We start from the raw sequence: 115,343 nt of genomic DNA on the forward strand, positions 1-115,343 counted from the left end.
TTAGCAACATCTACGTCTCTTATTCTTGACTCTGCAGCAGATAAGTTTTCTGTAGAAGTTGTTAAGTTTGAAGAAGTATACTCTAATCTATTTTGCGTAGCTCCTAAGTTTGCTCTTCCTGTATTTATTTGTTCTAATACAGCATCTACTTTTGAAACGTAAGCTTGTGCTTTTGTGCTATCAGCAACATCAGCACTTGCTAAGCTATTTGCTTGAGTTACTAAATCTATTGTATTTATACTTCTAGTTTCATCATTAGCTCCAGCTTGTATTGTAAAGCTTCCAGCTCCACTTAATAAGTTTTTACCGTTAAACTTAGTTTCTTTACCTATCTTATCCATTTCAGCTTGTAATTGATCTAACTCAGTTTTTATCTTAGTTCTATCTGTACTTCCTAATGTATCATTTCCTGCTTGAACTCCAAGTTCTCTCATTCTTTGAGCTATATTTCCTGCTTCTTCTAAAGCACCTTCTGCAGTTTGCACCATAGATATACCATCTTGTACATTTCTATCTGCTTGTTCCATACCTCTTATTTGAGCTCTCATTTTTTCAGATACAGCTAGTCCTGCAGCATCATCTCCAGCTTTAGTTATTCTTAATCCTGTAGATAATTTCTCCATAGATTTTCCAGATAAAGCAGTGTTTTTGCTCATTTGGTTAGTTGCTATCATAGCATTCATATTAGTGTTTATTCTCATGATTTTACTCTCCTTAGTTTTTTACGACATCCTTGTCTTTTATTTTATGTGCAATTACTTGGCCAAGTATTGCTTACAATATCATATATCGGAATTATTTGGAAAAACTTTACACTTTTTTATTAAAAATATTTAATTTTTCTTTACCTATATTAATATAAGACATATTAGCTTTTTTTGATTTATTATATTCTTTAATTTCTTTTTTTGTATCTTCCATTTGTTCTTTCAATAAACATTTTATATTTTCATCTATATCAATTATGTTTTCTTTTAAAAGTATATCTTTAAATTTTTTTGAATCAGTAACATAATCTAGTATATTTTGTCTTATATCTAAAAGTCCGTTTATATCTTCTATATCTTTAGTTTTTAACTTTTTTACTATATCTAATGATATTTCTTTATATTTATTAGCAAGTTCAATCATAATTTAACCTTTCTAAATTTACATTTGTGCAAAGTAATTCATTTGTGAATTAAGTTTATTCATACTTGCTTCTAACTGACCAAATTGTTTATACAATTGACTTTCTCTATTGTCCATTTTTTTTTGTAAAAGTTTTATAGCATCTTCTTGTCTTTTTATTTGCTCTGAATAAAAATTATTTACAACTGAAGAAGTCTTTTCAAGACCAGCTTTTTTAGCAAAAATAGATGATGAAGTTCCTACATAATCATTCATAGTATCTTTCATCTTCTCTAAAACGCTATCATTTCCACCTGCAAATGCATCATATACTTTTTGACTATTATTTTGAAGTGCTTTTTTAAACTTATCTTCATTTAAAGACAATTGGCCTTTTTTTGTATAATCTTCACTTGAAGTTAATCCACAGTCCATTAAAAAAGTCATATTATCACCAAATATTGCGCTTTGCATTTTATCCACGAAACTTCTCATTTCAGAATCATTTCTTAATAGACCTTGCTTAGCTTTTTTCTCCCATTTTTCAATTTCATCTTCACTCATATCTTTCTTTTGAGCTTCTGTTAATGGTGGATAATCTTTATTTCCTTTTTCTGTAACAAGAGAGTAAACTTTATCCATTATCTTATTGTAGTCTTCTATAAATTTTTTCATATTATCAACTACAGGTTGTACATCTTCTTTTGAAGTTATATCACAAGTCCCTGTAGTATGAACATTATATGTTATTCCATCTATGCTAAATGAGTTGGACTCTTCATTTAATGTTTTTGTAAATGACCCATCTTTAGATTTCACTTCTATTTGTGAATTTGAACCTTTTTCACTTTTTGAAATTCCTAAAAAGTCTAAAGCTCCACTTTCATTTCCAGAAGCATCAACTATTTGTAGTTTAGAATTTTCTCCTGTTTTAGTACTTTCAATCGTAAATTTGCCTGTCATATCACTATAAGATGCTTTCACTTTTCCATCTGTACTATTATTTATCTTATTTATTAAAGTATCTATAGTATCAGCTGGCTCTTTTACTACTTTGTTTCCATCTTTATCTAATACGAAATTTCCATCACTATCTGTTTCATATAAAGGTTCTGTTCTTATTGTTATTTCTTTAGATAACTCTTTATCTCCATCTCCGAACTTGATTGAAAACTTTTGTTCTCCACTTAAGCCTAAAGATTCTAATGAGCTATCTTTTTTTATATCTACACTATTTGTAGCTTTGCTTGAACTCATTTTAGCTGATTGAGCTAGCTTTACAACATTAAAACTATAATCAACTTTATTAGCTCCTGCACTTCCTGATGCTGTAATTACATTCTCATTTGAACTTCCTATAGTTAATGTATTCCATGCACTACTACTCATTATAGAGTTTGGAGAAGTTACTGAAAAATACTTATCTTGTAAAGATTTAATATCTTTCATCACTTCCCTATATATTTCTTGTTGCCATTTTACTGTTTGTTGTTTTTGCTTTGCTTTATCAATTTTTTGTTGTTCTCCTGAAAGCATGTCTTTTATCATAGCATCAGTGTCCATACCAGTTGCAAGACCTGGAATCCTTACACTACTTGCACTTCCAACGCTTGTCATAAAATAACCCCCTATTTACCAGTTTTTATTTTCATATCAACTTCATGCCACATATCCCTTACTTCCTCTATAAAAGGAAGCACTTCATCTATTATTTTTATATCTTTTTTCATATTTGCTTTAGCTAATTCATTTTTTATATATTCATATAATTGATATAAATCATCCATAGCTTTAGAACTTCTATCCATAGTTATCATAAGTTCTAAAAATATATCTTGGACTCTAACTAATTCTTTATGAGCTCTTTCTATATTTCTATCAAGTATCGCCAACCTGGCTATTTTTGTATATTTAACTGCTCCATCTACTAGCATTAAAAGTAGTTGCTCTTTAGATGCCGTATTTACAGAATTTTGTTTGTACGCATTGTATGGATTTGCCGTGTACATATATTACCTCACCTACTTAAAATAATTTAAAATATCATCTAATTTAGCTATCGCACTTGAATTTTCTTCTTTTACTTTTTCATATATTTCTTTTCTAAGTATTATCTTATCTTTTGGTGCATCTATAGCTAATTTAACACTTCCATCATCTATTTTAACTATCTTTATTTCTATGTCATCTCCAATTAATAATGACTCATCCTTTTTCCTAGAAATTACTAACATCTTTACCACATCCTATTAAAGGTTCTTTTATATTGTACTTGTCATCTTGTAATATTAGCTGTAAACCTAATTTATTTTTTACACTCATTACTAAAGGAGCCTTTAGATTTACTGTGCTGTTTTCTAGTTTTTTCCCAAGTGTTACTATATTTAATAATAGTACATCTTCTGGATTACCTATTTTTAATGAATTTATAGTATCAGTATCTAATTTAATTTCATAATCTTTTTTAACGTCAAATGGAGATATAGCTATAAACCCTACACTCTTATCATCTAAAGAGTTTACAACTTTAAATTTTTGATTTTCTTCAATATCACTTATCTCAAAGTTTCTGTGATTTTCAAACCCTGGAAGTCCTTTTTCAAATACTACTTTCATAATTTCACCTCTATCTTAAATAATCTAATATACTAGGTTGTATAAGTTTTGCTCCGACTTGAATAGATGCATTATATACCATTTCTGCAGATTTTAATTCTATAAATTTATCTACATAATTTACATCTTGTTCTAATGATAATACACCTTTCATGTTTAATATATTTTCATCATTAAGATCTTTTATTTTTTCTGCCGTATTTACTTTCACTCCAAATTTAGTTCTAGTATCAACAGTATGATTAAAAAAGTCATCTATATTTTTCTTTACATCTCCCAATAGTTCTTTTTTATTATCTTCTACATTTACACCATTAGCTATATCGTTCATAATCTTTGATAAATCATTTATTGAATCAAGAAAATTTTTACCATCTTTATTAAATATCTCACTTGCAGAAACATTATAATCTAAATTTATTCCATCAGAAATTTCAGCTTTTAAGTCTTCCGCATTTATATTTGGATTTAATTTTAAAGTAACAACCCCATCTTTTTCTTCTATTTGTACAGGTGGCTCATCCACAGATGTTCCTCCAAACATATATCTTCCACCATGAGTAGTATTTAAAGTTTCTCCTAAAGCTTTTAATTTTTCATTCATTTCAGCTTGTATAGCTTTCATTTCTTCATCTGAGTAAGTTCCGTTTCCAACCTTTAATATACTGTTCTTTATATCTCCAAGTAGAGTTCCAAACTCTTCTAGGTTAGCATCAGTATTATTCATCCAACCTACAACTTCCTCTACATTTTGATTATGTTTTTCTGCATACTTAATTTCATTATTTAAATTCATTATTTTTATAGCTTTATGAGGATCATCTGATACTCTATTTATTTGTTTTTGTGAATCTAATTGTTTATTTAAATTGTCCATTCTTTGTAGCCCTTGTTGAACGTCATACATGTGATTTCTAATCATTGATGAATTTGTTATTCTCATAATTATCCTCCTAAAATTATCTTACTAGCCCATTTATTACAACATCTAGTAATGAATCAATAGTCGAAACTACCTTTGCACTAGCATTATACGCATGCTGAAATTGTATCAAGTTTATCATTTCTTCATCTAATGATACTCCCGATACATTTAATCTTGAACTATCTATTTCTTTTAAAACCTTGCTTTGGTTTTTTTCATTTCTTCTAACTTCTTGAGTTTCATTTCCTAATCTTTGTATTATACTATTGTAGAAGTTATCTATAGTTATATCTTCTCCTCCGATACTTACCTTTTCGTCTTTTAATTTATACATTTTTTGTGCAGTGTCTGCAGTTATGTTTAAGTCTGTAGTTTTATCTAAAATATCATCTTTTACTTTTAGTATAGAGTCTGTTCCAGTTTCAAATATATCTGCTCCTAAAGTATCATTTACACTTTTTTTGATACCTTCTGCCAATTCTTCTAAATCCTTTTTATATCCCTCTATTTTATCAATCATTTCAAAAGAACCTTTAATTTCTCCAGATACACCTGGTATCTTTTTTAGATCATCTTCAGTTATATTTTCTCCGCTTGCTATTTTATCCTTTAATAGCTTTTGAACATTTTCATCATTTATGTTCATTTTAAAACTTAAATCATCTAAAATTCTATCTCTTTCATCCATTAAATCATTAGGAGATTTTCCGCTACCCTCAACTAATTTAATTTGTTTATCAAGTTCTTTTAATTCTTTTAACTTTCCATTTATATCGTCTATATTTTCATTTAATTTCTTTTTAGCATTTTCACTTAATTCATTTAATTTTTTATATACATTACTTATATTCTTAGCTAAGTAGTCACTATTTTGAATAACTATATCCTTAGATCCAACGTCATTAGGATTTTTTGAAAGTTCTTGCCAGCTCATAAAGAAATTATTTATAGATGAAGAAATCCCTGTTTCAGATGGTTCATTAAATATATTTTCCATAGTACTATAATGATCATATTTCACACCTATTTGACCATATGTATGACTTTCATTTCTAAATTGGAAATCATAAAATGAATTTCTAACCCTAACTATATCAGTAACTTCGACTCCTGTCCCTAATTGTCCAGCGCCTAACTGACTGTTATATCCAGGATAACTGTATGCACTTCTTGCTTTTTGCTCTACTTGTTGTCTTGAATACCCTGGAGTGTTTAAATTGTTGATATTATGAGAAGTCGTTTGTATCGATGCCTGACTTGCACTCATACCAGTTCTTGCTGATTGTAAACTACCTAATAATCCTGACATATATTCCCTCCACTTATTTAATTTTTACTTTCCTACTTGTCCACAATAATTATATGTACCTGTTCCTTGACTTGGCTTTATTACATTTAACATTTTTTTAGTAAAAAATAGTTTTTGCTTTAAAATAACATGATTTGATTCTTTTTGAACTTCTATCATTTTTATAGTACTCTTTATTTCCTCATAAGCTTCTTTAATGTTTTTATCATCATTTTCTTCTATTAAAGTTCCCATACTAAAATCAGATCCAACTATGTTTCTTCTTTGAATTTCTAACTTTGCTATATCTCTAGATACATTTTCTAGTTTTCTTGCAATTTTATCTAATAATGTTGGATCTTTTCCAAGTATTAAATCATACTGTTCATCCAGCAAATTTAATAACTCTTTAAACATTTTTCTTTGTTCGTATATTATAACTTTTAACTCTGGACTCATTTTTTTCTCCTCCTACAATTTTTCTACTATTTTTTTAGCTAAAATTCTAGAATCAACTTTATAAGTTCCATTTTCAATTTGCTGTTTAAGTCGATTTATTTTTTCCATATCCATAGGTTCTTCTTTTGAACTAACTTTACTTAAATATTTCCCTAGTTCTGATATTTGAACACTATCAGTATTATTTTGGCTTTTATTTTCATTATTGTTTTTTAATTTATCCATCTTATATATGCTATTGAATGCTATATGTTTATCATTAGTAACTTTCAAAACGCTACCTCCTCAAGAATTTAATATTCTTCTTGCATTGATTTTATCTTTGATAATCTTACCGCTATTTTATCGTTTATTATCATACTTTCTCCGCTTGCTATAGTTACCCCATTTATACTTATATCTAATGGTTCTTCTAAATACTTATCTAATTCTAAGATATCTCCCTCTTTGAGATTTACTATACTAGAAATTTTTTCTCGAGTACTGCCTACTAAAACTTCTAATTCCATCTCTGCATGTGATATAGCTTCTATAGCGTTTATAGATGCGGTCTCACCCTTTTGTAATTGTTCAAACTGAGGTTCATATATCTCTTTTATTTCGTTTTTGCTTTGCATAAGTGTCTCTCCTTATTTTACAAATATAGGTCAATTAAAAGCCCATTAATGTCATCTATTTCTGAAATAATATCTATATTGTCTTTTTCATTTTCTAAAACAGACTTAGTTAAGTTCTCTAATTTTTCATCAACTACTTTTACTGTTTTAAAATAATTATTGCTCCAAAAAGAGTCTTTTTTATCTGTCTCATAGGTGTAATCAACTACAGACTTTAAATATTTTTGTATCGCCTGCTTATATCTAATGACATGTGAATACCCTCTTGTATTTGCTAAGTCTTTTCCTATGTCTTTTATTTGATTTAAATACCTGTCTACCTCTTCTTTGCTTTTAGATATACTCACCTTATTGAAACTATCACTAAAGCTTAGTGACTGCTTTGGCTTCTTTATATCTATTGAACTATTTTCACTAGAAATTTTAAATTCTCTTATTTTCATATTTACCTCTAATTAATAAAATTCCCCTACAGTTAATTCTTCCTCTGTTGTAAGTTTTTCTTCTTTTACTGACTCAATTAACTCATTTAAATCCATAGGTTTATAAAAATAGTATCCTTGTACTAAATCACATTCCATATTTTTTAACCTTAAATATTCCTTTTCTGTTTCTACACCTTCTGCAACAACAGTTGTTTGAGTTGTGTGAATCATATTTATTAAACTTTCAACAAACATAGGGTTTCTATTTGAATATTCAACTAAGGATTTATCTATCTTTATTTCATCTACATTATAATTTTTTATATAGTTAATTGAGTTGAATCCTTTTCCAAAATCATCTATTGATATTTTTATTCCAGTTTTTTTAATATTATTTATTATATCATTTATCTTTATTATATCTTCTATATTTTCACTCTCTGTTATTTCTAACTTTAAAGATTTAGAGTCAAATGTAGTCTCATCTAATATTTCAATTATATCGCTTATAAAATCTTTTTCTTCTAATTGTAGTGGTGATATGTTTACTGATAAATCTATATTTGTGTTTAATTTCTTATTTAAGTAATTTATATCTATACAAGCCTTCTCTAGTATCCATTTACCTAAAATATTTATATATCCACAATCTTCTGCAAAGGATATTATTTTTTCAGGGTGTATATATCCATGTGTTTTACTAAACCATCTTATTAAAACTTCTACACCTACTATTTTTTCTGTATTTAAATCTATTTTAGGTTGGTAATGCAACTTAATTTCATTATTCTTTATTGCACTCTCTATCGATTGTATACTTATATGTTCTTCGTATGTATCATTATATATCCCAACCCTATTCCCCTTGCTAATTAAATTTTTCATGCATATATCTAATTTGCTAATAGAATCAGCTATGTCTAAATCATCATTTTTATATATAACTGCAGCTATATTAAAATTTATGTAAACCTTATATATATCTTTTATTTCTTTTGTTAATATAGATTTAATTTCTTCCATGAATTCATAAATTCTCTCATTATTTGTATTTGTCTTATGAATTATAAAATCAAAGCTTGAAAGCCTAGCTATTACTGCATTCTCACAATTACAGTTTTCCTCTAAACAAATAGCTATAAATCTCATCAATGTGTCTCCAATTTCCATTCCATAATGTACATTCACAAAATTTATTCCATCTACATTAATCTTTATAATAGTTCCATTTGGTTTATTTGATATATAATCAAAAAAGTAATCCTTATTGTATATACCTGTTAACGTGTCTTTTTTGTTCATATGTGCTCTTACATTATTTTTAATTTCTATCAATTGCTTGTAGTTCATATTTACCCCCTTGCGCAAAAATCGCTAGATGTATATTTAAGTATCTACAAGGTAATATTTAGTTTATCCCTTATAATATTTCATAACTTTAGGCACATAATTTTGTGTTTCTTTTGGCATTAAATATATATCTTCTGGAGAATTAACTCCTCTTTTTCTCATTCTTGTTGGTCCTCCATTATACGCCATTAAAGCCATTTTCGTATCGCCATTGTACTTATCTAAATATTCTTTTATATGTCTTGTTCCACCATCTATATTTTCATATATATCATATGGATTTTTAACACCTAGATCTCTACAATTTTCAGGCATAAGTTGCATCAAACCTTTAGCTCCTGCTTTTGATGTGCATTTTGGATTGAAATCTGATTCTACTTTTATTATTGCTCTTATCAAATTCTCATCAACCCCATACTTCTTAGATGATATAGCTATAGCATTTTCTATTTGTGCATTTACATCTTTATTTTTAGATGTCGCTGTAAGTTTATTACTATTATGCATAGAATTTACCGTATCTAAGTTTTCAGTTTTATTATTTGATGGTTGTATATTGTTATTGTTATTATGATTACAACATGTACAACAATTGTTTACATATTGATTAGTTCTACCTTGCGGCGTATTTGCTACTGCTTTTAATAAACCTAATATTAACATATCAAATGCTTGTCCGCTCTCTGTGTTATTGTAAGTTTTATAACTATTGTTATTTGACATTAATGCTGTCATTTTTAATAAATCTATATTGTCAATCATTTTATCACCTCTAATATATACTTATAAATAGTTATACGACATGTATTTTTAAAAGTTTAGTATAGTTATTTAAATTTTACTAAAATGATAGGTATTAACTTCCTTCAGACAAAGCCTTTAAAAGCAGGCTTTAAGTCTTTCGTCAGTTGAATACCTATCATTTTTGTATTTACGTTTTTGAGTTGCTAGAAAAAAGGGAAGTATTCACTTCCTTCAGACAAAGTCCTTAAAACCGGACTTTAAGTCTTTCGTCAGTTGAATACTTCCCATTTTTGTTGTTTGATTAGTATTTAATTATTTAATATAAAACTTATATTTTTACTTGATTTGAGTTACTGTGTATCCCATATTTTCAAGATTTTTTAATATACTGTTTTCTCCGAAGAAGTGAAGAGCTCCTACTGATACAATATATTTTTGTTTTTGTTTTGCTAATTCATCAATTTTCTTTGCCATTTGTTCATCTCTTTTTAGATATTGTGTTTCATACTCTTTTGAGTTATCTTTTTGTAGTTTATTAGCTTCTTGTTCCATATATCCAGTATCTCCTTTTATAAAGGCATACATATTTTCATTCAAATCTTTTGTTGTATCTTTTAACGTTTTTGCGCTAAATGTATTTACAAAGTCTTTTAAATCTTGTGTTGATTTTTTTAATATCTCTACTTGTGTTTCATTACTTTCTAGTGATACTATTGTCTTTTTATCTTCACTAAACTTATTTGCTAAATAACTATTTAAAGAAGTACCTGTTAATCCTGCTTTTTCTGCTTCTACTTGTTTAACTAATGATAAAAATCCACTTGGACTTAGATTTTCAACTTCTTTATATTTTACTCCTAGTGATTCTAAAATTTTATCTAGCTTACCTTGTTCTTCTTTTGTAAGTAAGTCTTTTAGTTTTTTATCTTTTAAATATATTTCTTTTTGTTGTTTTTCTTGAAGGTCTTTTACTGTTTTTTGATCTTTAAAATTTATTTCAAGTGCTAAAGCATCTGTCTCTTTCAATATTTTTTTCATTGTTTCATTATTATAATCTAAATTTGGTTTGCTCGGTTGCATAGACCCAGTTAAATATATAGTATCATTTCCTTTTTTAGCTTCCCAGAAAAACCCTTTCATAGGTACTGTTGACTTTCCCGAAGTTTCGCTTTGATTGGTATTGCTGCTTTTATTTGTACATCCTGCACCTAGGACTAAAATTGCAATTGGCAGTGTTAGTAATATTAACTTCTTTATAAATTTCATGTAAATCCCCCTTGTCAATTATCTTCTGTTGTTATAATTGTAACATAGTTTTTTATTTATTGCGAATTTTAAGTATACCACTGAGGGAGATTAATATTCACTTCCTTCATCCCTATCCTACTTATTAGATAAAAAAAGATGACTTCCTATTTTTTGAAAGTGGTTAATATATAAGTTGTAGATACCTTTAAAGCATCTTTTCAGCTTTGGTATCAAAACTTATATATTATCTACTTTCATTTATATTAAGTCATCTTTTTCTTATCTTTTCAATTTTTTCTTTATCATATCTATTGCCATATTTACTTCTTCAACTTTAAATGCTATTATAAGTGCTAAATATATTGCTCCACCTATAGCTATAGAAACTCCTAAAGAGATTGCTTCTTGTATAAATCCTAACCCTAGAGCTCCAAATAAGAATTTATATACAAAATATGTTACAACACCCATTAAAAGAGATGCCACTAATGTCTTTATAAATGTAGATTTTATTTTATCTTGTCCATAATATCCGATTTTTTTCTTTAAACTTCTAAATAATAGTGCTATACATATTAGAGATGATAAGCTTGTTGCAAGTGCTAACCCCCCATACCCCATCACTTTCACTAAAATTACATTTAATACTATATTTAAAATAACAGCTATAATACCATTTATCATAGGAGTTTTTGTATCTTTTAATGAAAAGAACACTTTATCTACTATATCCCTTAGTCCAAATCCTATCATACCAACTGAGTAAAATACTAAGGCTGTTGCTGTTAACACAGTTGATCTTTCATCAAAAGCTCCTCTTTCAAACAATATTTTAACAACTGGAGTTGCAAGTACAATTGCCCCTATTGTTGCTGGCATAACTAACAAACTTACACAGTTTACACTATTTGCTACAGACTCTGCAAATTTTTCTTTATTATTTTCACTAGATAATTTAGATAAAGTTGGATATATAACTGCTCCTAATGTAACTATAAATAATCCCATAACAAATCCATTAAGCCTATTAGCATTATTTAATGCTGTTATTATCCCATCGCCAAGACCTGAAGCTAAACTTCTATCTACCATTATATTTATTTGGTTTACCGCTACTCCTATAAATACTGGTATAACTAACTTCAACATCTTAATTAAATATTCATCTTTAAAATCTATAATAGGTTGAATTTTATATCCTCTCTTTATAGCAAATGGAACTTGGAATAAAAATTGTGTTGCCATTCCTACTAGTGTACCTATTGCTAATATATATATATTCCCTGTTGATGCACTTAATATTATAGAAATTATTATTATTATATTGTTAGGAAAACCAACCATACCTGGTATAGTAAAGTCTCCTTGTATTTGCAAATATGATGTCATTAAGTTGCTCAATCCTATAAATACAACTCCTCCTATCATTATTCTTACAAACCTAACTGCTAGGATTAATTTTTCTCCTGTATAATGGACTGCAAATAGCTTTACTAATGGTTCTGCAAAAACATATCCTAAAATACCTAGTATGATACTTAGAGCTATTACTATGATCATTATATTATTTAAAAATTTTAAAGCTCTTTTTTCTCCCTCTTTACTTGAAACTTCTTGATATAATGGTATAAATGTTGTAAGTAAAGCAGTTCCTATAGATGCAAATATTACAGTCGGTATATTCATCGATACTATATATACATCACTATATGCACTTGTACCGTAAAAGTAACTTAATACTATTTCCCTTCCAAATCCTAGTACTTTCGATAACATAGTGACTACCATAAGCCAAAATGCTGATTTTGCCAAATTGCTCATATCTTCCTCCTAGTTCTAATTTCGCCTAATGTCTATTATATAAAATTTTTTCCAAAATAAAAAGCCTCCTAAGGTTAATATTTAGTCATTTTTAGTTACAATTTTAATTTTTTTATCACAGTTATTTTTCTGCCACTCCCTCCTTTGTAGACTTTTGTTGAAAAATGTTATATCATATCTATTAGCTAAATTTTTAAACAAGAGTGAGGTGTTAAATTTTGGAAGAAAATATAGTACAATCGGTTACTGAAAATGTTGAGAAAATAAGTAATATGCCTTTAGATATAATAACTCATAAGTTTTTAAACTGGATTACAACTTTTGGTGCTAAACTTATTATAGGATTACTTGTTATATTTATAGGTTTAAAAGTTATAAAAAAGGTTGTGAAGCACTTTACAACTTTCCTACAAAAGAAATCTGTTGATGTAACTCTTACTAAGTTTTTACATGCATTTGCTGAAGTAACATTAAAAGCATTCCTATTTTTAATAATACTTGGATATTGGGATGTTCAATTAACAGGACTTGCTGCATTGGTGGCTTCTGGAGGGGTTGCTATTGGTTTAGCTCTTCAAGGAAGTTTATCAAACTTTGCAGGAGGTTTTATAATACTTTTAATTAGGCCTTTTAAGGTTGGTGACTATATAGAAACAGGAATTTATCAAGGAAGCGTTGAAGAGATTGGTTTATTCTATACTAAGCTTACAACAGTAGATAATAAATTGATACTGATTCCTAATGGATCTTTATCAAATGGTAGCTTAGTTAACTACTCTGCTAAAGAAAAAAGAAGAGTAGACTTAACTTTTAGTGTTAGTTATGAAAATGATGTAAATCATGTTAAAGATGTTTTGATTGATGTTGTTAACAAACAAAATTTTATTTTATCTGATCCATCTTACTTCGTAGGCATAACTGCTCATGGTCCTAGTTCTATAGATTTTACAGTTAGAGTATGGTGTAAATCTGAACATTACTGGGATATTCATGGTAGTTTATTAGAGGAAGTTAAAATAAGATTTGATAAGGAAGGTATCAGTATACCTTACCCTCAAATGGACGTGCATATAAAAAAATAAGTTCAAGGGTAAATAATAAGTTTTGCTCCCAAAGCTTATCATTTACCCTTAATTTTAATGTATTAATAATTAGTTTTATCAGATTCTTGTATTATCATCTCCAGTTCTTCTACTTCTTTTTCATCTACTTTTTTATAATTTAAATCATCATTTCCATGGTTTACTCTATGATTTAAAAATTCCATAAATTCTTTTCCTAAATCAGTTCTTTTTAGTGCAAAATCTACTGTAGCTTCTAAAAATTCTAATTTATTTCCAACATCATATCTTCTACCTTCAAAATTGTAAGCATATATTGCTTCATATTTACTTAACGTTTTTAATGCATCTGTTAAATGTATTTCTCCACATGTTCCCGGTTTTTGATTTTCTAAAACTTCAAAAATTGTTGGAGTTATTATATATCTACCTAATATAGCTATATTAGATGGTGACTCATTATATTTAGGTTTTTCTACTAAATCGTCAACTTTATAAACACCTTCTTCTATATACTTTGCATCTATTATTCCATATCTTTCAACCTCATCTTTTTCTACTCTTTGAACGCCTAATATAGAAGTGTTGTATTCATCATATACATCAATTAATTGTGCTAAGCAAGGTGCTTCACTGTCTACGATATCATCGCCTAAAAGTACAGCAAATGGCTCATCACCTACAAAACTTTTAGCACAATAAATTGCATTTCCTAATCCTTTAGGTTCTTTTTGACGTATGAAGTATATATCTGCCATATTAGATATATCCTTCACCATTTTTAACATTTCTGTTTTTCCTTTTTGTTCTAGCTCTAACTCTAGTTCTATACTTCTGTCAAAGTGATCTTCTATAGATTTTTTATTTTTTCCTGTAACTATTAAAATTTCTTCTATTCCTGAATTTACAGCTTCTTCTATTATGTATTGTAGCGTTGGTTTATCAACTATAGGTAACATTTCTTTAGGTTGAGACTTTGTGGCTGGTAAAAATCTTGTTCCTAGCCCTGCTGCTGGTATTATTGCTTTTCTAATTTTCTTTTTCATAATTGCCTCCGGGTTTAACTCATTTTTTATAGTTTTATAAATACCCTTTTAGTTTATGTATAAAAATGTTTTTTATTTTTTATGTAAAGGTTTTATTTTAATCTCCGTATAATGTATTTGAGGGTTATGCCATTGACCCTTCATCAAAGATTTTTGAAATCTTTTTTCCGCATTGTTAGTATGAGCTTGATTGTTAAAGCATTCACTTTAATAATCAGGCTCATATTATTTTAAACAAAAGACTATTATTCCTTAAAATAAATATAGAGGTTAGATAAGTGTGTCTAACCTCTATATTTATACTTATTAATTTTGTAATTTAGTTATTTTATATCCTTTTTCTTCTAATTGCTTTAATATGCTGTCTTGCCCAAAATAATGCAATGTCCCAACTGCTACAACATATCTCTTATCTCCTTGTACTAATTTATCAATTTCATTAGCCATATCTATATTTCTATTTTTGCTTAACTTTTCGTATAGTTCTTTATTTGATTTGCGTAAATCTTCAGATCTTTTTTCCATATACTACGAATCGCCTTTTATAAATGCATTTCCAATTTCATCCATAGTTTTTTCACCTTTTCCAACTAAATCCGAGTTATACTCAGCTAAAAAAATTTTAAAACTACCTGTTAATTCATATAATAATTTGTAATGCTCCTCTGCATTTTCAAGCCCTACTATAGATTTCTTATTATTCTCATAAATTTCTTTTAACCATTGATCTGAGCTATATGTAAATCCACCATCTTCTTCTTGTTTTTCTTCAATATATGATGAAAAGCCTTCAGGACTTAGATGCTTGACTTCATTGTACTCAATATTAAAATCTTTTAAAACCTTATCAAATTTAACTTGTTCTTCTTTAGTTAATAAATCTTTTAATTCTCCTTTTTCTAGATATAGATTTTCTTTACCTATCTCCTGAGCTTTTTCTAATACTTCTTTATCATTTAAGTTTACTTCTAGTACCAGTGCATCCGTATTATCTAAAATTTTCTCCATTGTTGAATTTAAATAATTTATATTTCCTTTTGCCGGATGCAATGTTCCTACTAAATAAACTACTTTATCATCTTTTTTTGCTTCCCAGAAAAATCCCTTTGCCTTGTCTTTTTGTATATCTATTTTTTCCTGCGCACTTGCACTACATCCAACTAAAAATGATGGTAATATTATTAACAACATCACTATTATTAGATTTTTCAACCTCTTCATATGATTACCCCCTTATAATTTGCCCCTTTGACATAGATTATAGCATAAATTTTCCAACATACAATATTTAACAAAATTCACTATATTTTGTTAAATATAAATAAAAAAGTTAGTGATTTATAATCTACTAACTTTATATATACCTTATTAATTTATCTTTCTATCTTAATGTCAAATCTATTCCTGCAGTCTTACTTAAATCATATTCATCACTATTTCCATTGTCTTTGTATGGATGCATATATCTAACTTCAAACTCTATGTCATCTGCTTTATATGTAACTGCTGTTACCCCAACCTCACTTTCATAAGTTCTATCAATTTCTTTTACACCTTCTGGTAAAATTCCTTTTACATATTCTAGAGAACCTTCCATACTGCGTTGTACCGGTTCTAATTCGCTACTATACGATGCTGCAGCTAACTTTTGCTCTAATTCTTGTATATTGACTTCTTTTCCTGTTTCTTGAGTATCTTCTATAGTTTTATTTGACTTACTACATCCAACCATAAATATAAATAATATCAATAATATCCCTATACTAGCTAATCTTACATTCATATAATTTTCCCCTTGATTGTTAAATTTTTAATTTTTATATTCATTATATTATACTATATATTTTTGCTAATATAAATTCATATTTTACTTGGTGTATCTCTAAACTATTTACTTACTTTATAGTTACAAATAAAAAAAAGATAACCATGTTGATATATAACTTAGTCATCTTTTTTAGTTTGTCTTATATAAAACTACATGTTCAATTTCTTTTTTGCAAAATCAATTATCATACTTACTTCTTCTACTTTTAATATTACTATTAATACTCCGTATGTTAAAGCACCTATTCCTATAGATCCAAATAATGATATAGCTTTTTGTATTGTGCCAATTCCCAAAATACCTGATAACATGCTATATATAACATACGTTGTTATTCCCATTAAAATAGATGCTATTATTGATTTAATTGTAGTTCTTATTATTTTATCTTGCCCAAAATATCCAATCTTTTTCTTAAGACTTCTAAATAAAATCAATATACATATAATCGCTGATAAACTTGTAGCAAATGCTAATCCTGCATGACCCATAAATTTAACTAATATTAAGTTTAATATTATATTCATTCCCATAGCCATAGCTCCATTTATCATAGGAGTCTTTGTATCTTGTAATGAATAAAATACCTTACCCAATATATCTCTGAGTCCAAATCCAACCATTCCTATAGAATAAAATATCAATGCACTTGCGGTAGTTTTAGTAGCATTTGCATCAAATGCACCTCTTTCAAACAATAAACTCACTATCGGCGTAGCTAAAACCATAGCACCTACTGATATTGGAATAACTAAAAGTATTACACTGTTAACGCTCTTATACACAGTTTTTGTAAAGTTCTCTTTATTACTATCAGACGACATTTTTGATAGCACGGGGTATATAGCTGTTCCTATTGATGCTATAAACAATCCCATTACAAAAGAATTTAATCTGTTAGCATAATTTAAAGCTGAAATACTTCCTTCCAATAATGTAGATGCTAAAGTCCTATCTACCATTGTATTTATTTGGTTCACCGCAACTCCAATAAATACAGGGCCTACTAACCATATAACTTTTTTTATATAATCTTCCTTCAATCCAATTTCAAATTTATATTTATATCCATATCTACGAGCACTTGGAATTTGAAAAAACAGTCTACTTGCCATAGCAATTACAGTACCTATTGGTAATATATATATATTTATTTTAAGGCTCAGTATAATAACTATTATTATAATAATATTGAATGGAATTCCTACAAGTCCTGGAATCATAAAATTTTCTTTAGCTTGTAAAAAAGATGTTATTATACTACTGGTTCCCATGAACAATGCTCCAAATATCATAATTCTTGTGAATTCTACGGTTAACTTGAAAGTATAACCATCAAATCCCATCGCAAATATTTTTACTACTTGATCTGTAAATAGTAAAACTAATAATACCAGTGCACCACTTAAAATCAAGGTTATATTAAAAATGTTATTTACAAATTTATTGCTCTCTTTTATACTTTTATTGTTTTCATAATATAAAGGTATAAAGGTTGTAGCTAATGCAATTCCTATTAAGGAAAATAATGTTCCAGGTATATTCATAGCGACTATATATGCATCACTGTAAAATGTAGTCCCATAAATCCCCCCCAACACTAATTCTCTTGCAAAACCCAAAATTTTAGATATTATAGTTATTATCATTAACATCAATGTGGTTTTGGCTACTTTATTCATCTTATTCGCCTTTTATATAAAATTGGGAGCTTTATAAGAAGATATATTGCTATAAAATATATTGCATTTAATGGCATAGCTGCAAAGTATTTTTCTGCATTTAAGTAAGATACTAGAGGCATCATAAAAAACGCATTTAACACAGTCCATACACCTGCATCAATTTCATTTTTTGATTTATTATATAAAAAACCATGAAACATTCCTATTAACATATTGCATAATATAACTCCCATATATCCAAAGTCAGCTATAAAGTTTAGATTTGCAGTATATACATTAGTTCTAAATCCACCAGTTCCATATATAGTAGTACTTATTGTTCTTTGAGTTTCAAAATCAAACAATGGAATTATATTTAATGCTTTATATATTATCCTAAATGTCTGTTGCCCAAATAAATCACTTGTAAATGTCAAGTTTTTATACACATTATCAAATGCACCTATACCACCACTTAGATAAATAGCAATATTGTTTAGCCCTTCATTAGGATCTATTTTTCCTGCTAGTTTACCCGCTATAAAAAAATAAGAAAAAATGAGCCCTATACACAAAATTCCCATGATAAGATACTTAATTTCTAATCTTTTTTTATCTCTAACATTTTCATATTTATCGCTTTTCACTTGAATTTTATAGGATACAAACACAATAATTAGTGAGTATATTACAAGTATAGATCTTATACCTAAAATATATCCCATTATAAATACGGCTATGGATGGCATTAATAAAATACTAACTTTTTTACTCCATCCACTAGTCATGTATTCCTTGACTGCAAAGTATAAATATACTACACCTAACATACGACATACTAATATAATATATGTCCATACCCCTAAGTTCACAGCCCCATTAGATCTAGTTTCTCCTTTGTATATCATCAAGTTTCTAGTAAACTCTTGTATATTATCTGATCCTACTATATAATCACTACCAATACTTAAATACACTATAATAGTTATTAAAATTAATATAGTTGATAAAATTGCCTTGTTGGTTGATATATTTAATATCTTTTGTTCATACTTCTTATTTTGTAAATTTTTATTGTTTTTTAAATATAAATTTCCTCTATTTGATGTATTTGCTATCATCATTGTAAATGCAAAACCTAAGTCCACCCACATAATTGCAGTACTCAATATAAAAACTGTCATAGCTGAAATATTAATACCCCATTCTTTATGAAATATTAATAATCCTATGGACCCTAAAAATACTACACTTTTTAAAATAACTAATGGATGTAGCGTTTCTTTTAATATGATAATAGCTATTACTAGTTGAATAAATATTATTATAGTAAATAGTAATTCCATAGTAATTTTCCTTTATTATAAATTTTTTTTGTACCAATCTATCGTCAATTTTATTCCATCCTCAAAGCTATAACTTGGATTATAATTTAATAATTTTCTAGCATTTGATATATCTGCATTTGAATGTTTTATATCACCTTTTCTAGATGGTCCATATATAGGTTTTATATCTTTACATAATAGTTTATTTAAATTTTCATATAATTCATTTAGAGAAATTCTACCTCCATAGGCTATATTGTAAGCTTTTCCACAAGCTTCTTTTGGAGCTAAACAAGCTCTTAAATTAGCTTCTATTACATTATCTATATAAGTAAAATCTCTTGAATTCTCTCCATCTCCATTTATAGTAGGTGATTCATCGCTTAAAAGTAATTTAACAAACTTTGGAATAACTGCTGAGTAATAAGAGTTTGGATCTTGTTTCCTACCAAATACATTAAAGTACCTCATTCCAACAGTCTCTAATCCATATAAGTCAAAGTAATTTCTAGCGTATAGTTCATTAACTTTCTTTGTTATAGCATAAGGAGATAATAACTTGCCTTCTCTTCCTTCTACTTTAGGTAAATTAGGTTCATCTCCATAAACAGATGATGATGATGCATATACAAACCTCTTAACTGAATTATCTCTAGCAGCTGTCATCATGTTTAGAGTTCCTTTTATATTTATTTCTTCATATAATAAAGGCATTTCTATTGATCTAGGAACAGAACCCCAAGCTGCTTGATGCAATATATAATCTATATCTTTACAAATTTCCTGACATATTTGTATATCTCTTATATCGCCTTCTACAAACTCAAAGTTTTCATTTTCCATAAAATCTTTTATATTCTCTCTTTTTCCTATTGAAAAATTATCTAAAGCTCTTACAAAATAACCTTTATTTAATAGTGCTTCAATAATGTTGGAGCCGATAAATCCAGCTCCACCTGTTACTAAAAACTTAGTTCCTTTAGGAAATTGCACGTCTTGGTATCCCAACTTTATAACCTCCAGTATAAGTAATTCTTTAACTGAGCTTCTTTTTTATCAAATATACCTTTAACGTCAACCAAAACTAATTTATCTTCACTGTTTAATGATACAGGCTTTTCTTCATACAATTTTTTTATAGATTCTAAATTTAATTCCATATATTCCTTATGACCTACAGCCACTATAACTGCATCCATATTTTTTATATTTTCAAACTTAGTTAGCTCTATCCCATATTCTCTTTTTACCTCATTTTCATCTGCTATAGGATCAGCAACAAATACATCTATTCCGTATTCTTTTAATTCATTTATTATATCTATAACTTTAGAGTTTCTAACATCTGGACAATCCTCTTTAAATGTCATGCCTAAAATTGCTACTCTAGCTCCCTTTACTTGCTTATTAGCTTTTATTAGATTCTTAACTGTAGATTCTCCTACATATTTACCCATTCCATCATTTATTCTTCTTCCTGATAATATAACTTGTGAATGATATCCTATTTGTTCAGCCTTGTGTGTTAAATAGTAAGGGTCAACACCTATACAGTGCCCTCCAACCAATCCAGGATAAAATTTTAAGAAATTCCATTTAGTTCCTGATGCTTCCAAAACTGCTTTCGTATCTATTTCCATCTTATTAAAAATCATAGATAATTCATTTACAAAGGCTATATTGATATCTCTTTGAGAGTTTTCTATAACCTTAGCGGCTTCTGCTACTTTTATACTCTCCGCCCTATGAACCCCTGCATCTATAATTAATTCATATATACTAGCTATATTTTCTAAACTTTCTTCATCCATCCCAGATACTACTTTAGTTATATTTTCTAATCTATGAAGCTTATCTCCTGGGTTTATTCTTTCTGGAGAATACCCAACCTTGAAATCAACTCCACACTTCATGTTAGATTCTTCTTCTAATATAGGTATACATACCTCTTCAGTAACTCCAGGATATACAGTTGACTCATATACTACTATAGATCCCTTAGTTAAATTTCTTCCTAAAACTCTACTTGCTCCAATTATTGGTCTTAAATCTGGAGTTTTATCATCATTTATTGGAGTTGGAACTGCAATTATATGAAACTTAGCTTCTTTTAACTTATTTTCATCACTTGTCATTAAAGCTGTTGTTTCTTTTAAAGCTTTATTTCCTACCTCATTAGTAACATCAATTCCTTGTTTATATAGTTCTATTTTTTCTTTATTTACATCAAATCCTATTACATTTATTTTCTTAGCAAAAGCAATTGCTAATGGCATACCTACATATCCCAATCCAATTACTGATATATTTTCTTTTTTATCTTTTACTTTATGATACAATTCTAATGTCAATTTAAAATCCTCCTTTCAACTTATGATATATTATCATTAGTTGAAATAAATTTAGCGGGAACTCCGCCTACTATAATGTTGTTTTCTACATTTTTAGTTACTACAGATCCTGCAGCTACTAAACTTCCTTCGCCTATTGTTGTCCCACTTGTAATAACAACATGAGACGCACACCAAGTTCCTTTTTTTATATGAATAGGCTTACTTATTCCTTTGTTTTTTACAACTCCATTTTCAAATACATGATTTGTTGTAGCTAATACACTCATGGGTCCAATAATAACATTATCATCTAAGATAATTTTTCCCTTAGCATTTATATAAACATTGTGTGATATATAGCAGTTGTTTCCCACATGTAAATTTTCTGGATTATTTATGGTAACTCGGGGTGCGATTTGCAGTTTTTTACCGCTTGATCCTATAAATGGTTTAATTAAAAAACCTCTAATTAGGTTGGTATATAAATGATTTGGAAATAATGATGTAATTAAAAACACCATGTGTATTGGTATGTTTCTGAATATAAAGTTTAAATATATTGATAGCTTTTTATTTAATCTCATAATATTCTCCATTGCTTAAACTAAATTTATTCAATTCAATAAATCTGCAAATTCTTTAAACATTTTAAAAAATTCACTTCTTCTAGCTTCTAATTTATTATTTTCATATTCTTTTGCTTTTTTAAAATTTATAATTGCTAGTTCTTCTCTGTTCATATTTACATATTCAAAAGCATCTACAAATTCTTTATATGATTTTTTTGGATATATACTTTTATCTACAAGTAACTCAGGTATTCCTCCTGCATCACTTCCTATAGCTGGACACCCTCTATTTAATGCCTCAATTAATGACCTTGGCAACCCTTCTGTTAAACTAGGTTGAACATATATATCTATAGTGTCTAGCCAATCAAACACTTCACTATGTGTTAGTACTCCCATAAATTTAACATTTTCATAAGAATCATATTTTTTAGCTATATTTTTAAGGTAAGAATTATCTCCGCCTCCAACTAGCTGATACTCTATTTCATATCCTTTTTCCTTTAAAACTTTTATTGCTTTAATTACATTTTGTTGTCCTTTATATCTGGATCCTACCGTTGCACAGGTTCCTAAAACAACTTTTCTATTTAACTTTTCACCTTGTATTTTTTTCAATCTATTTTGTAATATATCTTTTTCATTTTTAGGTAGCATAACATTTGAACAAGATATGCTTTCACCTTTGGTTGGATATCTTTTTTGTAAAAATTCGTTAGTTACATAAACAACGTAAGGAGCTTCTTTAATTTCTTTTTTACACAGCATATACATAATTGGTGCTAAAAATTTACCGTATATACTATGATTCCATAAAGCATCAAATGGACACCCTACCATTTCAACTAAATAAGGTTTATTTAATTTTTTTATATATTTCAAAGACATTAACCCTATAAAACTAGGCAATCTTACTATTAAATATTCATTTTGTTTTATCTCTTCTTCTATCTGTTTTCTCACTTTTCTTTTTAATATATCTTTTATACTATTAAAAGTAATAAATGATATATTTTCACTTATCGTATCTGAAAATTTTACTTCATTTATATTTGCTTTAGTATGACAAGCCATAATTTTGATTTTCCCAAAGTGTTGAATATATCTGTCACAAAATTTATCATCAAATCCATATGAGCAAAAATACTCATCTTTAAACTTAGGAAATTTATGATCATGTATAAATAAAAGACTCATATTTTATAAACCTCTTTCTATCTATAACATTTGTGTAATTTGATTTATCTTATCAATATAGCTTTTTATTACTATATCTCTATCAAATTCTTTTTCTGCTTTAGTCCTACTATTTAAACCCATTTTTTTCTTTTCTTCAAAAGACAGATTTATAAATTTTTCCATATAGTTTTGTAAGCTTTTATAATCTTTAACTTTGCACAAATATCCATTGTATCCATCATCTACATTATCTTTACACCCATATGTGTCACAAGTTATCAATGGTCTTCCTATTGCTGCACCTTCTTGAAGTACTGTTCCTCTTCCTTCTCCATATGATGGTAATACTATACATGATGATTTTTTCATTATCGCTTGGATATCTGACCTATGACCTAAATAATTTATAACTTTTAACTTTTCATATTCCTTTAATTTATTTAGATATATATCTTCATCAATTGCTCCAACTACATCAAATTCTACATTTGAATATTTATCTTTTATATTTTTAGCACTTTCTAAAAACTCTTCTATTCCTTTATCTTTAATAACTCTAGCTATAAATGTAAATTTAATTTTTTCATTATTAGGGTATTCATTGAATTGAAATTCTTTAAGATTTACTCCTGATCCTGGAACAACACTTATCTGCTGTTGATTTGATAGTATCTTTATGTTTTTATAAAAATCTTGATTTTCTTTATTTAAGAAAAATATATGACATGCGTTTTTGAATGAAAATTTATTTAATTTTATTAATATTTTCTTTATCCATAAATCTCGTATAAATACACTACCTAACCCTGTAACTGTATGAATTACTTTTTGGTTTAAACTTCTACACGCTATTCCTCCATAAATATTAGGCTTTATAGTATAAGTAAGAACCAAGTCAGGTTTTATTTTCTTTATAATTTTTATATATTGAATCAATAACATTAAATCTTGTATAACATTCATACCTCTTCTGTTCATAGGAGTTTCTATAAAATTACATCCCATATCTTTAAACTTTTCAATTTTTTCTCCATATGGTAAAGCTATTGTTACATCATATCCAAGCCTTAACAATCGCTGAGGTAATTCTTTTCTAAAGTTATACAATCCTATATCATTGTTAGCTAAAATTAGAATTTTTTTCATAATACACTCCTTAAAACATTTGTGTAATTATATTTATTATTTTTTTTATATCCTCTTCGTTCATTTTTGTATCTGATGGTAAACATATGCCTCTATTAAATAAATCTTCTGACACACTTCCTACCTCTAAACAACTAAAAAATTTATATCTTCTAAAGAAAGGCTGCATATGCATTGGCTTCCATACTGGCCTACTTTCTATATTTTCTTTTTCTAAAGCCAATATTATATCTAATGGTTTAATTTCAGAGTTTGCACTTATTGTAGCTGCAGATAACCAGTAATTTGGCTTACCAAAGTTACATACATTTATCATTTGTATATTACATATATCTTTAAAAGCACTTTTATAAGTTTCATAAATCTCTTTTTTCTTTTCTATTCTTTCATCAAGAACTTTCATCTGCCCTATGCCGATTCCAGCAACAATATTGCTCATTCTGTAATTAAACCCTAATTCTTTATGCTCATAATGTCTCTCATTTTCTCTAGATTGAGTTGCCCAAAACAAAGCTTTTTTTATATATTCTTCATTATCTGAAACCATCATGCCACCACCAGAAGTAGTGATTATCTTGTTTCCATTAAATGAATATATACCTATATCACCTATAGTTCCACTTTGAGCTTTTTTGTAAGTTGCACCTAAAGACTCCGCCGCATCTTCTATAATAGGAACATTGTATTTATTACATATATCTTTTAACTTATCGTAATCTGCACTTTGTCCATACAAATTAACTACTATAACAGCCTTTGGCATTTTGTTATTTTTCTCTGCATCATCAAAAGCTTTTTGAAGTGCAATCGGACTCATGTTCCAAGATTCATATTCAGAATCTATAAACACAGGCTCTGCACCTTGATATATTATAGGATTTGCAGTAGCTGAAAAAGTTAATGTTGAACAAAATACAATATCTCCTTGTCCTACTCCTAAACACTTAAGTGCTAAATGTATTCCGCTAGTTCCACTAGCTAAGGCTGTAGCAGATCTTGAATTTGTATATTCACAAACTGCTTTTTCAAAGTTATTAACATTTGGTCCAAGTGGGGCAACCCAATTTGTATCAAATGCTTCATTTATATAATTTATCTCCTCTCCTCCCATATGAGGAGAAGATAGATATATCTTCTTTTCCATTTTTATAACCCCTATTGTTTTGGTTTTGCAGGACATCCAATTGCAACAACATTTGATTGTATATCATTTATAACTGTAGCTCCTGCGCCTATCATTGTTTTTGATCCTACACTTTTATATTGAATAATAGTTGAGTTTGCACCTATATGAGTTTCTTCTCCTATAGTCACTCCACCACATAATGTTGCTCCAGGTGATATATGGCAAAAATCACCTATTTTATTATCGTGCTCTATAATTGCTCCAGTGTTTATAATAACATGACTTCCAACTTCACTATTTGCATTTATTACAACTCTAGCCATTACAACAGTTCCTTCTTTTATAACTGAGCTTTTACTTATAATGGCACTTGGATGAATGGCTGTAAAATATTTTAAGTTTTTAAATTTACTATATATTTTCTTTCTTGTCTGATTATTGCCTATTGCTATTACATATTCAATATTTTTATCATTATAAAGCATTACATTTTCTATCTTATCAATTATCTTATATCCCATAAATTCTGATATTTTTTCATTATCATCTAATAATCCTTTGATTTTTAAATCATGTCCAGAATCTATCATAGCTTCGATAATTTCAATTATTACAGATGAATGACCTCCTGCACCTATAACAATAACTTCTTTCATACAATCACCTACTATCGATTACCTTTAAACTTGTCCATAGTTACGTGCCCATCTTTGCTTATGCCATCTCTTTTTAAAACCTTAAATATAGTTAAGAAAAGAATTCTTATATCAAGTAAGAGATTCACATTATCTACATACTCAACATCCATTTTAAATTTTTCATCCCAATCTAAATTATTTCTTCCATTAACCTGTGCCCATCCTGTCATTCCTGGTCTAACTTCATGTCTTCTAAATTGCTCTTTAGAATATAGATCTATATATTCAACAAGTAATGGTCTTGGTCCAACCAAACTCATATCTCCTTTTAACACATTTATAAGTTCTGGTAACTCATCTAAACTTGTGCTCCTAAGAAAATTTCCAAATGAAGTTACTCTTTCCTTATCAGATAGTGGCTCTCCAAACTTATCATGAGCTTCTAACATTGTCCTAAATTTTACTATTTTAAAGATCTTACCATCTTTTCCTACTCTATCTTGAGTAAAAAATATTGGAGAACCTAACTTAATTCTTATTAAAATAGCTATGATAATTAAAATAGGAGAAATTAATAATCCACCTAACGAAGAACCTAAAATATCAATAGCTCTTTTTATAAACTTCTGCATAAATTCTTTTCACCTCTTTTACATTTTGTTTGCTTCTTCAGGTGTAATATAAGTTGGAACTAACTCTCTCATAATAATATCAATTAGCTCTACTCTTTCTTTGTCTACTATAGCTTTTAAAAATTCCAAATTCATCTTACATTTTGCTACGTTAATACTGATTGGTTTTCCAATAAATATTTTTTCATGACTTGTATCAGTTAATCCTTCCTCACTCATAAGCAACTCTTCATATAACTTTTCTCCTGGTCTAAGTCCTGTAAACTCAATACATATATCAACGTCTGGTTCAAACCCACTAAGTTTTATTAAGTTTTTTGCTAAATCAACTATCTTAACGGGTTCTCCCATATCAAGTACAAATATCTCTCCACCTTTTGTCATTGCTCCTGCTTGTATAACAAGTTGCACAGCTTCTGGAATAGTCATAAAATACCTAGTGATTTCTGGGTGAGTTATAGTTATTGGTCCGCCTTCTTCAATTTGCTTTTTAAATAATGGAATAACACTTCCATTACTTCCTAAAACATTTCCAAATCTAACAGCTACAAACTCTGTTTCACTTTTTTCATTCATAGTTTGTATTATCATTTCTGCAGCTCTTTTTGTTGCTCCCATTATATTAGTTGGGTTAACAGCTTTGTCTGTAGATATAAGCACAAACCTTTTAACTTTGTATTTGTCTGCTAAAACTGCTAAATTCTTTGTTCCAAATATATTATTTTTTACAGCTTCACTTGGGTTTTTTTCCATAAGTGGAACATGTTTATGAGCAGCTGCATGAAATACTACATCCGGTTTATACTTCTTAAATATATCATCCATACGCTTTTCTTCTCTAATTGATGCTATTACTGTAATTAAATTTAGGCTCGTACCATATTTTCTTACTAATTCCTGTTGAATTGCGTATGCGTTATTTTCATAATTATCAAGTATTATAAGTTGTTTGGGGTTTAAGCTTGATACTTGTCTGCATAGTTCACTACCTATGCTTCCGCCTCCACCTGTAACTAATACTACTTTATTTTGTAAATATCCACTTATTTCACCTAGGTTTACTTTTACTTGATCTCTACCTAGTAAATCTTCAATTTGAACATCTCTAATTTTTTTTATATCTACTTTACCATCTATAATTTCAAATATACCTGGAATAGTTTTTAATTTACATTTTGTTTTCTTACAAACTTCTATAATATTCTTTTTATCTTTTCTGCTTATATTAGCTATAGCTATTATAATTTCATCAATATCATATTTAGTTACTATACTGTCTATATCTTTTACCATACCTATAATAGGCACATTATGCATTATTCTGCATTGTTTTTTTATATCATCATCTACTATTCCTATAGGCTTTTTTAAAAGTTTAGGATTGTTTTTAAGTTCTTGTATTACTATATCTCCTGCACTTCCTGCTCCTACAATAAGGACCTTAGATGGTTTTTCTTTTAATCTACTTCTTATTAAAACTCGCCTTCCTGTTCTGTAGGTAAGTCTTGCCCAACTGATTAACGAGGTTGTTATTATTAAATTTAGTATATAAAAAGTTTGTTGAAATTCTATGCCTATCAATAAATGTATTGAATAAGTTGTAATTATTGATAATATGCATGCAAATACTATTGCTATTAATTCTTCTTCTCCTGCATATCTCCATAGATTTCTATAACACTTGCAGATAGATAAAATCACTATACTTACAATAATAAAAGTTAAAATTTCATATAAACCTATATCTTGTAACTTATATTTAGAATATATTATCCAGTTAGAAATTAGAAAGGCTACTACTATACATACTATATCTGTTGCAATTAAAATTAGTTGCCTAATTTTGCACATAATTATCTAGAATAAACCCTGTTATTTTAGCTCTTTCTTTTTCTAAATTTTTATTGGTCATTTTTTTTGACACCTTCCTTAGGTCCTAGATATTCAAGTGAAAATACAATAAATAAGGATATCATGATTCCTAATATCGCTGATATCGCTATTATTGTTGCTTTGTTTGGTTTTATAGGTTTGTTTGGAACTACAGCTTTATCTATTACCTTAACATCATTAGCTTGTGTTATTCTTTTTACTTCTTGTTGAAATGCTGTTGGTATAGCATTAGCTATGTCTGTTGCTCTTTTTGGATTTGTATCTTGAACTGATACTGAAATGATTTGCGTTTTATTGATTGATGAGACGTTTACCTTGTCTGAAAGTTCTTCATATCCACATTTTAAATCTAGTGAATTTTCTACTTCATTTAATACTGATTTTGATTTTATTATTTCTCCATAAGTTACTGCTAATTTTTCAGAAACACTGAGCTGTTCACTTGTTACTATTTCAGCTCCAGGTTTTTTGTTAATATCTACTAAAAGAGTTGTATTTGCTTCATATACTGGATTTACTCCAAAGAAGCTTACACCTGCACTTACAAATATTGCTATGAATGTTATTAAAAAGATTATCCATGATCTTCTTTTTATAATTTGTAAGTATCCTTTTATGCCAATATTATCCTCCATATTTGACCTCCATTTACTTTATTTTACAATTTTATTGTTTATTCTACATATTTTTCTACCCTCTTTATCTTATTAAATTGATTTATTTTATGTGACTATTTTTTTCATTTTAAAAAAGATAACCAACTCTAGTAGGTCGCTCGAATAAAAATATAAATTTTGCTACCAAAGCTAAAGTAAAGCTTTAAAGGTAGCTGCAACTTACATTTTTTATTCTTCGCTAACTGATTTTCGTTATGTTATAATATTTAAGTTATTTTAAATTTTATTACATAGGGGGTGTAATTTTGGTAATACGTTTTAATTTGATAGTTTTACTATGTTTTTTATGGGCTTATGTGTTTTTTAGAAGTCTTTTATGTTTTATAAATAGTAAAAGTTTTAATTTTAAAAATGAAGGCATTAATATTGGCTTATATATGTCTATAGTTGCAGTAGTTGCTATGACATTATTTCCAATTAGATTAGACCTTCCTTTTTCTAAGTTTGAGATTTTTAATTTAATACCTTTAAAAGTTCCTATAAGTACATACTTAACTCGTGGCTTAATGTACTTCTTATATCAAAATGTAGGAAATCTACTTTTATTTATGCCATTTGGTTTCTTTGCTTGTGCAAAAACTAACTGTAATATTAAAAAGGTCGTTTTTGCTAGTTTAGCATTAACTTTATTTATAGAATTTACTCAAGGATTTATTCCTTATAGATTTTGTGAAATAGATGATGTTTGGTTAAATACTTTAGGCGGATTTTTAGGGTCTTATGTGTATATTAAATTTATAAACTATATTAGAAATTTAAAAAAAGATGACCAATCTTAGTCGGGCGATTGAACACAAATATAAGTTTTGCTACCAAAGCTACAGTAAAGCTTTAAAGGTATCTACAACTTATATTTGTATTCTTCGCTAACTATTTAGTCATCTCTTTTTTATTGTTTAAATTATTTATATCCTACACTTTTCCTTAGAATATCCATTAGGATTATTTTTGTGCCAATTCCAAGCATCCTCTATTATCTTTTCTAAAGAATCAAACTTAGGATTCCATTTAAGTATATCTTTAGCTTTTTCACTAGAAGCAATAAGAACAGCTGGATCTCCACCTCTTCTTTCTTCCTCTTTTGCAGGTATATTAAAATCAGTTACCTTTCTAGCTATATCTATAACTTCTTTAACTGAATATCCATTACCATTTCCTAAGTTGAAAATATCACTTTTATTTCCTTTTCTTAAATACTCTAATGCTTTATAATGTGCATCTGCTAAATCCATAACATGAATATAATCTCTTATGCATGTACCATCTTTTGTATCGTAATCATTTCCAAATACGCTTATATGTTCTCTTTTACCTAAAGGAACTTGAAGTATTAATGGTATTAAATGAGTTTCTGTTTTATGATCTTCACCTATACTTCCATCAAAATATGCTCCTGCTGCATTAAAATATCTTAATGATACATACTTAGTTTTATAAGCATTATCAAACCATTTCATCATTTTTTCCATTGCTAACTTTGTTTCCCCATAAGTGTTCGTTGGATTTGTTTCATCAGATTCCATTATAGGTATGTTTTTAGGTTCTCCATATGTAGCTGCTGTTGATGAAAAAACAATTTTATCAACATTATTTTCTTTCATAACATCTAATAAGCACATCATTCCATATACATTATTGTGATAATACTCATATGGTTTTTTCATACTTTCTCCAACTAATGAGTTAGCTGCAAAATGTATAACAGCTTCTATGTTATTTTCTTTAAATACTTTATCTAAACTTTCTTTATCTCTTATATCACAGTTATAAAACTTATCAGTTGATAAAGCACCTTTATGACCTGTCAATAAATTATCTACTACTATTACGTCTTCATTTTGTTCAATAAAATATTTAGTTGTATGACTTCCTATGTATCCTGCTCCCCCAATTATAAGAATGCTCATCTCTTTTCCTCCTAATGTACATTAGCTTATAATAAAAATATAAGTTTTACTACTATCTTTAAAAGTAGGTAAAACTTATATTTTTGCTAACTAGTTTTAGTATCTTATTTTAATTTTAATATATCTGCTTATATCCTTATATATTTTTTTTTATTTATAGGGTTTTAAATAAAAATTTATTAAATTATCCTTTAGTTACTGCTACTTCATCTAATATTTCAGACTCCACAACTTCGTCTTTATTGTTTATTTTACTTTTCAAAAACTCCATAAACTCATTCCCTAAACCTTCTCTTTTTAATGCAAAGTCAATAGTTGCTTCTAAGAAACCTAGCTTATCTCCTACATCATACCTTCTTCCCTCGAAATTATATGCATATATAGCTTCGTGTTCTCCTAAAGTTTTTAAAGCATCTGTTAATTGTATTTCTCCACCTTTTCCTGGAGCTTGATTTTCAAGTATTTCAAATATAGCAGGAGTTATTATATATCTTCCTAGTATAGCGATATTTGATGGTGCTTCTTCTACTTTTGGTTTTTCAACCATATCTTTTACTTTATAAACTCTATCTTCTATAAATTTTGCATCTAGTATTCCATACTTATCTGTATCTTCTTTTGACACCTCTTGAACACCTAGTATAGATGTATTGTACTCATCATACGCATTTATAAGCTGGGCTAAACAAGGAACTTCATTATCTACTATATCATCTCCTAATAAAACTGCAAATGGCTCATCTCCTACGAAGCTCTTTGCACAATATATAGCATGTCCAAGTCCTTTAGGTTCTTTTTGACGTATGAAATGTATATCTACCATATTAGATATTTCTTTTACCATTTCAAGTATCTCCATTTTTCCCTTTTGTTCAAGTTCTATCTCTAACTCAACAGATCGGTCAAAATGATCTTCTATACTTTTTTTACTTCTACCAGTAACTACAAGTATTTCTTCTATACCTGAATTTACTGCTTCTTCTATTATGTATTGTAAAGTTGGCTTATCAACTATAGGTAGCATTTCTTTTGGCTGAGACTTTGTTGCAGGTAGAAACCTTGTACCAAGCCCAGCTGCTGGTATAATGGCTTTTCTTACTCTTTTTTTCATTCTATCCTCCATCGTAATATTTAAAAATAACTAAAGATGTTAATCTTTAGTTATTTATTAATACTATTTTATAAATATTTTCATTAATCTCTGTTGAATAAATCTCTTGTATAAACTTTTTCTTCTACATCAAATAATTCTTTAGATATTCTATTTGAAACTATAACATCACATATTGATTTAAATTCATCTAAATGTTTAATTACTTTTGAATTAAAAAAGTTGTCTTCTTTTAATGCCGGCTCATAAACTACTACTTCTATCCCTTTAGCTTTTATTCTCTTCATTATTCCTTGAATAGATGATGCTCTAAAATTATCAGAGTTAGTTTTCATTGTTAATCTATATATTCCTACAACTTTAGGATTTCTTTTTATTATCTGATCTGCTATATGATCTTTTCTAGTTCTATTTGCATCAACTATAGCTCCTATTATATTGTTAGGTACATCTTCATAGTTAGCTCTTAATTGTTTTGTATCCTTTGGTAAACAATATCCTCCATATCCAAATGAAGGATTGTTATAGTGATTGCCGATTCTTGGATCTAATCCAACCCCTTCTATAATTTGCTTTGTATTCAATCCTCTAAGTTCTGCATATGTATCCAACTCATTAAAATATGCTACTCTAAGAGCTAAATATGTATTAGAAAATAACTTAACAGCTTCAGCTTCAGTTGAATTAGTAAATAATACAGGTATATCTTCTTTCTTTACACCTTCTAATAAAAGTTCAGCAAATTTTTCTGCTCGTTCTGATTGTTCTCCTACTATTATTCTAGAAGGGTATAAATTGTCATATAAGGCCTTTCCCTCTCTTAAAAACTCTGGAGAAAATATTATGTTGTCTGTATCAAACATTTCTTTTACTCTTTCTGTGTACCCAACAGGCACAGTTGATTTTATTACCATTATTGCATCAGGGTTTATAGCTAACACGTTAGCTATAACGGCTTCAACTGTTCTTGTATTAAAATAGTTTTTTTCTGGATCATAATTAGTTGGAGTTGCTATTATTACATAGTCTACGTTTTCATATGCTTTATATGCGTCAGTTGTAGCTTTTAATTTTAATTTTTTAGTGGACAAATACTCTTCAATCTCTACATCTACTATCGGAGACTTTTTGTTGTTTATCATGTCGACCTTCTCTTTGATTATATCTACTGCTATTACTTCGTTATTTTGTGATAATAATATAGCATTAGATAATCCAACGTAACCTGTTCCTGCTACTGCTATTTTCATTGTCATTTCCCCCAATTAAATCATTTATATTTCTACGTTATAGAATTCCTTATACCAATTTGCAAATTGCTCTAGCCCTGATTCTATGCTAGTTCTTGGTTTGAATCCTATAGCTTCTTCTAAATCTGAAGTGTCCGCATAAGTTTTCTGAACATCTCCTGGTTGCATTTCCATATAATTTTTAATTGCTTTTTTTCCTATTTTATCTTCTAACACAGATATAAATGTCTCTAACTGTACTGGTTGATTATTACCTATATTATATATTTTGTATGGAGCAAAGCTTTCACTTAGCTTATCCATAGTTTCATCCCACTCTGGATTAGCCTTTGGTGCTAACGGTAATAATCTATATATACCTTCTACTATATCATCTATGTACGTAAAATCTCTTTCCATTTTTCCATGATTGAACACATTTATAGGCTTGTCCTTAAGTATTGCATCTGTAAATGAAAAGTATGCCATATCCGGTCTTCCCCAAGGCCCATATACTGTAAAAAATCTAAGCCCTGTTGTTGGTATCTTATATAAATGACTGTATGTATGTGCCATTAATTCATTTGATTTTTTCGTAGCAGCATATAAGCTTACCGGATGATCAACTTGATGTTCTGTAGAAAATGGAGCTACTTTATTACCTCCATATACAGAACTTGAAGAAGCATATAACAAATGTTTAACTGGATAATTTCTACATGCTTCTAATATATTTACAAATCCTATTAAGTTCGAATCAACATAAGCATATGGATTTTCTATTGAATACCTCACTCCAGCTTGAGCTGCTAAATTTACTACATATTGAAACTTATATTTTTCAAATAATCTTTCAATTTTTTCTTTTTCTTGCAAATCAATCTTAAAAAATTCATAATTGTCATATTCCTTGAGTAACTTTAATCTATTTTTTTTTATTGATATATCATAATAATCGTTCATATTATCTATTCCAACTACTTTGTATCCTCTTTTAATTAAATTTTTAATTAGATGATATCCTATAAATCCACTTGATCCTGTCACTAATATTGTTTCTTTCATATGCTAAACCACACTTTCTAAAAATTTAATACTAAATTCTAATAAATATAAAACTATTTTTTATTTAGTCTTCCTTAAGTAAGTAATTTCTTCTATAAATGCTTTCATTGAATTTGTGTAATTTCTATAGTCAAAACTTTCCTTTGCAATTTTTTTCGATAAACTTCTCATCGCTAAATTTTTATCTAATTGCTCATCTATAATTTGTTTTAATGTCCTTTTTACAGATTCCACAGAACATTTTTCTATAATTACACCACTTTTTTCATTTTTAACATACATACCTATATCACTAGTTAAATTCGATATAACTGGTGTTCCACACGCTAAGCTTTCTGCAACTTTAGTTGGAAATCCTGCATTAGCATATCTTTTATTCGGTCTTAAAAGTATTGTGAAATTAGAATTAGTTACAAATTTACTGACATCTTCTTGATTCACTTTACCTAAAATTTCTATAAAGTCGTCACTATTTTGTAATAGGTATTTCTTTTTCCCTAATAACTTTTCAATATGTTCTCGGTTAGGTCCTATAATTTGTAATTTTATAGAACTTCTTAGATATGAGTCTTCTGCAATTGCAATTATGACTTTATCTATGTAGTCTTTTTTCTTTGCCGGAAAACCTGCATATGTTATAATAATTTTTTCACTTAAATTTTTATACTCTTTATTATATTTTTCTATATCTAGAATAGTAGGTATTCTAATAGTTTTCGTTCCACAATTTCTATAGTATTTACTCAAATATTCACTTATTGCAATTATTCCATCTGACTTTTTATAAAGATAATGCATAGCTATTCTATTATCCCAATAAAATGGTCCTACTGGACCTAATGCTAATTGTTTTGCGTCATACCATTCTCCGATTTCAACAACTAATGGTATATTATATTTATTTAATATCCTTTTTACAGGTAAGAATAAATGAGAAAATCCTGACCCCAAAACAACAACTTCCGGCTTTCTTTTATCCAAATATTTCAATAAAAGTTCTTCAAGCTTTCTATGTGAATAAAACGTATTTTTAAAATTAGCCTTGATTCCTGAAGTTATTGGTGCAAAGTGTATAAGTTCAATTTTTTGTGCTCTTATATACTCATATAATGACTTATCACCTTCTTGACTAATTACAGTTACACGATAATTTAAATGTTGAAACATTTTACAAAAATATAAAACCCTTGTAGCGTATGCTGTATTATTTGGAAACGTATTATTTGCTATATATATAATATCTTTTTTCATTTTTTTCATTCCTTTTGTAAAATTGTAATTGTAAGTTATAGTTCATGCTCCTTTTTATATTTAGTCATCGTCCTTAAAGTTCAATCTATTATTAAATATTAGCCACAGTAAAAAAATTACAATTGTAGCCATTGCATCTCCTCTTGTGTGAAATAATTGATTGTTAGTTACTATGTATACATATTGTATATTTAATAGAGTCAAAAGTACTATTGATATTGGATTTTTATATAAAACAACTTGTTTCCAGCATCTCATATATATATACCCTATAATTCCCATATATACTAAAGCTCCTATAAATGTCATATCTGATGCTAACCATGGAAAAATAGTATGCCAATCTCCAAATGCATCTATCCCGTAATAATTTTGCATTCTAATTAGATAGGTATCATTCATGACATTGGGTATTCCTGGTATAATTTGATCTAACATACTTTTTATTCCTAATGCACTTCCTAGCCCATACGTCCACTTAAAAGGTAGTTGAAGACAAAGAGATAGTCCATAGTATCCCATAGTTGGGTATACTAAAAAAGATCCAACTTGTAGCCGCAAGCTCTCTGGTATTATTAATAGTAAAGGATGGTTTAGATTTAAAGTTGCTCCATTACTCCCAACTGTTTTAAAACTAGATCCCCAATATTCTTTTCTCCCAGCTATTATAAATGAAAACATAAAAAAAGCTATCATAACTACAATAAATAATGTAACAATTGTTTTAATTTTAAATTTTTCTTTGTTTTTTATAATACCTTTTACAATAAAAATACTGCAAAAATAAATTATTGTATCTCCTATAATTTTTTGAATCCCTAAATAAAATATATTATATATTATAGTTAGTAAAATGTTTATAATTAATATTAATCTAGATTTGAATTTTAATTTTTCCCATATGAAAAATCCAATAACTGTAGTACTTATATATAAAAAAGTCATAAAAGTATCCATTTGTCTAAAAAAATTAGAATCAGCTAGTTCACCTGCATTCATCCTTGTATATGACATAGCCATACTTTCCATTAAATTGCCAATTTCTATACTTCCATACTTTTTTATACAACTTAATATTAGTAGACTCTTTATGACAAAAACTATGTATATCAATCTTCTAGTGTATTTTACGACCAGTCTATTAACATTCTCATTATTGTTTAATTGCTTTGGCTTATAAGCAGATCCAATTAACATTCCAATCCATGTTATAAATAAGAAACAAATGATATATGTGCTAACTAAAAGTTTATTGAATCCTGGATATTCCCATGGTCCCCATAAACAAAGAGCTAAAGTTAACAATACATAAGTTGAAATACCTACAAACGGAACCCATCTATAACTTACCGTAATGTGTTTTTTTTTTCTTTTAATATATATGCTCATTTTAAAGTCCTCTTTTGCTATTTATTCCATACAGTCTTATTTACAATATGAGTATAACTTTGAATTAACTTTATAACCTTCACTGATACATTTCTATCTATATAATCCTGCGGCATTACTACTTCTTCATTGTTTTTTTTCATAGCTACTGCAAGTTTCATAGCTCTCTCTACATCTTCACCTTTTATTCCACCTATAACAACAGTCCCTTTGTCTAATACCTCTGGTCTTTCAGTTGATGTCCTTATAAGCACTCCTGGGAAGTTTAACATTGCACTTTCTTCTGATAAAGTACCACTATCTGAAAGAACACAGAAACTGTTCATTTGAAGATGGTTATAATCCATAAAGCCAAATGGCTTTAAACTTTGTACTAATGGATGGAATTTAAACTCTCTTTGATCTATAAACTTCTTACTTCTTGGATGAGTAGAGTATATAACAGGCATCTGATATTTTTCAGCTATATTATTTATAGAGTTCATTAAATCCATAAAATTTTCTTCATTATCTATATTTTCTTCTCTGTGAGCAGAAACTAATATATACTTATCTTTTTCAAGGTTTAATCTTTCTAATACATCACTTTTTTCTATCTTATGCATATGTGCTTGTAATACTTCTTGCATAGGTGATCCTGTTACAAATATTGTTTTTCCATCTATACCTTCAGATATTAAATATCTTCTTGAATGCTCTGTATATGGTAAATTTATATCTGATATATGATCTACTATCTTTCTATTTATCATCTCAGATACATTCCAGTCCCAACATCTATTTCCAGCTTCCATATGGAATATTGGACACTTAAGTCTTTTAGCTGATATTGCTGACATTGCAGAGTTTGTATCTCCTAATACTAAAAGTGCATCTGGTTGTTCTTTTTGTATTACTTCATAAGATTTAGCTATTATATTACCCATAGTTTCACCTAAGTGACCCCCTACTGAATCTAAGTAATAGTCTGGCTCTCTTAGTTCTAAATCTTCAAAGAACACTTGATTTAGAGTATAATCCCAATTTTGACCTGTATGTACTAATACATGGTCAAAATATTGATCGCATTTTTTTATTGTTTCTGAAAGTCTTATTATTTCTGGTCTAGTACCAACTATAGTCATTAACTTTAATTTTTTCATTATTTATTCACCTCTAAGAAATACGTATCTGGTTTTTCTGGATTAAACATTTCATTTGACCAGAAAAGAGTTATAACTTCGTCTTGTCCTATATTTTCTATTGAATGAGTATATCCTGGGGGTATGTCAAGCACTTGTGGTTTTTCACCATCTACTATATACTCTATAACTTTTTCTCCATCTATTTTTCTAAATCTTATATTAGCTTGTCCTTGTATAACCATGAACTTCTCTGTCTTAGTATGGTGCCAATGGTTACCCCTAGTTATTCCAGGGTGTGTTTTAGACACAAACATCTGCCCAAACTGTTCAGATTTAACAAGTTCAGCTAACCATCCTCTGTTATCTTCTTTCTTATCTAAGAAATATGAAAAATCATCTTCTTCTAAATATGTTAAATATGTTGAGTATAAAGCCTTATTAAAACCATCACTTAAATCAGGTATTAATAAACTCTTTCTCATATTTCTAAACATCTTCAATGAATCTACTATATTTCCTAATGTTCTTTTATAAACAGTAGTTACTTCATAGTAATATTTATCTATTTGTACACAGTTTGATCCTGTTGTTGTAAGAGCAACTTCTTCATTAATTTCATTTAGATTGAGCATATTCCAACCTTCTATACACTCTACAATTGATTCAACAACATCATCAATATAAACTAAGCTTAATTCTATCGATGGGTCGTTTACCCATACATCTAAATCATGTGCTATATTGTAGCAAAATGTAGTTACTGCTGAATTGTAGTTAGGTTTACACCACTTACCAAATAAGTTTGGTAGTCTAAATATATATACCTTGGCATTACATTCATCACTATATTTAATCAATTCATCTTCTGACTGTTTCTTACTTTTACCATAATCATTATCAATTTCTGCATGAGTTGATGATGTTATCAGTATAGGTGTATTTTTATTTTCATTTTTTAGGAAACTTACTATTTTCTCAGTTAACCCTCCATTACCTTCATAAAACTCTGAAGTTTCTTTAGGTCTATTTACACCAGCTAAGTGAACTATAAAATCAGCTTTTAATGTAGCTTGTCTCAATTCTTCTTCACTGTTTTGTCTATCTATTGTAATTACTTCATACTTTTTAGCTTCATTTAAAGCAACAACTGTGTTTTTACCTACGAATCCATTTGATCCTGTTACTAATATTTTTTTCATTTTAATCACTTCCCACTATTAGAAATATATTATTTGGTCATTGCAACTTCACTAAGTCTTCTTTCTTCTTCAAAATTAGCTAACTCTTCTTTTATATAATCCAATTTCAATAGTAACTCTTTCATTTCTTGAACATTTAGTCTATGTGTGTTGTGTGAGTGGTAATCATCTAATATAGATACATTTTCTTTTCCATCACTAAAATAATTGTCATAATTTAAATCTCTATTGTCTGAATATATTCTGAAGTAGTCTCCGCAATCCTCAGATTTTCCTAACTCTTCTCTTGTTGCTAATGTTTCATATAATTTTTCACCATGTCTAGTTCCAATTATTTTAATTCCTGTTTCTTCTGATCCAAATAATTCTTTCATGGCTTGTGCTAAACACTCTATTGTTGCTGCTGGAGCTTTTTGTATGAATAAATCTCCCTGTCTTCCGTTCTCAAATGCATATAAAACTAACTCAACTGCATCAGGTAAACTCATCATAAATCTTGTCATATTAGGATCTGTTACTGTTATATCTTCGCATCTTCTCATTTGATCTATAAATAAAGGTATTACTGATCCTCTAGATGCCATAACATTTCCATATCTTGTTACAGTTATAAGCGTATCTTTTGGATCAACTTGTCTAGCTTTTGCTATCGCGACTTTCTCCATCATAGCTTTAGATATCCCCATAGCATTAATTGGATACGCAGCTTTATCTGTACTTAAGCATACAACTCTTTTGACCTTATTATGTATACATGCATTTAATACATTTTCAGTTCCTACTACATTAGTCTGTACAGCTTGCATTGGGTAAAATTCGCAAGATGGAACTTGCTTTAATGCTGCTGCATGGAATACATAATCAACACCTTTTAATGCATAGTCTATGCTATTGTAATCTCTTACGTCTCCTATATAAAACTTTAACTTATCATTCCTATAAGTTCTCCTCATATCTTCTTGTTTCTTTTCATCTCTGCTGAATATTCGTATTTCTTTTATATCTGTATCTAAAAACCTATCTAATACAGCATTCCCAAAAGATCCAGTACCTCCAGTTATCAAAAGTATTTTATTTTTAAACATAATTACGTAGCCTCTACTTTCTATTTTTATTAACAATCCTATAAACTTATTATAAATTTAAGAATTTATTATTGTATCATTCCATAAGTTTAAAATATTAGTTAAATTTAAGTTTTTCATTGAACTATATGCATTTTCTCCTAAACTTAATCTCAAGTTTTTATTTAATATAAGCCTTTCAATTGCATTTTCTAAATCTTTCTCCGATTTTATCGGTACTAATAATCCATTTTTTTCATCTATAATAATTTCATTCGATCCTGCACAATTGGTAGATATACACGGGATTCCCATTGCCATCGCTTCTAAAAGCGCATTTGAAAGTCCCTCATAGTTAGATGATAGTACAAATACTTCTGCATCTACTATATTTTCATGAATATTCTTCTTATTTCCAGGAAAAATTACACAGTTTTCAAGATTTAAATTCTTAACTTTTTTAATTAACTTACTTTTCAAGCTTCCCTCTCCAAATATATAAAGTTTATATTCTGGATATTTTAGACTTAAATTTTTGAATACATCTATTAGTAACGAATGATTTTTTTGTTCTTCTAATCTTCCTACTGCAACTATTTTTTTACTATCACTTTCTATGTGCCTTACCTTAACCGAAACCGGATTAGGAATTATAATACTATTTTTTTGTATACATTTTGGAAAACAAGACTTAGCCCACTCAGTTTGAAAAATAACTTTATTGGCAAAATTATACATCACATAAGTTGAAATTTTCACAAAAAAGCTTCTTCCATCTGATTTCGGGTCGTTTCTTTCTGAAACTATAATCGGCTTTTTTAATCCTAAGCATGAAATTAATGTTATAACATTTATTCTAGCTATAAATGAAACGATAAAATCAGGATTACTATCTTTTACATGTCTCCTTATACTAAAAATCCAATTCGGTAATTGTATAAATTTAGATTTTCCTAATTTAAAAATTGGTTTTAAATTTATTCTACTATCAAGGTCGTAATCATTACTATCATCAAGCAAAGTTATAATATCTACATCCCATCCACTTTTAGCATAATTATTTGCTAAAATAGATATTACTCGCTCTGCCCCACCCCTTCTCATGCTTCCTATTATAAACATTATTCTTTTATTATCATAATCCATTTATTTTTCATCCTTTGTGGTAAAATTTCCATTTTTCATAATATAACTTTCGTATAGCTTGCTCATTTCACACTGTATATTTTGCAATGAATATCTTAGAATTAAGTTTTCGTTAGCTTTACTAAATTTTTTTCTATTATCATTAGATTCATATAAATTATAGATTTTATCCGCTAAATCTGATTTTGATGTTAATGAAACTACATACCCATTTTCCCCATCATTTATTAAATCTCTATTTCCCCTGCAATTGGTAACTACCATTGGAAGCCCGCTAGCCATTCCTTCCATTACATTGACAGGTAACCCCTCTTGCCTTGAGGTAGATACTCCTATATCAGACAAAGCCATTAGCTCTGAAATATCATTTCTATACCCTAAAAATTCAACAAATTGTTCTACCCCTAACTCAATTGATTTTTTCTCATACTGCTCTCTTAGTATACCAGTCCCTATTAATAATAATTTTATATTTGGTATTTTATCTTTAAGCATAGCGATAGCTTCTATAATCATAATTTGATTTTTTCTGTAGCTAAGTTCTCCTACATATATTAATATAAAACTTTTTTCAGAAAAACCATGCTTCTTTCTTAGCAGTAGTTTTTCTGAAATAGGTATATTTTTAAATCTATTCAAATCAATTCCCACTCCATGAACATGATGTACATTTTTTATTTTTAGCTTTTCTTTGCTTGATTTATAATCCTCCTCATTTATAGCTATAATTCCATCCGTGTATCGTCCTAAAAATTTTTCAAAATTATAATACATTATCCAATTTTTCTTTGGAGCTCCCTGAAAAAAGTGTAGCCCATGAGCTGTATATATAACTTTTGTTCCTCGTTTTCTTGTTTCTTTTGCAGCTAATCTAGTAATAGCACCTCCAGACGGAGATTGGCAGTGAATTAATTCAAACTTTTCTTCTTCAAATAATCTTTTTAATTGCTTTAGAGCTTTTAAATTTTGCATACTAAATGGATTTCTATCAAAATCTATTTGATGTTTTACTATATTAGAACATTCAAAATGATCAATTTCACTTTGAAAATTAGCAGCTATATGAACTTCATATCCTTTATCTAGTAAAACCTTATAGTCACTTTGTCCAAAAATTCTAAAATGTCTGCCTAAATGAGCCGTAACTAAAACTTTTGACATAATATGCTCCTTTCTAATTTATCTTTATATTAATTTCTTTTTTTACTTTTTCACACAAGTTAATCGCCTCTGTAGATGTATCTGCTTGACAAATAACATACCCAATTCTATCGCTACTACTTTTGACTTCAGTTATGTTGTCTCCTATTTTCTTTGTGAATACTATATCTACTACTCCTGGCTGTGTAATAACATCATCTAAATTTTCTATGTTTTTCAAAATCCCAGGCTCAGATTCAAAGTATCTTATAGCAGACCCATTATCTTTCTTTTCATTTATCTCTATTTCATGCCCTAGTGCTAATTTTATACAACATTCTACCATATTTATTCCAGTTGATAACGGAACTAAATCTGTAGTTATATTATCTCCCCCAAGTCTAGCTCCAACTTCAATAATTTTTGGTCCATCTTTAGTTATTTTTATCTCTGTATGAGCTGGACCAATATTTATTCCTAGTGCCTTTATAGCTCCAATTGTAATTTCTTTTATTTGTAGCTGCGTTTTTTCATCAAGAATACTAGGTATTGAATGTCCTAATTCTACAAAATAAGGTGCTCCTGTTGTACTTTTATCTGTTATTGATATAATTTCTGTTCTTCCATTAAGCGTTAGACTCTCTACACTTACCTCTGCACCTTCTATATATTCTTCTACTAATATTTCGCCTGTTGATGAGTACTTTGAACTATAGTTGTAAGCATCTATTGCTTCGCATCTATCTTTCACTAAAAATATACCTCTACTTCCAGAGTTATCTGCTGGTTTTACAATAAACATTTCACTCATTTGATCTGTATATTCTAAGTAACTATCTTTATTGTTAATTACCTTAAATCTTGGAATTGGAATTTTATTATATTCTAAGCATTCTCTCATTCTTGCCTTATTTGTAACTTTTATAGATGTGCTTTCTGATATAGTGTTTAATCCTAACTCCTTTCCAACCCTAGCTACAGTTATCATAGGTTTATCTGATGCAATAGTTATTATGGCATCTGGTTTTATCTTTCTAGATATGCGTAATACTTCCTCTACATCATTTGTACTAATAGTATAGCTTTCATCTGCGTATTTAAATCCCGCAGCATTTTCGTCCATATCTATAGATATTACATGTAGTCCCATTTCTTTTGCTTTTTTAATTGCAGGTATCTGCAATAAACTTGCTCCAAGAATAATAATTTTTTTTTTCATAGTTTACATCCTTATTTCATTTGTATTTTCACTATCTTTTTTTATATCCTCTTCTAAAACCGACATTATTAATTTATCATGGTATCTTCCATTTCTATAAAAACTCTCTCTTAGAACCCCTTCTAATTTAAATCCCGATTTTTTATATGATTCTAAAGCTCTTTTGTTGTAATCAAATACATACAAGTACACTCTATGTAAATTCATATCATTTATGCAAAATTCAATTAAATTATCTGTTGCATCGGTTCCATAACCTTTACCCCAATAATTTAAATCTCCTATGTATATGTACATTTCTGCATTTCTGCTTATTAAATCTACATTTTTGAGCCCTATAATCCCAATCATGTTGGATGTTTCCTTACACTCTATTCCAAAAATTTTATTTATTGGATCTAAAATCTTACTTTCAAACCATTTTTCATGCTCTATTTCTGAAACTGGAAATATACTTCCTGTTAAGTTTTTAATTTGAGGATTGTTTACCCAGTTTAGCACACTTTTCATATCCGATCTATTTAGTGCTCTTAAAACTACCTTACTACCTAATATCAATTCTAATCTCTCCTAATATTTTTTTTAGTCTACTGATTTTTTTTTATTATTGAATTCATTTAAATCTATCTCTAAATCATTTATTGTATAATATCCATTGTTATTTATATTTTTTTTAAATATGACACTAGTGAATGTCTTTATTAAAATTTTTATATCTAGAGCTATACTATATTTTTCAACATAAAAAACATCATTATTAAATTTCTCTTCCGCTATAATTGAGTTTCTATAATAAGCTTGGCTATATCCTGTTATACCTGGCTTCATATTCAATTTTTTTAGCTGGTTATTGGTATATTTATCTAATTGTTCTGGTAAATCAGGTCTCGGTCCTATAAAGCTCATCTCACCTTTTGCTATATTAAATAATTGCATTAATTCATCTAAACTAGTCTTTCTTAATAATTTTCCTACCTTTGTAACTCTACAATCATTATCACTATTAAATGTAGATCCATCTTTATTTCTTATATCAGGAGCATCTACATACATAGTCCTAAATTTATATATTTTGAAAAGATCTCCATCTTTCCCCAATCTTCTTTGTTTAAATATAATAGGCCCTCTACTATCAACTTTTATAGCTAACGATATAATCAATAGTATTGGAGACAACAAGACTATTAATATAATCGCAAAAAATCTATCTAAAATATTTTTAATTAGCATTAATATCCTCCACATAAATTATTATTTGTTCCTTTTAGGCTATTATTTTATGTAATGTGTTAATTACATAGCTTACTTCGTCTAAAGTCATATTTGTATTAAGTGGTAAAGTTATTTCATTTTTATACATATTGAAAGCATTGATATAATTTTCTATGCTAAATCCTAAATTTTTATAAGCTGTTAATAATGGAAGTGGTTTATAATGAACATTAGTTGCAATTCCTGACTCAGCCATTTTCACTATGACTTCATTCCTAAATACCTCATCTTTTCCTGTTAATCTAATTAAATATAAATGACCACTAGATTTATAATCATCATCGAAATGTTTAAGTACTTCTACACCATCAATTTCATTTAATAACTCATCATATTTATTTATAATTGTTTTTCTGTACTTAAGTAGTTCTTCATATCTACTTAACTGTCCTAATCCTATCGCTGACATTATATCTGTCATATTGCATTTATATGCAGGTTCTAATATGTCATACTCCCAAGATCCTATCTTAGTCTTAGCTAATGCATCTTTTGTTTGTCCGTGAAGTGATAAGCAATTATATTTTTTGTATACTTCTTCATCATCAATTCCATCAATGCTATTCCATGTAACAGCTCCACCTTCTGCTGTAGTAAGATTCTTAACAGCATGGAAAGAAAAGCTTGTAAAATCAGCTATACTTCCACTCATTTTACCTTTGTAACTTGCTCCAAATGAATGTGCACCATCAGCTATTACAGTTACTCTTCCTATAGACTTTTGTATTTCATTATTTCCTTTAAATAAGCCTTTTTTACTATTAACAACTTCAAAAATCTCGTCATAATCACAAGGTACTCCTGCTAGGTCAACACATATAACAGCCTTTGTTTTTTCTGTTATAGCTTCACTTAATTTTTTATAATCCATTTGGTATGAGCCTTCTGCTGTATCAACTAAAACTATCTTTGCTCCAATATGGTGTATAATACTTGCTGATGCAGTATATGTATAAGCACTTGTTATAACTTCATCTCCTGGTCCTATACCTAAAACTCTTAACGTCATTTCCATTCCTGCAGTAGCAGAGTTTAAGCATATGGCTCTATTCGTTGTACAGTAATTAGCTATCTTTCGTTCAAATTCCTTAGTCTTTGGACCCGTAGTAATCCAACCAGATTTTAATACTTCTATAACATTATTTATTTCAACATCCGTTATATCTGGCGGTGAAAATGGAATATTCATATTTTATGCCCCCTTAAGTGATTTTTCATTTGCTTCTTCCGGTCTTATATAAGTAGTAACTAACTCTCTCATAGCTCTATCAATTAATTCTACTTCTTCTTTATCAACTATAGACTTTAAAATTTCTAAATGCATATTGCACCTCTCTGAATCAAAATCTATTGGTTTTCCAATAAATATTTTCTTATGATCAGTGTTAGTTAATCCTTCCTCTGACATAAGTAACTCTTCATACAACTTTTCTCCTGGTCTAAGTCCAGTAAACTTAATCTTTATATCTACATTTGGTTCAAATCCACTAAGTTTAATTAAATTATCTGCTAAATCAACTATTTTAACTGGATCTCCCATATCAAGAACAAATATCTCTCCACCTTTTGCCATAGCCCCTGCTTGTATAACAAGTTGAACAGCTTCTGGTATTGTCATAAAGTATCTTATTATATCTGGGTGAGTTATAGTTACTGGTCCCCCTTCTTCAATTTGCTTTTTAAACAATGGAATAACACTTCCGTTACTTCCAAGTACATTTCCAAACCTAACTGCTACAAACTCTGTTTCACTTTTTTCATTCATAGTTTGTATTATCATTTCTGCTGCTCTTTTTGTTGCACCCATTATATTAGTTGGGTTAACAGCTTTGTCAGTCGATATAAGTACAAATCTTTTTACTTTGTATTTATCTGCAAGTGTTGCTACGTTTCTTGTTCCAAATATGTTGTTTTTTATAGCCTCACTTGGACTTTTTTCCATAAGCGGAACATGCTTATGCGCTGCTGCATGGAATACTGCATCAGGTCTATACTTATTAAATATTTCATCCATACGCTTTTCTTCTCTAATTGATGCTATTATAGTTTTAAGATTTAAACTGCTACCGTATTTTCTTATTAACTCTTGTTGAATTGCGTATGCGTTATTTTCGTAGTTATCAAGTATTATAAGTTGTTTCGGATTAAAACTTGCTACTTGTCTACATAGCTCACTTCCAATACTTCCTCCGCCACCTGTTACTAAAACTACTTTATTTTGTAGATATTCACTCATTTCAGCTAAATTTACTTTTATTGGTTCTCTTCCTAGCAAGTCTTCAATTTGAACATCCCTGATTTTTTTTATATCTACTTTTCCATCAATAATCTCATATACACCAGGTATTGTTCTTAGTTTACATTTTGTCTGTTTACAAATTTCTATAATATGTTTCTTTTCATGTTTACTTATTTTAGCTATTGCTATTATAATTTCATCAATATCATATTTTTCTACTAGGTCATGTACGTCTTTTATATTTCCTAAAATAGGTATATTATGTATTCTTCTACCTTTTTTACTTACGTCATCATCTAATATTCCTATAGGTTTTTTTAAAAGTTGAGGATTGTTTTTAAGCTCTTGGATTACCATCTCTCCTGCACTTCCTGCGCCTACAATAATTACATTTGAAGATTTCTCTTTCAAACCACTTCTTATTAAAACTCTTCTACCCGTTCTATAAAGAAGCCTTGTTCCTCCTGTTAATGATATAGTTAATATTGTGTTTAAAATGTAAAAAGTTATTGAGAATTGTATTCCCATAAATATGTGTATTAAACAAGTTGTTATTACTGATAATGTACATGCAAATACTATTGCAAGTAGTTCTTCTTCTCCTGCATACCTCCATAAACTATGGTAACACCTACATATTGCTAAAATTACTATACTTACAAATGTATAAATTAAGATTGCTCCCATAGCTATATGCTCTAGTTCGTATTGTGAGTATATTATCCAAGTAGAAACTATAAATGATAACACGATACATGCTATATCTGTTCCAACTAAAATTAGTTGTCTCATTCTGTACTTACCTAATAAATTTTCTAATACACTTTCTTTCTCTGGGGCTGCGATTTCAGTCTCTATCATAACTAATCCCCCTTTTAATATAATTTTTTAAATTTAATATAAAGTTTCTTAGGCAGCATCCGTAATATATATTTACAAGGGTGATACCATAACCCCTAAGCAATAATTTTTCAAATTTTCATAATGTTAAACTTGTTTGGTGCACTAAAATTTTCGCCGATTTTAGTGCATAAATTTTTATTTGTGTTTCTTCTTTTTATTCTTAGAAACTCTGCTTCCATCACTTTGTTCATAATAATAACTATAGTAACCATACGAACCATTGTTTTCTATATATTTATTAAGTACGGCACCAATTACATTAGCTTTAACTTTTTCTAGTCTTCCTTTTGCTATTTTTGCTCTTTCTGTTTCTACATCTTTAGCTCCAACTACCAAAATTGTTCCATCTGAGTAATTAGCTAAAACCCCTGCATCCATAATAATCCCTATTGGTGGTGTATCTATAAAAATGTAATCATAACAATCTCTTAATCCATTTATAAATTCTCTCATTTTTTTTGATTCTAATATCTCACCTGGATTTGGAGGAATTGTACCTGCTGTTATAATTTGTAAATTTTCTAACTCTGTGTTTTGAACACATTGTTTTAACTCTTTTTTTCCTGTTAATACATCAGTTAATCCTAGTGCATTAGGTTTGCTAAACATTTTATGAACACTTGGATTTCTAAGGTCTGCATCTATTAATAAAACCCTTTTCCCTTCTAAAGAAGCAAAACTCACCGCTAAATTAGATGCAACAGTTGTTTTTCCTTCATCTTGTTTAGAACTCGTTATTACTATCGTTTTCATTTCATTGTCAAGTTTAGAAAATTGTATATTAGTTCTAATACTTCTATAGGCTTCAGCTATTGGTGATTTAGGATCATTAAATGCTGTTATATTTATCATCTTATTTACCACCTTTCTTTCCTTTATTTTCATGAGGAATTACTCCTAGTAGTGGTAATCCTAAATGCTTTTCTATATCTTGAGGTGTCTTTAATTTATTATCTAAATACTCAAGTAAGAATATAACAAATAAAGATATCATTACTCCTAGTACTGCAGCAATTGCGATATTCATTATTTTATTTGGTTTTATAGGTGTTTTGGGTACAATTCCTTTGTCTATCACCTTTACGCTGTTAGCTTTTGTTATTCGCTTAACTTCCTTAGTAAATGCTTTAGGTATAGCGTTTGCTATATCAGCTGCTCTTTGAGGATTTGTATCTTGGACTGATACTGAAATTATTTGAGTGTCATTAACTGACGAGACGTTTATTTTATCGGTTATTTCTTCGTAACCACCTTTTATACCTAGTGATTTTGTTACTTCATCTAATACTGCCTTTGATTTTATTATCTCTCCATATGTTACTGCTAACTTTTGAGAAACGTTTATTTGGTCAGTTGTTATAATATCTGTTCCAGGTGCTTTGTCACTATTTACTAAAATTGTTGTATTTGATTCATATACTGGACTTAGTACAAAAAAACTTATGATTCCGCTTACTATTACTGATACTGATGTTATTAAAACTATTATCCATGCTCTTTTTTTGATAATCTGAAAATACTCTTTTAAGTCGATAGTCTCTTCCATTTTTCCCTCCATTTTCTTGTTTTTCTGCTTGTTTTCTTCGTTTTTCTGCCTATTTTGATCTATTTTACGTGCTATATATTAGCACTTTCATCCATATTTGTATATAGTTTCTACAAAGGCTCCCTTTATTTTACATATATCGACTTTTTCAGAATATTCTTTAGCGTTTTTTTCGACATTTCTTATTTTTTACTAGTTTTTATTCTCCTGTACTAGTTTGAGAATCATTATTTTGTGAATTATCAGTACTAGTATTTCCTCCATTTGTATTGCTTCCATTATTACTTTCAGTATTATTTTTGTCATTCTCGCTAGACCCATTATTTGAACCAGTATTATTGTTATTTGAGTTATTGTTGTTGCTACTGTTATTATTATTTGAGTTATTACTTGAATTATTGTTGTCTGGTTTACTAGTAGTGTTATTATTTGAATTATTATTACTATTATTGTGATTATTGCTCGGTCTATTTGGCTTACTAGGCTTTGTTGTTTGAGGCTTTTCTTGAGTATCTTTTTTAGGTTCCTCTTTTTTTGGTTCTTCTTTTTTTACTTCAGAGCTACTTTGAAGCATTTCTTTTTTAGGTTCTTCCTTTACTGTTGAGATAGTTCCTTTTTCAACCTTGTTATTTATTATTAATTTTCCATCTTCAATATCAAAATTTAATAAGTTAGCACTTTTTAAAAATTCCGGAGATACATATAGCTCTTTGTTTTCGTATATTGGTTTTGTATCTATTGGAATTTTGTATCCGTTTATTTCTTTTTCTTCTAATGGATAGTAATTTTCATCTACTTTTGCAAAAGATGATTTGTTTTGAATTATTACTTCTTTTGAATTTACACTTACTTTTAATTCTTCTTTAGATTCTTTTACTTCTCCACCTAGTTTTTTTACTAATGTTTTAAAAGGAACATAATCGTGTCCATTTTTTTCAACTATTTTTATTTCATTTGCAAATGCAAGTGTTGTTGTAGATAATGCTATTACTGTTGTTAATGCTAGTATTTTTTTATTTTTCATAGTGTACTCCTTTCTAATTTTATATTTCTACTAATTCATTTTGTATAACTAAGCTTTTATCTTCTGATGTATATTCCCAATTTGGAGCTTGCTCATTTTTGCTATATGCTTTTATTTCTAATTTTTCAATTTTTTTATCTTTGTTTAGATTCTTTATTGTTTCTCCTAAAAACTTCATTTGACTTAATGCTTTCTCAGGTTCTTTTATACTTTCAAGACTTAGTGATATTTGAGTTTTCCCATCTAGCTCTTTTATAGATTCCACCGCATAATACTGTGGTATGCTTTTAGGTTCTTCTTTTATTGTGTGGTATGTTTGAATTTCTACTTGTTGTTGATCTACTGCTTTTATAAGAGTTTGAGTTTTATCTGCTTCGTAGTTGAAATCTTGTGCTTTTTCTTTATCATCGAATATATAGATATTAAAATTTTTATTCATATCCTTTATTATATTTTTTGAAAGTTGTCCCATTTCCTCTTTATTAAAGTCCTTTTTTTCTAAAACTACAAATGTGTTTACTCCATCTTCTTCTTCTTGTTTTATAATTTCATAATCATCTTTAGATATGTTTATTTCTGATTTCGAACTAGATACTCTAGATACGTAATGTTCTTCTTTTGATTTAAAAGATCCCCCCATGAGTGTAAACCCTACTACTACAACTGCAGTTAAAGAACATGCTATAGCTATAACAAGTTTTTCATTTTTCTTATACTTCATCATTATTTCCTCCTAATTTTCACTCTCTGATATAATATAACATTTACTTTTTTATTTTTTTGCCTAAATCTGTCGAAATTAACATAAAAAAGTTACCTCAAAATAGGTAACTTTTTAAAAGTTTTATGCTCCATAGTAATAGTTATAGTATCCGTAAGATCCATTAGTGTCTTCAAACTTGTTAAGTACAACACCTAGTATGTTAGCACCTACTTTATCTAATCTTTCTTTTGCTATTTGTGCCATTTCTATATCTACTTCTTTTGATGCAACTACTAATATACTTCCGTCTGTATATGTAGATAGTATTCCTGCATCAGTTATTATTCCTATTGGTGGTGCATCTATAAATATATAATCATAATAATCTTTTAATGATTGTAAGAATATCTTCATTTTTTTCGATGCCAACATCTCTGCTGGGTTTGGAGGTATTTTACCGCAAGTTAATACTTCTAAACCGTTTACTTCTGTTTTGTTAACACATTCATCAAATGATTTTTGTCCTGTTAAAACATCTGTAATACCATGAGTGTTGCTTATGTTAAACATTCTGTGTACTGTTGGGTTTCTTAAGTCTCCCTCAACTACTAGTATTTTTTTACCTTCCATAGCAGCAAAGCTTACTGCTAAATTAGCTATTACTGTACTTTTACCTTCATTTTGCTGAGAGCTTGTTACTAATATTGATTTTATTTCTTTATCTACATTTGAATATTCTATATTAGTTCTTATAGTTCTATATGCTTCTGATATTGGTGATTTTGGATTTCTTTTAGTTATTAGTTTTTTTAGCATGCTTTTTTCTACCTTTCTTTTCTATATTTTCGTTAGGTACTACTCCTAGTGTAGGTAAGTTTAGATATTTTTCGATATCTTGAGTTGTTTTCATTTTTCTATCCATAAATTCTAATAAGAATACTATGAATAGTCCTATCATAAACCCTAAAACCCCAGCTATTGCTACATTCATAACCTTATTAGGTTTTACTGGTTTTTCAGGTACTCTTGCCTTATCTATTACTTCAACACTGTTTGCATTAGTTATTCTTTTTGCTTCTTTAGAAAATATTGTAGGTATAGCATTAGCTATTTTCATTGCCTTAGTTGGACTTGTATTTGTTACGCTTATAGATAATATTTGAGTATCCTTAACTGGCTCTACTTTCAAACTATTAAGTAACTCATCATAAGTCATGTTTAAATCTAATTTATTTATTACTGAATTTAGTACTGATTTTGATTTTATTATTTCACCATATGTTAACGTTAACTTTTGAGTAACATTTAACTGGTCTCCTGTTATCATGTTATTAGTTGCAGCACTTTGTTCTGCATTAACTATTAAAGTTGTACTTGCTTGATACTCTGGTTTTAATACAAAGAAACTTATAAGTCCGCTTATTATCATTGCTATTATAGTTATTAGTGCGATTATCCACGCTCGTTTTTTAATTATTTGGAAATATTCCCTTAAGTCTATCGTTTCTTCCATGTGGCCCTCCTATTTAATGTGCTTTTCCCCATACAATGTATGTATCGACTCTTTATTATAAAACTTTACACCTTTTAGCTAAATTTTTCAATTTTTTTACACGTTTCGCCAAAATTAAAATCCCAATCCCTCTTACAATATAAAAAAGCTATCTGAAACATAGTAAATATCAAATTGAATAGGAAATATTAAAATTGCAGCGACCTTTAAAGCATCATTTCAGCTTTGGAAGCAAAACTTTAATATTTCCTATTCATATCCACTATAAATTTTAGATAGCTTTATTTTCCCTCACTTATTGTTGAGTGTAATTTTTATAATCAAATATGAATTTTTTAAGTTGTTCGTTATTGTATTCTTTATCCCAAAGGATTACCCATCCTTTTTCTTTGCTTACTATTTTTCCATCTCTATGTCCTTCAAGTGGGAACTCAAGTTGTGGGAATTCTGTAAAGTTCATTTTTATAACCTTATTGGCTAATTTAAATATTTCCATTGGAGGTATATTAGTTTTTGTATATCCTAATATAGTATTTCCTATTTCCATAAGATCTCCTGGATTACTTGATAATTTGTTATATGCAGCTTGCATAACAGTTCTTTGTCTATTATCTCTTTGATAAGCATCATCTGCATATCTTATTCTACTGTATGCTAGAGCTTCTGCTCCATTTAAAGTTTGTTTACCAGCGCTATTTACACCTGGAATATAACTTACCTCTTTAGGCAATACATCTATTTCAACTCCGCCTAAAGCATCTATAATTTTTTCAAAAGAGCTAAAACTTACAACAGCATACTTGTCAATTTTAAGTCCAAAGTTTTTATCTATAGTTTGAAGTAAAAGTGCAGGCCCTCCATAAGCGTAAGCATGCGTTAATTTTTCTTCTCCATAACCTGGAATTTGAACATAAGTATCACGTGCAAGAGAAGTTATTCTAATATCATTATTTTTTTCATCGATAGTTAAGACCATCATAGAATCAGATCTATTTCCCTTGTCTAAATTGTTTCCATCAACTCCAGCTAATAATATATTAGTTATACCATCTTTATCATCAGCTTTTTCAACCTTTTCTTTTACATCTTTAGCTGCACTACTATCATATATAGAGTTTAGCTTAAAATAAAAATATCCAAAAGCCACCATCGGAACAGCTACAATGAAAATAACTAATCCTATGACTATTTTTTTGAAAGTACTCATAAAATCCTCCCTATACTAATTATTAATTTAGATATCCATATATTAGCATATATAAATATCGGTTGCTACTTATTTTTCTTTAGCAAAAAGTAAAACCAAGGATTTAATTTTCATCCTTGATTTATTGATTACATTCTATAATTATCTCTGTACCTATTCCAACTTCACTTTTAATTTTTAATTTATAGTTGTATAAATTAATTATTTGAGCTGCTATAGATAGCCCTATTCCAAAGCTATTGTTATATTTTCTTGATTTATCAACTCTATAGAATTTATCTGTTATCTTTGGAATTTCTTCTTTTTCTATTCCTATGCCATTATCCTTTATAGATATGTACATTTTTCTTTTTTCTCTGTACACTTTTATTTGTATTTCCTTTTCATCTTTTTCACAGTACTTTATAGCATTATCTATAAATATTATGAAAAGTTGCTTAAAATGTTTCTTGTTCATATAAATATAAGCATCTTTTTCACACTCAAATTTAAAATCAACATCTTTTCTTATGACTTCAAAGTCATATATAATTTGATCGATTGAAGCTTCTAAGTTTATTTTTTCTATTTCTTCATCAACTATTGTTTTGTTGTCCAATTTCCCGAGTTCTAATAAGTCATTTACAAGTTTTGTTAATCTATCAACTTCATCTAAACTTATTTTAAGCGATTTATTTAGTGTTTCAGGATCATTTTTTCCCCATCTATCTAACATCTTTAAATGTCCTTTTAATATGGTTAAAGGCGTTCTAAGTTCATGTGATGCGTCTTGAACAAACTGTCTTTGAACTCCAAATGAATGTTCAACTGAGTCCATCATTTCATTGAATATTATATTAACTTTATCAAACTCATCTTTTGGGTTTTGTATATATACTCTACTTGTTATTCCTTTTTCTTGTACCTCTTTCATAGTGTTGCTTAAGTTGTTTAATTTTTTTATAAACTGTCTTGATATATATATTCCTGCTATTAAACTTATTATTAATCCTATTATCAACATAAAAACAATTATAAGGATTGTATTTTCCAGGAAATCATCATATAATTCACTTTCTCGCTCTAAATACATATAGTATTTATGATTACCTATATGCACAGGAGTTATTAAGCTTACCTTGTCGTTATTTACGCTTAAAGAAGTGTCTATAATGTATGAACTTGGTTTTTGATAATCAAAATGTTTAGGTTTTTCATCCATTGTATTTAAAAGTTCTTTGTTATCTGAATTATATATAATAGCGTTTAAGTTCATAGATTCTAAAATTTCTTTTTGTACTTCATCTGAACTATTATTATTAAGTAAAATTTCTAGTTCATTGGCTCTTGATTTAATTTCTTCTTTTTCATATTTTATAGTCCAAACTCTAAATACTATAAATTGAGATATATAAGTTATTAAAAATATTACTACTATAGATATAAACGATATAAGGGTCATTCTCCAAAATGTCGATAAAGATTTTAGTTTCTTTATAATCATCTTAAGACATATCCTACACCACGAACAGTATGTATATAATCATCATTTTTTAATTTTGATCTTAGATGCCTTATATAAACATCTACTACATTAGTTTCTGCATCGTAATCATATCCCCATACATGTTCTAATAAGTAGTCTCTAGTTAATACTTTATTTTCGTGTCTTATTAATTGAAGTAACAGTTCGTATTCTGTTGTAGTTAAGTTTACTACTTCATCTCCACACTTTACTATTCTGGCTTCTATATCTACATTTATATCTTTAAACTTCAAAGTACTTGTGTTGTTATTGCTCAAATTAACTCTTCTTAATATTGTTTCTATCCTTGCTAAAAGTTCCTCTATTGCAAATGGCTTTACAATATAGTCATCCGCCCCCATTTGAAGTCCAGAAACTTTATCCATAACATTATCTCTTGCTGTTAACATTATTATAGGTGTGTTTTTTGATTTCCTTAAACGTCTACAGACTTCTAGACCGTTTAAAGTTGGTAACATTAAATCTAATATAATCATATCATAATCTTTTTCTAGGGCCTTTTCTAAGCCTTCTTTTCCATCATTGCACATTTCAGTTTTATATCCTTCATGTGATAGTTCCATGTTTATAAATGATGCTATATTTTCTTCATCTTCTACTATTAATACTTCGTACAAAAAACTCACCTTCTCATTTATTTATTAATCCATATTACTTACATCTTGTTTTGCATTTTCATCATCTATAGTTTCACTCTCTTTATCTGAGTTAGAATCATAGTTTTCTATATCTACTACTTTTCCACTCACTGAATCAACCTCTACTTCTTTTATTATATTATTTTTATCTTTTATTTTAAACTCATACACTATAGACATGCTATCATCATCTATTTCTTTATCTACCCCAATAACTTCACCTTGTACCTTTTTTAATGCAATATTTTTCAACTCTTCTTCTGAGTATTTACTCTTAGATTTTATTTCATTATAATTATAACTTTTTTCATCATCACTGTCATAATCTTTATCATCTTTTCCGTTATGATTTTCCATATCTATTATAGCACCAGTCTTTGAATCTAACTCTATTTCATTTAACATGTTGTTTTTATCTTTTATTTTAAACTCATACACTACCGACATATTATCATCATCTAAATCTTTTTTAACTCCAACAACCTCTCCTGGAATTTGCTTTAAAGCTACCTTTTCTAATTGCGCTTGTGAATAATTTTCATTCGACTTTACATAAGCATAAGCTGCACCTGTACCTAAAACACTCAATCCAATAGCTCCACTTATTGTTAAAACTGCAAATTTCTTAAACTTTCCTTTATAACCCTTTAAATTTTCTATCTTATTTATTACATCTTCCTTTTTCATAATCAATACCTCCATAAAGTTTTAATTTTTTCTATGAACTTATTATATAAAGTCATCATGAAAACTACTTTAAGCAGGCATTAACTTAACATAAAAATAATATTAAAATTTTTTAATGTTATGTAAAAAAGACTGATCTATACTTGAGCTAGGAATTGAATTTTATGTTGACGCGACATTCTTTTTTCATGCCACAAAAAAAGACTGGTTTTATGTTTTTGGCTCGGGATTTGTGCTGTATGTTGCAGCGACATTCTTTTTTCATACCACAAAAAAAGACTGCGTTATACTTGGACGAGGGATTGAATTTTATGTTGCAGCGACATTTACAAGCATCTTCACAGCTTGTATGGAGCAAAACATAAATTCAATCCCGAGCCCACAAGTAACCCAGTCTTTAATCATACTTAAGTTTATTTTCTACATATGCTTTATCTTGCCAAAACATATCATTCACTAAAGTATTACTTACTTTTATATTAATATTATCGTTATCTTTACCTATAAATAACTTCCCATCTCTTACTTTTCCTTTTTCAATATTCTCTTTATCATTTACATACTCTTCAAATTTAACCCATTTAGCCCCATTATTTGCAGGATCTTCATCTATCCATACCTGAACTTTTTCATAATTCATAGGTAAAATTTCTTCTACACCATATAAACCTTCTGTAAAATAGTTCATAGAAAAATCCTTATTACTAGATATATCAGTTTTTTCACCTCTTAAATAAAAAGGCATAGACGTTTCCATGTTTCCATTTAAATCAACTGTATATTTATGATTTTGGCTACCTGAGTTCCCAAGTATTGATATAGAAAATCTATCATTTCGATTTACATCACTATCTTTAGCTACCGTCCAGTTTCCATTTTTATCTTTCTTTACGATTTCTTTTTTTATAGTTACCTTTCCCGTTTGATAAGGTATATCAACTACAGGCTTATTAAATACTTGTTCCTTATCACTTCCATTTATAGGATCTTTATATTTAATTTCTGCATTTGCATTTGTGGGAATTTTCTCACCCCCAAAGTATGGATCTTTAGTTGAAATATCAAAACTTACTTTAACTCCCCCTGTAAGTTTTCCATTTCCAGCTTTTTTATTTGCAATAATATTACCTATTTTAAACGTTATTTCATATTCCCCTTTTGAATTTTCAGATACAACAATATTTTCAGGTGGTATCTGTATTTCATTTCCATCTAAATCTGTTATCTTCCAGCTTTTATCCACTATATTAAACTCTTTTGAAACTACATCGTGTATAACAGATTCTTTAGCTACTGAAGCATTAATATTTTCTTTTATTTCATTACTTATATCATTAAATATTCCATTTATACTATTTAAATCTTGAGTATAATATTTACCTGCATATTCACTCGGGTCAATTACATTTTGAATAGTTTTTAAAAAATTAACAGCCTGACTTTTTTCGCTTTCACTAGCATTAGTAAATAATCCTACACTATAAAATTTAGTATCTTTATATCTAGGATTGTTATTTACATATATAGTTTCTGCAGTTGAAATATTTGGATTTGGATTATATCCAATTCCTCCAATAGTGACTTTTGTAGGAGATCCATATCCTGTAAAGTAATTATAGTACTCTCTTTGTGCGTTTTTAACATGTATATCAAATCCTGTATATCCCCACTGATACGACTCTGATGGTAGTCCATCTGAAAAAAATACTACATATTTTTTTGCATCTTTTCTTGATTTATTGCTACTTAACATATCTTGAGCTCTCCATATACCATCTTGAGTATGAGTTCCTCCACCTGATGGTATATTTTTAATAGCTTGATTTATTGTATTTAAATCAGATGTAAAGTCTGTTTGAAGATTAGAACTTCCACCACATACATTATATTCATCAGGGTTATAATAGAAGTTAGCTACAGATATTTTAACTTGATCATCATTGCTTCCTCTTAAAATATTTTTGCTTAAATTTTTAGCTGCATTTTTTACTTTATTTATTTTATCATTCATACTTCCTGATGAGTCTATTACAAGCACTATATCAGCTTTTTTAGAATTTTGAATTGATCCTTCCCCTTTTGCTTCTAACGTTATATTATATGTTCCATTTTCATTTACTTTAGCGCTTTTATTGATTTCTAAATTTTTATTACCTTGACATCTTTCAGTATTTTGTGTTGTTTGTGGTTCTGATTTATATTCTGTTTGTATAGCTTCTGGATTTCCTTTTTCTACTTCTTTGTCCAAAGTAACTTTAGTATTAGGAAATTTTTCTAATACTTCTTGTTCACTGTTTTCTAATTTATATCTAATCTCCGATTTTAAATTTAAAGATTCATTTTCACGTTTTTGAGCATTATCTTTTAGTTTTGCTTCAAAAGATAAATCTACTTCTTTTGAAGATATATCTCCTAAGTTGATGCTTATACTATCTCTAGAGTTTGTTACTTCACTTTTTATATTTTCCTTTTCTTTAATTCCGTTTACAGAAATATTCTCTGAACTTATTTCAAAGTTGTCAGATATTTTATTTTCAAAAGATGTATTTTTAATATTTACATCTTGTTCATTTCCTTTTATTTTTAAATTTAATTTCAACTGTGTATCTGATATTTTTTCAGTACTTTGTTCTAACAAAAGTTTATTATCCAATGTATGTATTGGATTTTCGCTTGCTACTTCCTTAATAGTTAAATTATTTTTTTCTTGAGCATATGAAGTAGATTTTCCTTCAATATTTCCTAAGCTTGTTATAATTACCATTGTTAGTACCATTATAAAAGATACTAATCTATTTTTTTTCATTTAATGTTCCTCCACACTCCTTGCATAAACATATTTACTTTTTAGAGTTTTTGTTTTTTCTACTCATTAATAAAAGTAAGATACTAGTTAATCCTAATATTACATATATAAAAATCCCGTCTTCTCCTGTTTTTGGCGATTCACTCCACATATCATCTTCATCTGATTCTAAATTACTTGGATATTGATCTGATTTATCTGTGTTGTCGACTTTGTCTGATTTATCTACAGTTTCTTTATCATTATTTTTACTTTCTTCTTCACTTCTAACTGCTGTAAATATCCAATCTATCTGAGCAGATTTATTTTTATATTCATTTCCAGTAGATGCTCCATCTAATTTAACTTCCGCAATAAGATTTTCTTCCTGCCCTGGATTAAATACTCCTAAACTAATACCTTTTGTTAACTTATCTTCTCCATTAACTGCTTCATCATATATAACTTCATCTTTATATGAAATTTTTAAATCTAGTTTATCTAAAAGATCATATTCTTCTTTTGGGCTTACTCGCTCTGCCCTTAAGAAAAGTTCGTATGGGTATTTATGCTTATTTTTAATTTCTAAAGTTCTTCTTATATAATCTCCTGGAATCATGTTAGGATGTTGTAGAAATAAATCATCATCAGGTATGTATACTAATTCATTCGCATTTCCCAATAATTGAACATTAGGTGGAGCCAATGTATCTGCATCCACCTTTATAGTTGTTATTATTGAAAGAAGTGAAGTGACTACTAAAATTTTCCTTAGACAGCTTTTCACATTCTCACTCCTTTATTAGATTTTTTAATTATATTCTTAATTATTTTTTATTTGTTTCTTTAGCATCTGTTGGATCTACTACACCTTGTTTTTGCAATTCATCAAATTTTTCAATTAACCCACTGTCTTTAGCCCAATCTTTGTGCGCATCATTTGAAGCTTGAGTAGAATCTGCTTCAACGTCTATATCAAATCCTAATCCTATATAATCATTTCCTGAGTTCTTATCTAATGTTACAGAATCAAGTAATGTATTAGTCCATTTTTCTGGAGCTACTTTACCCATATAGTAATAATAACCATCATTCCCTTTAATCCAAGATCCATTAGATCCATCCGTTTTTAGGTTTTCAGTGAAGTTTAATATTATTTTATTAGTATCCAATTGATGCATTGTTCCATCAGATGCTTTTCTTTCTGTTATTGATGTTCTAACTTCTTTTCCATCGCTATCCTTTCCTAATTCTACAAATCTAGGTACGAATTTAACTCTTATAAACTGATCATATGTTGCAGTATTGCTAACTTGTACATCTTTATTTACGCTATCACCTGGAAGCATATTTGTAGGCTTTTCAAACTCCTCAATTATTTTTATTCCACTATTATCTTTATTTGATGCTGTATTAAAAGTATTCGTTGCTTTATCTTGAGATGTAAACCATGCAAGTGTTCCCCCTATTACACCTACTGTCAGTACTCCTGATACTACTAACGCTTGAACTTTTTTATTCATTTTATTCCCTCCAAAATTAAATATTTACTCAATCTATGTAATCAGCACTTACTGTTACAGTTGTTTTATGCATCCGCTTTTTCTCTTTCTTTATTTTGTCTTTCTTCTTCATCTATAGATTTTAGTTTTTTTCTAAGGTTGCTACCTATAGCACTTAATGCTGTTATTGCAAATATTCCTACTATAATTAGTGATAGGTGTGACTTCATCCATGACATAGCCATTCCAACCTTCGGTATACATTTAACAACTTTGCCTATAACTGCGTTTGATTCTACTGGATTTTGATCCTGTACATTATTTGCATCACCTTGTGTTATGTACTTTATTCCTGCTCCATCTTTTATAATCTCTTTTACTCTATGTGTTGTTATATTTCCTGAATTTTGACTTTTAAATGTTATTACATCCCCTACATTTATTTGTTCAGGTTGTAATTCTTTAGCTATTACTAAATCTCCAACCATTATTGAAGGTTGCATACTTCCTGTCATTACTGTAAAAAATTTATGTCCCATTATCGTTGGCTGTTTTCCATCTTTTACAGACTTTACCATAATAAATGATATGGATAATAAAGATATTAGAACTACATAAAAAAGTATATTTCCTAATTTTTTTAACATTACTTTGTTTTTCATAGTATATTCTCCCTGAATTTTTTTTACCTAGTACATAAATTTTCTAGCATTTTATGTATTCCTTGATTTTCAATATTGTTCCAAATTTTTTTATATGCATCTTTTGTAGCCTGTACAGCCTCTGCTTTTACATCTACTATTAAAGTTTTATTTTTATATCTCTCTTGTAATTCTTCCGGAATGTTTGCGCTTACTGATTTTAATATTTGTTTTGTTTCTTTGTCCTTTGCAACTATTGTGTTGTAGTAATAATAATTGTCGTTGCCATAGATCCATTTATTATTTTTTATTATGTTTTGATTTGCTGTTATATTATTAGTTTCATAGTTTAAAGTTACTAAATTAGTATCTCCTGGCCATGCATTTCCTTTTTCATCTACCCACCTAGGAATTATCGATACTCTTATAAGTGCCGGTGATATACTATTATTTTTTATTTTTACTACTTTGCTATATTCATCTCCATTCCAACCTTTAGGTGGTGTAAACTTTTCACTTACTTCTATATTTATATCCCCCAAATTTAATGTATTGGTCACTTTATCTTTGGATGTCAAACTTGCATATGATATCTTTTGAACGGTGACGATACATATTAATAAAAGTATAGATATTGCTCCAACTTTAATTCTTTTTCTACTCATTTAACTCTCCTTAATTTTTGTAATAAAAATTCGCTTCGATTTATTTCATAGATTCTCCACAAATTCTTAGTAAATACAACATTTTTAGCATAAAAAAGGCTATTTAAATGATAAAAGTAATTTTATACTTATATCTTTAAATAGCCGGTTGCACTATTAGCTCCATATGTTTCAAGTGCCCATATACAAAACATATTTCATAGCCTCTATATTTAAATCTATTAGATTCCTTATTAATTTATTCTTCTTTTTTATTATACTGAAAAATATTCCCTAAAACACCCTAAATCGTTTTCCATTTTTTTACATTTTATTTAATTAATTTCCTATTTATATTGTTTTTCAACTTCTCTAATTTATATTTTAAATATTATTAATTTAAGAAATTAAATTATACATTATTGCGACATTTTCGCTATTTCTTTGACACAAATTGATAAACTGATATTCATTTTAATTTATTGTAATTTTGAAAAAATATCCAAAAAAGACTAGGTTATCAGTTAGGCGAGGGATTTGTGAGTATGTTGTAGCGACATTTATCTTTTATCTTATCAAAAAAAGACTGAGTTATCAGTTAAGTGTAGGATTTGTGTGTATGTTACAGCGACATTTATCTTTTATCTTATCAAAAAAAGACTGAGTTATCAGTTAGGCGAGGAATTTGTGAATATGTTGCAGCGACATTTACAAGCATCTTCCCAGCTTGTATGAAGCAAAACATATCACAAATCCCAAGCCCCCCAATAACCTAGTCTTCAAACTACTTCCATGGCAAGGATTCGTTTTTTAATTATTTAGCAGTATAACCTGCATCTAGAAGCATCTTAACACACGCTTCTCCTTTTCCGTCAGCAACAAGAACTATAGGCCCCGTACATCCCATACCACTTTCTGCATAAATTCCATTTTTCCATAAAACTTTAACCGCATCTTCTAAATCCATTATATCTACACCAGATATTTGATGAGTAACAACTTCTTTTGCCGGCATAGCTACTTCCTCATCATTATCTTTCTTAACTTCTTTCTTAGTTAAAGCAGCTATAATATCGTCATATTTAGCATTTTTAACATTTTTAAATTCATCTTTTGATACCTTAGTAACATCACCTTTAACAACATCGTAAGCGTATTTTAACGCATTTGCAACAACTGGAGAACCAGATGCTCTAGATAATATTAATATCTTTCTATCATAATCTTCACCTACACCAGGACCATATCCAAATCCTTGAGCTTCATAATCTCCACCAGTAGTAAATGAAGAGAATACTTTCATAAATATATTTCCACTTAAAGTATCAGTAACCATAACATCTGGAGCACCACATAATAAGTCATTTCCTCTCATTACGCAACCACCATCTGCTCTAACTGATTCAGCAAAAGATATATCATACCCATTTGCTTGTAAATCTTTTAAAGCTTTTTCTACTTGTCTAGCACCGTCAACATTTAATATACCAACAGTAGGGTTTTTAATTCCTATAGACTTAGCTGTAGATATACCGTAAACAGCATTTCTAACCATAGCTTCTATTCTGTTTGTAGCACTTGTTCCTGTAGTAGTAGCAAGTATCATTTCTTTTCCTCTACCTGGAGTTATAACTCTACCAACTGTAGAAACTCCTATAGGGAAGTTGTAATGCATAGTTACACAAGCATCTATGTAACCTGAATCTAATAATTCTTCCATTTTAGAATGCATTTCGCTTTCTTCATTAACTTCAACAACCTCAAGTTCAGTTTCAACTTTAGGTCCTATTAAAACTATATCAAATAAATTTGACTTAGCTAGGTGAGCACCTTTAACTAAATTTTCAGTTCCATGCTCACTACCTAATGTAGTCAAACCAATTCTAACTTTTTTACCAAATTCGCCGCTTTCAATAGCATTTGCTATATCTAAAAAAGTTTCGGCTATAATCTTTTTAGGCATAACCAGATCTCCCCTCAAAATGAATTTTTATAAAATTCTATACGTCTTCTATTCCTACTCTTCTATTAACATATCTTGAGCTAATTTTTTCATAGATTCAGCTATAATTTTCTTGATTTCTTCTTTAGAAACTGCAGCTGCTTCTTCCTCTACACCTTGATTTCTCTCAACTATGAAAGAAACTCCATCGAATAAGTTAGTCATTCTTCCTAAGAATAAACTTCCCTTACCAACTACCATAGCTCTGTTTTTATCTCCAGAAGTTAAATCATCTATACCAAATCCTATATATGGAACTCCTGAAGGTATATGTCCTTGAGTTGGAGCCCAACCTGGTATACCTTTTTCGCTTACAAAGTTCTTTAATTCTTTCTTTTCTAAGTCTCCACGCTTAACAGCAAGAGCACCTATCATTTTATAGTTAGCTTCTGGAACATCCCCAGCTCCAGCAGGCTTAGTTATATCTGGGTTTTGCATTTCAACTGAGTAAACATCAACATCAGTTATTTTTAAGTTAGCTCTATCAAGTCCACTAGTTATTAATGCAGTCATAACCGCTTGTGGAGAAGATCCAGTTCCAACACTGTGTTTTCCTGTTAAATCAGTTCTTATTATTGGGTTAACTCCATCATTTTCAGAAACTAAAACAGCAAATCCTCCAACAACGTCTTCTAATACTGGAAGACCTTTTTTAACGTGGTCTTTAGCATTCATTCCAAGTTTAGCACTAGCTCCACCTGCAACTACCATAACATTTTTATATATTCCTGATTTAACAAGTGCAGCAGCATTTATTAAAGCATGAGTAGGTCCAGCACAGAAACCTCTTGTATCTGATCCTGAAGCATTTTGAAGTCCAGCCATTTCAGCTATAGCCTTAGCGAAGTTTCCTCCACCTCTTTGGTTCATATCTCCACAAGCTTCTTCTGAACATTCTATTACATAATCTATATCCAATGGATTAACATTTTCTTTTCTTATTAATTGTACTGCAGCAACAACTCCTGAAGCTTTTACAACTAAGTTTTCAAACATTGTATGTGCGTTTAAGTTAACGTCAACATCATGAGCTCTCTTAACATATCCAACTAATTGATCATTATGGTATAATCCTTCAGCATGGTGTGAATCTATTAATTCATTTGCATCATCTATATTATCACCTTTAAGCTTTCCAAAGAATGGAGCTAGCTCTGGGTAGTTCTTTTCAAAGTTAGGTCTTATATTATTAACGAAATCTTCTTTTAATTTAACTAAGTCAAAAGCATCGCATATTTGCATCATTGCTAAAAATTCATCTTGTGGCATTATTTCTCCACGCTTACCATCTCTTTTTCCTTCCATTTTGTATTCGCACCATGGAAGAGCTATTTCTCTTAATTCTTCTGGTCTATTGTTTCCTATGTAAACTTGGTTTGGTATATAATTTACTACTTCTTCATAACTTCTTATATGATTAGTAACTTCTTTTAAAAATTCTGATTCTGGATGTGTTTCTCTCTCAACAGCACAAGTAGTACCATTTTTAACTATCATATCTGGTGTGTGAACTAAAATATAACTAGCACCTTTTAAAACTGGAAATGTCATAATATTTACCCCCAATGTATATATGTTATTATTTTTACTTGAATTCTATTATGATAAAAGACTGGATGACTTTATAAAAAATAGGTGGGAAAATAACCCACCTATTTAGTTTTAACTTTATTTAATTCAATATTAAGCGTTAGCCATTATATCCTTTAAAGTTATATCTTTTTCAAATACTGTTTGACCATCAACTTCAGTAGCTAATGCAACTAAGCATTTTTCAACTAGTTTTCTTCTTAAAGCTTTTTCCTCAGCTGGATCTAACTTAGGATTACCAAGAGGATGAGGTATAGCTATAGCTGGAACTATTCTGTTAGCTCCAACAGTTAAAGATATAGGTACTACTGTACAGATATGAACAACTGGAAGACCAGCTCTTTCTATCTCTTTTACCATCGTTGCACCGCAACGAGTACAAGTACCTCAAGTAGATGTTAGTATTACAGCGTCAACGCCTGCAGCTATTAACTTTTGAGCGTATTCAGCAGCAAACTTCTTAGAACTTGCAACAGCAGTTCCGTTACCTGTAGTTGTATAGAAGAACTCATGTAAAGAACCTATAGCTCCTTCTCTTTCTAAGTCTCTTAAAACATCTACTGGTAAAACTCTATCTGAGTCTAAGTTACAATAAACTGGGTCGAATCCACCATGAGCAGTTTCGTAAGTTTCTTCAGTTAAATCGTCAACTCCTGCTATAGAATATTCACCGTATTTAGATGCAGAAGAAGATTCTATTCTATCTGGATTTCCTTTAGGAACTATACCACCAGAAGTAACTAGAGCTATTTTAGCTTTAGATAAATCTTTTATAGCTGGTTGTGGATCAACTCTATCAAAGTTTGGCATTGGATATTCAGTTACGAAATCCTCACCTTTTATTTTCTTTAATAACATATCTACAGCTCTCTTAGAACCTCTTTCTTTAGCGAAGTAGTTAACTCTTACTCCTCTTTCTATATAACCTTCTTCAGCTGGAGATCCTATTTCTTCTCCATTAGCTAACTTCTTAGCTAATGTAGCTATTTTTGGAAGAGCCTTTCTCATACCAGCAGCAGAGTCAGATGTTGATACTATATATAAATCTTTTTTGAACATATCTGCTCCTGGATTTTCAATGTACATTCCTGTTAAAGCTGGTATATTTAATTCGTCTTTTACGAATTTAGTTATTGTTCCTGCAGCAACCCCGTATCTTCCTGCATTGAACGCTGGTCCAGCTATGAATAATTGTGGTTCGAAGCTCTTAACCATTCCTAATACTTCTTGGCTAGCAGACTCCATGTTTTCTCCGAAATAGCTATCTCCACAAACTACAGTTCCAACTATTTCTATTTCATCCCCTAATAACTTGTTTAATTGTAAACTTATTGGAGGTAATTTTTCAGCTATGTGTGGTTTCGTATCAGCTTTTTCTTCCCCTCCAATTCCTGCGAAGAATTGGTTTACGTAGTGAACTACTTTTATCTTTTCCATCTTTATCTCAACCCCTTTTGATTTAATTAGGCATTATATTTGCAGAATTGACCTCTTATATCGCTCATTTCTTCAACTATTTCATCAACTTCAAGAACCATTTCCATCATACTTATTTGATCTTCGTAAACTGATTCATCAAATAATTCTTTCACTTCTGGTTCAACAACATGATAAACAGCTAATCCTAACTCAACACCAGCAAGTGGTCCAGCGAAAGTTGGATCTCCAGCAGTTACTGTTTCAGCTGCAAGACCTGCAGCTTCGGCTTCAGCAGCACCTAGTAAAACCACAACATTTTCAGCACCGAATTTTTCAGTAGCATCTTTAACTCTGTTTTGGTTTTCTAAGTCCATAGCCCCAGCAGCAGTTCAGACAAAACATTCTGTTGAAGCAAAAACTATTTCAGTATTTTCTACAGTGTTTACACACTCTTCTATCGCAGGTCCCGGAATTCCGTCACGGTCACCTATGATTATGATCTTTTTATTACTTAATAAGCTCATAATATATCTCCTTTTCCCATTTATTTTAATATTGTCATTTTTATACCTTTTTAAATTCACACTCTTTAAAAATCTATTTTTGTTTAAATATATTCTTCTCAGCTATATTATGAAACACTTGTATTTACGATATATTATAGCGAAGTGATATTTACATATTGTTGACGAAACACTTAAAGTCCGCATGGCTTTGTGTAAAGGAAACAATATTAAATGTCACGAAGCAACCTCATCGTATTACAGTTTCTAATACCCCTTAGCTGTTAAGAATCCGAATCCTGTTTCATTAGTAGCTCCAGTTATTACTTGTATCTCAGCTTCTATAGATCCATCTTCTCTTAAAGATCCAGCAGCTCCACCAGCTATAACATCAGCAACTTCAACGTGTCCTATAACTCTATCCATCTTAGGTAATACAACAACTTGGTTAGCATTTCCACCAGTTACAACAGCGTTAGCTTTAACATCAGCATCAGCTAATGATTGAGATGCTCCATCTCTACCAGCATACTCATCTGTAACTATAACAGTTTTAACACCTTGACCTTCTATTTTCTTGCAGTTCATTATAAGGTCTGTATCTGGGTTACCAAATCCTTCTTGAGATACTATTACAGCATCTAAGCCTAATTGTTTACATAATTTAGCAGTCCAGTTAGAAGATCTTTCTTTATCTGCTAAGTATACGTTTTCATTAGTTATAATAACTCCTACAAAGTTTATTTCTTTTCCGTGTTGTAGATATAAATCTTCAACTACTGAGTTATTCATGTGTACATAACTTGGGTTTTTATCACAAGCTGAAACACAGTTCCCACTTACTATAGCTCCGTCCATTAATTCAGTTGGGTATAATAATGTTGGTACTATTTGCTTAGCGTCAACTCCGTAAACATATGTGTCATGTAATAATCCTTGAGTTTGAAGCATGTATACATATCCTACTTTAGGAAGTTCTGGATACTCTGCTACTGACTCTAATAATGGCTTAGTTTCGTACTCTACAACTTCATCTGGAGTTAAGTTTCTAGCAACTTCTCCTAAATATGTAGCAGCTTTGAATCCTATCATTCTAACAGCTCTTTCGTGATCGTATTGCTTTAAACCATCTATTGGTTCAGCTATAACAACAACGTTGTTTAACTTAGAGAATGGTGTATATTCAGCTCCAGGACCAGTCATATCTATTATACCTTCTTGGAAACCAACTATTTTACCAGTTGTTACAACTCCAACATTTTTAAGTGCATGAGTTCTTCCTTCTCCAACAGTATCAACTTTTGATATAACTCCTGGGAATATTCCTCCATTACCATCAACTTTTACTCTCGGTTCTATAACGTCTTTAACTGGTATTATTCTAACGCTTTCCCCTGGACGAACTATATCTAAATCTATTGATTTTATATGTTCATCTCCACCAATTTCTTTTAACATCTCTTCTTTGTTGATGTATAATACTGAATCTTTAACTTCTGTTACTGCTCCAAATTGTACATCTTTTATAAAGATTTTCCCTAACTCAAGACGCATATTGGCACCCCCTAATTTTTTGAACTTAATTTATTTTAACGGGGAATTGAATCCCCATTAATTACTTATAAGTGCTTCTTTATCATAGCTTCTATATTAGAAACTGTAGCATCATCTTTTGTTACTTCATCTATTTTAGCTCCATCTTTGTATATAGCTATAGTTGGAAGACCTAAAACCTTCTCTTTTATAGCAACTCTTCTAGCTTTAGTTATATCGAATTTACAGAACTTTATGTTTTCCCCATATGCTTCTGCAAATTTTTCTATATCTGGAAGTAATGCTTTACAAGGCTCACAACCTTGACTCCAGAAATCAACTAATACTAGCCCTTCTGCTTCTAATACTTCTGGATCGAATGTATTTTTTTCTAATGCTATCATTTCAGTATCCCCCTTATTGGATTTTATATATTTTAATATATTTTTAATATATTAATAGCTATTTTAATTTAAGTACCGTTCACTAAGTAATGTTTAATTTGATAAACATCATCCCCCGATAACCTTGTTAAACGTACTTTTTTATTAGCAATTAGTAACTTCTTCTTCGAAGTTTGCTTCTACATATCTTTCAGCTGTTACTGCAGCTATAGCTCCATCAGCTGTTGCTGTAACAACTTGTCTTAATGATTTAACTCTACAATCTCCTGCAGCAAATACACCTGGTATATTTGTTAACATATTGTCATCTGTTTTGATGTATCCATAGTCATCCATATCTACTTTACCTTTGAATAACTCTGTTTGAGAATCAAATCCTACGAATATGAATATTCCCATAGTTCCATCTTCTTCATCAGCGAAGTATTCATTAGTTTCACCTGTTTGAGTATTTCTAAATACTACTGATTCAACTAATCCATCACCTTTTATTTCATCTATAACTGTATCTAATAAGAATTCTATTCTTTCATTAGCTCTTGCTTTATCTTCTATAGATCTAGCACATCTTAAACCTTGTCTTCTATGAACTATAGTAACTTTTCTAGCAAACTTAGTTAAGTATAATGCTTCTTCTATAGCACTATCTCCTCCTCCAACTACGAATACTTCGAAATCTTCGAAGAAGTCAGCGTCACATGTAGCACAGTAAGAAACTCCTTTACCTGTTAATTCTTTTTCTCCTGGGCATCCTAATTTTTTAGGAGTAGCTCCAGTAGCTATTATAACAGTTTTAGCTCTGTACTCACCTTTTTCACCTTTTAATACTTTTATATTTCCTTCTAATTCAGTGTCTACTATAGAGTCTCTAACTATTTCAGCACCGAATTCTTTACATTGCTCTACCATTCTAGCTATTAAGCTTGGTCCAGTAGCATTTTCAACTGATCCTGGATAGTTAGCAACTTCATGAGTTATAACTATTTGTCCACCAGTTTTTCCTTTTTCAAGTATTAAAGTCTTCATTTTAGCTCTTGCGCCGTAAAGACCAGCTGCAAGACCTGCAGGTCCACAACCTATTATGACTATGTCATATAAATTTTCCATTATCTCGACCCCCTATTTTTATTAATATATATACACCAAAGTTTATACATATTGCATTCTTTGGATTGTATTTCTCATTATATCAAAATCAATTACTCTGAAATCGTCTAAAACTTTTTCAGTCCACATAGGAGTTAACTTGTTGTTTTTAAATTTTTCTGCTGTTTCTATGGCTTCTTCTATTAAGTTTAATGAATTTGTGTCTAGAGATTTCCCCTTTTTAATTATGACTGTACGATATGGTGTCTCATTGGGTTTTACGCTCCCATATAGCGGATGTGATAATAATTCATACCCCTTATGAACTAAATCCCTACATTCCTTTAATGTTCCTATATAGTCAGTGTCTAACATTATAACTTCTTTGTCAGTAACGTTTTCCTGAATCATAGGATTGTTAGTGATTATTAACATTTGTCTACACTCACTTTCAAAATTTCTTTTGTTAAACTAAAAAACAGGAAACTAAGTCCCCACTTAGTTCCCTGTCAAAATGTCTTTCAGAGATCCGTCCAGTTAAAGTCCTTTCACCTGAGAATTTCATTTAAATCCTTTTGGGATGAATTTAAATTTGTCCCTTCGGTCATCTCTAATTTCCCCAAATTAGAGACCGTCTCCTTTAACCTTCAAACGGTTTAATTTTTAGTTTTGTCTTTGCCCCTTAGGTGCTTTTCTTAATTACATTATATCTAGCTTGGTAAATATATACAATACTTTTTCAAATATTTTTTTATGTTTTTTTGTTGATATTGTCCATTTTTTGTCAAACCGTTGGTATAGCTATAATCTTTTTATTAACTTCTTTCCATAGATTTTATCTATTAAGTTAATTTTCTAACTTTCAATTTATATTTATTCTAATTTCTTTTAAGTATTCCTTTTTTATGCCTTTATTTTTTAATTTTTTTTAACCATATCATATGTTAAACAAACAGGTTTTTTTGTTCGTGGATCTTCAACAATTTCTGCATCAATATTAAAAATTTCTTTTAGATTTTCTTTTGTCATAACATCATGAGCTTCACCTTCACATACAATTTTACCTTTTTTAATTCCTATCATATGATCTGCAAATCTAGATGCATTGTTTAACTCATGGATAACCATTACAATAGTTCGTTTTTCATTTTTATTTAATTCATCTAATAACTGTAAAATTTCTAATTGATGAGCTAAATCTAAATATGTTGTAGGTTCATCTAGTAATAATATATCTGTTTCTTGTGCAAGAGCCATTGCTATCCATGCCCTTTGTCTTTGTCCACCAGATAAATCATCAATATTTCTATCTCTAAATTCAGATATTTTTGTAACTTCCATAGCCCAACTTACAATATCCTTATCTTCTTTATTCATCTTTCCAAATCCCTTTTGATGAGGAAATCTACCATAAGATATTAATTCCTCTACAGTAAGTCCGCTTGGAGCTTGTGGATTTTGTGGAAGTACTGCCATTTCTTTTGCGATATCTATTGGATTTTCCTCATGAAGATTTTTACCATTTATATAAATACTTCCGCTCTTTGGATTTATTATTCTTCCTATAGTTTTTAAAATAGTAGATTTACCACATCCGTTAGCCCCTATTATTGTAGTTATTTTTCCTTTTGGTATATTTAAATTTAAGTTTTTTACAATATCTATATTTCCATAAGATATGTTTAAGTCCTTAGTTATTATTGAATTCATAATTTTTACCTCTTTCTAATCTGCTAACATTAAATATATAAAGTAAGGTACACCTATTATAGATATAACTATTCCTACTGGTATTTCTATTGGTGCTAGTAAATTTCTAGATACAGTATCAGCTGCTAATATAAGTAATATTCCTATTAATGCTGATATAGGTACTAACCTTTTATGTTTAGGTCCAACAAGCTTTCTAGCAATGTGAGGTGAAACTAATCCTAAAAATGAAATACTTCCAGCTACTGATGTTGCAACTCCTGCTAATATAACTGCATAGGTTATTAGCTTTTTTCTTTCCTTTTCTACATTAACACCAAGCCCTGTAGATATTTCATCTCCTAAATTTAATGCATCTAGGTATCTTGATTTATATATTGCAAGAAACATAAATACTATTATAAAAGGTAGTATTGCTAGTACATACTTCCAGTTACTACCCCATATACTTCCTGATGTCCATGCCATTACTCTATTAAATTCTTGAGTAGTAAATTTCAATTGGAAAATCGTCATTATAGATGTAAATGCTATATTTATACCTATTCCTATTAAAAGTAACCTTTGAGAGCTAATTCCATTTTTAAATGCTAATACATATATTAAAAAAGCTCCAAATAATGCTCCCAGTAATGCAACTATAGGCATTGTAAATATGGTTAAGTTACTTACTCCATCATATACATTTCCATTCATTAAATATATATATACTACAACAAATAATGCAGCTCCTGAGTTTATACCTAATATTCCTGAATCTGCTAAATCATTTTTGGTAACTCCCTGAAGTATAGCCCCTGCTGTTGCTAACGCACTTCCTACTAATATTGCAATAACTATTCTAGGTAGCCTTAATTTAAAAATTGCTATTTCATAATTTTTCTGTCCTTGTCCTATAAATGTTTTAAATACATCTATAGGTGGAATTTTAAACGATCCCATATTTAAACTTATCAACACAGTAATAAATATAAGTGCTAATAAAATCGATGCTATTAATATAATTTTAGACTTTTTATTATTAGTTTTCATTTTATCTAGTTTCCTTTCTTATAAGATATATAAAGACCGGTACTCCGATAAGTGCAGTTATTGAACCTACTGGTGTTTCATACGGTGGATTTATCATTCTTGATAAGATATCGCTGTAAACTAATAACAAAGACCCTAAAACTAAAGAACTAGGTATTATATATTTATAATCTGCTCCAACTATTCCTTTTGCAATTTGAGGTACTACTAGACCTACAAATACAATATTTCCAGCAACAGACACACTTGCTCCTGTCATTAAAACTACTACTACTAACGATATAAATCTTACTAAATTAGTTTTTTGTCCAAGTCCTATAGCAACTTCTTCACCTAAGCTTAATATTGTAATTCTCGGAGCCATTATCATAGCTACTATAAAACCTATACCTCCAATAATTAATAAAAGCTTTACGCCTTCCCATTTAGCACTTACTAGTCCTCCAGAAATCCAAAAGCTTAGTTGTTGAGATAAGTTAAAGTACATAGCAAACGCCATAGCTAGTGACACTAATAATGTACCTAATGCTGTTCCTGCTAATGCTAATTTTACTGGATCAACTTTTTTTCTTGTTCTAGAACTTATAAAGTAAACTAGCAATCCACTTATACTTGCTCCTAAAAAAGAAAATATCATAAGACCAAAACTTCCTGGTGCAAACCCTGGTACCACCTTTTGTAAAACTAAAGCTATTGCTATAGTAAATGTAGCTCCTTGTGTTATCCCCATTACAGATGGATCTGCTATAGGATTTCTCGTAATACCTTGCATTATAGCACCCGATACAGCTAAAAATCCTCCAACTAATGCTGCCGCTATAGCCCTTGGCATTCTAACATCTCTAATTATTTTTGTATCTACATCACTTGAATTGGATATAAAACTATTTATCATGGTATTTAAGCTTATATCCTTAGGTCCCATTGATACCGATATAAAAATACCAATAAAAAGAATTGCTATTCCAATTGTAATTAATAAATAAGCCGAACTCTTTTTACTTAATTTCATGTCTAAACATACCTTTCTATATTTCTATGATTAAAAACAGGTGTGAAAATGAAATCCATTATACACACCTGCTATACTAAATTACTTTATTAATTCATTTTTAACTGATTCTAATAATAACTCTCTACCTATAGGGTTATATGATTGAGTAAAGTATGGTGAAGCATCTAAGATTGTTACATTTCCATCTTTTACAGCTCTAATTTGTGACCATACCGAACTATTTTCTAAATCTTTTTTATCAGAATCCGTAGCTATAACAATAATGTGATCTGCATCTATTTCAGTTAAACCTTCCATACTAACTGTTGGTAATGTTATACCATCTTGTTTTGGCATATTTTTAGGTCTAGCTAATTTCATGTCATCATTTACAATAGTTCCTATACCCGCATCACTAAATACCATAAATTGACCTTGAGTTGCTAAAACTGTTAAGTACGTTTGATCTCCATTTTTAGCTACAACTTCTTTTCCAAGTTCTTCAGCTTTTTTATCATAATTGCTTAACCACTCTTTAGCTTTATCTTCTTGGTTAAATAACTTTGAAACATCTATTAATTTACTTCTCCAATCATTTGCGTAGTCTTTTATCATAACTACCGGAGCAATTTCTTTTAATTGATCATATATTTTTTCTTGTCTTTGACTCATTATTATTAAGTCTGGATTTGTTCCTAAAATTGCTTCAACATCCATAGTATCCATCATTGAATGTCCTACAACTTTAGTATCTTTTAATTTATCTTCTATGTATGAAGGTACTTTAGTAGTTTCATAAGAGTCTACATTAGCTGTAGCAACTGGTGTTTGTCCTAAAATTAAAAGTTCTTCACTGCTTCCTGAAATATCTACTATTCGTTTTGGATCTGCTGGTATTTCAATATCTCCTTTTACTGATTGAACCGTTCTTTTTTCATTACTTTCTTTATTTGATGAATTACCGCCTGCACACCCAGTAACTAACCCTAACGTGGCTACTACTGCTGCAAGCAATACTAATGACTTTCGTTTTTTCATGAATAAACCTCCCAATTATTTTTAATTACTATTTGAAATTAATTATCACTTTTATTTGTTCATATTATAGCAACATTGAGAATAATAGTCAATTACTTTTATAATTTTCCATTATTTTCTTGAAATATTTTTTCTTAACCACAAAAAAAGATGTGAATTTTATTTCACATCTTCTCCATCCACTGAGGTTTTAAAACAGCGAAGGTTGGTAGTTGTTATTTTCGTAATACTTCAAGTCTGAAAGACTTGGTATGGAGAAAATAATAACTACCACCCTAGCTACATAACCTACATATTCTTATCATTTATAGATTGTAAATATTCATCAATACTTTCAATAACACTACTTACACAACCTTTTTCAAAAGGAGATATTAAATTAGCATATTTAACAATATCTAAGAAAGACTTAGTTCCACCTATTCTACAAATATTTAGATAATCTTGCCATCCTTTAACTCTATCAACTTGCATCTTCTTCCAGAATTGAAGTGCACAAATTTGAGCTAATGTATAGTCTATATAATAGAATGGATTTTTAAATATGTGGCCTTGCTTAAACCACCATCCACCTCTTTCTAAGAAGTCATTGCCTTCATAATCCTTATGTGGTTGATATTTCTTTTCTAAATCTCTCCAAACTAATTTTCTTTCATCTTTTGTCATGTTTGGATTTTCATATATTATGTGTTGGAACTCATCTACTAAAACTCCGTAAGGTATAAACTTAATAGCACTACCTAAATGAACAAATTTATATTTATCAGTATCTTCTTTAAAGAAAAGCTCCATCCAAGGCCAAGTTATAAATTCCATACTCATAGAATGTATTTCACAACTTTCGTATGTTGGGAAGTTTATATCTGGAATTTCAATCCATCTTGACATATAAACTTGGAATGCATGTCCAGCTTCATGAGTTAAAACATCTATATCATCTGCTGTTGAATTAAAGTTTGAGAATATAAAAGGAGCCTTATATTCTGGTATATATGTACAATATCCTCCAGCACCTTTTCCTTTTTTAGTTTCTAAGTCCATTAATTCATGATCCATCATATATTTAAAGAACTCATCAGTTTCCTTAGAAAGCTCTGAGTACATTAAAATACCATTTTTCATTATAAAATCAGAGTCTCCTTTAGGTTTTGCATTTCCACTATTAAACTCAAAGTTTTCATCAAAGTATCTAAATTGTTGAAGTCCTAATCTTTCCTTTTGTCTTTTATATAATTTATTTGCAACAGGTACTATATACTCACTAACTTGTTTTCTAAAGTTTTCAACCATTTCTGCATTATAATCAGTTCTTAACATTCTTATGTAGCCAAGTTCTACGAAATTTTCAAAACCTAGTTTTTTAGCCATTTTATCTCTTACTTTTACTAGTTTATCAAATAAATCATCAAATTTTTTCTCATTTGCTTCAAAGAATCCATAATATGCTTGTGATGATTTTTCTCTTTCATCTCTAAATGGAGATGTCATATAAGGCCCTAGTCCTGAAAGGTTTCTTTCTTCTCCATCAAAAGGTATTTTTGCAGATGCTAAAAGTTTAGTATATTCTGATGCTAATTTGTTCTCTTCTTGTAACTCAGCTATTATTTCTTTAGAAAATGCCTGTAGAGAATAGTCTGCTATAGACATAAATTGCTTTCCTAGCTCTTGTGTAAGTTTATCTTTAAATTTTGAATTCACTAGAGCTTTATAAAATAATGAATTTAGCTCTTCATAATGAGGCCCATTTTCATCCCAATACTCTTTTTCTTTTGCATAAAATTCATCTTCAGTATTTATACTGTATCTTATAGAAACTAATGTTGCCATACTATCTATATGATTTCTTAGTTTATTAATCTCATCTATATTTTTTCTAAGCTCATCATAATTTGTACTCGTTTCCATGTTTTTTACTAGATTTTTAAATTTATCTTTTATTTTTTCATAATTAGGTCTTTTGTATTTAAAATCCTTAAATTTCATTTTATCACCTCGTTATATATTATTTGTAGTTTTAGCTTATGTTAAAAGCTATAATTTATGTAAATTTTTACTAATTTATATCTTTAAACTTACTTTACTATACGTATAATTTAAAGTCAATTAGCCCACTATTCATTTAGTTTTTGTATTTTACTGCATCCTAAACTATTGATAAAATTTTGACTATAATATAAACTGTACTTAACAAATTAAATTGATTTATTGGGAGGAATTTATGTATAAACTAATCGCATTAGACATAGACGGTACATTACTAAATAGTGAAAAAAAAGTTACACAAGAGGTTTTTGATGCAATACAAAATGCAAAAGAAAAAGGTGTTAAAGTTGTATTATCAACTGGTAGACCACTTCCAGGGGTTCAAACTTTATTAAAAGAATTAAAACTTAATGACGAAGAAAATTATGTTGTTACATTTAATGGTGGACTTGTTCAAGAAATTACTTCTCAAGATGTTATTTCTAATATAGAAATGAGTCATGAAGATTTCGATTATATATATAATGAATTAGCTAAAAAACATGATATAAAAATTCATATAAACACTCCAGATTCTTTAGTTGTTCCTTATACAGAAGTTCCTAAATACAGTGTTCATGAATCTACACTTAATAACATTCCTGTTATTTGTATGGATGAAAAGGAAATTAATTCAGATTTAACATTCTGTAAAGTTATGCTAGTTGATGAACCTGAAGTTATAGAAGATATCATAACTAAAATTCCACAAGAGTTCCATGATAAATACACTATAGTTCGTTCAGCTCCATTTTTCTTAGAATTTTTAAATAAAAAGGTTAACAAAGGTTCAGGATTACAAGCTCTATGTGATAAGTTAGGCATAGATCCGTCTGAAGTTATAGCTGTTGGAGATGAAGAAAATGACAGACATATGATTGAGTTTGCAGGACTTGGAGTTGCTATGGGCAATGCTAGAGATAGTATAAAAGAAATAGCTAATCATGTTACTGAAACTAATAATAACCACGGTGTTGCTAAGGTTATATCTGACTTTATATTATAGATTTTAAATTTATTTTAATATTGGTGAACTATATTAATGCTTAATTCAGCAGTAATTTAGTTCACCTTTTCATTATAGTTAATATCAATTTAAATTGTATTTATATCTAATCCAACATTTTCATCTAGACCTATAATTGGTATTTCTAAATTATTTTCCTTTAATGATTTTTCTAGTTCTTCAATAAATATCCCTTTTCCATCTATCATTTTTATATCACTTAATTTTTCGGATAAATTATTACATCCACTTAACTCTCCAAACCAATTATCAGAGCTACAAGTTTTATTATATCCACAACTAGGACTTCCATCTATAGCTATTATAGCTTTAATTTTATAGTTACTTGTAATATAGTTTTCAAATTGTTTTATGTATGGATCTAGCATAATCTTACATTGATTTCTATAAAATAAATTATCAAATTGTTCTTTTACATGTCCCCACCTTTTAATTCCATACATAACCATCTCAGGACAAGGTAATTGAATTATTCCATACCCACTACTTAAAATTTGTAAAGAAACATTATGTGACCCTTTATCATTAGATAGCCCTTCCACTTTAGAGTTACAATTTAATATACAGTGGCAAACAGCTACTATTTCCCTTTTTCTTTCCATATATATCTCCTTAATTTTATTAATATTTTCATAGTATCACAGTAAATAATTGGTGTGTTATAGATTTTTACTATTTTAGACAATTTACTTATAAATATTTCCGATTTCAAAAATTGATAGTTTTGTATTATTATTAATTATGTACTAATAATTTAATTGCGGAGGAAATCGTAATCATGAATACCAAAAAAATAACATTTAGCGCAATGTGTATATTAGTAAATATAGTTTTCGGTATGTTTGTCGGTATGTTAAACATTCCATTACTATTTTTAGATACCGTTGGAACAGTACTTGGGGCTGTTGTCCTTGGCCCTTTATGGGGAGCACTTATAGGGGGAGGAACAAATTTAGTCCTTGGTGTAATATCCGACCCTACAAATATACCATTTGCTTTAGTTAATATAGCACTAGGTGTTATAGTTGGATTTATAGCTAGAAAAAAATCATTTGGTTACAAAGAGGCTATACTTACAGGATTATTATTAGCTGTAGTTTGCCCTTTAATAGGAACACCTATTTCAATACTATTATTTGGAGGTTTAAGTGGAAGTGGAGCAGACTTATTGGTTGGATTTTTAGTTCAATCTGGACAAGAAATTTTTACAGCTGCTTTTATCCCAAGAATTATTAGTAATATAGTAGATAAACCTTTATCTTGTATTTTAGTGGTTTATTTCTTAAGTAAAATGCCAAAAAACTTTATATCTCAGTTTTCTAAACAGACTTATAAAGTTTCATAATATAATAACCTTTTTAAAGCACTCTGTAAAAAAGGGTGTCGCATTAATATTTGCGACACCCTTTTTTCATGTAATCTTCTATCTATTTATATAACTCAAATAATTTATCTTCTTTAATTAAAAATATATGTTCATCGATATCTTTAGTTTCTCCAATTGCAGAAATATATTTAGGTTGGTCAATTATAAAATTACTTTCTGAAGTTTCATTTTTTATAAAATTATCTACAGTTAAAATTTCATCTACTGCAAGACCTATAAATCTATTATTTTGCATAATTACAATTACCATATCATGATAATGATCTTTAAAAATGTCTTTTGTTTTATCTAATAATTCAATTACCTTTTCCATATATTGTTTTTCTGCTTTATTAAGCAAATCTAGCAATTTTTTTTCCCTAATCTCTTCATTTTTTTCTTTTTTACATTTCTCAACTTCTATAGCTATCTCATGTAGTAAAGTGTGTGGTGAATCTATCTTTTTCATATGAAAATTTATACTTTGTATATCAGTTGAAAAATTATCATACCATTTACCAAATGCACATTGATGTGGATCTGTAGTTAAAGTAAATTCTCTATTTTCATTCACTGAATTTTTCAATTCATTTACCCACTTAATATGATCATTTTTTCTAATATCTATCACAGATTTAAAATATTCATATTCTTCTTCAGATGATTTACATCCAAATAAACTTCTCATACTCATAACTGGTACTATTTGATTTCTTAATTGCATAACCCCTAGTTCAAATTTTTCACTTTTTTGTATTGGAGTTATATTATCAGGAAACTCAGTTAATGCAATTGTAACGCTACTATCAATTGCATATAAATTATCAGCTACCCTAAATATAACATGAGGCAATCTTTCTTCATTTATCATCGTTAAATTCCCTTCCTTAAAATGATATAAACCCTATAAATTCTAATAATTTATTATTAAAATTGTAATTACAAATCATTAGCTTTCTAATTATACCAAATATTACCAATAACATTCTAGTCCTTTTGAGAATCTTTCTCACTTTTACATTTAATTTCTACTACACAAAGTGGGAGTGTATATAAGTTTCGAAACATTTCAGGCTTTTTTACCATCCTGTTGTAAGAAACTTTTATATACACTCCCACTAAGTAACCTATACAGCTTTACTATGTCTTTTAAATATAAAGTTAAAGAACCCTCTAATACCTTTAAACACTATCACTATTACAAACAGTATTAAGATGCCTGTAAGAGCTCCTGATGAGTCTATAAGAACATCTTTCATGCTACCTACTCTTCCAGCTACCGCTAACTGTCTCATCTCATCATAATAAGCATATGATATACTTGCTATCATGGCTACAATGCTAGCTATGTATATTCTTCTACTAAGCGCATATATAAGTAAACTTATAGAAAATCCTATACCTGCATATACACTAAAATGAGCCATTTTTCTAACTATATACCCCTTATCTCCATACTGCTTAAGTTTGTCAAAAACTTTTTCTTTTACACTTATTATATTATGATCTTTTAAATTTACTTCTGATCTAATTTTATCAATTACATTAACAGCTGTATCAGATTGTTGTTTTGATACATTTCCTTCTTGACTAGAAAAATAATACATACCTCCCATAGTCATTACTACTAGTAGTAAGCATACTATTTTTTTCATACCCCATCACCTGTCTTTCACAATATAGGCACAAGTTTAATATATACCTAAAAGTTTAATTTAGTGATAAATCACTTTTATAATAAGTAATTATTATACTACAAATCTAAAAATAGTAAATGAATTTTATTTGAAGAATCAAAAGAAGCTCCCTGTTTAAGGTAGCTTCTTTTTTAGCCTACATAAAATATGTCATATGAAGCATCCATAGCTTCATTTATATCTAAGCAGTATATATCTTCATCATTTTCAAATCCATTTTCTTTTACCCATTCATCAAACTCATTCTTCGTCCAGAAGAAATTCATGATGTTTCAACAGTTTGCTGCCCAATTTTCGTGCTTATCCAAATTTAAATGAAGTACTCTTAAATCAGGATTATTTAAGCTTGTTATCTTCCCGTCCTTTATCGATATATTGATTTCATTTCCAGTTACATAACATCTAGATTTTATATCTATATCTTGATTAAAAGTGCATCTCCATCCCAGCGCATCTATTGCACACATTGCATTAAATTCTCTTTTATCTTCTAATGTAACTCTATGCATAGTTGGGTGTGCTGATACTGGATATATAAAATTTATGTATCCATCATCATCTACAACCATTATGTTTTTATCTATAAATAATTTTAGAGTTTCTTTTATATATTCTTTTTTTAAGTTTAGTTTATCTTCTAAAAAAACTACACTTTCATCTAAGCTTACAGGTCTTTCTTTTTCTATTATCATATCCATAATCGATACTCTAATATTTTTTTGTATTTGATTTAAATTCCTATATTTATTGTTTTTCATTTTAAATTTATACTCCATAACATGCTGATAATTTTTTTGTTAATCTATTTTTATATTCTAGATATTCTTCACTCTCTCGCTCTCTTGGCCTATCTAAATCTATTTTTAAATCTTCTAATATACGCCCTTTATCTCTAGACATAACTACAACTCTATCGCTCATATATACCGCCTCATCTACATCATGAGTAACCATTATTGCAGTTATCTTTTTTTTCATCCAAATATTTTCTAGTTCTTCTTGAAGATTTTGTCTCATTTGAAAATCAACCGCTCCTAAAGGCTCATCCATTAAAAGAACTTCTGGGTTACATGCCAGCGCTCTTATAACCGCGACCCTTTGTTTCATTCCCCCTGATAGCTGATGTGGATACATCTTTTCTTTTCCCTTTAAATCTGATATTGATAATAGTTCTTCTAATCTCTGTTCTCTTTCTTTTTTAGACATTTTTTGTTGCTTCATTGGAAATTCAACATTTCCTTTTACTGTTTTCCACGGAAATAATGCATAATTTTGAAACACAAATGCTCTATCTATACCTGGTTTATCTACTACGTTATTATCTAGTAAAACTTGACCGTTTTCACAAGTTTGAAAACCTGCTATTATAGTTAATAATGTAGTTTTACCACAACCAGATGGACCTAGTAATGATACAAATTCCCCTTCTTTTATATCTAGGTTTATATCCTCTAATACTTTATGTTCTACTTTATTATTTATAAATGTTTTGCTTATATTGTCTATTTTTAGTTTCATTAATTATCAAACCTCCATTTGCAAAGGCTCTTGTTTATAAATTTTAATATTCTATCTATTATAAATCCTATTAATGCTGCAAATATCATAAGCCCAATTAAAAGTTCTGTATTCATCATTGTTTGAGCTTGTACCATAGAGTAACCGAGACCGGCACTCGTTGCTATAAACTCGGCTCAGATTACAGACATCCAACCAGTACTTATTGCAAGTCTCGCTCCAGTTAAAATATCTGGAAGAGCTGCTGGTAGCATTACATTAGTAAATATTACAAACGGAGATGCTCCCATACTTTTTGCTGCGTTATAATAATCTTTTGATATAGATCTAACTCCTTGAATTGTATTAAGGATTATAGGAAATACTCCTGCAAAAGCTATTAAGAATATTGTTGGTCCATCTCCTATACCAAACCATACTATAGTTAATGGAACCCAAGCCATTATAGGTACTTGTCTTGCTGAATCTACTACCGGAGAAAACACCTTCTCAAACGTTGATGAGAACCCCATAATAAGTCCTAGAGGAAGTCCAAATCCCATAGCATACATAAATCCCTTTAATACTCTTTGCATAGTAATTAGTACGTTTTTTACAATTTCAGGGTCTGTTATACATGTTATAAATCCATGAAACACATCCATTGGCATAGGAAGTAAAAGTGAGCTTCCTATCCTTTGTGCACTTATTTGCCATATTCCTATTATCACTATAAATAATAATATTTTATAAAATGCATCTAAAAACTTTTTATTTAATCCTCTTTTTTTATTTATTTCTGTATTTGCAGAAACTTTAAATTCCACTTTTTAAACTCACCCCAAACTTCTTTTGATATCTCTGTATCTGTATATTTTTCTAGTCCTTTTTTAAATAAGTTTTCATCATTTAATTCTTCTACACTTTGGTTATATAGTTTTATAAATTGAGTATATAATTTATTTTGTTTAAATGATTTATTTACAACCATTACATATGTATCATAATCCTTATTTATTGCTGTAGAAAATTTTTTCCCATTTAAACTAAGTGCTTTTATACTATCAATTACTATAGCATCTACTTTATCGCTTTCTAATGCATAAGCTAGTCCGCCACTTATAAAAGGCACTTCCTTTGCACTTTCATAATACTCTTTTACTAAATCAATTTGATAATTCCTATTTTGTGTAACTCCTACTTTTTTTATATTTTCGTTTTTAACTAAAAATACATCAGAGTTTTGGACTACAGTATCTACAATTTCAAAATTTTTATCATACTCTACAAATTTTTTCGCCGCTTCCTTACAAATTATAGCCATATCTATTTGCTCTGAACTCAGAGCCCACTGCATAGTGCTCGCTCAACAATCATTTATAGAATATGACTCTATTAAATTTTCAATTTCAACATCTGTAAAATAATCTTTGTTTATCATATAATCAATGATAAAACCAGAGGTATCATCTGATACCCCTATTCTTATATTTCCATCTATTTTTTCAGTCTTAGGATTAAAAAATAATATTCCTAAGCTTCCTATTATAATAATTAAACCTAAAATTATATTTTTAGTTTTGTCCATCTATCTCCATTGCCTTTGCTTTCCAATCTTCATAGCTCATACCTTTAGGGAATACTGGATCTACTTTTTCTTTTATAAATTTATCAAAATCATCTGCTCCACAAGATTTTAAAAGCTTATCATTTACAACTTTATCATAATCAGGTATTTCATCTAATGCCTTATTGTCTTTATACATATCTAAATTGTTTTTATATTCGTCTCCAGTTATTTTCCATGTAAGAGTTCTTCCTTCTCCTACAGTCTTTTTATATATAGTCATTAATGCTACTTCTTCATCTACACTATAGTTTTTAGCAAATATTTTAGCTGCTTTAACTGGGTTTGTGTATATGTACTCTATAGCTTTTGTATGTGCTAAAACCATCTTTTCAGCTAAGTCTGGATGTTCTTTTATAAAGTTTGTATTTAATGAGAATGAACAACAGTTGTATTCTTTTCCTGTATTTTTTTCTTTATATTGAGTCGATGAAATTATTTTTCCAACGCCTTCTTTCTCCGCTACAGATCCCCATGGATCACATGTACTGAATGCTTTTATTTGTCCTGTTTTTAATGCTAAGTATGCGTCTTTGCTAGAGTCTATATTTACAACTTGATATTTAGATGAGTCTACTGGAAGTCCTGTTTCTGGGCCGTAGTCTGTAGTCCATAGTAAATCACCATCTGGGTCTGAAGCTATTTTTTGTCCTATTAATTCTTTAGGATCTTTTATATCGTTTGCAACTACTAAGTATTCAGATCCACCTCTATGGTTATTTGCAGCTACAACTATTGGTGATCCTTTTGGAATAGCACCCACTAATCCTTTAGTCCCAATATACCCTGCATCCATTTGTCCAGCTGCCATAGCTTCTGGTACTTTTCCGTTCCCTACAGCTTGAACGTTAAGTCCTAAATCTTTATAAATCCCAGCATCCACAGCAACTGGTGCAGCCGTCATGTGGTCACAATTATAATACCCTAGTTTAATTACATAATCTGAACTACCTTTTGTTGCCGTTTCTTGCTTGTTCTCTTTGCTGCTACATCCTGTTAAAACTGTAGTGCTTATTGCACCTATTAGTACTAATGACTTTACCTTCTTTGAAATTTTCACTTTTAATTCTCCCCTTTGTTGAATTTATATTAGCAACATGCATTCATGCCTTCTCCGAATAAATCTACTAATTTTTTATTTTCTAATCTATATATTGCATATCCTACATTTCCATTTTTAGATCCAGATAATATAAGTTCCATTTCATCCTTATCATCTATATCTTTAAATTCTATTGAAATGTCATCTATAGGTGCTCTTATAGGCTCTGTCATATAAACGTTTTCATTATCACTTATAACTCCAACCATTTCATTATGATTTTTGCCTTTTTTATAAACAACTAATAAATCATCAACTTTATCGTTATTTATATCGTGCTGTGTGTACGTAAGTATTTTTTCATATTTGGCATTTTCTTTAAAATAGTTTAAATACTCTTCATTTACATTTGGAAGGCTACTTTCTTCCTTTCTTTTCTCTTTGCTATATACTGCAATTCCTATTAATAAAACTATTATAGAAAGTATTATTAAAAATTTTTTACGCTTCATTTTTTACAACCTTTCTTAAGCTAGGCATTATAGCTTTTATGAAAAATATGAATATTATAAATGAGCATATGTATTTTACTGAATCCGGTATATTTAACATTATAGTATTAGCTATGCTTATAGATTCCTGCTTGTAACTGATATTTATATTCGTTGCCTTTCCCATTAAAAGGAAGTTTGTTATATATCCAATAACTAGCGAGCAAGTTGTAAGTGTTATAGAATATATAGCTACAGTTCTCTTTCCTATTACTTTATACATACTTATAAGTTCTGGTAAGTTTGTAGCAGCTCCAGCTATTAAAAATGTTATAGCAATTCCTGGCGATGCCCCACTTGCTACTAATGCTGCAATAAATGGTATATGTCCAACTGCACAAACATACATAATACATGCAAGTACTGCTATACTACCTAAAGACAGTACCCCTGGATTTCCTAAGTATTTTTGAATTATACTACTTGGAAACACCGTTGTTATAAATCCTGCAACAAGCATACCTATCACAACATATTTACTAATTGTAAGTGCTAATTCAGAAAATGACCATTTTAATCCTTCTATCACTTTTTCTTTAAAGCTTAACTCTTCTTCTTCTAGCTCAATAGCTATTTCTTCATCCTCTTGTTGGTTTATACATAATTCATTTTTACCTAAGTAGTTTCCTAAAAGTCCTACTATTATTGGCACGACAAATCCCGATATAACATAAATAATAGTTATATCTGGCCCTAATAATCCTAAACTTAATACTACCGCTATTGGATTTATAATTGGAGTTGATGTCATAAAAGCTAAAACTGGACCTAGATAAGCTCCAGAATAGTACATACTTATTCCTATAGGTATGACTCCACAGCTACATATTGGTAGTAACATTCCTGAAACTGTACTCTTTAATAATGATGATATTTTTTTATTCCCAAGAGATTTTTGAAATTTTTCTGGACTTATTAGATTGTGTAGTAGACCTGCTATTATAAAACTTATTATTAACCAACCTGAAGCTCCATTTAATATACTTATAGATGATAGTAGTACGTCTTTGAAAAAATCTAAAATATACATTTAATTCTCCCCTAATTGTTTATAGCGTCTGTTATTGCTTTTTCTATGATATCCTTTGAAAGCCTATCATATTTTTTTCTTTGGTTTATAATCATTGTTCCTTTTATTATGATTCCGTATTTTTTTAAATAAGTAAAATCTTTTCCCGCTTGATATAGTTTTATATCAATCTTTTCTTTATAAAGTTCCCCTAGCTTTCTTATTAGCATTCCATGCTCATCACATGTAGGTCATGTATTTATAAACTCTACTAAAACTTTTGACATTTCTCCTCCTTTATTTTTTCCTTTTTCCCCTTTAATTTACATTTTTTTACACTCAAGCTCTTTTATTATACATAGAATTTTCAGACATTGTAAAATAGAATATATCTATATAACAACGTCACAATATAGATATATCCTATTTAATTTTTTACCTATTTATTTTTCTTGCAAGCGTTGCCGTCCAAATACCAACCATTGTTACCCCTAAAAACATTTCTATTCCTGATAAAAATATGCTATATCCAAATGGAGTTATATCTCCATAACCAACTGTTGTAAATGTAACTATGCTAAAATGAAATGCTCTCACAAAATCATCTATCATCACATTTGCTGATTTTTCTGTAAAAAATAGTTCTTTATAAGATATAATTTCACTTCCTATTTTAAGTCCAAAGATTAGATATAATATAGTAAATAAAAATATAAGTTCTAAAGATGTTATAAGTGCATAAGTTGGTCTTTCTCCATATCCGCAAATTAACCAAAGTGCATCTGATTTAAATCTTTTTATTCCCTTTAAAGTTTTTCGTTCTATAGTTTTATAAATATATAAGTATTCTCCATACTTAGCTAATAAATTATTTTCTTGAAATTTATAAGCTATAGTTCTATAAAATTTATAACAACTTTCATAACTTTCATTATTTAATTCGTCAAAGAATGTATCTTCATTGAACTTAGTAACTAAGCTATCATCGAATTCCAAATTATATATATAAGATTCAGTTAATTTAAATGATTTTAAATCACAATCCTTAATTGTCATAAAATCTATATGACAATTAATAAAAATACTTTTTTTAAAGTTGCTATGTTCAGTTATAAGATTATTTAATTGATTGTATCTTAATATTGAATTTTTAAAGTTACAATCTATAAACCTAACTTTATTAAATTTACAATTTATGAATACACTATTTTCAAAACTGCAATTTATAAATTCTATATTTTCAAATTGCATATCCTTTATCTTTCTGCTTTCAAACTTTGTGTTTTTAACAACTTTTAAATCTAAAATCTCATCTATTTTTATATATTTATTAAATTCATAAGAACTTATATCTTTTATATTTTTGTCATTAAGCCTATTATTAACTTCGTGGTTAGCAACTTTTCTTAATTTATTAAACTCAATAGTTTTCATATTTATTCTCCAAAAATAATTTTATAATATTAACTATTTCGGTTTAATATTTTGAGAATCCTTCGAAATAAAATTTTTGTCATATCATTTTTATCATAATGTCCTACTTTTCTTAATATACTTGTACAAATAACCATTTGGGGGAGGATAAATTTATGAATACAAAGATAAAAGTTTTAGAGGAAAAACTACCGAAAAAATGTTGCTCCTACTGTAATCATCTTTCTTTAGAGGGTCCTAATGATGATTTTACTTATGATATAAAATGTGTGCTTTCAAATAGTACTCCTTTAAATGTAGATTCATGCAATGATTTTAGCCCAGAATATACTAATTTAAATCATGTTGATTTAGATACGCTATATTTAAAGTTTTTAGAGTCAGCTATTCAAGTTGATTATGCATCTTACTTAAACTCGCTGCATTGGAAATTATTTAAAGAAAAAACTTTAGATTTTTACGACTATGAATGTTGTAAGTGTGGATGTAGTGACAATTTAAATGTTTATCATATAAATGATAACTTCGGCCGAGAAACTTTCGATGATGTAAATGTGCTTTGTGAAAATTGTTTAAGAAATTAAATTTATATACTACTAATATTTTTTTAAAATAAACAAATAATAAATTCATAGTCAACTGACTATGAATTTATTTTATTTTGGAGGTATTTATATGTCAAATCCTATAAGCTGTTCAGCTACAAGTTGTACTTATAATAAAGTTGGAGCATGTTACGCATCTGGAATAAAAGTTGATGGTAAGTCAGCTGATACTACTTGCGAAACAACTTGTTCGACTTATGAGAATAAAGAATCTAGCTCATTCTCTAATAGTGTTCAAGACTCAACAGTTGCTCAAACAAGTTCTATATCTTGTGCCGCTACTAACTGTAAGTACAATCACGGTGGAGATTGTAATGCTGACTCTATTCATATAAATATGGATGATGCATCTTGCGAAACTTTTGTAACTAAATAGTCCCCACACTATATTATTTACAAAATAAAAAAGAGCTGACTATAATATATAGCTGATGATAACTTTGTATGATTTAGCGACATTTTGAAAGCGGATTTTGCTTTCATGGAGCAAATCATACAAAGTTATCTTAAGCGTTTTATATATTGGTCAGCTCTTTTTATTTTAATTTAAACTTAGATCTTCAATTAATTCTTCATATTCTCTATAATTCTCTTCACCTTTTAAAATTCTTAACGCTCCATAAGAAAGAGCTTCCAACTCATTTTCTCCTGCTAGTACAGTTACTGGTGCAATAAATCTTACTTTATCACTTAGTTTTTTAGTTAAATTTTTAGAGTATGCAATTCCTCCAGTTAATATGATTGCATCCACATCACCATCTAAAACTGTAGATAACTCCCCGATTCCCTTTGCAACTTGATAAATTAAAGCCTCATATATTAATTTAGCTTTTTCATCACCGTTTTCAATCATTTGTTCAACTTCTCTAATGTCTACAGTATTTAAATGGCCTACTATTCCACCCTTTCCTCTAATTTTTTTCAACATTTCTTTTTGAGTATATTTACCACTAAAGCACATATCTACAACCTTTTTAACAGGTATTCTTCCACTTCTTTCTGGAGAAAATGGACCCTCGTCATCAGATACTACATCTACCATGTGCCCATTTTTATGTGCAGCTATAGTTATTCCTCCTCCAAGATGTGCTACTATTAAATTCATATCTTTATAATCTCTATTGTTTTCCTTTGAAAATTTAATAGCCATAGCTCTTGAGTTTAATGCATGGCTCAAGCAGTTTCTCTTTATTTCTGGAAACCCTAATACTCTAGCTACATCATCTAATTCATCAACTGCTACACTATCGTATATATATGCATTTACTCCTATTTCTTTAGCTATTTCATAAGAAATAAGCGCTCCTAAGTTTGATGCATGTTCTATTATAGGTTTATTCTTTAGCCTATCTACCATAGCATCATTTACTAAATAAGCTCCTGATTTTACAGGCGGAAGTATCCCTCCTCTTCCAACTATAGAATCTAACTCCTCTTTCTTAAAATCGTTTTCCTGAAGGATATTTAAAATGCTTTCTTTTCTCATTTCAAACTGATCAGTTATACTATTATACTTTTCTAATTCATTTGCACTATGATTTATACTTTTCGAAAAAAGCATATTTTCATCTTCATATACTGCAATTTTAGTAGATGTTGAACCTGGATTAATCGCTAATATTTTATACCCCATAAACTACTCCCCTTTGACTAAATTCATTCCTACTTTAAATGCTTCTATATTTATGTCTACAAACTCCTTTTTTACATTATCACTTATAATTTGATTCCAGTCAATATGTTCAAGGTTCATAGATTTCACTAAGCTTCCAAGTAAAATTATATTCATTGTTTTTGGGTTTCCAAGTTCAATAGCACTCTTTGATGCATTTATCAATTTAGCGCCTACTCTCAATAACTCTTCACTTATTTCATTTCCTTTGTATTCAGCTTTTCCATTTAATATTGGCATTGAATTTATTTGATAGTCATTGACTATTATTTTTCCATTATCTTTTAAGTAATCTAACCATCTTAATGCTTCCATTTTTTCAAACGAAACTAAAATATCTGCTCCACCTTTTTCTATAACTGGAGAATAAACTTTATCACCATATCTAACTTGAGAAGATACAGAGCCACCACGCTGACTCATACCATGTATTTCACTCATCCTTACATCATATCCTGATTCCATAAGACCAATTGTTAGAAGCTTACTCGCAAGTATAGTACCTTGCCCCCCAACTCCAACTAAAAGTACGCTCTTTGTCATTTATTTATCCCCCTTATATATAGCTTGTTTTGGACATATTTGTGAACATACTTCACATCCTACACAGCTAGTTTTTTCAATACATGCTTTTTTAGTTTCTTTATCAAATGATATTGATGGACATCCAGATTTTATACATAACTTACATCCTATACATAAATCTTTATCTACATTACATTTTTGTTTAAACGCACCTCTAAACTCTTCTTTATCTTCTTTAGAAAACTTTTTAAGAACACATGGCCATCTTGTTATTATAACGCTAGGCTCATCTAATTTAAGTGCCCAATCTAGTGCATCATTTACTTCTTTTAAGTTATTTGGGTCTATGGTTCTTACATGATTTATACCGCAAGCTAAAACTAAATTTTCAATATCTAATTCTTTTACTTCTTTTCCCTGTAATGTATATCCTGTTCCAGGATTTTGTTGATGACCTGTCATACCTGTTATTCTATTATCTAAAATTACAGATATTGCATTACTTTGGTTGTATGCTATATCTATAAGTGAGTTTATTCCAGTATGGAAGAATGTAGAGTCTCCTAAAACTCCAACTACTCTCATGTTATTATTTTCTTTCATATTAAACACTTGTTGTGCTCCATGGCCTACACTTAAACTTGCTCCCATACATACTATTGAATCTAATGCGTTGTATGGACTTGCAAAACCTAGTGAATAACATCCAATATCGCCTGAAACCATAACATTTTTTCTCTTTCCTATTTCATAGAAAAATCCTCTATGTGGACATCCTGAACATAATGTTGGAGGTCTTCCAACTACTAAATCTTCATTATATTCTATAGTTTTTTTCTCTTCACCTAACATAACCTTTCTTATTACATCCGGAGTCATTTCTCCTGTGTATGGGAATATATCTTTTCCTATTACATCTATTCCCATAGCTTTTACTTGGTCTTCTATAAATCTATCATTTTCTTCTATTACATATATTTTCTTAACTTTGCTAGCAAATTTTTTTATTTTTACATCTGGTAATGGATTTGTAAATCCTAATTTTAAATATGATACATTATCTTTAAACACTTCTTTTGCATAGTTATAACATACACCACTAGCTATTATCCCTATATCCTTACTATTAAGTTCTATGTAATTTAAATCCGTTGCATTTGAGTAAGCTCTTAACTTGTTTAATCTTTCTTCAACCTTTACTCTAAGATTTCTAGAGTGAGCTGGAACAGTAACTCGTTTTTGTACATCTTTTACATAATCTGCTACCCCTACTTCTTCTCTTTCTGAGCAATTTACTATACCTTTTGAGTGACATAATCTAGTTGTAACTCTATATAAAACTGGAGTGTCAAATTCTTCACTTACACTATAAGCTTCTTTTAACATATCTTTAGCTTCTTGGCTAGTTGATGGTTCAAACAAAGCTATTTTCGCAAATTTAGCATAATTTCTATTATCTTGCTCATTTTGAGATGAATGCATTCCTGGCTCGTCAGCTGACACTAATACCAATCCTCCATTTACTCCTGTATATGCAAAAGTAAATAATGGGTCTGCTGCTACATTGACACCTACATGTTTCATACACGCTAGCGTTCTAGCCCCTGCTATAGAACCGCCTATACTTGCTTCAAGTGCTACTTTTTCATTCGGTGCCCACTCTGCTAATATGCTATCTTTGTATGTAGCTACATTTTCCAATATCTCAGTACTTGGAGTTCCCGGGTATGCAGATGCATACTTAACCCCTGCTTCATAAACTCCACGAGCTATTGCTTCATTTCCAGTCATTAATAGTTTCATTTTTATCCCCCTATTTTTATAATCTTTAAGTTTTTCTACTTTAAATTTAATCAACTAAGTCAATTGCTTCTTTTAAAATCCTAGGTGCAATCCTACACTTTTCTTTATTTACAGCACATACAGCAAATCTTACTCCCATTTTTAACGGTATAGTATATAAATTGCTTTCTATTGCTTTTTCACATACTTTCATAGGATTTTTACAAGGTATACTTACAAAGAATCCATCTCTATATGGAAGTATATTTAACCCTATATCTCTAGCTTCATCTACAAATGCTTTAGCTCTTTCTTTTAAAACTGATTTATATGAATTTTTTTCATCTTCATATCTTTTTAGCTTTTCTTCATCATTTATAATTGTTGTTAACAACTCCATAGCACCTCTATTGCAATTTGACCAATTTGCTCTTGCAGAATGTGAGCATGAATAATAAAATTCATCAGCTATATCTTTATTGCTAGATACACATAAGCAAGCCCCACTTCTCATTCCATATGCCGTATATCCTTTTGACATACTAAATCCTATAATTACCAATATATTTTCAGGTAGGTTTTCAAACTTTTTGAAAAATCTTCTAGTATCATTAGCTCCTTTACCTGAAAAATCTATATATGCTACATCTACAAATAAAGTTATTTTTTTATTTGTATCTTTTACAGTTTGCTTACATAAATTTAATATTTTGTCCCACTCTTCATCAGAAACTGTATATCCAGTTGGATTATGAGCTGGTGTATTAAATATAGAAAAAATCCTATCTTGTTTTTGTGATAAACTTATAAATTGATCTTTAAATGATTCAAAATTAAAATTGCCTTCTTTATTAAATAATTCATAGTTTGTAATATTTCTATTTATCTCTTCACAAATAATTTTGTATGGTCCCCAATACCAATCTGGTACAAGTATAGTTTCTTGTTTTTCTGTATAATTAAAAACTGCTAACTTTATAGATCCAGACCCTCCTGGAGATGCAACTACTCTTATATTGCTGTCTGGCATAAATTCTTTAAAACAAGCTTTTTTTACTGCTTCTATATAGTCGCTTTGCCCTGCAATTTGAGCATATGCCGCTATTTGTTTGTTGTCTAAGTTTTTATATTCATCATAAACTGACTTTAAAGTTATAAGGTTTCCCTTATCATCCATAAGTGCTCCTATAGTAGCATTTATAACATTTTCTTTTCCATTTTCTTTTTCACATATTTGTGCCCTTTTAGATAAATTGAATATCATATCTTCTTCTTTTGGCCAAATAGCATGTTTAGCCGCCATTGACGTAATCATTAAATCCCTCCTAAATACTTGTATATTAATACATATTACAATTAGTTAGATTTAATGATTATTTATGAAAAAAAAATAAGACATCCTTATGGATGTCTTATTTTTTATAATTAATTAGACTTTAACTTTTCTAATTCTTCTATTAATTTGTCGTTAAGAACTTTTATATGAGTTCCTTTCATTCCTAGCGATCTAGATTCTATAACCCCTGCACTTTCAAACTTTCTTAATGCATTTACTATTACAGATCTTGTTATTCCAACTCTATCTGCAATTTTACTTGCAACAAGTAGTCCTTCTCTTCCGCTTAATTCTTCGAATATATGCTCTACAGCTTCTAATTCAGAATATGATAATGTTCCTATAGCCATTTGAACTACAGCTTTCTTTCTCATTTCTTCTTCTAGCTCTTCACCTATAGATCTTAATATTTCAAGACCTATAACTGTTGCACTATATTCTGCTATTACTAAGTCGTCATCTGTAAACATTTGGTCGTATCTCGCAAGTATTAATGTACCTAATCTTTGTCCACTACATAATATTGGAACTATTGTTAAATATTTTTCTTTTCTGTCTTCTTCGTATGGAAGAAGTTCTATCATTTCTGTCCCAGTTAAGTTTTCTTTTGTTTCGTTTATTTTTAATATATTTTTTGAATATGCTTCTGGGAACATCTTTTTGTGTGTTTTTTCATCTTCTATAACTGAGCTGTCTTTTTCAACATTAAGGTAAACACCTAATATTTTACCTTTAGTACTTACAACATAAGCATTCGAACTTAAAACTTCACCTAATGCTTCAGCTAATAAATTAAATGACACATTACTTCCACCACTAGTTTGTAATGTTTTATTAATTTTTCTTGTTTTTTCTAGCATTTCACTTGCCATCTATTATCATCTCCTCATGAAGTTTGGCCACTTTTATACCCTTAATACATTTATATTATTTTAACGTTCTTACTTTAGCACTGTCATATTATCATAATTTCAAATCTTTTTCAATACTATAAATTGGTTTTAGACACATTATTTGACATTATTCATTGCTTTTATCATTATTTTCTAAATTTTTCTCTTTTTTACACTCTTTATTAGAACAAATTACCTTAGTTTCTGATTTTGTTACCTTCTCTACTAAGTATGAATTACATTCACTACATAATTCTCCAGTAGGTTTGTTCCATGATATAAAATCACACTCTGGATAATTCGAGCATCCATAAAAGGCCTTACCTTTTTTTGATTTTCTAAGAATTATATCACCTTTTCCACATTTAGGACATTTTACCCCTACCTTATTTACTAGTGGTTTAGTTGTCTTACATTCTGGATAATTCTTACAAGCTATAAACTTACCAAATCTTCCATATTTTATAACCATGTTAGATCCGCAATTTTCACAAATTTCATCAGTTTCTTCATCCATGTTTACTTTTTCAATATTTTCAATCGCTACTTCTATAGCCTCTTTTAGTGGTGCATACACATCTGCTACAACTTCTTTCCAGTATGTATCTCCCTCTGCAACATCATCTAGCATATTTTCCATCTGTGCTGTAAAATCTACATCAACAAATTTTTGGAAGTTTTCTTCTAATATATTAGTAACTATTTTCCCTAACTCAGTTGGACATAAACTAGATGCATTTTTTTCAACATATTCTCTATTTAATATAGTAGCTATTGTTGGTGCATAAGTAGATGGTCTCCCTATACCTAGTTCTTCTAAAGTTTTTACTAAACTAGCTTCTGTATATCTAGCTGGCGGTTGAGTAAAATGTTGAGAAGGTCTAACTTCTTCTGATGATAATAAATCTTTTTCGTAAACAGTTGGAAGAATTTTATCTTCTCTATCTGTAAAGTTATATACTTTAGTATAACCATCAAATTTTAATTTTGATCCTGTGGCCTTAAATATTAGATTATCTACTTTACAAGTTAAATTTAAAGTATCAAATACTGAGTCTTCCATTTGACTTGCAACAAATCTTCTCCATATTAAATCATATAACTTATATTGATCTCTACTTAGAGATGCTTTTATGTTGCTTGGTGTTCTATCTACAGCTGTCGGTCTTATGGCTTCATGAGCATCCTGAACTTTTTTAGACTCAGTTTTAGCTTTTTTATTTTCTTCAAATTTATAATATTTATCACTATATTCTTCTAATATAAATTCTTTAGCTTTTTCTTTAGCCTCTTCTGATATTCTCTTTGAATCAGTTCTTATATATGAAATTAAACCTAGAGTTCCTTCTCCGTCTATATCTACACCTTCATATAATTCTTGTGCTACCATCATAGTTTTCTTAGTTGTAAAACCAAGTTTATTTGCAGCTTCTTGTTGTAACATGCTTGTTGTAAATGGCTTAGGAGCTGATTTTCTTCTTGATTTTGACTCTATACTATGTACAGTTAAATCTTTACCTTTTATTTTTTCTAGTATTTCATTTACTTGACCTTCGTTTTCAAGTTCTACCTTTTTATCATTTTCTCCATAATATTTTAAGGTAACTTCCTTACCTTCTTTTGTTTTAGCATCTAATTCTATTGTCCAATATTCTTTTGGATCAAAAGCTTCTATTTCTTTCTCTCTATCACATATTAATTTTGTTGTAACAGATTGAACTCTACCTGCACTAAGCCCTTTTCTAACTTTTTGCCAAAGTATAGGACTTATTTGGTATCCTAATAATCTATCTAAAACACGTCTTGCCTGCTGCGCATCTACTAAATCTAGTTTAATATTTCTAGGACTTTTTATAGCTTTTTTTATAGCATCTTTAGTTATTTCATTGAATTCAATTCTACAATTTTCAGTCTCATCCAATGATAATATATGTGCTAGATGCCAAGATATAGCCTCTCCTTCTCTATCGGGGTCGGTTGCTAGAAAAACTTGTTTTGCTTTTTTAGCTTCTTTCTTTAATTCCTTTATTACATCCCCTTTACCTCTTATGTTTATATACTGAGGCTCGAAATTGTTCTCTATATCTACTCCTAATTTACTCTTAGGTAAATCTCTTATATGCCCTACAGATGCCTTTACTGTATAATGACTTTTTCCTAAAAATTTTTCTATGGTTTTAGCTTTTGCAGGCGACTCAACGATGACTAAGCTTTTTGCCATATATCCACACCCCCACAATTTTTATTTTACACTATATATCTTGTTTCGCATTTCTATTATCTTACCTTCTATTTCAAGCATATTTAAAATGCAATTTATATCTTGTATATTCATATTAGTATAATCACAAATTCTATCTATATGCAAGCTTCCTTTTGTTTTAATAATATCAAAAATGCTTTGCTGTACATATGTTAACGCATTGCTATTGCTATTATTAGCTATTTTGTTAAATTTTTTTAAATTATATTCATTTATTATATCTTCTATATCATCAACAAGCTTTGCACCATCTTTTATTATCATATGGCAACCTTTGCTCATGTCTGAGTTAATATTACCTGGAATTGCAAAAACGTTTTTACCCTGTTCAAGTGCAAAGTCAACAGTTATTAATGCTCCACTTTTCTTTGTTGCCTCTACTACTATAACCCCATCACTTAACCCACTTATTATTCTGTTTCTAGCTGGATAATTTGATGGAGCCACTGGATGTCCTACATTATATTCTGATACTAAAAGCCCTCCATCTTCTAATATTTTATTAGATAGGTTAAAATTTTTCTTAGGAAGTGGATTCTCTACACTTGATCCTAGAACAGCTACAGTCTTTGATGATCCTTTAATACATCCTTTGTGAGAATGTTCATCTATGCCCATAGCCATGCCACTTACTATGTTTATATTATAGTTAGATAATTCTTCACTTAAACTTTGAGCACACCAAACTCCATAAGATGTAGGTTTTCTAGATCCTACCATAGCTAAAGATAACTTATTTAATTGATTTATATCTCCTTTGTAAAAGAGTACACTAGGAGCATTGTAAATATGTCTTAATTTAGAAGGGTATGTACTCTCATTCTTTCCTATATAGCTTACCTCATGCTTATATAACTCCTCTTTTAGCGAGTCTATATAAGCGCGACTTTTATATTTTACTATATTCTGTTTAATATTTAAATTTAAATTTTCAATTTTTAGTATCTCTTTATCAGGAAGGTCCATAAGTTGCTCTATATCATCTACACTGTCTTCAATTTTTTCTATAGTTTTATTTCCTATGCCTCCTATAGACAATAACCATAAGTATATATCTTTCTTATTCATAACTCACCTCTAAATTAAAACATATTTATTCATACATAAAGTAATTATAGTAAGCTTTTCTAAATGAAAATGCCTCTAGTACATGATTTTGTTCAATTAATTTTTTATTATCTAAATCAGCTATAGTCCTAGCAGTTTTTATTAACTTTGTGTAACTCCTATTTCCTAGCCTATATTTATTAAAAATTAACTTCAATACTTCATCAGCTTCATCATTTAGCCTACAATATAAATTTAATTTAGAAGATTTAATCTCATTATTAAAATCTATAACATCATTTTTAAATCTAGCTTTTTGAATTTTCCTTGCATTTTCTACTCTTAGTTTTATGTCTATTGAACTCTCTTCTTTTTTATTACTATTGAATTCCTCATAATGTATAGAGTTTACTTCTATAAACATATCAAATCTGTCTAATAGAGGCCCTGAAATTTTACCTAAATACCTATTTATATCGCTTGTACTGCATTTACATTCTGTATTTGACATATAGTATCCGCATGGGCATGGATTCATTGCTCCTATAAACATGCTATTACATGGATATTTTAAATTCATCTTTACTCTTGATATATTTATATATTTATCTTCTATTGGTTGCCTTAGAGTTTCTAATATTTTCCTGTCAAATTCAGCTATCTCATCTAAGAAAAGTATCCCTCTATGTGCTAGTACAACTTCTCCAGGTTTTGCATCAACGCCACCTCCTATCAATGCCTGTTTAGTTGCAGTATGATGAGGAGATCTAAATGGTCTATTTAAAACAATTCCTTCATTTGCTTTTAAAAGTCCTGCTGCACTATATATCTTACTTACTTCCAGTGTTTCTTCTTCATTAATACTTGGAAGTATTGTTATCATTCTTTTTGCAATCATAGTCTTTCCTGATCCAGGAGGTCCTATCATTAAAAAATTATGATTACCTGCAGCTGCTATTTCTGCTCCTCTTTTTACAAAATAGTTTCCTTTTATATCTGAAAAATCTTCATCATAATTTTCTTTACTTTGAATAAATTTTATTTTTTCTTTCTTTATATCTATTTCTTTATTTATAAATCCTATGCACTCTTTCAATGTTTCAACAGGTATTATTTCTATTTCTTTTACAAATAAAGCTTCTCTTTCATTTTCTTTAGGTAAAAACACTCTTTTTATACCCTTATTCTTAGCATTTATAACTAAAGATAAAATGCCTTTTACTTTTCTCAATTTTCCATCTAATGATAGTTCTCCTATAAATAAGCTTTCATTTAAATATTCATCACTTTCATTTATAAAGTTACTTAGTATTCCTATAGATATAGGTAAGTCGAAGTAAGCTCCTTCTTTTTTCATATCTGCAGGAGATAAGTTTACCACTATCCTTGAATTAGGAAATTTATATCCACTATTTAATATTGCAGACTTTACCCGCTCTCTAGATTCTTTTATAGATGCTCCTGCTAATCCAACAATATTGAAACTTGGTATTCCATTAGTTATATCAACTTCTACCTCTACTATTATTCCTTCAATACCTACCAAGGTACTTGAGTTTATAATACTTAACATTTTATTACCTCTTTTTTATTACTATTAAAAAGCATTTTCAATATGGTTTATTTCGTTATTTTTCAAATAAACTTCAATAACGTCAAACCTTATTGGAACTTTTTCTAATTTATTTTTAACTATATAATATTTAGCAACATTTTTTATCTTCATTTTCTTTTTATAATTTACAGCTTCTGATGGATATCCAAAGTTTATATTACTTCTTGCTTTTACTTCTACAAATACCAATTCTTCCTTTAATTTTACTATTATATCAATTTCTCCAAATTTTAATTTGTAGTTGTTTTCTAATATGTAAGCTCCTTTAGATTTCAAATAATTTGTTGCTAATTTTTCACCTAAACTACCTTTTTGTATATTATTCATAAAAATTACCTTTTATTTTGATTTTTTTATAAAGTATAGTCAATACTGTTGTTTAGTATACAATTTTTTAAATGTAACTTTTTAAGCCTTGATAATTAGTTTTCATAAGATTATGATTTAATATATATTAATTTTGGGCATTTGGAGGAAGTATGAAGAGAACATCAAAGAAAAGGAAAATAAAAAATAAGAAAAGTGAAATTATTATAATTTCTGCAATTTCATTATGCTTATTTTTTATAATGTCATTTTTAGCAGTAAATATATTTAAAGGAAAGGTTTTTGAAATTAATGCAACAAAAATAGCAAATGATGATAGTAGTGTAAAAAATGTAACTATAAGCGCAATAGGGGATATCATGGCTCACGATGATCAATTAAAAGCTCAGTTTGATAAAGGTACTAATACATATTCATTCGATAATAACTTTAAATATGTAAAACCATATATATCTAAATCCGATTTAGCTATAGGAAATTTAGAGACAACTTTAGCTGGCCCTAAAGCAAAGTATAGCTCATTTCCAAAATTCAATTCACCTGATGAATTGGCTGATGCAATAAAAAATAGTGGGGTAGATATAGTATCCACAATAAATAATCATACATATGATAGGGGTTCAGATGGAGTTTATAGAACACTAGATGTTTTAAATTCTAAAGATATAGAACATGTCGGTACTCAAAAAAATGATGAAGACGAAAACTTTTTAATAAAAGACGTTGATGGAGTAAAGCTAGGTATAACGGCTTACTCATATGGACAAGTGTATGGAAGTACTACAGCACTTAATGGATTGAATATAGATTATAATGACCTTAATAATTTAAATATTTTCAACTCAAGTTATGTAGATATAGCCTTTAATGAAATTAAAGATACTTTAGATGTTATGAATAATAAAGAATCTGACCTTCAAGTTGTTATACTACACTGGGGAGATGAATACACAAGACAACCTAATGAGTTTCAAAAAGAGTTAGCTAAAAAATTATGTGATTATGGAGTTGATATAATCATAGGTTCTCATCCTCATATGGTCCAACCTATTGAAATGATAAAATCTGATGAAAATGATAATGAAACTTTAGTTATATATTCATTAGGAAACTTCTTAAGCAATCAAAGAAATGAAATTTTAAATAAAAAATATACTGAAGATGGTGTTATTGTCAACATAGGTATAAACAAAAACTTAAATACTGGAGAAACTAAAATTTCAAATGTTGAATACATACCTACATGGGTTAATAAATATAACAATAAAAATGGTAAACTTACATATGAAATAATACCTTTAATAAACGAAAAACAACTTTCTAAAATAGATAATTTACCACTTGATAAAGCAAAAAAATCATACGATAACACTACATCTATAATAGGCTCTTCTGACATTCTACATGTAGCAAAATAAAAAAAGCTATTTCAAAATAAAATAATGTAGTAAAAGGTTAAAATGTAAGATTTAGCGACTTCTAAAGCATCTTTCCAGCTTTAGGAGCAAACCTTATATTTTAACCTTTTTACTAATACGCTATTTTGAGATAGCTTTTTTAATTTATGCTTTTTTAAATATTACTTTCTCATCTATATCTTTTATAGTTTGACATCCTGTTAAAATCATAGTAGATTCAATTTCATTTATAACCTTCTTAACATACATATCTACACCTTCACTAAGCCCACCAAATGAAGCTGTCACAAATGGTCTTCCTATTAAAATTCCATCTGCTCCAAGTCCTAGCATTTTGACCACATCAACCCCAGTTCTAACTCCTCCATCTGCAAGTATAGTAACCTTACCTTTAACAGCCGAAGCTATATCTTCAAGTACATCGCACACTCCTGGAGTATGGTCTAAAACTCTACCTCCATGGTTAGATACAACTATAGCATCTACACCAGCTTCTACAGCCATTAAAGCATCTTCCTTAGTCATTATACCTTTTAATATAAACGGTAGGTTTGTAGATGCTTTTAAATCCTTTATAGCATCAATTGACTTTGGTTCTACAGTTTTACCATGCATAGATAAAGTAACTAGTCCGCATGCATCTATATCTACTCCTACTGCAAAGGCTCCAGCTTCTTCAGCTAATTTAATCTTTCTTTTTATATCTGAATTCTCCCAAGGCTTTATAAATACTATTCCATTTCCATCAAACTCTTTTATTACTCTTAAATTTTCTATTAAAAATTCATCTACTGCAGTATCTCCTACCATAGGATAAATTTCATTTTTTAAACATCCATCTACAACACTAGTTATATATTCTCTTTCACTTAACTTACCACCCATGTTAAGTGTTGTGCCTGTTATAGGCGCAGCAAATATAGGAGCTTTCATTTTTTTCCCAAACAGTTCTACCTTTGTGTCTGGATTTTTCACATTATGAATAACCCTCATATTCAATTTTACTTTATCTAAGCTTTCATAGTTTTCTATAAATGCACTTCCAGTCCCTTTCCCTCCCATTCCAGGAACTTCACTTGCACAAACTACTCCATTACAAACTTTGCAAACTCTACAGCTTCCATTTAGATTTTCTCTTGCTTGTTTTAACATTTCTTTATAGTCCATAAAAACCTCTCCCTTAGCATAATTTATAATTAAATTATATCACTATAATATATTTTTTAAAAAACTTCTTCTGTGTATAGTTGTTATTCCATGCTCTCTAATAGCTTTGTAATGTTGGTCCGTTCCATATCCTTTATGAGAAGCAAATCCGTACTCAGGATACATTTTATCATATTCATACATTATACTATCCCTTGTAACCTTTGCTAATATACTAGCTGCAGCTATAGATATAGATTTAGAGTCTCCTTTAATAATAGACTTTTGGTCTATACTCACATCTGGAACATGTGCAGCATCAACTAATAAATAATCTGGTGCTTTCTTCAAGCAGTTTATAGCTTTTTTCATCGCCATATATGTTGCATTTAATATGTTATATTCATCTATCTCTTCTCTTTGAACTATACCTATTCCATAGTCAAGAGCTTGATCTCTTATTATATCAAATAATTCATCTCTTTTAGCCTCACTCAATTTTTTAGAGTCATTTATACCCTCTATCTTAGTCCCTGGTTTAAAAACTACAACAGCTGCAACAACAGGACCTGCTAGTGGACCTCTACCTGCTTCATCTATTCCTCCAATATATGTATATCCGTTTTCATATCCTTCATTTTCAAATGTGTTTATAAGTTCTAATCTTTCATTTTCCGCTCTTATTTTATCTAGTTTTTTAGCTAATTTTATAGCTATATTTTTAACTGATTTTCTCTCATCATCCTTTAAAATGTCTATATACTTTAAATATTCATCTGTGCTTATCGAATCAATAATTGCATTTATTTCCTTAACACTTTTATCTTTCATCTTTTATCTCCTTATTTTTTATCTTTACTTTATATTTTATCAAAAAATTAAAGCGCTTAATATAAATTTAAGCACTTTAATTTTAAATTTTATTAATTACACCCGCTGTATCCACACTTTAAGCAAATACTACATCCTCCTGTATTTGCCATTTGTTCATTTCCACACTCTGGGCATATGAATTTTTCATTTTTATCATCTTCAGTTACACATATTTCTTCTTTTAAATCATTTTCTTCTTTTTCATATTTAGGTTTTTCATTTATAAGTACTCCACTTCGTTTACATCCATCTCTAAATATAGTTACTCCTTTTAAGTTGTGTTTCCAAGCCTTAATATAAATCTCATACACATCTTCAACTGTTGTTTCATAAGGAAGATTTATAGTAGATGAAATTGATGCATCAATATATTGCTGCCATGCTTGTTGCATTTTTATTCTGTCTTCATAATCTAAATTCATAGCTGTTACAAATATATCAGGTAAATCTTTTTCATCGGTTATATTTTTTAAATCCATATATTCTTTTACTATAGGAGTATATACTTTGTAATATACATCTTCGTCATGTAAACTTTCAGTTTTTCTTATATACGAAACATTAAATATAGGTTCAATTCCACCACTTATTCCTAGCATAGTAGATATAGATCCAGTAGGTGGTATAGTTAGAAGTTGAGAGTTTCTAAGTCCATATAATTTAACTAATTCTTTTATATCATCATCTATATTATCATTGAAAAATTTAGATTTTAAAATAGCTTCTTTTTTATATTCTTTAAATGGACCATATTCTTTTGCTAGTAATGATGACTGTTTAACTGCTTCATTTAGCATGGTTCTAGCTATGAATTTACATAGCTCTATTGATTTATCAGAACCATATCTCATATTCATTTTTATAAGCATATCCCCTATACCCATAACACCTAATCCGATTTGTCTATATCTATCAACACTTATCTTTTGTTCTTGTAATGGATGTAAGTCCAGCCCTTCATCTAAAACTTGATTTAGAGCTATTACAGACTCTCTAACACACGCTTTAAATTTATTAATATCAAACGTAGCACTTGTCCCAAATGGTTGTATTACAAACTCAGATAAATTTATAGACCCTAGTAAACAACTTCCCCCACTTGGTAATGGCTCTTCTGCACAAGGATTTACTCCCGCATAAGCAAATTCTTTATCTTCACTCATAAGATGATGTTTTTTTATATTATCCCAAAATAATATTCCTGGTTCTGCATAGTCCCAATTATTTTTACATAATTTCATGAATAACTTTTTAGCATCTACTTCCTTTATAATATGTTCATTATTTCCTTCTACTATAAATTCACATCTATAAGTTTCATTATTTTCAACAGCTTTCATAAACTCATCATTTATTCTCACTGATATGTTAGCTTTTGTTATTTTAGTTAAATCCGTTTTTATATCTATAAAATCCTCTATATCTGGATGACTTACTTCCATTGAAATCATAAGCGCTCCACGTCTGCCTCTTTGACCTATTAATCCTGTAGTCATACTATATAGTTCCATAAATGAAACTGCCCCAGTTGTATTTTTAGCAGAATTATTAACCTTAGCTCCTCTAGGTCTTAATTTAGATATATCAATTCCAACTCCACCACCATAGCTAAATGTTCTTGCAAGTTTTTTTGCTGTATCAAATATATCTTCTAAATTATCTTTTGGTGGTTCTAAAACGTAGCAATTTGAGTATGTAACTTTTAATCCATCTTTATATAATCCTCTATTAGCTAAAATTCTACCTGCAAATAGAAACTTTTTCTGTCTTATTAACTTTCCTATTCTAGTATTTTTAGCAGATATTCTATTCATCCATTCATCAAAGTTTTCTTTATTATATCTATATTTATTTTTCCATATAGATTTTTGTAATTCGTCCATATCCCAGGGTTTTTTTCTTATATTAGCTCTTTTTTCTCTATATAAAATATAGTGTTTTGCTACATCTTTTCTATTAGATTCCATAAGTAATACTTCTACTAAGTCTTGAATTTCTTCAACATTTAAAGACTTATCACTATTTTTAAAAATTTCCTCAACTTTATTTGCTATTTCATTTCCTAGATTTTTATCTATTCCTTTTTCACTATTTATTGTTGATTTATAAACTGCATCTGCAATTTTTACTTTACTAAATTTTTCAATACTTCCATCTCTTTTTATGATTTTTTTCATACTATACCTCCAACCTATACATAAAAGTTTCCTTATATAAATACACTTTTTGTCTACTGTATTAAACATTATTTATATATTTTTAATTTTAAATTAATATCTTATACTTAATTTTTAGTATAAAAAAGTCGTTGATAATTTTATCAACGACTTTATGTTTTCTTATATTAACTTTTATTATTCGTATTCTACACTCATGCAGTTACTTGTCTTAACAAAGTTTCCTAATATTCCACCTACTATTGCAGGTACTATCCAGTTAAATCCTATCTTAGCAAATGGTAATACTTCTAAGAATGGTATGTGTACTGGTAATCCATAAGTTTTAGCTAATGAATTAACTACACCTAATATACTTATTATTAAAGTTACATATGCTGCACCTTTTATAGCATTATCATTTTTAATTTGATCTTTAAATAATGTTGTTATTACTAGTAGTATAGTTACTGGGTAAACCATATCAAGTATTGGTGCTGAGAATTTAATTATAGTGTCAACTCCAAAGTTAGATACTATAGCACTGAATACACATACAACAACAACTACTACTTCATATTTTAATTTATTGTTAGTAATTTTAGTGAAATATTGTCCTGTAGCTGATGTTAATCCTATAGCTGTTGTTAAACAAGCTAGAGCTACTATTATTCCTAGTATAGCTTTACCTGGATATCCAAGTAATTGTTCTGTTATTCCAACTATTAATGAAGCTTGAGATATTGAGCTTATATCTTGTCCTGCAAAGCTTTGAGATATAGTTGCTCCTAAGAATGTAAGTCCTCCATAAACAAAACATAAAGCTACTCCTGCTACTATACCAGCTTTTATTGTTAAACTCACTTTTTCTGAGTTACTTTCATATCCTTTATTGTGTAAAGATGCAATTATTATAGTTGAAAGTGCAACTGCTCCTAACGCATCCATTGTTTGATATCCTTGTGATACTCCATTTGAAAATACGTTGTCTACTAAAGTGTCTGGGCTTATTTGTCCTAATGGTGTTATTATACCTTTTATTATTAAAAGAGCTAACGCAACAAGTAATGCTGGTGTTAACACTTTTCCTATTATATCTACAACCTTAGATGGTCTTATTGTAAGTAATAACACTATTGCAAAGAATATTATAGAGAATATTACTGGAGATACAGCATTTCCTATTATAGGTTGTACACCCATTTCAAATGTTGTAGCTGCTGTTCTAGGTATTGCTAATAAAGGTCCTAGACAAATCATTATAGCTATTCCTACAACTTTTGATAAAGATTTACCTGCTCTTCCTAAAATCTTATTAACATCTCCTCCGCATTTTGCTGCTGCTGCTATAGCTAGTAATGCTAGTCCTACATCAGCTAATATAAATCCTGAGAATCCCGTCATCCAACTTTCACCAGATATAAGTCCTAAAAATGGTGGGAAGATAAGATTTCCTGCTCCAAAGAACATAGCAAAAAGTGCAAATCCCACTATAATTATATCTTTGTTCGTATTTTTCATATTAAAGCCCCCTAAAAAATTTCTTTTTATTTAGATTAAATATTCTGAAAATATTATATGATAGTTTTTTCTAACTGTCAATAATATTGTCAATATACAAAATATTACGAATATTCCGTCTAATCCTATATATTTCTAGAGTTAAGTTATTCCAAATATTTCAGCCTTTAAGTTAAATTTTTATCATAAAAAAATTTTTTTATGGCTTACCTATAAATGAAAAAAAATAGAGTTTAGACTTTATAAAAATAGCCCCTTTACAGTGAAAACACTGGCTTTGAAGGATTCTATTTTTTTATCTAATCTCTATTTATTAAAATAGCTTTAACAATCAATCATATCTTTAGGTACTTCTAAAGTTATTCTTCCTATCTTACCATCTCTGAATTCATTTAGAACTGTTGTTGCAATTCTTGTATAATCCAACTCATTTTTTCTCAAAATAAGACCTCTTTTAATTCCTATTTTATCCATAGTTTCTATAGGAGTTTCTCCAAGCTCTTCCAGTTTATATCTTTCTTTTAATTTTTCTGGTTCTATTTCCATTAATTTCTCTATTAATTTAAGACCTAAAGTGTCCACGTCTAAAACTTCATCTTTTATAGCTCTACAAAATGCTAATTTTAAAGCTACTTCTTCATCTTCAAATTTAGGCCATAATATACCTGGAGTATCTAATAGCTCTAAGTTACCTTTTAACTTAACCCATTGCTTACCTTTAGTTACTCCTGGCTTATCTCCTGTTTGAGTACTTTTTCTTCCTGTAAGCTTATTTATAAGAGAAGATTTACCTACATTTGGAATTCCAACGATCATTATTCTTATAGGTCTCTCTATTCTTCCCTTTTTAACTAAAGCTTCCATTTTTTCTCTAGTTTCATTTTTACATTCTTCTATTATTTTATTTACGCCTTTTCCCTTTAAAGTATCTACTGGTATAGCTTTTATTCCTCTTTTTTTGTAATAATCAACCCATTGGTTTAATTTATTTTGATCTGATATATCACTTTTGTTTAAAACTACAACTCTTGGTTTATCTCCAACAAATCTATCTATATCAGGATTCCTACTACTAAGTGGTATTCTTGCATCTAAAAGTTCTACAACAACATCGACTAATTTTAAGTTGTTTCTTACTAAGTCTTTAGTTTTTTTCATATGCCCTGGATACCAGTTTATATGTAAACTATCATCTCTTAAGTATTCATCTGTCATTCTTTGTATTTTCATATATTTTCTCCTTTTTCTAATATTAAAAACACAAATTATTTTATCTAAACTTATAATTTATATTTATAAAAATTTATTTTAATCTAATTAATAGTAAAAAAGGAGACTGAAATCTCAGTCCCCTGTATAGTAAAGTTTATTATCTAGCTTCTTTTATCTTAGCAGCTTTACCTACTCTACCTCTTAAGTAGTTTAGTTTAGCTCTTCTTACTTTACCTTTTCTAGTTACTTCTATCTTCTCTAATTTTGGAGAATGAACAGGGAATGTTCTTTCTACTCCAACGTTGAAAGATATTTTTCTTACAGTGAAAGTTTCTCTAGCTCCTCCACCTTGTCTCTTTAATACAACACCTTCGAATATTTGTATTCTTTCTCTTTTTCCTTCAACTATTCTAACGTGTACTTTTACAGTGTCCCCAGGTCCAAAGTTAGGAACTTCATTTTTTAATTGCTCTTGCTCTAATGATCTTAATATTTCGTTCATTTTAATCCTCCTGGTATCATAGACGCTCTTAATTACTTGACCATTTGTAAGCAGAGGAACGCCCGTTTTATTTTTTCAACAGATTTTATTATACTATATGTCCTATTTATTTACAAGCTTTTTTGTATAAATCAGGACGTCTTTCTTTAGTTATTTCAATAGCTTTCTCATGTCTCCACTCATCTATTTTCTTATGATTTCCAGACAGTAAAACTTCCGGAACTTCCATTCCCATAAATTCTCTAGGTCTAGTATAATGAGGGTACTCTAATAAATCATCTTTAAATGATTCCTCTTCAAAGGATTCATTTTGACTTAATACACCTGGTATAAGCCTTGAAATTGAGTCTATAAGAATTAGTGCAGGAAGTTCTCCTCCTGTTAATACATAATCTCCTATAGATATTTCATCGGTAACTATAGAATCAATGATTCTTTGATCTATTCCTTCATAGTGCCCACATAAAAGTATTACATCTTCAAATGTTGACATTTCACTAGCTATATTTTGATTGTGAACTTTACCCTTAGGAGTTAAATATACAACTCTAGGATCTTTTATATCAAACTTATCTATAATATGTTTATATGTATCATATATTGGTTGTGGAGTCATTACCATGCCTGCTCCACCTCCAAAAGGATAATCATCTACCTTTTTATGCTTATTAGTAGAAAAGTCTCTTATATTGTATATGTTTACTTCAATAATACCTTTTTCTACAGCCCTTTTCATTATACTCTCATTCATATAAGAATTGAATATTTCTGGGAATAGCGTCATTATATGAAATCTCATAATATCACCTTAAAATTAATCTAACATTCCCTTTATAGGGTCTATTATCATTTTTCTTTCTTCTATATCTATCTCAGGTACAAATTTCATAACAGCTGGTATAAGATATTCTTTATTATCTTCACCTTTAATTACATAAACATCATTAGCTGCATATTGTAAAACATCATCTAATACACCTACATGTTTATTATCTACTGTATAAACGTCTATACCAATCATATCAGCAATAAAGAACTCGTCTTCATCTAATTCTTTTGACTCTTCTCTAGATACATAGATATTTTTGTTAACTATCTTTTCAGCCATTTCTACTGTATCTATTCCTTTTATTTTCATTATAACTAAGTTACCTTTATATCTAACATTTTGTACTTTATATTCTGTATTAAGGTCTTTTCCTATATAAAAAGTATCCAAGTCGTCATATCTATATATATCATCCGTTGTGGAGTAAATTCTTACTTCACCTTTTAAACCTTGTGTTTTTACTATTTGTCCTATTTTAAAATGAGTTAATTTATTTTCCATAATCTCACCTTCTTTAAAAATTATGCTTTATCTTTGCGCAATATATACACAGTATATACAAAAAGGACTAGGTTAATACCTAATCCTTTATATTATTTCAAGAGTAACCTTTTTGTGGTCTCTATTTGAAGCAGATTTTATAACAGTTCTTATAGCTTTAGCTATTCTACCCTGCTTACCGATAACCTTACCCATGTCATCAGGGGCTACTTTTAATTTTAAGATAGTTTCTCCATCATTAAAAGTTTCCTCTACTTCAACTGCCTCTGGATTATCGACAAGAGCCTTTGCTATATCTAGTACTAGCTCTTTCATATCAATTCACTCCTAAAAGAAAATTACTTAGCTTGCTTAGAAGCTTCGAACTTTTCCATTACTCCGTTGTTAACTAATAAAGTTTTAACTGTATCAGTTGGTTGTGCTCCACATCCTAACCATTTAACAGCTTTCTCATCGTTTATTTTAACTTGCTTTGGTTGAGATATTGGATTGTAGAATCCTATTTCTTCTATGAACTTTCCATCTCTTGGAGCTCTAGAATCTGCTACTACTATTCTGTAGAAAGGTTTTTTATTTGATCCCATTCTTTTTAATCTTATTTTAACTGCCATATCGACACCTCCGAAAAATTTTTATCTTTTTGTTTTCTATTATTTAAAGAAAGGTAAACCGGCAAAGCCTCCCCTTTTCTTCATGCTTTTTTGAGTTCCTGTAAACATCTTCATCATTTTTTTCATCTCATCAAATTGCTTTATAAGTCTGTTTACATCTTGAACACTAGTACCACTACCTCTTGCTATTCTTTTCTTTCTTGAAGCATTTAAGATACTAGGATTTCTTCTTTCTTCTATTGTCATAGACTGTACGATTGCCTTAGTCCTAACAATTTCTTTATTATTCATATCGATGTCCCCAAGTTGGTCTTTGACTTGACCCATACCAGGAATCATTTCAATTACCTTGTTTAAAGGACCCATCTTTTGAATTTGTTCCATTTGTTCTAAGAAATCTTCAAAATCAAGATCTTGCTTTTTAATTTTGCTTTCTAATTCCTTAGCTTTTTCTAAATCTATATTTTCTTGAGCCTTTTCTATTAAGCTTAGGATGTCTCCCATACCTAATATTCTAGATGCCATTCTATCTGGATGGAAAGGCTCTAAGTCATCTAGCTTTTCTCCCATACCTATAAACTTTATAGGCTTTTGTGTTACAGCTCTTATTGAAAGTGCTGCCCCACCTCTAGTATCACCATCAAGCTTAGTTAAAACTACTCCATCAACCCCAAGAGCATCATTGAAGCTTTGTGCAACATTAACTGCATCTTGTCCTGTCATAGAGTCTACAACCAATAGTATTTCATGTGGCTTAACTTCAGATTTTATATTTTGTAACTCTTCCATTAAAGTCTCATCTATATGAAGTCTACCCGCTGTATCTATTATAACTAAATCGTGGTTATTTTTTACTGCATGATTATATCCAGCTTTTGCTATATTTACTGGGCTTTCTTTATCTCCCATGCTAAATACTGGTATATCTAATTTTTCACCTACAACTTGTAATTGCTTTATCGCTGCAGGTCTATATATATCACAAGCCACTAGTAAGGGCTTCTTACCTTGCTTTTTAAAGTATCCTCCAAGCTTACCAGATGTAGTTGTCTTACCTGCACCTTGTAAACCTACCATCATTATAACTGTTGGTGGCTTTGGCGATATCATTATTTTACTTTGAACATCACCCATTAAACTTGTCAGTTCTTCATTAACTATTTTTATAACGTGTTGTGCTGGTGTCAAGCTTTCCATAACATCTTGTCCAACAGCTCTTTCTTGAACTTTCTTAACAAAGTCTTTAACTACTTTAAAGTTAACATCAGCTTCTAATAACGCTAACTTAACTTCTCTCATAGCATCTTTAACATCTTTTTCAGTAAGCTTTCCTTTAGATTTTAATTTACCTAAAGCGCCCTGTAGTTTATCTGCTAATCCTTCAAATATCATTTTAACATCTCCCTACATAAATCTTCTATATTTTCTACCTTAGGGATTAAATTAGCACAATCTCTATTTTGCAATAAATCTTGTTTAATGTCAACAACTTTATTATATATGTCTTGTGTAATTTTTTCACGTTCTTTTGACTTTTTAACTAAGCCTAATTTTGCTTCATAATCCTTCAAAATTTTTTCAGAACGCTTTAATGTATCATATATTCCTTGTCTTGAAACACTTAGATTTTCACTGATTTCTCCAAGAGAATAATCTTCATTGTAATAAAGTGATACAATTTCTCTTTGCTTATCAGTTAGAAGCATTTTGTATTGTTCAAATAACAACCCAATTTCTACTAATTTTTCTAGATTCATTATTACACTTCCCACTTGCTTTACTGTAAAGGTTAATTCCTTTACACATTGTATTTTATATCATACTAATAAAGTTGTCAACAATTATTTTAAAAAGCTAATTAGTTCCCAAATAACGCATCTATAAATGCTTTTGAATCAAAATCTTGTAAGTCTTCTACTTTCTCTCCAACACCTATAAGTTTCACAGGAACATCAACTTCAGATTTAACAGCTAAAACAACTCCACCTTTTGCTGTTCCATCTAATTTAGTTAAAACTATTCCCGTTATATCAGCTACTTCTTTAAATGTTTTAGCCTGAGATACCGCATTTTGACCTGTTGTAGCATCTACAACTAGTAAAACTTCTTTTTGCGCTTCTGGATATTCTCTATCAACTATTTTGAATACTTTACCTAACTCATTCATTAAGTTAGTTTTATTATGAAGCCTTCCTGCTGTATCACAAATTAATACATCTGCTTTTCTAGCTTTAGCAGCTTTAACAGCATCAAATATTACAGCTCCTGGATCAGCTCCTTCTTGGTGCTTTATTATATCCACGTTACTTCTGTTAGCCCATACTTCTAGTTGTTCTATAGCTGCTGCTCTAAATGTATCACCTGCTGCAAGGAGTACTTTTTTACCTTCTTTAGTGTATCTATTAGCTAGTTTACCTATTGTAGTAGTTTTACCTACCCCATTTACTCCTACCATTAAAATTATACTTGGACCAGGCTCTATGTTTAATTTAGAATCTTCTTCGCCTAACATATCGCATATTACAGCTTT

115 protein-coding genes, 1 pseudogene and 2 riboswitches (1 of these 118 running past the window's edge) are annotated in these 115,343 nt (G+C 29.1%); of the genes and pseudogenes, 7 read left to right on the plus strand and 109 right to left on the minus strand.

All coding sequences use genetic code 11. The features are described 5' to 3' along the window. The 16 genes from GFJ41_RS12750 to murJ (GFJ41_RS12825) all read right to left on the minus strand — a co-directional run. On the minus strand, positions 1-701 hold a 701-nt coding region (locus GFJ41_RS12750), incomplete at its 3' end, for a flagellin (RefSeq protein WP_170075490.1). Between the two features lie 109 nt (positions 702-810). Further along, on the minus strand, positions 811-1,131 hold the full coding sequence (locus GFJ41_RS12755) for a flagellar protein FliT (protein WP_170075491.1): 321 nt from the start codon (positions 1,129-1,131) through the stop codon (positions 811-813). 18 nt (positions 1,132-1,149) lie between these two features. Further along, complete coding sequence (gene fliD, locus GFJ41_RS12760; RefSeq protein WP_170075492.1) at positions 1,150-2,727, minus strand: flagellar filament capping protein FliD; 1,578 nt, start codon at positions 2,725-2,727, stop codon at positions 1,150-1,152. Positions 2,728-2,738: 11 nt separating this feature from the next. After that, positions 2,739-3,119 carry a flagellar export chaperone FliS gene (gene fliS / locus GFJ41_RS12765; protein WP_170075493.1) on the minus strand — a complete coding sequence of 127 codons (381 nt, stop codon included), beginning with the start codon at positions 3,117-3,119 and terminating at the stop codon, positions 2,739-2,741. A 12-nt stretch (positions 3,120-3,131) separates the two neighbouring features. Beyond that, positions 3,132-3,344: a carbon storage regulator CsrA gene (gene csrA, locus GFJ41_RS12770; RefSeq protein WP_085282256.1), complete on the minus strand. Its 213-nt coding sequence runs from the start codon at positions 3,342-3,344 to the stop codon at positions 3,132-3,134. Continuing rightward, positions 3,328-3,726 carry a flagellar assembly protein FliW gene (fliW, locus tag GFJ41_RS12775; protein ID WP_170075494.1) on the minus strand — a complete coding sequence of 133 codons (399 nt, stop codon included), beginning with the start codon at positions 3,724-3,726 and terminating at the stop codon, positions 3,328-3,330. Before fliW ends, csrA begins: the two co-directional genes overlap by 17 nt. A gap of 10 nt (positions 3,727-3,736) precedes the next feature. Continuing rightward, positions 3,737-4,669 carry a flagellin N-terminal helical domain-containing protein gene (locus tag GFJ41_RS12780; protein WP_170075495.1) on the minus strand — a complete coding sequence of 311 codons (933 nt, stop codon included), beginning with the start codon at positions 4,667-4,669 and terminating at the stop codon, positions 3,737-3,739. Positions 4,670-4,685: 16 nt separating this feature from the next. Then, positions 4,686-5,960, minus strand: coding sequence for a flagellar hook-associated protein FlgK (flgK, locus tag GFJ41_RS12785; protein WP_170075496.1), 1,275 nt, complete (start codon positions 5,958-5,960; stop codon positions 4,686-4,688). A gap of 24 nt (positions 5,961-5,984) precedes the next feature. Further along, positions 5,985-6,398, minus strand: a complete 414-nt coding sequence (locus GFJ41_RS12790; RefSeq protein WP_025162493.1) for a flagellar protein FlgN — start codon at positions 6,396-6,398, stop codon at positions 5,985-5,987. 12 nt (positions 6,399-6,410) lie between these two features. Further along, positions 6,411-6,671 (minus strand): flagellar biosynthesis anti-sigma factor FlgM, encoded by a 261-nt coding sequence (gene flgM / locus GFJ41_RS12795; protein ID WP_021429688.1) that lies wholly within the window; start codon positions 6,669-6,671, stop codon positions 6,411-6,413. Between the two features lie 20 nt (positions 6,672-6,691). Continuing rightward, complete coding sequence (locus GFJ41_RS12800) at positions 6,692-7,015, minus strand: FliM/FliN family flagellar motor switch protein (RefSeq protein WP_035115161.1); 324 nt, start codon at positions 7,013-7,015, stop codon at positions 6,692-6,694. Positions 7,016-7,032: 17 nt separating this feature from the next. After that, positions 7,033-7,458, minus strand: a complete 426-nt coding sequence (locus tag GFJ41_RS12805) for a YaaR family protein (protein ID WP_142729895.1) — start codon at positions 7,456-7,458, stop codon at positions 7,033-7,035. 12 nt (positions 7,459-7,470) lie between these two features. Next, the gene (locus GFJ41_RS12810; protein ID WP_035115164.1) at positions 7,471-8,790 is read right to left on the minus strand and encodes a GGDEF domain-containing phosphodiesterase; all 1,320 of its coding nucleotides are present in this window, start codon (positions 8,788-8,790) and stop codon (positions 7,471-7,473) included. A gap of 63 nt (positions 8,791-8,853) precedes the next feature. Beyond that, positions 8,854-9,552 carry a lytic transglycosylase domain-containing protein gene (locus GFJ41_RS12815; RefSeq protein WP_053831646.1) on the minus strand — a complete coding sequence of 233 codons (699 nt, stop codon included), beginning with the start codon at positions 9,550-9,552 and terminating at the stop codon, positions 8,854-8,856. Between the two features lie 318 nt (positions 9,553-9,870). Then, positions 9,871-10,800 carry a TraB/GumN family protein gene (locus GFJ41_RS12820; protein ID WP_170075497.1) on the minus strand — a complete coding sequence of 310 codons (930 nt, stop codon included), beginning with the start codon at positions 10,798-10,800 and terminating at the stop codon, positions 9,871-9,873. Between the two features lie 261 nt (positions 10,801-11,061). Continuing rightward, complete coding sequence (gene murJ / locus GFJ41_RS12825; protein ID WP_170075498.1) at positions 11,062-12,603, minus strand: murein biosynthesis integral membrane protein MurJ; 1,542 nt, start codon at positions 12,601-12,603, stop codon at positions 11,062-11,064. 218 nt (positions 12,604-12,821) lie between these two features. On the opposite strand from murJ (GFJ41_RS12825), the gene GFJ41_RS12830 reads away from it, so the two are divergent. Further along, entirely contained in the window at positions 12,822-13,685 is an 864-nt protein-coding gene (locus GFJ41_RS12830; protein ID WP_332841150.1) for a mechanosensitive ion channel family protein, read from the plus strand. Positions 13,686-13,747: 62 nt separating this feature from the next. Here GFJ41_RS12830 and galU (GFJ41_RS12835) read toward each other — a convergent pair whose 3' ends face one another. The 15 genes and pseudogenes from galU (GFJ41_RS12835) to GFJ41_RS12910 all read right to left on the minus strand — a co-directional run bounded on the left by galU (GFJ41_RS12835) (position 13,748) and on the right by GFJ41_RS12910 (position 29,681). After that, on the minus strand, positions 13,748-14,710 hold the full coding sequence (galU, locus tag GFJ41_RS12835) for a UTP--glucose-1-phosphate uridylyltransferase GalU (RefSeq protein ID WP_170075499.1): 963 nt from the start codon (positions 14,708-14,710) through the stop codon (positions 13,748-13,750). 306 nt (positions 14,711-15,016) lie between these two features. Further along, positions 15,017-15,931: pseudogene (locus GFJ41_RS12845) on the minus strand (TraB/GumN family protein). Between the two features lie 160 nt (positions 15,932-16,091). Then, positions 16,092-16,493, minus strand: a complete 402-nt coding sequence (locus GFJ41_RS12850; protein WP_170075502.1) for a hypothetical protein — start codon at positions 16,491-16,493, stop codon at positions 16,092-16,094. A gap of 194 nt (positions 16,494-16,687) precedes the next feature. After that, entirely contained in the window at positions 16,688-18,220 is a 1,533-nt protein-coding gene (murJ, locus tag GFJ41_RS12855) for a murein biosynthesis integral membrane protein MurJ (RefSeq protein WP_170075503.1), read from the minus strand. Further along, complete coding sequence (locus GFJ41_RS12860; protein ID WP_170075504.1) at positions 18,217-19,548, minus strand: O-antigen polymerase; 1,332 nt, start codon at positions 19,546-19,548, stop codon at positions 18,217-18,219. The genes murJ (GFJ41_RS12855) and GFJ41_RS12860 overlap by 4 nt, the downstream gene beginning before the upstream one ends. A 15-nt stretch (positions 19,549-19,563) precedes the next feature. Beyond that, positions 19,564-20,538: an SDR family oxidoreductase gene (locus tag GFJ41_RS12865; RefSeq protein ID WP_170075505.1), complete on the minus strand. Its 975-nt coding sequence runs from the start codon at positions 20,536-20,538 to the stop codon at positions 19,564-19,566. Positions 20,539-20,540: 2 nt separating this feature from the next. After that, entirely contained in the window at positions 20,541-21,881 is a 1,341-nt protein-coding gene (locus tag GFJ41_RS12870) for a nucleotide sugar dehydrogenase (protein WP_226890259.1), read from the minus strand. Positions 21,882-21,901: 20 nt separating this feature from the next. Then, positions 21,902-22,447: an acyltransferase gene (locus tag GFJ41_RS12875; RefSeq protein WP_167402927.1), complete on the minus strand. Its 546-nt coding sequence runs from the start codon at positions 22,445-22,447 to the stop codon at positions 21,902-21,904. Positions 22,448-22,477: 30 nt separating this feature from the next. After that, positions 22,478-23,629, minus strand: a complete 1,152-nt coding sequence (locus GFJ41_RS12880; protein WP_170075506.1) for a glycosyltransferase — start codon at positions 23,627-23,629, stop codon at positions 22,478-22,480. Positions 23,630-23,650: 21 nt separating this feature from the next. Next, the gene (locus GFJ41_RS12885) at positions 23,651-24,757 is read right to left on the minus strand and encodes a glycosyltransferase family 4 protein (RefSeq protein WP_170075507.1); all 1,107 of its coding nucleotides are present in this window, start codon (positions 24,755-24,757) and stop codon (positions 23,651-23,653) included. A 10-nt stretch (positions 24,758-24,767) separates the two neighbouring features. Continuing rightward, positions 24,768-25,901, minus strand: a complete 1,134-nt coding sequence (locus GFJ41_RS12890; RefSeq protein ID WP_170075508.1) for a DegT/DnrJ/EryC1/StrS family aminotransferase — start codon at positions 25,899-25,901, stop codon at positions 24,768-24,770. A gap of 11 nt (positions 25,902-25,912) precedes the next feature. Beyond that, positions 25,913-26,539 carry an acetyltransferase gene (locus GFJ41_RS12895; RefSeq protein WP_170075509.1) on the minus strand — a complete coding sequence of 209 codons (627 nt, stop codon included), beginning with the start codon at positions 26,537-26,539 and terminating at the stop codon, positions 25,913-25,915. A gap of 11 nt (positions 26,540-26,550) precedes the next feature. After that, positions 26,551-27,153 (minus strand): sugar transferase, encoded by a 603-nt coding sequence (locus tag GFJ41_RS12900; RefSeq protein ID WP_170075510.1) that lies wholly within the window; start codon positions 27,151-27,153, stop codon positions 26,551-26,553. 18 nt (positions 27,154-27,171) lie between these two features. After that, positions 27,172-29,004 (minus strand): polysaccharide biosynthesis protein, encoded by a 1,833-nt coding sequence (locus tag GFJ41_RS12905; protein ID WP_206001556.1) that lies wholly within the window; start codon positions 29,002-29,004, stop codon positions 27,172-27,174. 50 nt (positions 29,005-29,054) lie between these two features. Next, complete coding sequence (locus GFJ41_RS12910) at positions 29,055-29,681, minus strand: YveK family protein (protein WP_170075511.1); 627 nt, start codon at positions 29,679-29,681, stop codon at positions 29,055-29,057. Positions 29,682-29,968: 287 nt separating this feature from the next. Here GFJ41_RS12910 and GFJ41_RS12915 point away from each other — a divergent pair, with 287 nt between their 5' ends. Then, positions 29,969-30,502, plus strand: coding sequence for a VanZ family protein (locus GFJ41_RS12915; RefSeq protein WP_170075512.1), 534 nt, complete (start codon positions 29,969-29,971; stop codon positions 30,500-30,502). 126 nt (positions 30,503-30,628) lie between these two features. On the opposite strand, the gene galE is transcribed toward GFJ41_RS12915, so the two are convergent. From galE to GFJ41_RS13135, 44 genes are all read right to left on the minus strand, one after another. Beyond that, positions 30,629-31,630, minus strand: a complete 1,002-nt coding sequence (gene galE, locus GFJ41_RS12920) for a UDP-glucose 4-epimerase GalE (RefSeq protein ID WP_170075513.1) — start codon at positions 31,628-31,630, stop codon at positions 30,629-30,631. Positions 31,631-31,814: 184 nt separating this feature from the next. Then, positions 31,815-32,741: a UTP--glucose-1-phosphate uridylyltransferase GalU gene (galU, locus tag GFJ41_RS12925; protein ID WP_170075514.1), complete on the minus strand. Its 927-nt coding sequence runs from the start codon at positions 32,739-32,741 to the stop codon at positions 31,815-31,817. Between the two features lie 83 nt (positions 32,742-32,824). Beyond that, positions 32,825-33,991, minus strand: a complete 1,167-nt coding sequence (locus tag GFJ41_RS12930) for a nucleotide sugar dehydrogenase (RefSeq protein WP_170075515.1) — start codon at positions 33,989-33,991, stop codon at positions 32,825-32,827. A gap of 24 nt (positions 33,992-34,015) precedes the next feature. Beyond that, entirely contained in the window at positions 34,016-35,035 is a 1,020-nt protein-coding gene (locus GFJ41_RS12935) for an NAD-dependent epimerase (protein ID WP_170075516.1), read from the minus strand. Between the two features lie 60 nt (positions 35,036-35,095). Continuing rightward, complete coding sequence (locus tag GFJ41_RS12940) at positions 35,096-36,295, minus strand: glycosyltransferase (RefSeq protein WP_170075517.1); 1,200 nt, start codon at positions 36,293-36,295, stop codon at positions 35,096-35,098. A gap of 51 nt (positions 36,296-36,346) precedes the next feature. Beyond that, on the minus strand, positions 36,347-37,675 hold the full coding sequence (locus GFJ41_RS12945) for a hypothetical protein (protein WP_170075518.1): 1,329 nt from the start codon (positions 37,673-37,675) through the stop codon (positions 36,347-36,349). Between the two features lie 17 nt (positions 37,676-37,692). Then, positions 37,693-38,817, minus strand: coding sequence for a non-hydrolyzing UDP-N-acetylglucosamine 2-epimerase (wecB, locus tag GFJ41_RS12950; RefSeq protein WP_170075519.1), 1,125 nt, complete (start codon positions 38,815-38,817; stop codon positions 37,693-37,695). Beyond that, the gene (locus GFJ41_RS12955) at positions 38,817-39,998 is read right to left on the minus strand and encodes a polysaccharide biosynthesis C-terminal domain-containing protein (protein WP_170075520.1); all 1,182 of its coding nucleotides are present in this window, start codon (positions 39,996-39,998) and stop codon (positions 38,817-38,819) included. Before GFJ41_RS12955 ends, wecB begins: the two co-directional genes overlap by 1 nt. A gap of 29 nt (positions 39,999-40,027) precedes the next feature. Next, positions 40,028-41,083: a polysaccharide biosynthesis protein gene (locus GFJ41_RS12960; protein ID WP_170075521.1), complete on the minus strand. Its 1,056-nt coding sequence runs from the start codon at positions 41,081-41,083 to the stop codon at positions 40,028-40,030. Between the two features lie 57 nt (positions 41,084-41,140). Continuing rightward, complete coding sequence (locus tag GFJ41_RS12965; RefSeq protein ID WP_170075522.1) at positions 41,141-42,208, minus strand: glycosyltransferase family 4 protein; 1,068 nt, start codon at positions 42,206-42,208, stop codon at positions 41,141-41,143. Beyond that, positions 42,209-43,369 carry a glycosyltransferase family 4 protein gene (locus GFJ41_RS12970; protein WP_170075523.1) on the minus strand — a complete coding sequence of 387 codons (1,161 nt, stop codon included), beginning with the start codon at positions 43,367-43,369 and terminating at the stop codon, positions 42,209-42,211. A 13-nt stretch (positions 43,370-43,382) separates the two neighbouring features. Then, the gene (locus tag GFJ41_RS12975) at positions 43,383-44,567 is read right to left on the minus strand and encodes an ATP-grasp domain-containing protein (protein WP_206001557.1); all 1,185 of its coding nucleotides are present in this window, start codon (positions 44,565-44,567) and stop codon (positions 43,383-43,385) included. Positions 44,568-44,570: 3 nt separating this feature from the next. Continuing rightward, on the minus strand, positions 44,571-45,125 hold the full coding sequence (locus tag GFJ41_RS12980; RefSeq protein ID WP_170075524.1) for a GNAT family N-acetyltransferase: 555 nt from the start codon (positions 45,123-45,125) through the stop codon (positions 44,571-44,573). Between the two features lie 24 nt (positions 45,126-45,149). Continuing rightward, entirely contained in the window at positions 45,150-45,797 is a 648-nt protein-coding gene (locus GFJ41_RS12985) for a sugar transferase (RefSeq protein ID WP_226890260.1), read from the minus strand. 34 nt (positions 45,798-45,831) lie between these two features. Continuing rightward, a complete protein-coding gene (locus GFJ41_RS12990) occupies positions 45,832-47,028 on the minus strand; it encodes a DegT/DnrJ/EryC1/StrS family aminotransferase (protein WP_170075526.1) in 1,197 nt (398 codons plus the stop codon). 3 nt (positions 47,029-47,031) lie between these two features. Then, positions 47,032-48,939 carry a polysaccharide biosynthesis protein gene (locus tag GFJ41_RS12995; RefSeq protein WP_170075527.1) on the minus strand — a complete coding sequence of 636 codons (1,908 nt, stop codon included), beginning with the start codon at positions 48,937-48,939 and terminating at the stop codon, positions 47,032-47,034. Positions 48,940-49,116: 177 nt separating this feature from the next. Next, the gene (locus tag GFJ41_RS13000) at positions 49,117-49,833 is read right to left on the minus strand and encodes a CpsD/CapB family tyrosine-protein kinase (protein ID WP_170075528.1); all 717 of its coding nucleotides are present in this window, start codon (positions 49,831-49,833) and stop codon (positions 49,117-49,119) included. Position 49,834: 1 nt separating this feature from the next. Continuing rightward, on the minus strand, positions 49,835-50,527 hold the full coding sequence (locus GFJ41_RS13005; RefSeq protein ID WP_170075529.1) for a YveK family protein: 693 nt from the start codon (positions 50,525-50,527) through the stop codon (positions 49,835-49,837). Positions 50,528-50,726: 199 nt separating this feature from the next. Continuing rightward, the gene (locus GFJ41_RS13010) at positions 50,727-51,551 is read right to left on the minus strand and encodes a stalk domain-containing protein (protein WP_170075530.1); all 825 of its coding nucleotides are present in this window, start codon (positions 51,549-51,551) and stop codon (positions 50,727-50,729) included. A gap of 19 nt (positions 51,552-51,570) precedes the next feature. Further along, positions 51,571-52,272, minus strand: coding sequence for a hypothetical protein (locus GFJ41_RS13015; RefSeq protein WP_170075531.1), 702 nt, complete (start codon positions 52,270-52,272; stop codon positions 51,571-51,573). 123 nt (positions 52,273-52,395) lie between these two features. Next, positions 52,396-53,070, minus strand: a complete 675-nt coding sequence (locus GFJ41_RS13020) for a CpsD/CapB family tyrosine-protein kinase (RefSeq protein WP_170075532.1) — start codon at positions 53,068-53,070, stop codon at positions 52,396-52,398. Continuing rightward, on the minus strand, positions 53,048-53,767 hold the full coding sequence (locus GFJ41_RS13025) for a YveK family protein (RefSeq protein ID WP_170075533.1): 720 nt from the start codon (positions 53,765-53,767) through the stop codon (positions 53,048-53,050). Before GFJ41_RS13025 ends, GFJ41_RS13020 begins: the two co-directional genes overlap by 23 nt. A gap of 295 nt (positions 53,768-54,062) precedes the next feature. Beyond that, the gene (locus GFJ41_RS13030) at positions 54,063-54,974 is read right to left on the minus strand and encodes an LCP family protein (protein ID WP_035115236.1); all 912 of its coding nucleotides are present in this window, start codon (positions 54,972-54,974) and stop codon (positions 54,063-54,065) included. 121 nt (positions 54,975-55,095) lie between these two features. Next, complete coding sequence (locus GFJ41_RS13035; protein WP_170075534.1) at positions 55,096-56,457, minus strand: sensor histidine kinase; 1,362 nt, start codon at positions 56,455-56,457, stop codon at positions 55,096-55,098. Continuing rightward, a complete protein-coding gene (locus GFJ41_RS13040; RefSeq protein ID WP_170075535.1) occupies positions 56,454-57,116 on the minus strand; it encodes a response regulator transcription factor in 663 nt (220 codons plus the stop codon). The genes GFJ41_RS13035 and GFJ41_RS13040 overlap by 4 nt, the downstream gene beginning before the upstream one ends. Before the next feature lie 24 nt (positions 57,117-57,140). Further along, complete coding sequence (locus GFJ41_RS13045; RefSeq protein ID WP_170075536.1) at positions 57,141-57,824, minus strand: PepSY domain-containing protein; 684 nt, start codon at positions 57,822-57,824, stop codon at positions 57,141-57,143. 397 nt (positions 57,825-58,221) lie between these two features. Next, complete coding sequence (locus GFJ41_RS13050) at positions 58,222-60,630, minus strand: vWA domain-containing protein (protein WP_170075537.1); 2,409 nt, start codon at positions 60,628-60,630, stop codon at positions 58,222-58,224. 34 nt (positions 60,631-60,664) lie between these two features. Beyond that, positions 60,665-61,396, minus strand: a complete 732-nt coding sequence (locus GFJ41_RS18975; protein WP_170075538.1) for an LPXTG cell wall anchor domain-containing protein — start codon at positions 61,394-61,396, stop codon at positions 60,665-60,667. Between the two features lie 40 nt (positions 61,397-61,436). Further along, on the minus strand, positions 61,437-62,132 hold the full coding sequence (locus GFJ41_RS13060) for a BsaA family SipW-dependent biofilm matrix protein (RefSeq protein ID WP_170075539.1): 696 nt from the start codon (positions 62,130-62,132) through the stop codon (positions 61,437-61,439). Positions 62,133-62,197: 65 nt separating this feature from the next. Next, a complete protein-coding gene (locus tag GFJ41_RS13065) occupies positions 62,198-62,773 on the minus strand; it encodes a signal peptidase I (protein ID WP_170075540.1) in 576 nt (191 codons plus the stop codon). Positions 62,774-62,796: 23 nt separating this feature from the next. Continuing rightward, entirely contained in the window at positions 62,797-63,417 is a 621-nt protein-coding gene (locus tag GFJ41_RS13070) for a BsaA family SipW-dependent biofilm matrix protein (protein WP_170075541.1), read from the minus strand. 133 nt (positions 63,418-63,550) lie between these two features. Further along, a riboswitch (cyclic di-GMP riboswitch) is annotated at positions 63,551-63,634 on the minus strand. Positions 63,635-64,210: 576 nt separating this feature from the next. Beyond that, positions 64,211-65,359 (minus strand): glycine/sarcosine/betaine reductase complex component C subunit alpha, encoded by a 1,149-nt coding sequence (gene grdD, locus GFJ41_RS13075; RefSeq protein WP_035115250.1) that lies wholly within the window; start codon positions 65,357-65,359, stop codon positions 64,211-64,213. Positions 65,360-65,413: 54 nt separating this feature from the next. After that, on the minus strand, positions 65,414-66,949 hold the full coding sequence (gene grdC / locus GFJ41_RS13080; protein WP_021433739.1) for a glycine/sarcosine/betaine reductase complex component C subunit beta: 1,536 nt from the start codon (positions 66,947-66,949) through the stop codon (positions 65,414-65,416). 132 nt (positions 66,950-67,081) lie between these two features. Then, positions 67,082-68,425, minus strand: coding sequence for a glycine reductase complex selenoprotein B (gene grdB / locus GFJ41_RS13085; RefSeq protein WP_081949212.1), 1,344 nt, complete (start codon positions 68,423-68,425; stop codon positions 67,082-67,084). Between the two features lie 26 nt (positions 68,426-68,451). Continuing rightward, positions 68,452-68,931, minus strand: coding sequence for a glycine/sarcosine/betaine reductase complex selenoprotein A (gene grdA, locus GFJ41_RS13090; protein WP_077175940.1), 480 nt, complete (start codon positions 68,929-68,931; stop codon positions 68,452-68,454). Positions 68,932-69,177: 246 nt separating this feature from the next. Next, on the minus strand, positions 69,178-70,464 hold the full coding sequence (locus tag GFJ41_RS13095) for a glycine/sarcosine/betaine reductase component B subunit (protein ID WP_021433741.1): 1,287 nt from the start codon (positions 70,462-70,464) through the stop codon (positions 69,178-69,180). 65 nt (positions 70,465-70,529) lie between these two features. Further along, positions 70,530-70,847, minus strand: a complete 318-nt coding sequence (trxA, locus tag GFJ41_RS13100; RefSeq protein WP_021429589.1) for a thioredoxin TrxA — start codon at positions 70,845-70,847, stop codon at positions 70,530-70,532. Between the two features lie 144 nt (positions 70,848-70,991). Then, a complete protein-coding gene (gene trxB / locus GFJ41_RS13105; RefSeq protein ID WP_021433742.1) occupies positions 70,992-71,954 on the minus strand; it encodes a thioredoxin-disulfide reductase in 963 nt (320 codons plus the stop codon). A gap of 42 nt (positions 71,955-71,996) precedes the next feature. Continuing rightward, positions 71,997-72,368, minus strand: a complete 372-nt coding sequence (locus GFJ41_RS13110) for a GrdX family protein (protein ID WP_021429544.1) — start codon at positions 72,366-72,368, stop codon at positions 71,997-71,999. A 95-nt stretch (positions 72,369-72,463) separates the two neighbouring features. After that, a riboswitch (glycine riboswitch) is annotated at positions 72,464-72,584 on the minus strand. A 267-nt stretch (positions 72,585-72,851) separates the two neighbouring features. Continuing rightward, positions 72,852-73,643, minus strand: coding sequence for an ABC transporter ATP-binding protein (locus GFJ41_RS13115; protein WP_150843233.1), 792 nt, complete (start codon positions 73,641-73,643; stop codon positions 72,852-72,854). 15 nt (positions 73,644-73,658) lie between these two features. Then, positions 73,659-74,675, minus strand: coding sequence for a FecCD family ABC transporter permease (locus GFJ41_RS13120; protein ID WP_170075542.1), 1,017 nt, complete (start codon positions 74,673-74,675; stop codon positions 73,659-73,661). A 1-nt stretch (position 74,676) separates the two neighbouring features. Next, complete coding sequence (locus tag GFJ41_RS13125; RefSeq protein ID WP_021429572.1) at positions 74,677-75,687, minus strand: FecCD family ABC transporter permease; 1,011 nt, start codon at positions 75,685-75,687, stop codon at positions 74,677-74,679. 81 nt (positions 75,688-75,768) lie between these two features. Beyond that, on the minus strand, positions 75,769-76,707 hold the full coding sequence (locus GFJ41_RS13130; protein WP_170075543.1) for an iron-hydroxamate ABC transporter substrate-binding protein: 939 nt from the start codon (positions 76,705-76,707) through the stop codon (positions 75,769-75,771). Between the two features lie 288 nt (positions 76,708-76,995). Then, complete coding sequence (locus GFJ41_RS13135) at positions 76,996-78,690, minus strand: M3 family oligoendopeptidase (protein ID WP_170075544.1); 1,695 nt, start codon at positions 78,688-78,690, stop codon at positions 76,996-76,998. A 235-nt stretch (positions 78,691-78,925) separates the two neighbouring features. On the opposite strand from GFJ41_RS13135, the gene yidA reads away from it, so the two are divergent. Further along, positions 78,926-79,735, plus strand: coding sequence for a sugar-phosphatase (gene yidA, locus GFJ41_RS13140; RefSeq protein ID WP_142729838.1), 810 nt, complete (start codon positions 78,926-78,928; stop codon positions 79,733-79,735). Positions 79,736-79,824: 89 nt separating this feature from the next. Here yidA and GFJ41_RS13145 read toward each other — a convergent pair whose 3' ends face one another. Further along, positions 79,825-80,358 carry a CD3072 family TudS-related putative desulfidase gene (locus GFJ41_RS13145; RefSeq protein WP_170075545.1) on the minus strand — a complete coding sequence of 178 codons (534 nt, stop codon included), beginning with the start codon at positions 80,356-80,358 and terminating at the stop codon, positions 79,825-79,827. A gap of 176 nt (positions 80,359-80,534) precedes the next feature. Between GFJ41_RS13145 and GFJ41_RS13150 the strand changes: the two genes are divergently transcribed. Then, on the plus strand, positions 80,535-81,101 hold the full coding sequence (locus GFJ41_RS13150; protein ID WP_021429691.1) for a CD3073 family putative ECF transporter S component: 567 nt from the start codon (positions 80,535-80,537) through the stop codon (positions 81,099-81,101). Positions 81,102-81,183: 82 nt separating this feature from the next. On the opposite strand, the gene GFJ41_RS13155 is transcribed toward GFJ41_RS13150, so the two are convergent. The 11 genes from GFJ41_RS13155 to GFJ41_RS13215 form a co-directional block, all read right to left on the minus strand. Beyond that, positions 81,184-81,993 carry a chemotaxis protein CheW gene (locus tag GFJ41_RS13155; RefSeq protein ID WP_170075546.1) on the minus strand — a complete coding sequence of 270 codons (810 nt, stop codon included), beginning with the start codon at positions 81,991-81,993 and terminating at the stop codon, positions 81,184-81,186. Positions 81,994-82,249: 256 nt separating this feature from the next. Continuing rightward, positions 82,250-82,777 carry a VanZ family protein gene (locus tag GFJ41_RS13160; protein ID WP_035115270.1) on the minus strand — a complete coding sequence of 176 codons (528 nt, stop codon included), beginning with the start codon at positions 82,775-82,777 and terminating at the stop codon, positions 82,250-82,252. A 173-nt stretch (positions 82,778-82,950) separates the two neighbouring features. Next, a complete protein-coding gene (gene saoL, locus GFJ41_RS13165) occupies positions 82,951-83,577 on the minus strand; it encodes a MerB-like organometallic lyase SaoL (RefSeq protein WP_238493464.1) in 627 nt (208 codons plus the stop codon). Positions 83,578-83,584: 7 nt separating this feature from the next. Then, the gene (saoA, locus tag GFJ41_RS13170) at positions 83,585-84,337 is read right to left on the minus strand and encodes an ABC transporter ATP-binding protein SaoA (protein WP_035115274.1); all 753 of its coding nucleotides are present in this window, start codon (positions 84,335-84,337) and stop codon (positions 83,585-83,587) included. Next, positions 84,337-85,143: an ABC transporter permease subunit SaoP gene (gene saoP, locus GFJ41_RS18880; protein ID WP_247011944.1), complete on the minus strand. Its 807-nt coding sequence runs from the start codon at positions 85,141-85,143 to the stop codon at positions 84,337-84,339. Before saoP ends, saoA begins: the two co-directional genes overlap by 1 nt. Next, positions 85,110-85,904, minus strand: coding sequence for an ABC transporter substrate-binding (seleno)protein SaoB (gene saoB, locus GFJ41_RS13185; RefSeq protein ID WP_263345391.1), 795 nt, complete (start codon positions 85,902-85,904; stop codon positions 85,110-85,112). The genes saoP and saoB overlap by 34 nt, the downstream gene beginning before the upstream one ends. Beyond that, the gene (gene saoX, locus GFJ41_RS13195) at positions 85,891-87,003 is read right to left on the minus strand and encodes an ABC transporter substrate-binding subunit SaoX (protein ID WP_170075549.1); all 1,113 of its coding nucleotides are present in this window, start codon (positions 87,001-87,003) and stop codon (positions 85,891-85,893) included. Before saoX ends, saoB begins: the two co-directional genes overlap by 14 nt. Positions 87,004-87,032: 29 nt before the next feature. Further along, positions 87,033-87,497, minus strand: a complete 465-nt coding sequence (saoC, locus tag GFJ41_RS13200) for a Cys-Cys-COOH (seleno)protein SaoC (RefSeq protein WP_170075550.1) — start codon at positions 87,495-87,497, stop codon at positions 87,033-87,035. After that, positions 87,487-88,566: an efflux transporter SaoE gene (gene saoE / locus GFJ41_RS13205; RefSeq protein WP_035115282.1), complete on the minus strand. Its 1,080-nt coding sequence runs from the start codon at positions 88,564-88,566 to the stop codon at positions 87,487-87,489. Before saoE ends, saoC begins: the two co-directional genes overlap by 11 nt. A gap of 11 nt (positions 88,567-88,577) precedes the next feature. Further along, the gene (saoT, locus tag GFJ41_RS13210; RefSeq protein WP_264318550.1) at positions 88,578-88,832 is read right to left on the minus strand and encodes a thioredoxin-like (seleno)protein SaoT; all 255 of its coding nucleotides are present in this window, start codon (positions 88,830-88,832) and stop codon (positions 88,578-88,580) included. A 148-nt stretch (positions 88,833-88,980) separates the two neighbouring features. Continuing rightward, positions 88,981-89,979, minus strand: coding sequence for an ion channel (locus GFJ41_RS13215; protein WP_035115285.1), 999 nt, complete (start codon positions 89,977-89,979; stop codon positions 88,981-88,983). A 155-nt stretch (positions 89,980-90,134) separates the two neighbouring features. Between GFJ41_RS13215 and GFJ41_RS13220 the strand changes: the two genes are divergently transcribed. Next, positions 90,135-90,563: a hypothetical protein gene (locus GFJ41_RS13220; RefSeq protein ID WP_170075552.1), complete on the plus strand. Its 429-nt coding sequence runs from the start codon at positions 90,135-90,137 to the stop codon at positions 90,561-90,563. 91 nt (positions 90,564-90,654) lie between these two features. Next, positions 90,655-90,960, plus strand: a complete 306-nt coding sequence (locus tag GFJ41_RS13225) for a DUF1540 domain-containing protein (protein WP_035115289.1) — start codon at positions 90,655-90,657, stop codon at positions 90,958-90,960. A gap of 165 nt (positions 90,961-91,125) precedes the next feature. Here the strand turns inward: GFJ41_RS13225 and buk are convergent, their stop codons facing one another. From buk to GFJ41_RS13270, 9 genes are all read right to left on the minus strand, one after another. After that, entirely contained in the window at positions 91,126-92,217 is a 1,092-nt protein-coding gene (gene buk, locus GFJ41_RS13230; protein ID WP_142729832.1) for a butyrate kinase, read from the minus strand. Positions 92,218-92,220: 3 nt separating this feature from the next. Continuing rightward, on the minus strand, positions 92,221-92,799 hold the full coding sequence (locus tag GFJ41_RS13235; protein WP_025162195.1) for an indolepyruvate oxidoreductase subunit beta: 579 nt from the start codon (positions 92,797-92,799) through the stop codon (positions 92,221-92,223). Beyond that, on the minus strand, positions 92,800-94,584 hold the full coding sequence (gene iorA / locus GFJ41_RS13240; RefSeq protein ID WP_035115294.1) for an indolepyruvate ferredoxin oxidoreductase subunit alpha: 1,785 nt from the start codon (positions 94,582-94,584) through the stop codon (positions 92,800-92,802). A 46-nt stretch (positions 94,585-94,630) separates the two neighbouring features. Next, positions 94,631-95,878: an aminotransferase class I/II-fold pyridoxal phosphate-dependent enzyme gene (locus GFJ41_RS13245; protein ID WP_035115296.1), complete on the minus strand. Its 1,248-nt coding sequence runs from the start codon at positions 95,876-95,878 to the stop codon at positions 94,631-94,633. Between the two features lie 110 nt (positions 95,879-95,988). Beyond that, positions 95,989-96,771, minus strand: coding sequence for a GTP-sensing pleiotropic transcriptional regulator CodY (gene codY, locus GFJ41_RS13250; RefSeq protein WP_021429555.1), 783 nt, complete (start codon positions 96,769-96,771; stop codon positions 95,989-95,991). Positions 96,772-96,919: 148 nt separating this feature from the next. Then, complete coding sequence (topA, locus tag GFJ41_RS13255; protein WP_035115298.1) at positions 96,920-99,013, minus strand: type I DNA topoisomerase; 2,094 nt, start codon at positions 99,011-99,013, stop codon at positions 96,920-96,922. Between the two features lie 21 nt (positions 99,014-99,034). Then, positions 99,035-100,123, minus strand: a complete 1,089-nt coding sequence (gene dprA / locus GFJ41_RS13260; RefSeq protein ID WP_170075553.1) for a DNA-processing protein DprA — start codon at positions 100,121-100,123, stop codon at positions 99,035-99,037. Positions 100,124-100,148: 25 nt separating this feature from the next. Further along, a complete protein-coding gene (locus GFJ41_RS13265) occupies positions 100,149-101,675 on the minus strand; it encodes a YifB family Mg chelatase-like AAA ATPase (RefSeq protein WP_170075554.1) in 1,527 nt (508 codons plus the stop codon). A 24-nt stretch (positions 101,676-101,699) separates the two neighbouring features. Next, positions 101,700-102,044 (minus strand): YraN family protein, encoded by a 345-nt coding sequence (locus tag GFJ41_RS13270; RefSeq protein ID WP_170075555.1) that lies wholly within the window; start codon positions 102,042-102,044, stop codon positions 101,700-101,702. A gap of 152 nt (positions 102,045-102,196) precedes the next feature. Here GFJ41_RS13270 and GFJ41_RS13275 point away from each other — a divergent pair, with 152 nt between their 5' ends. After that, the gene (locus GFJ41_RS13275) at positions 102,197-103,462 is read left to right on the plus strand and encodes a CapA family protein (protein ID WP_170075556.1); all 1,266 of its coding nucleotides are present in this window, start codon (positions 102,197-102,199) and stop codon (positions 103,460-103,462) included. Between the two features lie 144 nt (positions 103,463-103,606). On the opposite strand, the gene GFJ41_RS13280 is transcribed toward GFJ41_RS13275, so the two are convergent. The 13 genes from GFJ41_RS13280 to ftsY form a co-directional block, all read right to left on the minus strand. Beyond that, a complete protein-coding gene (locus GFJ41_RS13280; RefSeq protein WP_021433773.1) occupies positions 103,607-104,629 on the minus strand; it encodes an alpha-hydroxy-acid oxidizing protein in 1,023 nt (340 codons plus the stop codon). Between the two features lie 42 nt (positions 104,630-104,671). Then, the gene (rnhB, locus tag GFJ41_RS13285; protein WP_021429635.1) at positions 104,672-105,439 is read right to left on the minus strand and encodes a ribonuclease HII; all 768 of its coding nucleotides are present in this window, start codon (positions 105,437-105,439) and stop codon (positions 104,672-104,674) included. 92 nt (positions 105,440-105,531) lie between these two features. Then, complete coding sequence (locus GFJ41_RS13290; protein ID WP_035115305.1) at positions 105,532-107,658, minus strand: adenosylcobalamin-dependent ribonucleoside-diphosphate reductase; 2,127 nt, start codon at positions 107,656-107,658, stop codon at positions 105,532-105,534. 177 nt (positions 107,659-107,835) lie between these two features. Then, the gene (brnQ, locus tag GFJ41_RS13295) at positions 107,836-109,158 is read right to left on the minus strand and encodes a branched-chain amino acid transport system II carrier protein (protein WP_035115308.1); all 1,323 of its coding nucleotides are present in this window, start codon (positions 109,156-109,158) and stop codon (positions 107,836-107,838) included. A 324-nt stretch (positions 109,159-109,482) separates the two neighbouring features. Then, positions 109,483-110,388 (minus strand): ribosome biogenesis GTPase YlqF, encoded by a 906-nt coding sequence (ylqF, locus tag GFJ41_RS13300; RefSeq protein WP_021429762.1) that lies wholly within the window; start codon positions 110,386-110,388, stop codon positions 109,483-109,485. Positions 110,389-110,527: 139 nt separating this feature from the next. Next, positions 110,528-110,872 (minus strand): 50S ribosomal protein L19, encoded by a 345-nt coding sequence (gene rplS, locus GFJ41_RS13305; RefSeq protein WP_021433783.1) that lies wholly within the window; start codon positions 110,870-110,872, stop codon positions 110,528-110,530. A 106-nt stretch (positions 110,873-110,978) separates the two neighbouring features. Continuing rightward, the gene (gene trmD / locus GFJ41_RS13310) at positions 110,979-111,671 is read right to left on the minus strand and encodes a tRNA (guanosine(37)-N1)-methyltransferase TrmD (RefSeq protein WP_170075557.1); all 693 of its coding nucleotides are present in this window, start codon (positions 111,669-111,671) and stop codon (positions 110,979-110,981) included. A gap of 15 nt (positions 111,672-111,686) precedes the next feature. Then, entirely contained in the window at positions 111,687-112,202 is a 516-nt protein-coding gene (rimM, locus tag GFJ41_RS13315) for a ribosome maturation factor RimM (protein ID WP_035115311.1), read from the minus strand. 87 nt (positions 112,203-112,289) lie between these two features. Next, the gene (locus tag GFJ41_RS13320) at positions 112,290-112,517 is read right to left on the minus strand and encodes a KH domain-containing protein (protein ID WP_021429642.1); all 228 of its coding nucleotides are present in this window, start codon (positions 112,515-112,517) and stop codon (positions 112,290-112,292) included. A gap of 23 nt (positions 112,518-112,540) precedes the next feature. Next, the gene (gene rpsP / locus GFJ41_RS13325) at positions 112,541-112,813 is read right to left on the minus strand and encodes a 30S ribosomal protein S16 (protein ID WP_021429667.1); all 273 of its coding nucleotides are present in this window, start codon (positions 112,811-112,813) and stop codon (positions 112,541-112,543) included. Between the two features lie 39 nt (positions 112,814-112,852). After that, positions 112,853-114,205 carry a signal recognition particle protein gene (gene ffh / locus GFJ41_RS13330; RefSeq protein ID WP_021429709.1) on the minus strand — a complete coding sequence of 451 codons (1,353 nt, stop codon included), beginning with the start codon at positions 114,203-114,205 and terminating at the stop codon, positions 112,853-112,855. Then, a complete protein-coding gene (gene ylxM, locus GFJ41_RS13335; protein WP_021429599.1) occupies positions 114,202-114,570 on the minus strand; it encodes a YlxM family DNA-binding protein in 369 nt (122 codons plus the stop codon). Before ylxM ends, ffh begins: the two co-directional genes overlap by 4 nt. A gap of 101 nt (positions 114,571-114,671) precedes the next feature. Then, on the minus strand, positions 114,672-115,343 hold part of the coding region annotated (gene ftsY, locus GFJ41_RS13340; protein ID WP_170075558.1) for a signal recognition particle-docking protein FtsY (this coding region is incomplete at its 5' end). 332 nt of the annotated region lie beyond the right edge of the window; 672 of 1,004 annotated nt are visible.

This window comes from Paraclostridium dentum, assembly GCF_012922555.1.
Taxonomy (GTDB): Bacteria; Bacillota; Clostridia; order Peptostreptococcales; family Peptostreptococcaceae; genus Paraclostridium; species Paraclostridium dentum.

Excerpts from the sequence above, each read along its gene's own strand:
- GFJ41_RS12755 (WP_170075491.1), bottom strand. The coding sequence starts at position 1,131 with ATGATTGAACTTGCTAATAAATATAAAGAAATATCATTAGATATAGTA.
- fliD (WP_170075492.1), bottom strand. The coding sequence starts at position 2,727 with ATGACAAGCGTTGGAAGTGCAAGTAGTGTAAGGATTCCAGGTCTTGCA.
- fliS (WP_170075493.1), bottom strand. The coding sequence starts at position 3,119 with ATGTACACGGCAAATCCATACAATGCGTACAAACAAAATTCTGTAAAT.
- csrA (WP_085282256.1), bottom strand. The coding sequence starts at position 3,344 with ATGTTAGTAATTTCTAGGAAAAAGGATGAGTCATTATTAATTGGAGAT.
- fliW (WP_170075494.1), bottom strand. The coding sequence starts at position 3,726 with ATGAAAGTAGTATTTGAAAAAGGACTTCCAGGGTTTGAAAATCACAGA.
- GFJ41_RS12780 (WP_170075495.1), bottom strand. The coding sequence starts at position 4,669 with ATGAGAATAACAAATTCATCAATGATTAGAAATCACATGTATGACGTT.
- flgK (WP_170075496.1), bottom strand. The coding sequence starts at position 5,960 with ATGTCAGGATTATTAGGTAGTTTACAATCAGCAAGAACTGGTATGAGT.
- GFJ41_RS12790 (WP_025162493.1), bottom strand. The coding sequence starts at position 6,398 with ATGAGTCCAGAGTTAAAAGTTATAATATACGAACAAAGAAAAATGTTT.
- GFJ41_RS12800 (WP_035115161.1), bottom strand. The coding sequence starts at position 7,015 with ATGCAAAGCAAAAACGAAATAAAAGAGATATATGAACCTCAGTTTGAA.
- GFJ41_RS12805 (WP_142729895.1), bottom strand. The coding sequence starts at position 7,458 with ATGAAAATAAGAGAATTTAAAATTTCTAGTGAAAATAGTTCAATAGAT.
- GFJ41_RS12810 (WP_035115164.1), bottom strand. The coding sequence starts at position 8,790 with ATGAACTACAAGCAATTGATAGAAATTAAAAATAATGTAAGAGCACAT.
- GFJ41_RS12815 (WP_053831646.1), bottom strand. The coding sequence starts at position 9,552 with ATGATTGACAATATAGATTTATTAAAAATGACAGCATTAATGTCAAAT.
- GFJ41_RS12820 (WP_170075497.1), bottom strand. The coding sequence starts at position 10,800 with ATGAAATTTATAAAGAAGTTAATATTACTAACACTGCCAATTGCAATT.
- murJ (WP_170075498.1), bottom strand. The coding sequence starts at position 12,603 with ATGAGCAATTTGGCAAAATCAGCATTTTGGCTTATGGTAGTCACTATG.
- galU (WP_170075499.1), bottom strand. The coding sequence starts at position 14,710 with ATGAAAAAGAAAATTAGAAAAGCAATAATACCAGCAGCAGGGCTAGGA.
- GFJ41_RS12850 (WP_170075502.1), bottom strand. The coding sequence starts at position 16,493 with ATGAATGTAAGATTAGCTAGTATAGGGATATTATTGATATTATTTATA.
- murJ (WP_170075503.1), bottom strand. The coding sequence starts at position 18,220 with ATGAATAAAGTAGCCAAAACCACATTGATGTTAATGATAATAACTATA.
- GFJ41_RS12860 (WP_170075504.1), bottom strand. The coding sequence starts at position 19,548 with ATGGAATTACTATTTACTATAATAATATTTATTCAACTAGTAATAGCT.
- GFJ41_RS12875 (WP_167402927.1), bottom strand. The coding sequence starts at position 22,447 with ATGAGATTAAATAAAAAGCTATCAATATATTTAAACTTTATATTCAGA.
- GFJ41_RS12880 (WP_170075506.1), bottom strand. The coding sequence starts at position 23,629 with ATGAGTCTTTTATTTATACATGATCATAAATTTCCTAAGTTTAAAGAT.
- GFJ41_RS12885 (WP_170075507.1), bottom strand. The coding sequence starts at position 24,757 with ATGAAAAAAATTCTAATTTTAGCTAACAATGATATAGGATTGTATAAC.
- GFJ41_RS12890 (WP_170075508.1), bottom strand. The coding sequence starts at position 25,901 with ATGGAAAAGAAGATATATCTATCTTCTCCTCATATGGGAGGAGAGGAG.
- GFJ41_RS12895 (WP_170075509.1), bottom strand. The coding sequence starts at position 26,539 with ATGAAAGAAGTTATTGTTATAGGTGCAGGAGGTCATTCATCTGTAATA.
- GFJ41_RS12900 (WP_170075510.1), bottom strand. The coding sequence starts at position 27,153 with ATGCAGAAGTTTATAAAAAGAGCTATTGATATTTTAGGTTCTTCGTTA.
- GFJ41_RS12905 (WP_206001556.1), bottom strand. The coding sequence starts at position 29,004 with ATGTGCAAAATTAGGCAACTAATTTTAATTGCAACAGATATAGTATGT.
- GFJ41_RS12910 (WP_170075511.1), bottom strand. The coding sequence starts at position 29,681 with ATGGAGGATAATATTGGCATAAAAGGATACTTACAAATTATAAAAAGA.
- galE (WP_170075513.1), bottom strand. The coding sequence starts at position 31,630 with ATGAGCATTCTTATAATTGGGGGAGCAGGATACATAGGAAGTCATACA.
- galU (WP_170075514.1), bottom strand. The coding sequence starts at position 32,741 with ATGAAAAAAAGAGTAAGAAAAGCCATTATACCAGCAGCTGGGCTTGGT.
- GFJ41_RS12930 (WP_170075515.1), bottom strand. The coding sequence starts at position 33,991 with ATGAAAATAGCAGTAGCAGGAACAGGTTACGTTGGATTATCTAATGCT.
- GFJ41_RS12935 (WP_170075516.1), bottom strand. The coding sequence starts at position 35,035 with ATGAAAGAAACAATATTAGTGACAGGATCAAGTGGATTTATAGGATAT.
- GFJ41_RS12940 (WP_170075517.1), bottom strand. The coding sequence starts at position 36,295 with ATGAAAAAAATGAAAAAAGATATTATATATATAGCAAATAATACGTTT.
- GFJ41_RS12945 (WP_170075518.1), bottom strand. The coding sequence starts at position 37,675 with ATGAGCATATATATTAAAAGAAAAAAAAAACACATTACGGTAAGTTAT.
- wecB (WP_170075519.1), bottom strand. The coding sequence starts at position 38,817 with ATGAAAAAATTAAAGTTAATGACTATAGTTGGTACTAGACCAGAAATA.
- GFJ41_RS12955 (WP_170075520.1), bottom strand. The coding sequence starts at position 39,998 with ATGAAAAAAATATTAGTAACAGGATCAAATGGATTCGTAGGTAAAAAC.
- GFJ41_RS12960 (WP_170075521.1), bottom strand. The coding sequence starts at position 41,083 with ATGTTTAAAAATAAAATACTTTTGATAACTGGAGGTACTGGATCTTTT.
- GFJ41_RS12965 (WP_170075522.1), bottom strand. The coding sequence starts at position 42,208 with ATGGATTATGATAATAAAAGAATAATGTTTATAATAGGAAGCATGAGA.
- GFJ41_RS12970 (WP_170075523.1), bottom strand. The coding sequence starts at position 43,369 with ATGTCAAAAGTTTTAGTTACGGCTCATTTAGGCAGACATTTTAGAATT.
- GFJ41_RS12975 (WP_206001557.1), bottom strand. The coding sequence starts at position 44,567 with ATGAAAAAAAAAATTATTATTCTTGGAGCAAGTTTATTGCAGATACCT.
- GFJ41_RS12985 (WP_226890260.1), bottom strand. The coding sequence starts at position 45,797 with ATGCTAATTAAAAATATTTTAGATAGATTTTTTGCGATTATATTAATA.
- GFJ41_RS12990 (WP_170075526.1), bottom strand. The coding sequence starts at position 47,028 with ATGAATATTCCATTTTCACCGCCAGATATAACGGATGTTGAAATAAAT.
- GFJ41_RS12995 (WP_170075527.1), bottom strand. The coding sequence starts at position 48,939 with ATGATAGAGACTGAAATCGCAGCCCCAGAGAAAGAAAGTGTATTAGAA.
- GFJ41_RS13000 (WP_170075528.1), bottom strand. The coding sequence starts at position 49,833 with ATGATAAATATAACAGCATTTAATGATCCTAAATCACCAATAGCTGAA.
- GFJ41_RS13005 (WP_170075529.1), bottom strand. The coding sequence starts at position 50,527 with ATGGAAGAGACTATCGACTTAAAAGAGTATTTTCAGATTATCAAAAAA.
- GFJ41_RS13010 (WP_170075530.1), bottom strand. The coding sequence starts at position 51,551 with ATGAAAAATAAAAAAATACTAGCATTAACAACAGTAATAGCATTATCT.
- GFJ41_RS13015 (WP_170075531.1), bottom strand. The coding sequence starts at position 52,272 with ATGAAGTATAAGAAAAATGAAAAACTTGTTATAGCTATAGCATGTTCT.
- GFJ41_RS13020 (WP_170075532.1), bottom strand. The coding sequence starts at position 53,070 with ATGCTAAAAAAACTAATAACTAAAAGAAATCCAAAATCACCAATATCA.
- GFJ41_RS13025 (WP_170075533.1), bottom strand. The coding sequence starts at position 53,767 with ATGGAAGAAACGATAGACTTAAGGGAATATTTCCAAATAATTAAAAAA.
- GFJ41_RS13030 (WP_035115236.1), bottom strand. The coding sequence starts at position 54,974 with ATGAGTACTTTCAAAAAAATAGTCATAGGATTAGTTATTTTCATTGTA.
- GFJ41_RS13035 (WP_170075534.1), bottom strand. The coding sequence starts at position 56,457 with ATGATTATAAAGAAACTAAAATCTTTATCGACATTTTGGAGAATGACC.
- GFJ41_RS13045 (WP_170075536.1), bottom strand. The coding sequence starts at position 57,824 with ATGAAAAAGGAAGATGTAATAAATAAGATAGAAAATTTAAAGGGTTAT.
- GFJ41_RS13050 (WP_170075537.1), bottom strand. The coding sequence starts at position 60,630 with ATGAAAAAAAATAGATTAGTATCTTTTATAATGGTACTAACAATGGTA.
- GFJ41_RS13060 (WP_170075539.1), bottom strand. The coding sequence starts at position 62,132 with ATGAATAAAAAAGTTCAAGCGTTAGTAGTATCAGGAGTACTGACAGTA.
- GFJ41_RS13065 (WP_170075540.1), bottom strand. The coding sequence starts at position 62,773 with ATGAAAAACAAAGTAATGTTAAAAAAATTAGGAAATATACTTTTTTAT.
- GFJ41_RS13070 (WP_170075541.1), bottom strand. The coding sequence starts at position 63,417 with ATGAGTAGAAAAAGAATTAAAGTTGGAGCAATATCTATACTTTTATTA.
- grdD (WP_035115250.1), bottom strand. The coding sequence starts at position 65,359 with ATGCCTAAAAAGATTATAGCCGAAACTTTTTTAGATATAGCAAATGCT.
- grdC (WP_021433739.1), bottom strand. The coding sequence starts at position 66,949 with ATGACATTTCCAGTTTTAAAAGGTGCTAGTTATATTTTAGTTCACACA.
- GFJ41_RS13095 (WP_021433741.1), bottom strand. The coding sequence starts at position 70,464 with ATGCGTCTTGAGTTAGGGAAAATCTTTATAAAAGATGTACAATTTGGA.
- trxA (WP_021429589.1), bottom strand. The coding sequence starts at position 70,847 with ATGATAGCATTAGAAAAAAATACATTCGATCCAGAAGTATTAGAAGCA.
- trxB (WP_021433742.1), bottom strand. The coding sequence starts at position 71,954 with ATGGAAAATTTATATGACATAGTCATAATAGGTTGTGGACCTGCAGGT.
- GFJ41_RS13110 (WP_021429544.1), bottom strand. The coding sequence starts at position 72,368 with ATGTTAATAATCACTAACAATCCTATGATTCAGGAAAACGTTACTGAC.
- GFJ41_RS13115 (WP_150843233.1), bottom strand. The coding sequence starts at position 73,643 with ATGAATTCAATAATAACTAAGGACTTAAACATATCTTATGGAAATATA.
- GFJ41_RS13120 (WP_170075542.1), bottom strand. The coding sequence starts at position 74,675 with ATGAAAACTAATAATAAAAAGTCTAAAATTATATTAATAGCATCGATT.
- GFJ41_RS13125 (WP_021429572.1), bottom strand. The coding sequence starts at position 75,687 with ATGAAATTAAGTAAAAAGAGTTCGGCTTATTTATTAATTACAATTGGA.
- GFJ41_RS13130 (WP_170075543.1), bottom strand. The coding sequence starts at position 76,707 with ATGAAAAAACGAAAGTCATTAGTATTGCTTGCAGCAGTAGTAGCCACG.
- GFJ41_RS13135 (WP_170075544.1), bottom strand. The coding sequence starts at position 78,690 with ATGAAATTTAAGGATTTTAAATACAAAAGACCTAATTATGAAAAAATA.
- yidA (WP_142729838.1), top strand. The coding sequence starts at position 78,926 with ATGTATAAACTAATCGCATTAGACATAGACGGTACATTACTAAATAGT.
- GFJ41_RS13145 (WP_170075545.1), bottom strand. The coding sequence starts at position 80,358 with ATGGAAAGAAAAAGGGAAATAGTAGCTGTTTGCCACTGTATATTAAAT.
- GFJ41_RS13150 (WP_021429691.1), top strand. The coding sequence starts at position 80,535 with ATGAATACCAAAAAAATAACATTTAGCGCAATGTGTATATTAGTAAAT.
- GFJ41_RS13155 (WP_170075546.1), bottom strand. The coding sequence starts at position 81,993 with ATGATAAATGAAGAAAGATTGCCTCATGTTATATTTAGGGTAGCTGAT.
- GFJ41_RS13160 (WP_035115270.1), bottom strand. The coding sequence starts at position 82,777 with ATGAAAAAAATAGTATGCTTACTACTAGTAGTAATGACTATGGGAGGT.
- saoA (WP_035115274.1), bottom strand. The coding sequence starts at position 84,337 with ATGAAACTAAAAATAGACAATATAAGCAAAACATTTATAAATAATAAA.
- saoC (WP_170075550.1), bottom strand. The coding sequence starts at position 87,497 with ATGAAGCGTAAAAAATTTTTAATAATACTTTCTATAATAGTTTTATTA.
- saoE (WP_035115282.1), bottom strand. The coding sequence starts at position 88,566 with ATGTATATTTTAGATTTTTTCAAAGACGTACTACTATCATCTATAAGT.
- GFJ41_RS13215 (WP_035115285.1), bottom strand. The coding sequence starts at position 89,979 with ATGAAAACTATTGAGTTTAATAAATTAAGAAAAGTTGCTAACCACGAA.
- GFJ41_RS13220 (WP_170075552.1), top strand. The coding sequence starts at position 90,135 with ATGAATACAAAGATAAAAGTTTTAGAGGAAAAACTACCGAAAAAATGT.
- GFJ41_RS13225 (WP_035115289.1), top strand. The coding sequence starts at position 90,655 with ATGTCAAATCCTATAAGCTGTTCAGCTACAAGTTGTACTTATAATAAA.
- buk (WP_142729832.1), bottom strand. The coding sequence starts at position 92,217 with ATGGGGTATAAAATATTAGCGATTAATCCAGGTTCAACATCTACTAAA.
- GFJ41_RS13235 (WP_025162195.1), bottom strand. The coding sequence starts at position 92,799 with ATGACAAAGAGCGTACTTTTAGTTGGAGTTGGGGGGCAAGGTACTATA.
- iorA (WP_035115294.1), bottom strand. The coding sequence starts at position 94,584 with ATGAAACTATTAATGACTGGAAATGAAGCAATAGCTCGTGGAGTTTAT.
- GFJ41_RS13245 (WP_035115296.1), bottom strand. The coding sequence starts at position 95,878 with ATGATTACGTCAATGGCGGCTAAACATGCTATTTGGCCAAAAGAAGAA.
- codY (WP_021429555.1), bottom strand. The coding sequence starts at position 96,771 with ATGGCAAGTGAAATGCTAGAAAAAACAAGAAAAATTAATAAAACATTA.
- topA (WP_035115298.1), bottom strand. The coding sequence starts at position 99,013 with ATGGCAAAAAGCTTAGTCATCGTTGAGTCGCCTGCAAAAGCTAAAACC.
- dprA (WP_170075553.1), bottom strand. The coding sequence starts at position 100,123 with ATGAATAAGAAAGATATATACTTATGGTTATTGTCTATAGGAGGCATA.
- GFJ41_RS13265 (WP_170075554.1), bottom strand. The coding sequence starts at position 101,675 with ATGTTAAGTATTATAAACTCAAGTACCTTGGTAGGTATTGAAGGAATA.
- GFJ41_RS13270 (WP_170075555.1), bottom strand. The coding sequence starts at position 102,044 with ATGAATAATATACAAAAAGGTAGTTTAGGTGAAAAATTAGCAACAAAT.
- GFJ41_RS13275 (WP_170075556.1), top strand. The coding sequence starts at position 102,197 with ATGAAGAGAACATCAAAGAAAAGGAAAATAAAAAATAAGAAAAGTGAA.
- GFJ41_RS13280 (WP_021433773.1), bottom strand. The coding sequence starts at position 104,629 with ATGGACTATAAAGAAATGTTAAAACAAGCAAGAGAAAATCTAAATGGA.
- rnhB (WP_021429635.1), bottom strand. The coding sequence starts at position 105,439 with ATGAAAGATAAAAGTGTTAAGGAAATAAATGCAATTATTGATTCGATA.
- GFJ41_RS13290 (WP_035115305.1), bottom strand. The coding sequence starts at position 107,658 with ATGAAAAAAATCATAAAAAGAGATGGAAGTATTGAAAAATTTAGTAAA.
- brnQ (WP_035115308.1), bottom strand. The coding sequence starts at position 109,158 with ATGAAAAATACGAACAAAGATATAATTATAGTGGGATTTGCACTTTTT.
- ylqF (WP_021429762.1), bottom strand. The coding sequence starts at position 110,388 with ATGAAAATACAAAGAATGACAGATGAATACTTAAGAGATGATAGTTTA.
- rplS (WP_021433783.1), bottom strand. The coding sequence starts at position 110,872 with ATGAACGAAATATTAAGATCATTAGAGCAAGAGCAATTAAAAAATGAA.
- trmD (WP_170075557.1), bottom strand. The coding sequence starts at position 111,671 with ATGAGATTTCATATAATGACGCTATTCCCAGAAATATTCAATTCTTAT.
- rimM (WP_035115311.1), bottom strand. The coding sequence starts at position 112,202 with ATGGAAAATAAATTAACTCATTTTAAAATAGGACAAATAGTAAAAACA.
- GFJ41_RS13320 (WP_021429642.1), bottom strand. The coding sequence starts at position 112,517 with ATGAAAGAGCTAGTACTAGATATAGCAAAGGCTCTTGTCGATAATCCA.
- rpsP (WP_021429667.1), bottom strand. The coding sequence starts at position 112,813 with ATGGCAGTTAAAATAAGATTAAAAAGAATGGGATCAAATAAAAAACCT.
- ffh (WP_021429709.1), bottom strand. The coding sequence starts at position 114,205 with ATGATATTTGAAGGATTAGCAGATAAACTACAGGGCGCTTTAGGTAAA.
- ylxM (WP_021429599.1), bottom strand. The coding sequence starts at position 114,570 with ATGAATCTAGAAAAATTAGTAGAAATTGGGTTGTTATTTGAACAATAC.